Consider the following 115,343-nt stretch of genomic DNA (forward strand, 5'->3'; position numbering starts at 1 on the left):
GCTTTTAATCTACCGTTAAATCCTTCCTTTTCTAATTCCTACCCCCTTCTCCTTTCAACTTCTGTTGATATTCTGTGGGCGGTATTCCTATTACTTTCTTGAAGATAGTACTGAAAGAAGACAGACTGTTATACCCAACCATCATTGCAATCTCGTACATATTATATTTTCCTTCAAGCATCAATTCCAATGAACGGGTAATTCGTAACGCACGTAAAAAACGGACATAATTCATCCCTAGAATCTCTTTAAACTTTCTGGATAATGTTCTGGTACTCATTCCAAATTCTTTGGCTGTAGATTCAATGGTAAGATTCTTTTCAAGATTGGCGTGAATATATTTTGCTACCCTCAATAACATTTCATCTTTAGGAAAAGGATGCTGAACCGGGAATGCCAACTTCTTATCTCTTTTTTCCGGTAAAATTCCTTTTAATGCTTTGAGGAAATAATATTTTGCACCATCATTTTTTGTGATTTTCCCATCCCAGTCTTTTGTATATAAAATCATCTCCCGAAGTAAATGGCTGACAGAATAGATATTGATTTCATCAAAGAAGCCATTTTCTTCGCTATCTTTTTTAAAATAAAAATTGTATAAATCGACTTTTGGACTGGATGTAAAAATATAATGTGGAATTCCAGCAGGAATCCACATAAAGCATCGTGCCGGAAGATACCAATGTTTAAGTTCCGTAAAAATATGCACAATACCCCCTTCTGCATACACTAATTGTGCAGAACTGTGATTATGAATATCTGTTTTTATATTTCCAGTAAGAACGTGAAAAACATAAAATTCTGCATCCTCTTCTTCTACCGCTTTAAAATGACTATCATTCATAGGATAAAGGTAATGAGAATATTTTTATTTGGCGTAAATGAGCAAATCTTTTTCTGCTTTAACAAATAGTGTCCAGGCAGACAGCTCGTACCTTTGCAGTATCAAAATCAATTTAGCAAAAAACCTTTAATTAATTTATGAAAATGATATTTAGCACGCGCAGATATCACTGGATTGCGTTGTGCTTATTACTGATAAGCAGTTTCTTACACTCACAAGTGATCAATTACCAAAACCTCAGTCTTCAACAAGCTATAGAATTGGGCTTAAAGAATAATAAAAATATTCTGATCAGCCATCTTAAACAAACTATGTCTGAAACCAAAGAGAAAGATCTCAGAATGGAAAAACTCCCGGATATTGAGTTTCACACTAGTTACAATCAGGTATCCAACCTTTTTCAACATGAAAATGGTGTGTTTCGAAAAGCTACTAAATATGATGTCATCAATGGAATGTATGATTTCACCCTTTCAGCATCTATTCCCGTTTATATGGGTGGAAGAATTAAAAATACAGAGAAAAAAGCATCTATTGACACTGAAATTTCAACATTGAAAACCCAGCTCGATGAAAGAGAACTTAAAATGGAAATCATCACTGCCTTTTTGCAAATCCATCATTTAAAGGAACAACAGGATCTTATTAATGAAAAAATGAAGGAAGATTCTGTAAACATCAAACAGGTAAAAGCTTTAAAGGCTAACGGGGTTGTTACTTTTAATGAAGTATTGAGAACTTCTCTGCAACTTTCCAATCACAAAATGAGCTGGACAGAGCTTGATAATGATATCCAAATAGCCGAACATCAATTAAAAACAATTCTTTTTATTCCGGACAATCAGGAAATACATACCAATACTGATGATCTTGTTTCTGATCATGCGGAAATCCCTTATATCAACGAATTAACGGCAACAGCATTGGTTAAAAATGAAAACATAGAAATTACAAAGAAAAATCTTTCTTTAAAAGAACTGGATCAAAAAATCGTAAAGGCAAATTATCTACCAAAGATCACGGCAGGAGGAGAATATTTCATTAAATATCCCAATATGATGTTCTTTCCACCAGAGCCATATGCTTATCGTTTAGGCATGATTGGAGTCAATCTCATCTATCCTATTGAAAGCCTTTATAAGAACAAATACAAAATGCAGGAAGCAAAGGAAAACATAGATCTGGCGAAATTACAGATCGAAGAAAAGGAAGAGGGGTTGAAACATTCTGTTTATGAAGCTTATAAAAAATTCGAAGAGACCGATCAAAAAGTAAAAATAGCGGAAGAAGCTATTAATCAGGCTAAAGAAAACTATCGTATAGTCAAAACAAAATATGCCAACAAATTAAGCTTGATTACAGAACTTATTGATGCAGATAATACTTATCTGGAAACCCAATCTAATCTTATTTCTGTGAAGATCAACAGACAATTAAAATATTACCAACTTCAATATACCATCGGAAACTTATAAAAATTATGAATAAGAAGCAATTGACTAAAAAAGAAGAAAGGATCAACAAAACGATTACTTTATTAGCCTGGATTCTCATCATAAGCGGAATTACGGGAATGGTAAGTTTTTATCTTTTTTCAAGAAAAAATGTTACGACAAATGATGCGCAGATTGAACAATACATCACTCCTGTTTCAAGTAAGGTTTCGGGTTTTATTAAAACCGTACGATTCAATGAAAATCAGTTTGTACATAAAGGAGATACTTTAATCATAATTGATAATCGTGAATTCATCAACCAGGTAAAAATTGCTGAAGCCAATCTTCATGCTAATTCAGAAAATATTACAACCATCCAGAGTGGTGTAAATACTAAAGAAAGTGACACCAAGATTATTGATGCTAAAATAGCTTCCGCGAAAATTGATATCTGGAGAACTGAACAGGATTTTAAAAGATATAAAAATCTGGTAGCAGAAGACGCAGCAACTGAACAACAGTTTGAGAATATAAAAGCTTCTTATGATCAGGCAAAAGCTAATCTCATGGCATTAGAACAGCAAAAAAATGCCGTACGAGCCGGTGCAAATGAACAGGAAACAAAAGTTGCTCCAGCAAAAAGCCAGATTCAGCAAAGCTCAGCGAGTCTTAATAATGCTAAACTATTCCTATCGTACACCGTGGTAACAGCACCTTATGATGGATGGGTTGGCAAAAAAACAATCCAGGAAGGGCAATTAATTAAAGAAGGACAGGCTTTGGTTCAAATCGTAAGTAAGGAAAAATGGATCATTGCCAATTTTAAAGAAACTCAGTTAGGACTAATTGATCAAAAACAAGAAGTAGTCATTGAGGCAGATGCTTTTCCTGATATTAAATTTAAAGGAAGAATATCCTCCATATCTCCTGCATCAGGTTCTCAGTTTTCTTTGGTTAAGCCTGATAATGCTACCGGAAATTTTGTGAAAATAGAACAGAGATTTCCTGTGAAAATTATTCTTGATCATAACCATGACAATGAAAAACTACTTTCTGGAATGAATGTTTTGGTAAGTGCCAGAAAACTGTAAAACCGCGGATTTGAGAATAATTATTCATCTAGTTCCTGCTGCCAAACATCTAAACAACTATAAATATTTAACGGAAAGGTAAAACTGCGAAAGCGTGAATTTGCGAGTTTTTTCTTTAAGCATTTTTACCATTTTACCTTTTACTTTTACATTTCATGCTCTTTTGCCTTTCCGTTTTTATACTATAAAAAATGCAACATAATTCAGTTTATTATAAATGGGTACCACAATGGCTGAAATTGCCGCTTCTTATTCTGGCGCTTTTTCCCCACCTGATGTTATTATCTATTCTACATTCTAATAGTGCCTTCACATCCTCTTTTATGGATGTAGATCCGGATGACATCCAATACTTATTGATTTTGATGTACGGGACATTTGTGGTTACCCTTTTAGTTTTACAGCGATTCATGGCCTACTTTAGCGTTAAATATTATATTTTACTGATGTCTTCGATCTCTGTAATTATCCTTTATATTTTATCAATAACCAACGACTATCATGTAATTCTTGTTATCAGATTTCTGGAAGGAATTTTCGGACTTCTGGAAGGTGCTATATTTTTGCCCCTGATCATAGCAGAATTGAAAACCAAACATGCCAAAGTGATCGCTTATCTTTTCATGTATACCATCATGCTGACCGGTGGAACAGTGACCACCTCTTTATTAAAATCAAGTATCCAGGATTATGATTTCAAGCACATGATTTTAATGATTGTCTACTTTCACATTTTTGTTTTGATCATTGGTATCGCTTTGTTTAACAGAAACAGATTTTTCCCTAAAAAACCTTTATACCAGCTAGATATTACAAGTTGGTTTTTACTATGGACCTGTCTGCAATCTGGAGCTTATGCCATTATCTACGGAAAACGATTGATGTGGTTTGAATCTGAGACCATTATTTTATGTTTGTTCACTTTTTTAATATCCGGAGGACTATTTATCCTAAAACAGAGAAACTCTAAAAGGCCGATTTTCCATTTTGAAGTATTAAACTCTAAAAATGTAATTGCCGGGATGATCTTATTTTTTGTTTTTTACCTGATACGTTCCGGATTAAATAATGTCTACAGCATCATGGCTACTGTTTGGAAATGGCCCTGGGATTATATTGTTAATGTTCAATACTGGAATGTTGCAGGAACTCTTATAGGTGTATTTTTATCAGGAATCTGCCTGATGAAAGGCATTTCTTCAAGAATCGTATTTTTCACTGGATTTCTCTTGTTAGCGATTGATTGTGCTTGGTTTACCTACACTTTTTATTCTGACACTACGCTCTCCACTATTTGCCCACCTTTATTTTTACAGGGAATTGCGCAAGGTTTATTATTTACTCCGCTTGTCTTTTTTTTAATAGCCGGTCTTCCAGAAGATTTTGTTGCTAATGGCACTGCTATGGGGACTACTACCCGATTCTGGACAACAGCTATAGGATATGCTTTGATGCAAAATTTAATGCTGTTTTTAACTTTAAAACACTCTGACAGCTTAAGTTATAACCTAACTGATACAAATCCTGTTTTTTATTCCCAATGGAATCAGATCTTTGGAACTAACATCTCTAAATTACCAATCAATGAGTCATTATCTCTGACAGCAGGAGCATTTAAAGCTAAAATCACCTCTCAGGCTATTTTACTGTCTAATATGGAAATATTCACTGGATTATTCTGGCTGGCATTTATTACAGCCTTGCTCCTATTATTATATCACCCCGTTAAAATTGCTATCAGAAATATCATGTAATATTTTAGGCAATAAATTTGCATTGTTTCCTAAAATTTGAGGTATGAAAATTCAGGAAATAATAGCGGGTCAAAAAACATTTTTCAAAACACATAAAACTAAAAATATAAAATTTAGAAAAATGTATCTTGAAAAGTTAAAAGAACTTATTATTCAAAATGAAGAGCTTTTATATCGTGCAATTGAGAGCGATTTTGGAAAATCAAGATTTGACACTTTTACAACAGAAATTTCTTTTGTTTTAAAAGACATTGATTATTATTTAAAAAATCTGAAAACACTTTCAAAACCTAAAAAAGTCTCCACAAACCTCGCTAATCAGATAGGAAAAAGTAAAATTCATCAGGAACCCCTGGGATGTATTCTTGTAATCGGGGCATGGAACTATCCGTATCAATTATCACTTTCTCCTTTAGTTGCAGCTTTGGCAGCAGGAAACTGCTGTATTTTAAAACCCAGTGAAATCGCCGGAAATACAATGAATGTAATGTCTAAAATCATCAATGAAAACTTTCCTTCAGAATACATCTATGTTTATAAAGGCGGAATTGATGAAACAACAGACCTTTTACGTCTAAAATTCGATAAAATATTTTTTACAGGAAGTACCAAGGTTGGCAAAATTATCTATAAAGCGGCTGCGGAACATTTAACTCCAGTAACCTTAGAGTTGGGAGGAAAATCACCTGCTATAGTTACTAAAGATGCTAATCTGGAAGTTGCGGCCAAAAGGATTGTATGGGGAAAATTTCTAAATGCCGGGCAGACCTGTGTAGCACCCGACTATCTTTTGGTAGAGGAATCTGTTCAGGAACAGTTTCTGGAAATGCTGAGAAAATACATTAAAGAATTTAAGTATGAACCCAATTCCGATCAATACACAAGAATTATCAACCAGAAAAACTTCCAGCGTCTTATACAGCTTATCAATAAAGAAAAAATTTACTTTGGCGGCAATTACAATGAGGAAAATTTCTATATAGAACCTACTATTTTAACCGCTGTCAATTGGGAAGATAATGTTATGCAGGAAGAGATTTTTGGACCAATTTTACCTGTCATTTCTTTTACCAATTTTAATCAAATTCTGCTTAGTATTACCGATCTGGAGAAACCACTTGCCGCCTATTTATTTACTGACAATTTAGAAGAGAAAGAGGCTTTCACGCAAAAATTATCATTTGGTGGAGGTTGTATAAATGATGTAGTGATGCACTTAAGCAATGACAATTTACCTTTTGGTGGAGTTGGAAATTCAGGCATCGGGAATTACCACGGACGGTATGGTTTTGAAACCTTTTCACATCAAAAATCAATATTGGAAAAAGTAACCTGGGGTGAACCCAATATAAAATATCCACCCTATTCTGATAAAAAGCTAAGCTGGATTAAAAAGCTTTTGTAAAAATAAAAAACCGAGAAAATTCTCGGTTTTATTTTATGATTTTGGAGTCCACTGATTAAAGAACTCTTTCACTTTTTCTAAGCTATAGCCTTTATCCTGCTCCAGAACATCACTCTGTTGAACATGAATCATTTTACCATTTTTATCTAAAATAATAAACACCGGATAGCCAAACTTATCTCCAGGATTCCCATATTGAGCAAAAACTTTCTCATTTTTATTATCCGGAGAAAAATTAAGGTGATAGTATAAATAATTCTTATCTACTAATTGTTTCAACTCAGGAGTAGTTTGTACAAACTGATTAAAACGCAAACACCAGATACACCAGTTTCCACCCGCCTGGATCATAATATTTTTATTCTCCTTTTTTGCCTGTGCAACAAGTTTATCTATATCTTTTTGTGCATCAGCTTTTGGGTCATAAGGCTTAGGTAGCTTAGCTTTTTCCTCAGCTGCTTTTTTCTTAGCATCCAGTTCTGCGTGATCAGTCTTTACCAACAACGCCTTATCTCTTGAATTTTTGGCATCAGGAGTTATCTTTGTTTCCTGAGAAAAAACAAAAGTACTTACAATCAGGAAAGCTGTTATTGACAATTTTTTCATAACATAAAAGTAAAAAAATAATACTTATTACAAGCAAAAATAGAACCATATTTTTATTATTACTAAATTTGCATGTTTTATGAATTTCCTCATCAAGATATTATACCTGATCTCTAAGCTCCCGCTAAAAATATTATATATTTTTTCGGATATTATTTTCTTTTTGAACTATTATATCGTCGGATATAGAAAGAAGGTGATCACTCAAAACTTAACGAACTCATTCCCTAAGAAATCAAAAAAAGAGATCGCAGATATCAGAAAAAAGTTTTATCTCAATTTTTCTGATTACCTGGTAGAAACTGTAAAATCTTTTAGTATTTCGGAAACAGAATCTAGGGTAAGAATGCAGCATATCAATCAGGATGTATTTCATGAAATTAAGAATGAAGGAAAGAATATTATTTTATTAGCCGGGCATGTCTTTAACTGGGAGTGGATAAATGCATTAGCAAAAATTGTCCCCCAAGATCATTGCCATCCTGTATACCGGAAAGTAAACAGTGAATTTTGGGAAAAACAAATGAAAAAGGTTCGAAACAAATTTGGCAATGAAGCGTTGGAAGCCAATGAAGTTATTCTCAATATTTTCAGAAATAAAAATGATGGAAGCTCAATTTATATGTTTGTTGCTGATCAGACTCCACATGTTTCACATGTAAATTATGGGTTAGAATTTCTTGATCAGAAAACACCGGTTTTTGTTGGTTATGATAAACTAGCCACAAGAATGGATCTGGCCTTCATCTATTGTGAGGTGAAAAAAGTAAAACGTGGATTTTATCAGGTTAATTATCATAGAATTTACCCGGATGGAGAAAAATTCACTGAACATGAAGTAGTAAAAAAGTTCCATAAATTATTAGAAAACACCCTACATAAGCGTCCTGATAATTATCTTTGGTCACATAGAAAATGGAAGTATAAAGATTCTATTAAAAACTTTGATTCAGAAAAAATATAGGTTAGATGTCAAAAAAATTAGCAGTTGTTATATTAAACTGGAATGGTAAAAACTGGCTTGAAAAATTTCTACCAAGCGTTGTTCGTTTTTCTTCCAATGCAGACATCTATGTAATCGATAACCTTTCTACAGATGATTCAATAGCGTATTTGCAGAGTCGATTCCCAATAGTAAAAATCATTAAAAATGATAAAAACTATGGTTTTGCAGGTGGATACAATGTAGGTTTAAAGAATATTCAAGCTGAATATTACTGCCTACTCAATTCGGATGTTGAAGTAACGGAAAACTGGATAGATCCAGTCTTGAATATATTTGAAAAAGACTTAGAAATTTCGGCTATCCAACCTAAAGTTCTATCCTACACTAACAAAAAATATTTTGAATTCGCCGGTGCAGGAGGTGGGTTAATTGATAATCTTGGATATCCTTACTGCAGGGGAAGGATCTTTGATGATGTAGAGGAAGACAAAGGCCAGTACAACGATGAAACAGAAATTTTCTGGGCTTCTGGATGTTGCTTTTTTATCCGTTCAAAAGATTTCTGGGAACAAAAAGGTTTCGATGACAGGTTCTTTGCTCATCAGGAAGAGATCGATCTATGCTGGAGGTTAATTAATACCGGAAAGAAAATATATTATACAGGTCAATCTACAGTTTATCACGTAGGAGGAGGTACTCTGAATAAACAAAGCGCTCAGAAAACTTATTTAAATATAAGAAATAACCTTTCGATGATGCTCAAGAATCTACCTTTCCCTCAGCTTATCTGGCTTATCTTCTTTCGACTTTGTTTAGATGGTATTGCAGGTATTTATTTTGGTTTTAAAAATGGATTCCCTCATCTCTGGGCAGTTGTAAGAGCTCATTTTGGTTTCTATGCACAACTTCCACAAACATGGAAATTACGTCAAAACCGACAAATAAGCACATTTTATCAAAGTAAATGGCTTATTTTCAAACATTTTCTTTAATTAGGAATAATTCATATTAAATTTAAATTCATAACTTATAGCTCTTAACTCACAACTTATATTTCAAAATGGATTTTTGTGCAATTGATTTCGAAACTGCAACTAATGATAGAAGCTCGGCTTGTGAACTTGGAGTCTGTATCGTACAAAATTCTCAAATTGTGGAAACTAAAACCTGGCTCATAAAGCCACCTAGCTTTCCTTATTTTAGTAAATTTAATGTAGCAGTTCATGGTATCGTCCCTGAAGATGTAAAGGACTCACCCACTTTTGATGAGATCTGGTATGAGGTTGAAGAAATGATGTACGGCACATTGATGATTGCTCACAATGCAAGCTTTGATGCAGGAGTATTAAGAGGGTGTCTTAACCATTACGGAATGTTTACACCAAAGCTCAATTATTTATGCAGTATTCAACTGGCAAAAAAATCATGGAATTACCTTCCTAAATATGGATTAAAACACCTGTCTGAATACCATCAGATCAGTTTCAATCACCACAGAGCCGGAGACGATGCAGAAGCCTGTGCTAAAATCTCTTTACTGGCTTTTGAAAAGCTATTTCTTAGCAGCAATGAAGAAATTCATGATTACTTGAGAACTAAGATTAAACAGCTCTAATTACTCAAGACCTCTGACAATAGATTAAATTTTGGAATATCTATTTCAAAGCTTTCTTGGGTATCCATGTTTTTAACGAGGTATTTTCCGCTCATATTTCCGACTCCTGAACGTAACATCACATTAGAGAAATAACCGAAATTTTCACCTGTAGAGATCTCAGGAGTTAATCCTATGACCCCATCTCCTATAATTTCTGTATATCCAAAGCCTACGTCGAAGATCAACCACTTTCTTTTCAGAACTTTTATAGGAAAACCACCATCATTTTCTATTGTAATATTATACTTAAAAACATAACGGTTTTCAGAGGGGTAACTGTTTTTACTATCATATTCAGGAACAACTGAAACTTTGATATTGGAAGTTATTTTTGAGAACATCACTTTATATTTGATTAAATAAATACAAAAATCTCGCCTTTTTTAAGGCGAGATTGTAACTTATATTATAATTTTCTTAAAATTTATAATTCTAATGCTTTTCTTTCGTTACCACCCATTAATATTTCAACAGGATTATCGATACCTTCTTTTACTGCTACAAGGAATCCTACAGATTCTTTTCCATCAATAATTCTGTGGTCATAAGACATAGCAACATACATCATTGGACGGATTACTACTTGTCCATCTACAGCAACTGGTCTTTGGATGATGTTGTGCATTCCTAAGATCGCAGATTGAGGAGGGTTAATAATTGGTGTAGACATCATAGATCCGAAAGTACCACCATTTGTAATAGTAAATGTACCACCAGTCATTTCATCAACACTGATTTTACCATCTCTTACTTTAGTAGCCAGATCTTTGATATTAGCTTCAATACTTCTGAAAGTCATATCTTCAGCATTTCTCAATACAGGAACCATTAATCCTTTAGGACCAGATACTGCAATTGAAATATCACAGAAGTCATAGTTTATTTTGAAATCTCCATCGATAGATGCATTTACATCAGGATACATTTGCAATGCTCTTGTTACCGCTTTTGTAAAGAAAGACATAAAACCAAGTCCGATTCCATGTTTTTGAGCGAATTCATCTTTATATTGTTTTCTGATTCTGAAGATTTCAGACATGTCAACCTCATTAAAGGTAGTTAACATCGCTGTTTCATTCTTCACAGAAACTAATCTTGAAGCAATTTTTCTTCTTAAAACTGAAAGTTTAGTTGTCGTTGTAGATCTTGATCCATTTGTAGAAGATACACTTCCCATTGCAGGAACAGCAGCTAATTCAGCATCAGTTTTAGTCACTCTTCCGTCTCTTCCAGATCCCGAAACCTGACCTGCATCTATTCCTTTTTCATCAAGGATTTTCTTAGCAGCCGGAGATGGAGTTCCTGTCGCATACGTTTGAGCAGCAGCTACAGGTTGTGCAGCTGGTTTTGGAGCTTCTTGCTGAACTGGCGCAGCTTTAGGAGCTTCCTCTTTTTTCGGAGCTTCTGCAGCAGGAGCAGGAGCAGCTGTACCTTCCGGCTTAGCAGCATCTACATCAATTAAACAAACTACCTGACCTACTTGTACAACTTCACCTTCTTCTGCTTTTAAAGTAATAATACCACTTTGCTCAGCAGGAAGTTCTAGAGTTGCTTTATCTGAGTCTACCTCAGCGATTGGTTGATCTTTTTCTACATAATCACCATCTTTCACAAGCCAAGTCGCGATTTCAACTTCTGTTATTGATTCGCCCGGTGAAGGAACTTTCATTTCTAAAACTGACATATCGTATTTTTTATTTTTTAATTGATTATTATTTAATTAAGCTGTAACAGGTCTTTTTGTTGGTGCATCATTGGTATTAAAAACTCTGTTGATCACTGCATTTTGATTTTTCTCAAACATCTTGTGACTTCCTGGAGCCGGAGCACCACTTGGAACAGGAGCAATTACCTGAATTCCTGTATCTCTGAAGTTTCTTAAGATATAAGACCAAGCCCCCATATTTTCAGGTTCTTCCTGAGCCCAGACTAATTCTTTTCTATTTTCGTACTTACTGAAAATTTGTTCAATAGCATCAGTTTGTAATGGATATATTTGCTCAAATCTCACTAAAGCGATGTTTTCAGCATTAAGTTCTTCTTTCTTAGCTAGCAATTCGAAATAGAATTTACCAGAACAAAGAACTACTTTTTCTACTTTTTTAGGATCTGCAGTAGGATCATCCAAGATAGGTTGGAAAGCTCCGGTTGCAAAATCTTCTAGTGGAGAAACTACTTTAGGATGTCTCAATAATGACTTAGGACTCATTACAATTAATGGCTTTCTGTAAGTCCATTTTAATTGTCTTCTTAGTAAGTGGAAATAGTTAGCTGGCGAAGTGATATTAGCCACCACCATGTTTTCATTTGCACAAAGTGTTAAGAATCTCTCCAATCTTGCTGAAGAGTGTTCTGCACCCTGTCCTTCAGAACCGTGAGGCAATAACATTACCAAACCATTTTGAACTTTCCATTTCTCTTCTGCTGCTGCCAAATATTGGTCAACAATAATCTGAGCTCCGTTTACGAAATCTCCAAACTGTGCTTCCCAAACCGTTAGCGTATTTGGAGAAACCATTGCATATCCGTAGTCAAAACCTAAAACTCCGTATTCTGATAAGTGAGAGTTGTAAATATCAAATCTGTTTTCAGAAACCTGCTTTAATGGTACATATTCTTCTTCAGTGTCTTCAGTTTTTACTACTGCATGTCTATGAGAGAAAGTTCCTCTTTCTACATCTTCTCCTGAGATTCTGATATTATGACCTTCAGTAAGTAGTGTTGCATATGCTAACCACTCTCCTAAAGCCCAGTCTAAAGAGTTTCCTTCAATCGCTTTAACACGGTTTTCGAAAAGTCTTGTAATTTTACTTATAAATTTCTTATCAGCTGGAAGCGTAGACATTTTAATAGCCAATTCTTTCAGCTTCGCTAAATCATATTTTGTATCAACAGGAGACTGCATAGCTCCTCTTTTTGCAATTGGATAGTTCGTCCAGTCATCAGACATAAAGATATCCATTGCGTTTTTCTCGATCTCCTTAGAAGCATCAAAGTCCTTATCTAAAAGTTCTTTGAAATCAGTTTCCATTTTCTTAAGGATATCATTAGAAACGATACTGTCCTGGATTAATTTATCTTTATAGATTTCTCTTGGATTAGGGTGCTTAGAAATCAATTTATACAAATTAGGCTGCGTAAATCTTGGTTCATCTCCTTCGTTATGACCATATTTTCTGTACCCTAATAAATCGATATAAACGTCTTTTCCAAACTTTGCTCTGAAATCAGCAGCAAAATGAATAGCATGTACTACTGCTTCAGCATCGTCAGCATTCACGTGCATTACCGGAGATTCAGTAACTTTTGCAATATCTGTACAATAAGTAGATGATCTTGCATCAGCATAGTTTGTTGTAAATGAAACCTGGTTATTCACAACGATATGTACAGTACCACCTGTTTTATATCCTTCCAGAGTCATCATCTGTGCTACTTCATAGACAATTCCTTGTCCTGCAACAGCTCCATCTCCATGGATAACAATTGGTAAAATTTTAGAATAATCTCCCTCATATCTATCATCTACTTTAGCACGGCAGATCCCTTCTACTAAGGCGGCCACTGTTTCTAAGTGTGATGGATTAGGCGTTAAATTAATAGAAACCTCTTCTCCTGAAGCTGTTTTGATTTTTTTAGAAGATCCTAAGTGATATTTAACATCACCAGAGAATACATCTTCTTCAAATTCTTTTCCTTCGAATTCAGAGAAAATCTGTTTGTAAGATTTTCCAAAAATATTGGATAATACATTTAATCTTCCTCTGTGAGCCATTCCTAAAACAACCTCATCAACTCCTAACTGAGAAGATCTTGAGATCAATTGGTCCAAAGCCGGAATCAATGTTTCACCTCCTTCCAGAGAGAATCTCTTCTGACCAACAAATTTTGTATGAAGATAGTTTTCAAAAGCTACAGCCTGATTCAACTTCAATAAAATCTCAGTTTTTTCATTAGCTGAAAGACTTGGATGGTTTTCGTTTACCTGTAACCATTTTTTGATGAAATCTTTCTCTTCAACGTTGTTGATGTAAGTATATTCAACACCTATAGAATCACAATAAATTCTTTCCAGATGCTTGATAATATCCTGTAGTGTTGCAGGTTCTTTCATCCCTGTTTCAACAGCACAGTTAAATTTCGTATTTAAATCCTCCTTGCTCAGACCGAAATTTTCAATGTCTAAAGTAGGTGTGTAATGTCTTCTTTCTCTTACCGGGTTTGTTTTTGTAAACAAATGACCTCTTGTTCTGTAAGCTTCAATAAGGTTTACTACCTTAAATTCTTTCTTGATGTGCTCAGGAACTTCTCCGTTTGATACCGCCTGAGATATTTGCTGTGCTGCCGGGGCAGCATTCGCTGGAGCTTGAATATATTGGATGTTATCTTCATCACCGTAGTTCTCCAAGGCAAAATCGAAGCCTTGAAAGAAGGCTTTCCATGATGGCTCTAAAGAATCCGGAAATTTTAAGTACTGTTGGTATAAATCCTCAATTAACTGAGAATGAGCTGCGTTTAGGAATGAAAATCTGTCCATTATTACAGTTTATCTATTATTTAAATTTGTTTGTATAATTAATCCTCAAATTTAATAAAAAAAACCGACTTAGGACAGTCTCAGATTCTTAAAAAAACCATAAAAGACATAATTTTCAATAATTTACTTGTAGACGGATAGGGAAAGCTTCACGTTTACATCCTGATCCTCTATTGGGCGTTCGATAAAAACCTGACGAATATCACCAAAACGCATTTCATCTTTCTTTGCTTTTTGGATTAATTGCTGAATAGCTTTTACTCTTCCAGCATAAGATCCTTTGTAGTAAATGATATAATTTTGAGTAGGACTTACAGATCTGAAACTAAAGTTATTATCTGTAATTCCCATTTTTTTGGATAAAGGAATTCCCAGGAAATAAGAAACTTCCTTATCCTTGTAATTATCTGCATCGGTAAGTAAAATCGGAAATCCAAATTCATCTTCTTTTTTACCCAAATCCATACTTACATAATTATAAACTTTATTATAATTCATAACTATGTTTTTATACAATGCATCTTTTTTATTGGAAGTACTTACATTAATTCCCAGTAATAGTTTCTCTTCTTCATTTTCAACCATCAGACTGTCATATTTAATTGCAGCCATTTGATTATCTTTTTCAACTTTATTTCCTAAAACATTTTTCAGACTGGCCATACTTTTATCAATATTCTCAGCAAACCGATCTTCAGTCCAGAAGTTTTCAACTCTTCTTAAAACTGATAATTTAGGCGTATGAACGTACCAGGTAATTTTCGTTTTTTCAGCTGAAACAGGTTTGAATTTCACATCTACAAGAGTTGGATTTTCATTTTTATCTTCGAAAAGCTGATATCTTAAAGTTTGATTAGGATTTTCATATCTGATAAACATCTCCCCATCTCTATCATTTTTAGGATCGACATAGCTGATAGCACTTCCCATTCCTTCATATGGAGTATAATAATCAATGTCAATAGATTGAGAGTTTGTGAAAAAATTATTCCACCTGGTGAAATTCTGTAAATTATTAAATTGATGAAACACCTTATCCACGGGATAATCTATTTCCTTTTCTATCTTAAAGTTTTTACTGTCCTCCACAAAATAGTACATAGAAAGCGCATAAGCACCTGCCAGCAAAACAACAATTACACTAATTATTTTAAAAAAACGCATCGCACAAAAGTAAGACAAATAAAAAAAGTGACCAATATATTGATCACTCTAGTTGTATGTTTATAAAAATTATCCAATATGTGTCCCAGGAAGCAAAACAGCCCCCTTCTTCACTACTACAATTCCATCTTGTACGGAATGGGTTTCATAATCCCCATCGTGAAGATGTTTCCCACCTATTATCCTTACATTATCTCCGATATAGCAGTTTTTATCTAAAATTGCTTTCTCTATATAGCAGTATTTTCCAATTCCCATATTAGGACGGCCTTCCCGGTCATTGATTACAATTTCTGTGGTATTTTGATAGAAATCAGAACCCATTACATAAGAATTTACAATCGTGCTTCCTTTATCTATCCTTGTTCTGTTTCCAATTACTGAGTTTTCAATTTTATCAGCCATGATAATACATCCATCCCCGAAAACAGCCTTACTTACATAAGAACCATTAATTTTAGATGGTGGAAGCATTCTCGCCCTCGTGTAAATAGGTGATGAAGAAAATAAATTAAATTGTGGGAAATCCTGACATAGATCCAAGTTAGCTTCATAAAATGACTCAATTGTTCCTATATCTGTCCAATAGCCTTCATATTGATAGCTCAGAGTTGTATATTTTCCGATTGAATTTGGAATGATATCTTTTCCAAAATCATCTCCTGCTCCATCTTCAAACATCTTTTTAAGAATACTCTTTGTAAATATATAGATTCCCATTGATGCCAGATACTCCTTTCCTTCATGTTTATTCTTTTCTGAAACTTCAGATTTCCAATCCCCTAAAATATCAAATCCCGGTTTTTCAGTAAAAGAAGTAATATTCCCTTCTTCATCTGATTTTAAAATACCAAAACCTGTTGCATCTTTAGCATTTACTGGAATTGTAGCAATAGTAACATCACCTCCTTTTTCGATATGATAATCCAACATTTGCCTGAAATCCATCTGATAAAGCTGATCCCCTGAAAGAATTAAAATATAATCATAATCATATTTTTCAAGATGCTTCATAGACTGACGCACAGCATCTGCTGTTCCCTGATACCAACTTTCATTTTCAACATTCTGTTCTGCAGCCAGAATATCTACAAAGCCTTTGCTGAAGATATCAAAATGGAAAGAATTCTTAATATGAGAATTTAAAGAAGCGGAATTAAACTGTGTTAAAACCAAAATCTTATTCAATCCCGAATTCAAGCAATTGGAAATGGGAATATCCACTAATCTGTATTTTCCGGCAATTGGGACAGCTGGTTTTGACCTTGAATAGGTTAATGGAAAAAGTCTCGTCCCTCTACCTCCTCCCAAAACAATGGAAATAACATTGCGATTCATAAAATATCTTGCGTTTTAATTTATTAGGTTTACTGTTCTTTTCTTAATATCTACTTTCACTCTAAAACACGCTTTATTCTCATATTTTAGATTATTGTTAACAACAACAACTTCATACAAACCCTGATCATTCAATTCTTTTACCTCTTTATCTACATTATCAATTTCTATATTATAATCTCTAAGCTTACTTCTAAATAATTTATTGGTAATTAAGATACCCATCACATCTACTTTATTGATCATAAAATCCTCAACATTTTTATCATACCTTACCTTCCAGTCTTTACCATATCTATTTTCCAGTTCGGCAAATGTTTTTTTATTTTCAGTATTAACACTATCCATCAGCTTTTGGTCAACCTCACAACCTGCTACATCAACATATTTAATTTTCCATTTTTCAGCTATTCCATTTCTTCCTTCGATATTTAACATATTGGGAAGGCCATAGCCTAAAATAGTAAAATATTTATTATTTGTTTCTTCCTTTTTACAAGATAAAATCATACATAGTATTAAAAGAAAAAAGCTTGCTCTAAACATTTTATTTATTATATAATGCTACATATTTCTCCGCTGACTTCTCCCATGCAAAATCGAATTGCATATTCGCAGTAATAAGATTCTTCATGGCACCTTTCTGATTATATATATTTACTCCCCTGTTCATCGCATGGATTACATCATCCACTCCCGGATAAACAAAATTCAATCCGGCACCACCCGTAGAAATATCTTGTACTGTATCTTTTAGTCCTCCTGTATATCTTACAATCGGAACCGTTCCATATCTCATAGAATACATTTGATTCAACCCACAAGGTTCCACCCTTGATGGCATTAGTAAAAAGTCCGCCGAGGCATATATCTTATGAGAAAGGTATTCTTTATAACCAAGATCAAGAGCAAAATTACTGTACAAGTGCTCATATTCTTGCAGTTTTCCTTCGATATACTTATTACCAGAGCCTAGGATCATAATATTTAAAGCGCCATAGCTCTGTCTTATACTTCTCGAAACAACGTCTGGCAACAGATCAGCTCCCTTTTCAGTTGCAAACCTTCCTATAAAGGCAAACAACGGAAGCTCTGGTTTCAGTCCATATTCTTTACAAAGTTTTGCCTTACTTTTCTTTTTCTGCTCAACAGCATTTTTAACACTAAAATTATAATCCAACATGGGATCTGTTTCAGGATCCCAAACCTCTGTATCAATACCATTGATAATCCCATAAGCTTTTCGGAATTCTTCACGAACCAAACTTTCAAGTCCCCGGAAACTTATAAATAGCTCTTCCAGATAACCTTCTGAAACAGTGGTAAAAGCGCTTGAACATTTAATCATACTCGCAAGAGGATTAATCAGCCCGTTCCAGTCTAAAAGCCCCCATTTATAACTATCAAAAGATGGCATATAATGTGCCATACTCCAACTCATCATTCCCTGATATTCTCCATTATGAATCGTTCCAATGGTTTTCACTCCTTTTAAAAACTTAAATTCAGCACAGTATTCAATCATAAAAGGAACTAGTCCCGTATGATAATCATGACAATGTAAAACGTCAGGACGAATTTCCATTGCACTCAGCCAATGTAAAACACCATGTTGAAAAGCCAGAAACTGAAAACTCTCATCCTGATATCCATATGGATTATCACGATCTAAAAGTCCTGGAATTTTAACCATATAAAGTTCAAAACCTAAAACATCAGTTTTCTCCTTCATTACCTGAACCTGAAGCATATTCGGGCCTTGATGAATGAAACCATCAAAAACTATGTCAAACTCATGATCATACACAAAAGATTTGTTATACCAAGGCATGACAACTTTGGCATCAACCCCTTTTATTTTATTCTGATATTTTGGTAAAGCCCCGACAACATCTGCCAGACCTCCTACTTTTGCTATCGGATAACATTCCGTGCTAAGATGATAAACTATCATTTTACTTTTTATGTAATTTAATTCTATGTAATTTATACTTTTTATCTTTTCTCTGTTTTAAAATTAACCCTGCTAATGGGGGTAATTTTAAAGTTATTGATTTTGGCCTGCTCATCCATTCTTCATATTCTTCTTTCAGAACTTCAGGATTAATCCCTCCACCATGATACCTTGCATCATCAGAATTAAAAATAACTTCCCAGTGCGTTCCTTCATTTACTCCAATCTTATAATCTAAAATACGTGGCGTAAGATTGAGAACGACCATGAAAATATCATCTCTCCTTTTTCCTTTTCTTAAATATATATAGACAGAGTTATCCTGATCATTTGCTTCTACCCATTCAAACCCTTTAGAATTAAATTGATTTTCATAAAAGGCAGATTCATATCTGTAAACATGATTAAGATCCTTTATCAGGGTTTGCAATCCTTTGTGTACAGGGTATTGTAGTAAATGCCAATCCAAACTCTGTTTAAAATTCCATTCACTGGTTTGTCCAAATTCATCACCCATAAAAAGCAATTTTGCTCCCGGATGTGTATACATATACACAAACAATGTACGAAGATTAGCAAACTTCTGCCATTCATCACCCGGCATTTTATAAATAAGACTCGCCTTTCCGTGTACAACTTCATCGTGAGATAAAGGCATCATATAATTTTCATTATACATATACATAGAAGCAAAGGTCAGTTTATGATGATTGCTTTTTCTGTTTATAGGATCTAGTTTGAAATAATCCAATGTATCATGCATCCAGCCCATCATCCATTTCATTCCAAAACCAACTCCCCCATCATGTACAGGTTTTGTAAGTAAAGGAAAGTCTGAGCTTTCTTCAGCAATGGTTATAATAGTATCTCCGAATTCTTTATACACAGCAGTATTAAATTCCTGAAGAAATAATTTTGCTTCAAGATTTACATTTCCACCATATTTATTGGGTTCCCATTCCCCTTCATTTCGGGAATAATCCAAATGAAGCATCGAAGTCACTGCATCCACCCGCAATCCATCAGCATGATATCTTTCCAGCCAAAACATGGCATTTGAAATTAAAAATGACTTAACTTCATTCCTTCCATAATTAAAAATATAAGATTTCCAGTCAGGATGAAACCCTTTCCTTGGATCTTCATGTTCATATAAAAAAGAACCGTCAAAACGATGCAAACCGTTAGCATCTCCGGGAAAATGAGAGGGTACCCAGTCTAAAATAACACCTATCTCATTCTGATGAAGCTCATCAATCAGATACATTAAATCCTGAGGAGAGCCAAACCGGGATGTTGCCGCATAAAAACCCGTAATCTGATAACCCCAACTCGGATCGTAAGGAAATTCCATTATGGGCATAAATTCAACATGAGTAAAACCCATTTCTTTGAGATAAGGTACTAGCTTTTTAGCTATGTCCCGATAATTTAAAAACTTTTCCGGATTATCTTCTTCTCTTACCCAAGAACCTAGATGCATCTCATATACTGAGATTGGAGCGTCTAAACTGTTCACTTTCCACCGGCTGCTCATCCAATCCTTATCCTGCCATTCATACCATGTTGTAGATATTAATGATGCAGCCTGCAAATTTTGCTCCCAGCTTAATGCATAAGGATCACTTTTCTCCAGAATCTCCCCATAGGTTGTCTCTATAGCGTACTTATATAAAGTTCCCCAGGTGAGCCCTTCGATAAATCCTTCCCAAATGCCCGATCCATCCCAGCGAGGATATAAAATATGTTCCTTATGGTTCCACTTGTTAAAATTTCCAATCACAGAAACTTTTTTTGAATTCGGTGCCCAAACCGAAAAATAAACTCCCTGTACTCCGTCCTTTTCTACGGAATGCGCTCCAAATTTATCATAGAGCTTATAATGTTTACCTTCTTTAAAAAGATAAACATCATGATCCGTAAAAAGTGTATATGTTTTAACAGAGTTCATTAGTGTTTAATTTACATTCTTTGAAACTACGAAAAATACAGCTAGAAACAATTAACTATAATTCAAATAATTGTTATATAAGTTATTTCATCCGCGTGTCTATCAAATATATAAAATTTACTGATTTATATATTTGTTTTTATCTAAAATTTCAGACTAGATATATCTAAAGTTTTTTTATAAATTTAGCCGTATTATTTTTTAAAGACACATGATGAAGTTTAAACTTTACACTGATGAGAGTGATGAAAGAACTGTATATGTAACAGGGAATTTTAATAATTGGAATCCAAAAGACAGTCGATACAAACTTGAACTTACGGATCCCAACAACTATTTTATTGATATTGCTGATGAGATCCTGCCTTCTGATATAGAATATAAGTTTACAAAAGGAGGCTGGGAGAATGTGGAACTTGATAAATACGGAAATATTACTCCAAATCGTAAAGTCAAAAAAGCATCAGGTGAAGTTTCAGATACTGTAGAAAAGTGGAGACTCAACTGGGGTCCTTTTAAAGATGAGTTCTTCCCTATTGTAGAAATCATTTCGGAAGAATTTTATATCCCACAACTTGACAGACACCGTAAAGTGTGGGCACTACTACCTTACGATTATTATATTTCGAATAAAAGCTATCCCGTATTATATCTTCAGGATGCCCAAAATCTCTTCAATGAAGGAAGTGAGTATGGAAACTGGGAAATCGACAAAAAACTCTCTATTCTTGCTGAATATGGCCGTGGTGATGTGATAATCATCGCAATTGAACATGGAAGTGAAGAAAGAATAAAAGAATATATATTTGATAATGATCATGTTGCCCACGGGTCTGAGGGCAAAAAATACATCCGATTTATCACAGATACTTTAAAACCATTTGTTGATGAACAGTACCGGACTAAAAAAGACAGGGAAAATACAGGAATCGGTGGTAGTTCTTTAGGCGCCTTGATCAGTATCTACAGTGGATTTCTTTATCCAGAAGTATATTCTAAGCTCTTAATTTTCTCACCATCGCTTTGGGTAGAACCAAATAATAATTTCCCAATGATGAATTTCAGAGTGCCTTTTAAAACAAAAATTTATTTATATGGTGGTGGGCAGGAAGGAGCCAAAATGGTAAAACGAATCCATGTCTTTGAAGAATATTTAAGAAAATGGGAGAAAAAAAATTTCTTTGATTTTGAATTCAAAACCAATATCAACCCTGAAGGTACACATAGTGAATTCTATTGGTCTCAGGAATTTCCAAGGGCTATTGAATGGCTATTTTATGATAACATAGAAAACCCTGTAGAAGTAACCCCACAACAAAAAAGCATTAAACAGTAAAAATTATGAAATTAATCAACAAAAAAAATAAAAGCTACAGCCAGGTCTTTCAATTATTCACAGAGGAAGAATGGACAAAAACAAGCAAAAATTTCAATAAAAATATTTCCACTTTTTTCACTGGAAAGAAAAACGAAGTATTTGTTAATACCACTGAAGAAAGTATAATCTATTTTATCGGCTTAGGAAAAGAATCGATTCAGAATTTTGAAGTCCAGCAGGTTGCCGTAAAATTCTCCCAAACCCAGAAAAAAAGTTTAAAAGCTGTTTCCACGTTAGTGTTAGGAAATTTTGTTGATCAAAAACAGTTCGAAGAATTTATAAAGGGATTATTAATAGGAACATACAACTATCCTTTCGATAAAAATCATCCGTTCTGGAATCCGGCATTCGAGATTCATTTTGAAAATCTAAGTCAGAAAAAACTTGATGTAATTACCCAAAAAGCAATAGCATTAGCTAATGGCCAAACGGCCTGTCAGGAGTGGTTAAACAAACCTGCAAATCTTAAAAATCCAGATATTTTAAGTCTTTATCTTAAAAACTTAGCTAAAAAACATCAGCTAAAATATACTGTTTTCAACAGGAAAAAATGCGAAGAATTAGGTCTTGGAGCCTATCTTTCAGTAAATCAAGGAAGTGCTTATGATGCAGCCTTTACCATTTTAGAATACAAAACAACTGTAAAAAACGCTAAAACTATTGGCTTGGTGGGAAAATGTGTGGTCTTTGATACTGGAGGGATCTCTTTAAAGAATCATGAGAACATGCATTATATGAAATCTGATATGGGTGGAGCCACTGCTGTTTTAGGAGCTTTAATTTATGCTTCAGAAATGCAGCTTCCTATTAATCTTGTTGTTATTTTACCAATCACCGACAATTCAATTTCTGAAAAAGCCTTTCTTCCGAGTGACGTAATTACAGCTTACAATGGAAAAACAATTGAAGTATTAAATACAGATGCAGAGGGAAGAATGGTTCTTGCTGATTCGCTTTCTTATCTTTCAAAAAACTATAAAACAGACCTTCTTATTGATCTGGCAACATTAACAGGAAGTTCTGTAAGAATGTTTGGTGATACTTGTGGTGCTTTATTTTCAAATAATGAAGAATTAAAAAATACATTAATAAAAACCGGTGATAGAACGAACCAGAGGCTATGGAATCTCCCTTTATGGGATATTTGGAAAGATGATATCCAATCTGATGTAGCGGATTTAAAAAACATTTCCATGAAACCTATTGGTGATTGTATTGTTGCTGCAAAGTTCCTGGAACAATTTATTGAAGGTCATTCGAAATGGGCTCATTTAGATATTGCCGGAGTGGCTTTCGGAAGCGTTGGATATGCTAAAGAAAAAGCATCAACAGGCTTTGGAGTGCAATTGCTGGCCGATTTAATCGAAAATTATCATTAAAAATTAGTTTATTACAAAATTTCTCTGTATAATTGATTTAGGATTTTCAAAATCTCAGCAATGATCAACTATTGATATTAATTAATCAATAAAATTTTGCTTTTATTTTTGATAATTTATTAAAACTTCAAAAACACTGTATGGAGGAGAAAACTATAGTATGTATTTCGTGCTATTACAAGGGCTATGATTTCATGGACGAAATGAAGCGGCTCGGTAATAAAATAATCTTGATTACATCCGAAAACATTAAAGAAAAGAACTGGCCTTGGCACGCTATTGATGAGGTGTACTATATGCCTGAATTAAAACCATCTGTATGGAATCTGGAGCATTTGGTTCAGGGATTCTCACATCTTATGCAAACCAGGAAAATTGATGCGGTAGTAGCACTTGATGATTATGATGTAGAAAAAGCAGCATTGATCAGAGAAACTTTCCGCATTCCAGGGATGGGGCAAACCACACATCGTTATTTTAGAGATAAACTGGCCATGAGGCAGAAAGCAAAAGATTCAGACATTAATGTTCCTGAATTCACGCCAGTTTTTAATAATGATGAAATTAACACATTTATTGAAAAAGTACCTGCTCCGTGGGTTTTGAAACCACGTTCGGAGGCTTCAGCTTCAGGAATAAAAAAAATAACGACTAAAGATCAGCTTTGGGAGGCTTTAGATTCTCTAGGTGAAGAACGCCATCTCTTTTTATTGGAAAGCTTTAAACCTGGTGATGTTTATCATGTTGACAGTTTAACCTTTAATAAAGAAATAGTATTCACTTCTGCATCAAAATATCTGGCTCCGCCAATGCAGGTTTCTCATGAAGGTGGTGTTTTCAGGACTAAGACACTTGGAAAAGATTCCGATGAGTTCAAATCTCTTGAAGAAGTTAATGCCAAAGTACTTTTAAATTTTGGACTACTTAATGGCGCGACCCATACAGAGTTCATACGAAGTAAAGATGATGGGAAATGGTATTTTTTAGAAACTTCATCCAGAGTTGGGGGTGCCCATATTCCTGATCTTGTAGAAGCTTCCAGTAATATTAATATCTGGAGAGAATGGGCAAAAATTGAAGATGCTCTTCTAAGATCGAAGCGTTATGATATTACAAAACCTACAGAACATTATGCCGGGTTGATTATTGCTTTAATCAAAACCCAACAACCTGATTATAGTGATTTTGAATGTGAAGAAATTGTAAAATACCTTCCCATAGACTATCATGTCGGAATTGTTTATAAGTCAGATAATGCTGATATTGTACAGGAAAGATTAGACGCCGCTGCTGAGAAAATAAATACAGGTTTATTAAACATTTTACCTCCAAAAGGCAAGCCTACGAGCTAATTATACATCAATTTTAAATTAATTATTCTAAAATGCCACACATAGAACATACTGATTATTATTCAAATATATTGGGAATGAATATTAAAGTGGAGGTCACCGGACATTACGGACATCCTATTATTATGTTTCCCACTTCTCAGGGTTTATATACTCAGAATCACGATTTTCATCTTAATGGAAGTATCAATTGGTTTGTAGAACAAGGAAAAGTAAAGCTTTATAATGTTCAGACAATTGATAGCTGGAGTTTTTATGACGATTCCATATCTCCACAACAAAGAATAAAAAATTATGAAAGATATGTACAATTTCTAATTCAGGAGTTCGTTCCTTATATTCAGAAATTACATAAAACACATAGGGTTGCCATTGCGGGAGCAAGCTTTGGAGGTTATCATGCTGCAAACTTTGCCTTTAGATTCCCTGACGTTGTATCACACCTATTCTGTCTTTCAGGAGCATTCAGCATTCGAAATTTTATGGATGGATATTCTGATGATCTGGTATATTATAATTGTCCCAGAGAATTTATAAAAAACGATGAAGCCTGGAAATATAAACATATGCATATTGTATTGAGTACCTCTGATCAGGACATCTGTAAAGATAAAAATGTGGAGATGGCAGAAATCTTAAAATCAAAAGGAATTGATTACTGGTATGATGAAAGAAAATGGATCAATCATGACTGGCCTCTTTGGAGAATGGTCTTTCCAACATTTATCAGCGCATTTTTCTCTTAGAATAAATTTTAAATAATCCCTTATTAATAAAAACACTAAAAACAACAATTATGGCAAAAAAGGTGGGAATTCTATTCGGTATGGAAAACACATTTCCTTGGGCATTTATTGAAAAGGTCAATGAATTAGGAGGTGGAGAAATTATAGCAGAACCTGTACATATCGATAAGCTGGAACAGGGTGTTGATTATGGTTATGCTGTTATTATAGACAGAATTTCTCATGATGTCCCTTTCTACAGAGCTTATCTCAAAAATGCAGCATTGAATGGAACGTATGTTATCAATAATCCATTCTGGTGGAGTGCAGATGAAAAGTTTTTCAATAATGCTTTGATGTCAAAACTGGGAATTCCACTTCCTAAAACTGTTTTATTACCATCCCATGAAAGACCGGCTAATACTTCAGAAACGTCATTCAGAAATTTAAAATTCCCTCACGACTGGGAATACATCTTTGATTATGTAGGTTTTCCTGCCTATATGAAACCTCACGACGGCGGAGGCTGGAGAAACGTTTACAGAGTAGAAAATCCAGAAGATCTATGGAATAAACTAGGTGAAACAGAACAGCTTGTTATGATGGTTCAGGAAGAAATTATTTTCGATGATTATTACAGAGTTTATTGCTTAGGAAAGAAATATGTTCATATTATGCCTTATGAACCTAGAAATGAGCCTCATTTAAGATATGCTACCAGTCATCAGACGGATGGTGAAGAGTTGGAAAAACTATTAACAACCATTCATGATTATACGATTACAATGAACGAGGCATTAGGCTATGATTTTAATACGGTAGAATTCGCTGTAAAAGATGGTATTCCGTATGCCATCGACTTCTGTAATCCTGCACCAGATGCAGACAGAAACTCTGTTGGGGAAGAAAATTTCGCCTGGATTGTAGAGCATGCTGCAAAATTTGCCATTGAAAAGGCTAAAGAATATGTTCCTGGAAAACCCAACATTTCATGGGGAACTTTTGTAAAAGATTCAATAAAATAATTCAGTGGGAGAGAATATAAAAAACACAAGGAAATGCATCAGTTTACTATAGGAATCGAAGAAGAATATCAAATTATTGATGTTGACAGCAGAGATCTAATTTCTCATGTTTCTAAAATTATTGAAGGTGGAAAAGCTGTTTTAAGTGAGAATTTAAAGCACGAAATGCATGAATCCATGATTGAAATGGAAACAGGCATTTGTCAGAATATTCAGGAAGCAAGAACAGAACTTACTAACTTAAGAAGACACCTTATCAATATAGCCCATGAGCAGGGACTTCGTGTATCAGGAGGAGGAACACATCCTTTTTCTCACTGGTCGGACAATCCCATTACTCAGGGAGAACGTTACGTAAAGATTGTTGATGATATGGGTGATGTAGCACGTGAAAATCTTATTTTTGGGTTGCATGTTCATATTGGAATTCCCAATCGCGAAGAAGGGGTAAGAATTCAAAATGTAATGCGTTATTTTCTTCCTCATGTTTATGCATTGTCCACCAATTCACCTTTTTGGATAGGAAGAAATACAGGCTTTAAGTCCTACAGACAGGAGATTTTTGTAAAATTTCCAAGAACTGGAATTCCTAGCTACTTCAATTCATTGGCTGAATTTGACAGTTATGTAGATCTTTTAGTAAAAACAGGAACTATTGATAATGCAAAAAAGATCTGGTGGGACCTTCGTGTACATCCATTCTATCCTACTATTGAGTTTAGAATATGTGACATGCCATTAAGAATTGACGAGACCGTTTGCTTGGCAGCAATCATGCAAAGTTTAGTAGCAAAGATTTATAAACTTCATCAGCAAAACCTAAGCTTCAGAAGCTATAGAAGATTATTATTAAATGAAAATAAATGGCGGGCTTCCAAAAGTGGAATCGATGCTCATTTGATCGACTTTGGTAAAGAAGAATCTGTACCTTATCCCCATTTATTGAAAGAACTTCTTGAGTTCATTGATGATGTGGTAGATGATCTAGGTTGTCGCCAGGAAGTTGAATACGCCTGGAAAATTTTAGAAAACGGAACCGGAGCAGACCGACAACTTCAAATTTTTAAGGAAACAGGTGACCTTACCAAAGTAGTAGATTATATGATTTCTGAAACCGAATATGGTATTACCCACGGCGAAACCATTTCATGATATTTTTGGTAACTTTGCAAAAATATGATGTATGAAAGATATTAGAATCGCGTTGTTGGACATGAATAACAACCATGTAAATCAAGGGTTTAGAAATATTAAAGAAATCTCAGAAACCTTTAAAAAGAATTCTGAAGAAAATGTAAGCATTCAGGTGTTCAATGTAAGACACGAAGATGAAATTCCAAATATAGAAGATTTTGACATTTTTATTTCTTCAGGGGGGCCAGGAAACCCTCATAGAGAAGGGCTGGAATGGGAAACAAAATATGCGGATTTTTTAGATTCTGTATATGATCATAATAATCATAAGGAAGATAAAAAGTATGTGTTTTTAATCTGTCATTCATTTCAAATAGCAAGTATTCATTGGAATTTAGGAAACATCTGCCCTAGAAAATCCTATTCTTTTGGGGTAATGCCTATTCATAAAACAGAAGATGGTGAAAAGGAATTTTTATTCAAAAATCTTTTAAATCCTTTTTATGGTGTAGATTCAAGAGCTTACCAGTTTATTGAGCCTGATCACGAACGTTTTGAAGAATTAGGAATGAAAATAGTGGCTATTGAGAAATTCCGCCCTCATATTAATTTAGAGAGAGCCATTATGGCTATTCGTTTCTCAGAAGAGATCTTTGGAACACAGTTTCATCCAGAAGCAGATCCTGCAAGCATGATTGAAAATCTAAAAGATGAAAAAAACAAAGAAGCTATGATTGAAAACTTTGGAATGGAAAAGTACCTTGAGACCTTGGACAGGATTGATGATGAAGATAAAATAGTTTTGACAAGAGCACAAATTCTTCCTACATTTTTACAGTTTGCTAAAAAGAATATTTTGAAAGCAGCAGGAGCAGTGGCTTAAAAATAATAAACAATTACAACACTATAAATCGAGCAAAATTGCTCGATTTTTTAAAATCACAAAGAAAAAGAATATGATCCCAAAATACCGAAAACAATTCAATCAGGATTTTTCACTGGAAAAGTATGAACAGCTTAAAAATATCATAGCAGAAAAGAGTGGTGTTCTACCGGGATTTAGAATTTCGGAGAGTCCTTTTTTCCTTACGAAGGAATTTGAAAGTAAGCTTATTGGTGCCAGCGAAAGTATTATAGATCAGATAAAGGCTTTATCTCCTGAAATACTACAAAAGGCTGTTCCTGAAAACTGCAAAGTTCCAAACGATACGGATCATCCTCATTTTTTCACCATTGATTTTGGAGTTTGCAAAAATGAAAATGGCGAAATAGAGCCACAACTGATAGAACTGCAGGCATTTCCATCTCTTTATGCTTTTCAAAAAACTTTTGAAAATACATTTTGTGAAGTATATCCTTTTCTTTCTGAAATTAAAAACCCAATGTCTCCTGGTCAGTTCGCAGATTATTTAAGAGAATTAATTGTTGGTGATGAAAATCCTGAAAATGTAATTCTTCTTGAAATTTTTCCTGAGAAGCAAAAAACAGCGATTGATTTTGCTTTAACAGAGAAACTATTGGGAATAAAAACAGTTTGTCTTACCAAAATAAAAAAGGACGGTAAAAAGTTGTATTATGAAGATAATGAAAAGTTAGTTCAAATAAAAAGAATTTACAATCGTGTTATTTTCGATGAATTAGACCATATTCCTAACCTTAAAACCGAATTCGATTTCCGTGAAGAAGTAGATGTAAAATGGATCACCCATCCAAATTGGTTCTTTAAAATCTCCAAATATCTTTTACCTTTATTAAAACATCAATTCGTACCCAAAAGCTATTTCCTATATGAATTCCCTGAAAATGAAAATCTTGAAAATTATGTTTTAAAACCCCTATTTTCATTTGCAGGAAGTGGAGTGAATTTGAATCCTACAATAGAAATTATAAATGCTATTGAAGATAAGGAAAATTATATTTTACAAAGGAAAGTTCAGTACGAACCAATCTTTGAAGATATCAACGGAGAATTTTCGAAAGCTGAAATACGTTTATTGTATATTTGGCGGGAAAATGATGAACGCCCTATCCTCTTAGAAAATCTTGGAAGGATGACAAAAGCTGCTATGGTGAATGTTGACTTTAATAAAAAGGATGCCATATGGATTGGAAGTTCTAATGTTTTCTTTGGAGAAGAATAAAATTTATTAAAACTAATATATTATGGAGCAAGAATCAGCTTTTGAAGAGTTTGATGTAAACAGTAATTTCGTACGGAGAAGAGATCTGTTACCGGTCTGGATTAAGATTTTCATCTGGTTATTTTTAATTGGTGGATCAGTTGCTTCTTTAATATTAATTTCCGGTTTTTTTCTAACTAATGTTTCATTGTCTATTTATGGAATAGACTCCACCCATCCTTATACCATTGCAGGGTTTATTGTTTGTATTCTTTTAATTTTTAAAGGAATTGTGGCTTTTGGACTTTGGTTTGAGCTGGAATGGGCTCCAAAAGCTGCTGTCATTGATGCTATAACAGGTATTGCTGTTTGTATCATTATGATGGTTATTATCCCTTTTGTAAATCCAAACATAAGTTTTACACTTAGATTAGAATTAATTCCTTTATATTTTTATCTCATAAAAATGCAGAAAATTGGAAAGCCCTGGCTTAATGCATAAAAAAAACCTCCGAAATTTCGGAGGTTTTTTTATTATTAGATTAGATTAAATTTTATCATCTTCCAAAAATTCCTTGGCTTGATATTCCTGAACCAATTCTATGGCATTTGAAATTACATCGCTTAAAGCGGTAATAAACGTCCCTTCTTCAGCCATTCCCATAGCATGTTTTAATGCTTCAATTTCCTTGGGAATGATCTCATAGCTTACATCTCTGCCTGCTTCATGAATTCCATCTATAATTAATCCGTTAATTTCTTCTTCTTTCCTTCCGCGAAGATGTTTTTCATTTCTTATAATAATATAGTCAAACATCCTTCCGGCAATCTTTCCACATAGTTTGATATCTTCATCTCTCCTATCTCCAACTCCCGAAATAATTCCGATCTTCTTTGTAGATTCAACATTTTTAAGATAATCCTCTATTGCTTCATATCCATCAGGGTTATGTGCAAAGTCGATCAACACCTTAAAGTTTTTAAACTTAAAAATATTTAATCTTCCTGGTGTAAGCTGTGCACTCGGAATAAAAGTTCTTAGAGAATTTGAAATATCCTCTATTCCAAAACCATATAGATAACATGCTAAACTCGCTGCTAAAACATTAGCGATCATAAATTTAGCTTTCCCTTCCATAGTAATTGGAAAGTCTTTTGCTCTTCCAATTCTTATCTTCCAGTCACCCTTTTTTATAGTTACAAACCCTTCCTCATAGACACAGGTAATTTTGCCTTCTTTAGCGAATTTTTTAATGTATGGATTATTTTCATCCAGACTGAAAATTGCAATATTACTGTCTAAGTCATTAACGATTCGCATGGAATATTCATCATCAGCATTCATGACACTCCAACCATTTTTCTTTACGCTATCAAGAACTACTCTCTTTACTTTAGTAAGATCTTTTAAGTTATGAATGTCATTCATTCCCAGGTGATCTTCCTTAATATTTGTCAGTACTCCAATATCACATTGGGAAAATCCTAGGCCAGAACGCAGAATACCACCTCTGGCAGTTTCTAACACTGCAAACTCTACAGTTGGATCTTTTAAAACAAATTCAGCTGAAAGTGGACCTGTTGTATCTCCTTTCGTAAGCATTGTGTTCTGAATATAAATACCATCAGATGTAGTAAAGCCTACTCTATAACCATTATTCTTAACAATATGGGAGATCAATCTTGTTGTTGTTGTTTTACCATTGGTTCCAGTTACTGCAATAATAGGAATGGTAAATGGTTTCCCTTGAGGATAAAGCATATCTACAACCGGAGCTGCAACATTTCTTGGAAGACCCTCACTTGGTGCCAGGTGCATTCTGAATCCAGGAGCAGCATTGACCTCAATAATCGCTCCACCACTTTCTTTAAGAGGCTGCGTTAAATTTTCGGCCATTATATCAATACCACAAACATCTAAACCAATGATTTTAGAGATTCTTTCGGCCATTGTAATGTTTTCGGGATGTACCATATCCGTTACATCAATCGAAGTTCCCCCTGTTGAAAGGTTCGCTGTAGATTTTAGAAATACAATTTCTCCTTTTTGAGGAACAGTCTCCAATGTATAATGGAGTTTTTCCAAAAGCTCTAAAGTATCTTTATCAATTTGTATTTCCGTTAATACATTTTCATGTCCATATCCTCTTCTAGGATCTTTATTTTCTTTTTCAATAAGCTTTTCAATATTCAATTCTCCGTCACCAACAACATGGGCTGGAACCCTTCTTGCTGCAGCAACCATTTTATTATCTATAACAAGAACCCTGAAATCATATCCGGTGATATATTTTTCTACAATCGTCTTCTTAGAATATTTTTGAGCATGTTCTAAACCGACTTTGGCACTCTCCCAATCATTAACATTAATGGAAGATCCCTTTCCATGGTTTCCATCTAAAGGCTTAAGAACAACGGGATACCCTATCTTTTTAATGACCCTGTCTAAACCCTCTTCATCAATCACCAAATCTCCAATCGGAACCGGGATAGCTGCATCATGGAGCATTTTCTTTGTCAGTTCCTTATTACATGCAATATCTACCGCAATTGAGCTCGTCTTTCCAGTAATCGTTGCCTGAAATCTTTGCTGATTAACACCATATCCCAGTTGAACTAAAGAATTAGTTCCTAATCTAATCCAAGGGATCTTTCTTGAAACGGCTTCCTCTACAATACTTCCTGTAGATGGACCTAAACGAACACGTTCCCTGATTTCTTTTAGTGTATGAATACATTCGTTGATATCATATTCTTTGCCTTCAATTAAAGCTTCGGCAATTTTCACGGCTTCTTCGGCAGCATAAATCCCGGCATTCTCTTCAATATAATCAAAAACAACATTGTAAATTCCCGGAGATTTAGTTTCCCGGGTTCTTCCGAAACCTGTATCCATACCTGCTAAGGTTTGGATTTCCAGAGCAATATGCTCTATTACATGTCCCATCCAGGTTCCTGTTTCTACTCTATGAAAAAAACCACCATGTACTCCTTCCGAACATCGATGGGTAATTAAGGACGGCATCATTTTTTCTATCCGCTCCCTGAATCCATCTATTTTATTGGTAGGAAAATTCTCCATCTCTTCAAGATCCAACCTCATCTGTATCAGCTTCTTTCTTCTGATACTCCAAATATTTGGACCACGTAAGGCCTGTATCTTCTCAATTTTCATAGTCAATTTGCATTTTTCTTGATTAATAATAACATCTTCTAAAATCAAAGATAATGTAAAAGCATAAACAAAACCATAGGCCATTTAAAGATTTCTTAAAAAAAAATTAGTTATCATTAACAATCTTAAAAACCTAAAAATCAATTTATATGTATTTGATATTTCGTCAAATATTAATAATTTTTTAAATTTGCATACTATGATGAAACCCGTTGGAAAATTAATTGTTATCGGAGGCGCTGTAAATAAAGGAAGTTTTGCAGAAACCGATTATGATCAGAATATAGAAAAGAACCTTAATTTTTTTGAAAGAGGTATTTTAAGAAAGATCATTAATGAATCTAAGCTAAAAGAAAACTCTATTATAGAAGTAGTGACTACTGCTTCACAAATCCCACAAATTGTAGGAACCGAATATAAGAAGGCTTTTGAGTTTTTAGGTGCAAAAAATGTTAACATTCTTGATATCCACAACCGTGAAGAAGCCAATTCTGATGCTATGGTAGCGAGAGCTAATGCAGCTGATGTTGTTATGTTTACGGGTGGAGACCAGCTTAGGCTTACCTCTATTCTTGGTGGAACAAGATTCCACGATACTATTTTATTAAAATATCAGGAACAGGATTTCATTTATTCCGGAACTTCTGCGGGAGCTGCTGCAGCTTCTGAAAACATGATTTACCAAGGAAGTAGTTCTGAAGCTTTATTAAAAGGAGAAATAAAAACGACACAAGGTTTAGGACTTATTGATAATGTAATTATTGATACCCACTTTGTACAAAGAGGAAGAATCGGAAGACTTTTTCAGGCTGTTGTCAATAATCCAAGAACATTGGGAATTGGTTTGGGAGAAGATACAGGCCTTTTCATACATAATGATGTAATGACGGCGGTAGGTTCTGGGCTTGTTATTATCGTAGATGGTAGATTTATCAAAGACACCAACCTTACCAATATCAATTTGGGAGAACCGATCTCTATCGATAACTTAACAGTACATGTAATGTCGATGAATGATCATTATGATCTTACTACAAAGACCCTGACTATAGAGAATTCACAGTTTAATCCAATTCCACAAGACAAATAATTAGTAAAAAGTAGAAAACAGAGATTTTACAAGTTTAATTAAATTTGTAAGCATCATTGTTGTTGACTTAATCCAGTATAAATATTCCTTATCAACAAAATATATATGAAAATAATTATCCATGGTGGATTTTTCTCTGAAAGCGATCAAAGCCATGAAGTAAAAGTTGCCAAACAAAATTCATTAAAAAATATAGCCCAAAAGGCTTTTGAGTTTTTACAGACTCATTCTGCCTTTGATACTGTGGCTTATGCCGTTTCTCTTTTAGAAGACGATGAACTTTTTAATGCCGGAATAGGCTCTCAGATTCAAAGTGATGGGATAATCCGTATGAGCGCTGCTATCATGGATGGTGAAACTCAGAAATTAAGTGGTGTCATCAATATTCAGGATGTAAAGAATCCTATTTTTGTGGCTAAAGATTTAATGAAAGAAGATGATCGTGTATTAGGAGGAAGAGGTGCTAAAAAATATGCTTCAGAGCACGGTTTTGAAAATTTTTCAACAGAAATTCCCCAAAGGAGAAAAGAATACGAAGCTAAACTTAATAATGGAGGAAAAGGAACTGTTGGCTGTGTTGCGATCGATCAGAATGGTAAACTGGCTGTTGCCACCTCAACAGGAGGAAAGGGTTTTGAAATTCCAGGAAGAATTTCCGATTCAGCAACTGTTGCCGGCAATTATGCCAATTCAGTATGCGCTGTAAGTTGTACAGGTGTTGGAGAAGATATCGTAAGCAATGCTACGGCAACAAAAATTGTAACAAGGGTTACAGATGGAATGACTTTAGAAAATGCCTTTCAGAAAACTTTTGAAGAATTAAAAACGATTGACGGATTTGCAGGTGCGATTGCTATTGATAAAAATGGAAATATCTATCACCAAGATTCTTATCCTACCATGGTCTTCGCAAGTTATGATGGTCAAAATTTTGAAATCTTCAATTAATTTAACATTATTTTATCATTACTTTCAGTTTTTTGGCACGCAATTTACATGATACTAAGCAACAAATTTTAATATTAATTAAAAAAAATAGAAATCATGGGAAATAAGACAAACGGATTATTAGCTTTATTAGGTTTAGGTGCTTTAGCTTACTGGAAATATAAAAAATCAACTCCAGAAGAACAACAAGCTGTAAAAGATAAAATCAACACTGCTAAGGACAACCTTAACAAGTGGGGAAATGATATTAAAACTAAAGCAAGTGATGTAGCTTCTCAAGTTCAGAATAAAGTGGACGAAGCGAAAACAAAAGCTGAGGATTCTTTAAGTTAAGACAAGTTTTTTTAACATTCATATATAGAAAAGTCATCGTAGTAGTATATTACGATGACTTTTTTTGTGCCATTAAAGCAAATACGATTGGAATTTTATTTCCAAACTTTGATATCCGCCACTTTCCTTTTTCAAATTCTTCAACATGTTTAAAACACGGATAAGGTGACCAATCAAATTCTCTGAAATCGTTTATCTCCAATTTATTTTTAATTAAATTCTGCATAACTTCAGCCAATGAATGATTCCACATTACATACTCCTGAACGATAGATGCTGAAGGATCAGCATAAGTCCCTTCATAAGTTTCAATAATGGGTTTTTCATTAAAGTAATTATAGGTTACTTCTTTGAAATCATCATCAAACATCCAGACTACAGGATGAAATTCTACCATTACAAATTTCCCATTCGGCTTCAAAAAGTGACTGACTACGTGAGCCCACTTATCTAAATCTGGAAGCCACCCTATCGTTCCATAGCTGGTAAATACAATATCAAATTTTTCATCTAAAACATTAGGAAGATCATAAACATCTGAGCATATAAATTCGGTATCTGTTCCAGATTGCTTAGCCAGATCTTTGGCTGTATTAATAGCCTTATCAGATAGATCTATTCCAATAACCTTTGCGCCTAATCTGGAAAGAGATATGGAATCCTGGCCAAAATGACACTGCAGATGTAGAATACTTTTTCCTTTAACATCTCTTAAAAGATCTAATTCGATAGAATTAAGAGAACTTCTTCCTTTTAAAAATTCGTCAACAAAATAAAAATCTGATTTCAGATGAGGTTCTACTTTAGCATTCCATGAGTTTTTGTTTATTTCTAAGTAATTTTCCATGATTAATTAGTGAGTGGTATTAATTTTTGCTTAATACAATATTACTCATAATTCAGTAATTATTCATCCTGATACTCTTGGGAAGGAATAACAATTGAAGTATATAGGCTATATAGTTCCCAGCCTAAAGATTCGTACAAAGATTTACCTTCCACTGTTGCCACCAAAAAGTTATTATATGCTCCTTTTGATAGTGCAATTTTCTCTAATTCTTTCATTAAAAAAGAAGCAAGACCCTTTCTTCTATGGTTTTGATCAGTAATGATCTGATCATAAACAGCCAAATCATCAACAATAGCTACCCTGCCTATTGCTGCTTGTTCTCCCCCATCTTTAGTAATAATCTTAATCACGTAGGTGGAATTATACTGATCATATTCAAGTCGATAGTCTGCGGGAAGATCATAATGTAAAACAGTCATTGGATGAAAACATGACATCATATATTGATCGCCCTGCATTTGCCATTTGGAAGGTATTTTATCTTTAAATGTTTCGAAAGCTGAAGATACTTTCAGGAAAACCCAAGGCTCATCAACTAATTCTGCCAATTGGAGAAAGTCATCATTGGGCTCAGAAAATACATATCGCTTTTTCTGCATAGGAGTGTTAACATCTACTGTAAATCCAGATTTGTACTTGACAGGCTGAGGAAGTTGTCTGGATAATGACCACCCTTGCAGCCATTTTTCTATAATGTCAATAGAAGCATTGTTTTTCATAATAAGGTGAATAAAATTCTGATATAAATATTGTTTTGAGTGATCGTTTTTCTCAATAATTATGCTTTAAATACATTTCGAATATAAAAATAAATCACCATCTTTAACATAGTGTAATACTAAAAAAACAAGTTTTAAAATAAATAAAAATAATTTCATGAATAAGAAGCATATCGTAGTAATAGGTCTTGGTGGTGTAGGTGGTTATTTTGGTTTTAAGATCAGTCAAAACAATGAAACTTTTCATCAATATATCATATCATTTATTGCAAGAGGTGAAACCTACCAAAAAGTAAAAGAACAGGGATTAACACTTATTTCTGCTGAACATCGTAACGATAAAACACATCCTAATGCGGTTTATGAAAACATTAGTGATGTAGGTCAGCCTGATCTTGTTTTGATTTGTGTTAAAGAGTATGATCTAGAAAGGGTTTGCACCGAATTAAAAGAAGTCATCAATGAAGACACAATCCTGTTACCTATGATGAATGGTGCAGATATCTATGACAGAATAAGAAAAATCATTCCTGATCATGTTATTTTACCTTCATGTATTTATGTAGCTTCTCATATCAAAGAAAAAGGCGTTGTAGAACATAAAGGAAAAACAGGAAAAATGATCTTCGGCAAAGATCCAGAAAACCCTTCTAAAGATATTAATTGGGTGATCGATGTAATGAAAGAAAGTCGAATTGATTTTGATTTTAAAGACAATCCATTAGTCGATATCTGGACAAAATTTATTTTTATAGCAAGTTTTGGATTGGTGACGGCCAAGCACAATTCATCTATAGGCATGGTTTGCACAGATCCTGTACAAAAAAATGAAGCAACGGAAATAATGAAAGAAATAGAACTAATTGCTCATCAAAAGGGAATTTCTCTCGAAGAAAATATCATTGACAAGACTTTCGAAAAAGCCTCTACATTTCCCCCTGAAACTCCAACTTCTCTACAATTGGATATTAATTCCGGGAAAGAAAATAGTGAGCTGGAATTATTTGCCGGTGCTATTATCAGATATGGAAATGAGTTGGGAATAAAAGTTCCATTTACTCAGAAAATATATGATGAAATAAAAGTGAAAGGAAAATAAAAAAAGAGTCTTCTTATGCTATTAAGAAGACTCTTTTTTCTATGTAATTATCCTAAAAACTCCTCCAGAGAAACTGTTTTCTGTTCTCCAGCTTCAAGGTTTTTAAAGGTTACTGTTCTGTTTTTAATTTCTTCTTCACCTAAAAATATAAGGTTCTTAATGCCTTTCTTTTCTGCATAAGTGAACTGTTTATTTATTTTTGCACTTTCAGGATATAATTCTGCAGAAATACCTTTTTCTCTTAACTGTATAATCAGTTTTAAAGCTTCCAAGGTTTCTTCACCACCAAAATTGGCAAATAAATACTCTACTTTTGATGTAGCTTCTGCAGGGAAAAGACCTAATTCTTCCATGACCAGATAAATTCTATCTAATCCAAAGGAAATACCAATACCCGGAATATTTTTTACTCCAAAAACTGCGGTAAGATTATCATATCTTCCACCACCACCGATAGAACCCATCTGTGCTTCATCAGCCTTAACTTCAAAAATAGCACCTGTATAATAATCCAGTCCTCTTGCTAAGGTAATATCAAAAACAAGATTCTGAATATCTACTCCAAGGCTTATAGACTGCGTAAGAACAAACTCTAATTCTTCTACTCCTTTTAATCCTATTTCATTTCCAACGAATTTTTCTTTAAGCTGAAGCAGATTCTCCAAAGCATCGTCAGATTGAGAAAATAAGAAATCTAATTTATCAATAGAGTCCTGGGAAATTTCTCTTTCTAATAACTCTTTTACAACGCCTTCTTTTCCTATTTTATCTAATTTATCAAGAGCTACTGTAAAATCAATTAATTTATCCGTAATTCCTGCGTATTCAGCTAATCCAGAAAGGATTTTTCTATTGTTAACGTGAATGGTAACAGAAACTTTTAGGTCTGCAAATGATTTTAAGTATAACTGAATTAAATCTACTTCCTGTAAAAGGCTTTCACTTCCTACTACATCAGCATCACACTGATAAAATTCTCTGAATCTTCCTTTCTGCGGACGGTCTGCTCTCCAAACCGGTTGAATCTGATAACGTTTGTAAGGGAAAGTTAACTGTCCATGGTTCATTGCTACAAATCTTGCGAAAGGCACTGTAAGGTCATAACGAAGCGCTTTATCAGTAAGACTATCTGAACTGAATGGTTTATCTAATGCTCTTTGAAAATCATTGAGCATTTGGGCCTTCTTCTCCTCTTTAGCTTCATTGATGCTGGAATTTAAGATTTTAAAGATCAAACGGTCTCCTTCTTCTCCATATTTTCCCGTCAATGTCGAAAGATTTTCAAAACTTGGTGTTTCCAATGGTTGGAATCCAAATAATTCAAAATTATTCTGTAAAATATTGATAATATATTTTCTTCTTGAAACTTCCTGTGCGGTAAAATCTCTCGTTCCTTTTGCTAAGCTTGGCTTCATTTTATAATTGATAAATGATGTGTAATAATTGATAAGTCATGCAAAAATAAGAAAATGAAAAGACTTTTACTATAAGACAATACATCACAGAAGCTGAAGAAAATAATTTTCTCCAGCTTCTTCCACATTACTTCATCATTTGTGTTCAACAATCAATCGAAAAATCAAATACTTTCCAGGATTTCTAAAATTTCTTCACCATAGTTTTCTATCTTGTGTTTTCCAAAACCCTTAATATCCAATAGCTCAGCTTTTTTGGCAGGTTTATATTTAGCTACTGATACCAACTCCTTATTACTGGCTATAAAATAGATCGGGAGATTTTGTTCTCTGGCTTTCTCAGATCTCCACAGTTTTAATGCATCTAATATCTTTTCTTCATCTGGATTCAACACATCACTTTCGGCTGCATATTTTACAATTTTCGGTTCTTTAACAGCGGATAAAACAACTTTCGATTCTTCAAAATACAAAACAACCGACCAATAATTTTCATCATGTACAAAAGCTGTTTCCGACTTGATAACGTCATGATTTCCAAGAAAATCATCTAATACCTGTTGATCTTTGTACAGATATTCTTCAGGCAATCTTATTTTAAAAACTTTTACCTTCATCATTTGTGTTTTTATTATATTATTTATTACCTCCTCCTAACAAGAGAATTTCATCAATTCTGATCTCTGTAATGTAGCGTTTTACACCATCTTTATCATCATAGGATCTGTATGTCAGTTTTCCTTCGATTGCAATTTCCTTTCCCTTAGGAACATACTTCTGAAGGATTTCAGCCACTTTTCCAAAGGCAATTAAATTATGCCATTGGGTTTCTTCTACCTTCTCCCCTTTTGCATTGGTGTAATGATCAGTCGTTGCTAAAGACACACTTGCCTTTACATTTCCGCTATCGAAGTTTACCATTTCAACTTCTTTTCCTGTGTAACCAATTAATGTTACTTTGTTTCTTAGTGACATAACTATATATTTTAAAGATTAATAATTAGATCCGAGACGTTCACTGCTTTCTCAAATCTCTGTTGCAAAGATTGTCATCCCGAAACATTGCAGTCGGTTACAAACTATTTAAACTCGTTTGTAGTCGTTTACAAACGGATAATCCTTATCTTTGAATAAACATTCAGTCTATGAAAAGAGAGATCAATATTTTTGAGTTTCCATTCAATTTGGGTCTCACCAAAAAAGAACACGAGATAGAGCCAGGTGTTAGAAAACTTCCTGACTGGCTTCGAAAATTTGGCTTTCACGATAAACTTAGTCCCAGAAATACGTTCAGGTTAGAAGCTCCGGAATATACCATGTATTTTGATGAAGAAACACAGGTTAAAAATCCTGATCAGATCATTGAATATGCAAAAAGGCAATCCGAACTTATTCTCAATAATTTTAATAAAGATACATTCAATATCATGATTGGAGGTGACTGCAGTATTCTGATCGGAGCTGCCGTTGCACTAAAAAAGCTTGGAAATTTTGGATTGTTCTACCTCGATGGTCATACCGATTTTATTCCACCACAACTCTCTCCGAGCGGGGGTGTTGCAGGAATGGATCTGGCTATTGTTTCAGGAATGGGACATGAAAAATTAACGAATATTGAAGATCTAAAACCTTATTTTTTAGAAGAGAACATTTTCTGTGTCGGAAATGCAGAAATGGATGACGAAGAATATGTTGATCAGATTATCAATTCTGATGTACATTATTATGATCTTGAAAACTTAAGAAAAAACGGTTTCACAAAAACAACTGAAGATTTCTTAAAAATGATTCAGGAAAAGAATTTAGATGGCTTCTTTATCCATTTTGATGTGGATGTTTTAAAAGATGAAATTATGCCAGCTGTAGACAGTAGAATGGAAGATGGAATTGACTATGATAATGTCAAAGAAATTTTAATTCCATTGATGAAAAATAATAAGTGTTTTGGAATTGAAATCACTATATTAGACCCTGACTATGACAAAGAAGGCCTTTATACAAGGGCTTTTATTGAGAATTTAACGCAAATGATAAAAAATTAAAGCAGAAAATATGAAGCAGAAAATAAAAAGAACATTCAGGGTTTCAAAATACGTAATTTATAAAGAAACACTTGTTGATTACAAAGAGCATTTCTGGTCTTTTTTAGGTGCATTTTTCGGAATTGGGATTATTGCATTTATACAATCCCATTATCTTTTGGAACAGGAAAACATTTTTCTTATTGGTTCATTTGGAGCATCCAGTGTTTTGATCTATGGAGCCATTCAAAGTCCACTGGCACAGCCCAGAAATTTAATCGGCGGACATGTTCTTTCAGCATTGGTAGGTGTTACGATATATAAGATCGTTCCTGATATTGTTTGGCTTTCTGCACCTTTAGCTGTTGCATTTTCAATTGTTTTGATGCAATACACCAAGACATTACATCCTCCGGGTGGTGCTACAGCATTGATTGCCGTTACGTCCTCTGGTAAAATTCCTGAATTGGGATACTGGTATGCGCTATCTCCTGTTCTATCAGGATGTATCATCCTATTGCTTGTGGCTTTATTCTTTAACAATATTACTCCCAACAGAAGCTATCCTAATCATAACAGGTTAAAAAAGTTATTAAGAAAAAAACACGAACATAAAATGAAAAAATAAAAGTATGGATTGTCTTGAATGTGGCGAAAAAATACTTGGCAGGTCTGATAAAAAGTTCTGTAATGATGCCTGTCGAAATGCCTACAACAATAAACAGAACAAAGATTCTAATAATCTGATGCGGAATATCAATAATAAACTCCGTAAAAATTACCGCATTCTAACGGAAATCAATATTGATGGTAAAACTAAAATCGCCAGATCGAAACTGGATGGCTTAGGTTTTGATTTTGATTACTTCACCAACCTAAAGGTTTATAAAAATGGTTCTGAATATAAATTTATTTATGACTACGGTTACAAACTTTTAGAAGACGATTTTGTTTTGATCGTAAAAAATCAAGCATAAGTACACCAACCTAAATTAATACTATGAAAGAAGTTGTTTTAATTACCGGAGCTAATGGAATGGTCGCCCGTGAACTATCGAAAAATATTGATAAGGAATATACGGTTCGATTTTTAACGCGAAAAAAAGAAAAAAGCAACGAATACGAATGGAATATTAATAAAGGAACAATCGATGAATCTGCATTTGAAAATGTGAGTCATATTATTCATCTTGCAGGAGCTAATATTTCTGAAAAACAATGGACAGAAGAAAGGAAGAAAGAAATAATTTCCAGTCGTGTTGATTCTGCAAAGCTGATCCTGGAAACTTTAAAAAAGAAAAACATCAAACTAAAGTCTTTCATTTCGGCTTCTGCAATTGGAATTTACGGAGCCAAGACCTCACAAAAGATCTATTCCGAAGAAGATGAAAAAGCCAATAATTTTCTTGGAAAGGTGGTTATTCTGTGGGAGGAGGCAGCTGATGAATTCCTTAAAGAAAATGCTGCAGAAAGAGTCGTAAAAATAAGAACTTCTATTGTCCTTTCTGAAAAGGAAGGAGCTTTAAAAAAGATGGCTGTTCCTATTAAGTTCTGGATCGGTTCACCATTAGGAAGCGGTCAACAGTATATGCCATGGATTCATTTAAAAGACATGAGTGGGATTTATGAATTTGCATTAAAAAACCCACACATGAGGGGAGCATATAATTCAGCTTCTTCGCAACATACAACAAACGAAAATTTTACAAAAAAAATAGCGGAAGTCCTGCATAAGCCCTTGTTTATGCCCAATGTTCCTGCTTTTATATTAAAACTTATATTTGGAGAATTGTCTGTAGCGTTTTTAGAAGGCTCACGGGTTAATTCTCAAAAAATTCAGGACGCAGGATTTCAATTCCAGTTTCCAGATTTAAAAAAAGCACTGGAAGATTTACTGAAAAAGTAATATCCATTCTCAGAAAGATACCTCTTAAGAAAGTATCTGTTCAATATTGAAGTACTTGATTTCATCTGTAAATATTAAATTATGAAAGACATCATTGTAACCAAAGCACGACAGAATAATCTTAAAAACATTTCATTACAAATTCCAAAAAACAAAATCACCGTTTTTACGGGTGTTTCAGGATCTGGAAAGTCTTCTCTGGTTTTTGAAACTATTGGAGCTGAAGCCCAGCGGCAGATCAATGAAACACAAAATAGTTTTATCAGAAACCGCTTGCAACATTTTGGAGTTCCCAATGTTGATAAAATTGAAAACCTCAATGTTCCTTTTATCATCAATCAAAAGAGACTGGGTGGAAATGCCCGTTCAACGGTAGGAACAGCAACAGATATTTACGCCTCTCTCCGATTACTTTTCTCGAGAATAGGTCAACCTTTTGTAGGGTATTCTAATGTATTTTCCTTTAATAATCCTCAAGGGATGTGTCCGGAATGTGAAGGGTTGGGATATGTTCAGACTGTAAATACCGAAACGCTATTCGATAAAAATAAATCTTTGAACGAAGGTGCCATCCAATTCCCTACTTTTCAGTCTGGTGGATGGCGATTAACCCGTTATATTCATTCCGGTTATTTTGATAATGATAAAAAGCTAAAGGATTTTACAAAAGAAGAATGGGAACTATTGTTGCATGCAGAAGAACACACGCCTAAAAAGCCTTCCAAAGAATGGGGTAAAACAGTGAAATATAAAGGAGTCATTCCACGAATTGAAAATTCATTCTTAAAAAAAGACTCTCAAGAAAATGTTACCAGAAAAGAGACTTTAAAAAAAGTTATTATTACAAAGAATTGTCCGCTATGTAAAGGCCAAAGATTAAACGCTAAAATCTTGTCCTGTAAAATTGAAGGGCTCAACATTGCAGACTGCACAGCATTATCTGTTGATGATCTTCTCGCTTTTCTGCAAGACATCCCATCCAAAACTTATTCTTCGATTTTTCAGGAACTCGAAAAAAAACTGCAAAATCTAATTGACATCGGTTTACAGTATCTCACTTTGGACAGACAAACGGATACCCTTTCCGGAGGTGAATCTCAACGGATAAAGATGGTAAAGCAATTGGGAAACAGTTTGGTTGATTTATTATATATTTTTGATGAACCGAGTATAGGACTACATCCTAAAGATATCGACCATATTGTAGACATCATCAAAAAAATCAGAGATAAAGGAAATACAGTTTTAATCGTTGAACATGATCCCGATCTTATTAAAATAGCTGATCTCATTATTGATATGGGACCTGAATCAGGGAAAAATGGGGGTGAAATTATGTACCAGGGGACTTTTAAAAATTTAAAAAATGCTAAAGGTAAAACAGGAAGTTACTTTAGCAAAAAACGAAATTTTAATAAAAATCCACGTTCGGCAAAAGGATCTATTGAAATAAAAAATGGCAGCCTTTTTAATGTAAAAGATATCAGCATAAAGATTCCAACAGGAATTATGACCGTGGTAACGGGTGTTGCAGGTTCGGGGAAAAGTACCTTAATTAATAAAATTCTACCTCTCTTCTATCCTGAAGTAACCATCATAGATCAGTCCGTTTTTACAGCGAGCAGCCGTTCCAATTTATTGACCTATTTAAATTTATCAAATACGGTGAGGAAACTTTTTTCACAGGCCAATAAGGTATCTGATAAACTTTTTAGTCGTAATGGAGAAGGCGCCTGTCCAAACTGCAAAGGTTTAGGTGTTGAAAAAATAGATCTTGCCTTTATGGATGATATTGAACAGCCTTGCGAGGTATGTCAGGGTTCAGGCTATAAACCAGAAGTTTTACAATATCATTATCACAAAAAAAATATCGCTGAAATCATGGAAATGACCGTGTTGGATGCATTGCACTTTTTTCCAAAACCAGAATTCGAACATGAACTCAGCTTACTGATCAAACTGGGATTAGATTATTTAACTCTGGGACAACGGCTCGACAGCTTTTCCGGAGGTGAAAGGCAACGTTTAAAACTTACTAAAGAATTGAATCATACAGCGAAGGTTATCGTTCTCGATGAACCCAGCACCGGACTTCACCCCATTGATAATGAAAAGCTACTTTCATTCTTCGAGGAATTAATAAAAACCAGTAACACGCTGATTATTATTGAGCACAATCTGGATATTATTGCACAAGCCGACTGGATCATCGATATTGGTCCTGGAGCAGGAAAATTGGGCGGTAAAGTTGTATTTGAAGGAACCGTAGAAAATTTACTGAAAGATCATCATTCTGAAACTTCGAAATATTTGAAAAAACATTTGAACGGTAAATAAATCACTAATCATAACTGCTTTAAACCCTTGATGTTCTACAGATATCCCTTTAATTTCCCTGAATTCAAAGGAATAATGAAAGGTTCTTGAAAAAGAAACATTAATTTAGCGTTTGTATGTAAAGAAATAGTGACCATCGGGTACCCATGAATGACAGTTTAATTTTAAAGAATATAACCAAACACATTTCGCTTAATAATGAGGAAGTTACCTACTTCAACTCTTTATTGAAAGAAAGAACAGTTCAAAAAAAAGAGTTAGTTCTAAAGCAACAGCGACTCTGTAAAGAGATCTACTTTGTTCAATCAGGGCTTTTAAGAGCTTTTTACATGGATGTTTCAGGGAAAGAGTCTACTATTATGTTTGCTATGCCGGATTGGTGGATTACAGATATGTACTGCTTTATTAATCACCACCCTGCAATGCTGAATATTGAAGCATTAGAAGACAGTGTTGTTCTACAGTTAAAAAAAGATGATTTAGATAATCTGTACCTGAAAATTCCAAAGTTTGAAAGATTTTTCAGGATCATGATGCAAAATGCATACACAAGAGAGCAGCTTAGAATTATTGAAAATCTTTCACTGACAGCCGAAGAGCGGTATTATGCTTTTCTTCAAAAATATCCATTGGCAGCAGAAAGGATTACACAAAAGCAAATTGCATCCTATCTGGGGATCACACCCGAATTCTTAAGTACAATAAAAACAAATAAACACAAAAAATAACGACTCTTAAACTATCTTATTTTTTTTACATTTTAAGTTCTGTTATTTTGTTCAAAATAGAAAATATTATGCTCATACTTATTGCCGGACCCTATCGCAGTGGTACCAATGACGACCCTCAACTCATACAACAGAACTTAAATAACCTTGAATCAGCTGCATTACCTATTTTCAGAAAAGGTCATATTCCCATGATCGGAGAATGGGTGGCTCTGCCATTAATCCATCTCGCGGGTTCCAAACAGTTAGGTGATGAAGCATGGCAGGAGATACAATACCCTGTTGCCCATCGTATCCTGGAAAAATGTGATGCCATATTACGTTTGAAGGGTGCTTCAAAAGGTGCAGATGAAGATGTAAGAATTGCTAAAGAAAGAGGTTTGAAAGTTTACTATAATATTGAAGATATTCCACATGCAGAATAATAACGTAAAAATTACAAAGACAGAAATTTTATCCGATAATTGGTACACTTTAAATAAAGTTACTTATGAAAAATTAAAAAGTAACGGAACCATAGAAACTCAAAGCAGAGAAGCTTATGACAGAGGAAATGGTGCTACTATTTTACTTTACAATAAAAATTCAAAAACCGTTATTTTAACAAGGCAATTTCGATTGCCTACTTTTATTAATGGGAATACTACAGGTATGCTTATCGAAGCCTGTGCCGGATTATTGGATAATGACAATCCTGAAGACTGTATTAAAAGGGAGACGGAAGAAGAAACCGGATATCAGATCTCCAAAGTAGAAAAGATATTTGAATCTTATATGTCACCTGGCTCCGTCACTGAGATCCTTTATTTTTTTATTGCAGAATATTCTAAAGAAATGAAAACTTCAGCTGGTGGTGGGCTTGAGGAAGAGGGTGAAGATATTCAAGTTTTAGAACTTTCTTTTGATGAAACCTTAAAAATGATCGATACTGGTGAGATTAAAGATGCAAAAACAATCATGCTTCTTCAGCATTTACGCGTTAAAAATATTCTATAGCATCATATTTGCTGCTAAAAAAACTAAAATCCATAAAAACTAATTTTAAAATAAAAATATGTATTTTCATTTCCGTATTTTCATCTTAAGAATTTCTTAAAAAAGGAAGGGGAAATACATTTTAAAAATCAAAAAAATATGAGACGGCAATTTTCATTTATCCTCTTGTTATCATTATCAATAGCTACTTTTGGTCAGAAAAAAGAAACCTCAAGCAGCAAAGAAAAGGCTATTACTGAGCAATTCAAAAATGAATACAAGAAGAAAACCTATCCAAGATTTGAAGGAAAGATTGTTGTAAAGGACACTCAGGTTCAGTTTGATGACAAAACGATCCTATATGATAAATCTGATAAGGTAACCAGTTTAATATTACAACGGGGATTAATTTATCCACAACTTCTAACAGATTATCAAATGGAAAAATTCATAGAAGAAAGCACGGATAAAACCCAAAAAAGATTTCTACGTCTTCAAAAAAATCCACGTGCCGGTTTTGATGTCAACAATGTGAAATTAAGCAATACAACTGAACTCACTTTTCTAGGTTCAAATCCCAAAGCCAAGAGGTTTAGAATTACCTGTAAGGACAATAAACTGGGTAACTTAATTCAGTATCTGTTTGAGTTGACCAATAAAAATGCGGTTAAAGAAACCACGATGGAAGAATTTATTAAAAATTCTACTTTGACGTATTTGCAGCAGCAGAGGATGGATTAAATATTAAACATAAATTCCACTAATATATAGACTAATATTCACAAATAAATATTTGAAAATTCGTGATATTAGTGAAGCCATTTGTGTAATTAGTGTTAAAAAAAATAATTTCTTTCGAATCTACTTACCTATTATAAAATACAAATGTTTAAAAATATATCAAAGTCGCAAATAATCTTTTTCATTATTCTAATTACCTTTTTTTCTGTCTATAGCTTTATTTTAAAACCCATAATTAGAGAAAGATATTTATATGCTGACCTTAAAAATTTCGAAGATGGCTCTTGGAAATACACAATTATCACATTTTTCATTCTCCTGATCATTATACTTTTTGCTATAATTAAATCTAAAACAAAAGATCTTTCAAATCTACCTATTGTTATTCTCGTTTTAGGATTGTCTTGGTTTATGGGACTCCATCATCCTATCAATTATATTTTACTTTTTGTAAATATTCAAACAGGAAAAGAAAAGATTACAAGAAAATACGAAGTTGTTAACCATAAAGAACACCAAGTATTTTGGTTACATGCAGATAAAAATTCTATACACGACGATCAGGATTTTGATAAAGTGAATACATATAGAGTAAAGAAAAATTTAAAGTCAGTTTTTGAATTGAAAAATAATGATACCATTATAGTCAACTTTAAAAAAGGAATAATGGATGTTAATTACCTTTATTAAGATTTCAACCACAAATAGCACTAATATTCACAAATAAATATTTGAAAATTCGTGATATTAGTGAAGCCATTTGTGTCATTAGTGTTAAAATAAAATAAAACATGGAAATCAAAAACATCGATCACATCGTTTTAACCGTAGCCAATATCGATAAAACAATCGGGTTCTACACCCATATTCTCGGCTTCGAAGTCGTAACCTTCGGAGATAACAGAAAAGCGTTGACTTTCGGAAACCAAAAGATCAATCTTCACCAAAAAGGAAAAGAGTTTGAGCCCAAAGCAGAACATCCAACTCCCGGTTCTGCAGATCTATGTTTTATTGCTTCAACAGATATCCATGAGGTTTTAAAGGAATTACGACATAAAAACATTGAGATTATTGAAGGTATCGTTGAGAGAACAGGTGCGATGGGCAAAATAAGATCAATATATTTCAGAGATCCTGATATGAACCTTATTGAAGTAAGTAATTATATTTAAATCCCGTCATAAGTATGTCCCTGGATAAAAATGTTTTAGACGAAATACTAAATGGTTTTGATAAGGAGGAACTTGCTCCTAAAACTTTATTAACGGAAGAAGGTAAAATGGCCCGTAAATTCTACTATCTTGAAAAAGGAGTAGCCAGAGGCTGGCTTAATAATGATGGTAAGGAAATTACTTTCCAGTTTTTATTTGAAGGTAACCTTATCTCATCATGGGAAAGTTTATTTTACAATTCACCAAGTATTTATAATATCGAAATGATAGAGCCTTCTGTTGTTTACAGTACTTCTATTGAAGAGTTCAGGCAAAAGATGGAGCTTAATCCGCATATTAAGGAATTCTATTACAGTTATTTGCAAGAGCGTCTGCTTAAATATCAGAAACTTTTTATTTCGCGGATAAAGGACAGTGCCGAAGAAAGATATGCCGAATTGCTTAAACAATCACCGGAAATTTTCCGCCGCGTTCCGCAATATTATATTGCATCCTATCTGGGGATAACCTCTGTTTCGTTGAGTAGGATAAGAGCAAAAAAGTAATATTGAAGCTCTGATAGTTTATATTGTAACTCCATGATTGTTCTTCACCTCAGCCATCACAAAAGTACTGTGGGTACTTCCTATGGAATCTACAGATCCTAATTTGTTGAATACAAAATCCTGATAATGTTTCATATCCCGTACCTGAACTTTAAGTAAAAAATCAAAATCTCCTGAAATATTATAGCATTCAGCTACTTCTTCGATCTGTACAATTTCTTTCACAAATTTATTTCCTACAGACCGGTCGTGGATCTTTAATTTCACCTGACAGAAAACGGTAAAACCACGATTTAGTTTTTCAGCTTCCAAAACCGCAGCGTAATGTTTGATATAGCCTTCCTGCTCCAGTCTTTTTACCCGTTCAAAAACTGGTGATGGAGAAAGGTTTATTTCTTTGGCCAATTCTTTAACCGTCAGTTTAGCATTCTTTTGCAGGATTCTTAACAGTTGAAGATCCTTATCGTCGAGTCTTTCCACAGGATAATATTCTTTTTTCGATTGATTTTTTCAAATTTACAGAATAAATAACTTTAAAATTAAATTAAAACAAAATTTTATTCCTAATATTTAAAACAATACCAACAAAATAACTTTATTCAATACCTTTACACCCTATTTTGTTCTTTAACATACTTCATCAAACGGAAAAGGTTTTACTTAACGTAAATTAATAGGGAATCGTGTGAAAATCACGAACTGTCGCGCAACTGTAAGTAACACACCAAAGGTTTTTGTCCTTGCAGATCCACTGCCAGAAGCGGGAAGGATGACAAAACTGTTACAAGTCAGGAGACCTGCCTGTTCCGAATTGACAATGCTTTCGCGGTTTGAAGCTTTTGGTCATACAGATGATACTTTTTGAACGTATTGGGTTGTTTAGACTTGGAATGGATATGAGTTTAAACGCAAAGATTTATTATAAAGATTCCTTAGTTTTAAGGAGCAAAGAGATGCGACGCTGTCGCTGATGAAGCTTATGGATAAAACGCATGCTTCTTCAAAATCAATGAAATTGATTTCTCCTTTGCCTTCTTAAATAAGAAGAATTAGAAATAAACTTTGCGTTAAAAAAAATTATTTCAAAGTTACTCTCTAATCTCTTCCTTAAACAGGAAAATTACGTCCATATTGTATCTTCTCTATTGCTGAAAACTCTTTCCCGATCGTATTACGAAGCATTCTAAAAGAACTTTTAAAAACTAAAATTTAATTAAAAGTTTAAAAGAAAATGCAAACACACATCCTAGGTTACCCGCGAATTGGTAGCAACAGAGAACTCAAAAAAGCCTGCGAGCAATATTGGTCGGGCAAAACAACATTACAGGAACTTTTAGAGGTTGGAAAAACCATCAGAAAACAAAACTGGAAATTACAACAGGATGCCGGAATCGATCTTATTCCATCGAATGATTTTTCATTCTACGATCAGGTATTGGATATGACACTGTCAGTTGGTGCTATTCCTGCCCGTTATCAGGACATTACTTCAAATGAACTTGATCTGTATTTTGCTATGGCAAGAGGCCATCAGAAAGAAGGTTTAGATATTACGGCGATGGAAATGACAAAATGGTTTGACACCAATTACCATTATATCGTTCCTGAATTTCAGAAAGATCAACAATTCAGATTATTCTCCAATAAGATCGTCAATGAATTTATTGAAGCTAAAGAAGCAGGGATCAGTGTAAAACCTGTTATCATTGGATTGGTAACGTATTTACTATTAGGAAAGGAAAAAGAAGATGGCTTTGACAAACTAGATCTGGTTCAGAACTTGCTTCCTGTTTATACTGAAATTTTAAAAGAGTTAGAAAATAATGGTGCTGAATGGATCCAGTTTGATGAACCGTTTCTAGCTTTAGATCTTGATCAAAAAGCAAAAGAAGTTTACCAATCTGTTTATACTCAGATCACAGAACAATTCCCGAATCTTAAATTCATCGTTACCACCTATTTTGATGGATTAAAAGATAATCTTTCACTAGCGACTACTCTACCAATTGATGCTTTACATATTGATCTGGTACGCGCTCCGGAACAGTTGGATGAAGTTCTTACTGCCATTCCTGAAACGTTGATTCTGTCATTGGGAGTTGTTGACGGAAGAAATATCTGGAAAAATGATTTCAACCAGTCTCTGGCTTTTATCAAGAAAGCCATAACCGCATTAGGTTCTGAAAGAGTTTTTATTGCTCCTTCATGCTCACTACTTCACTCTCCTTTCGATCTTGATCTGGAGAAAAATGAAAAGATATTATCTCCTGAAATCAAGCAATGGATGGCTTTTGCCAAACAGAAGGTTTCTGAAATTGTTACTTTGAAAAAATTAGCCTCAGAAAATCCAGATTATAGCACACTGCAGGAGTTGGCTGAAAATAAACAAGCTATTGAAAACCGTAAAGTTTCAACCTTAATTCATAATCAGGATGTGAAAAATCGTGTTGCGGTAACGACAGAAAATGATGCGCAAAGAAACAGTCCGTTTAATGTAAGAAAAGAAGCACAGCAGAATGCACTAGAACTTCCGTTATTCCCAACCACTACGATTGGATCTTTCCCTCAAACTAAAGAAGTAAGAAGCTGGAGAGCCCAATTCAAAAAAGGAGATCTGACGGCTCAGAAGTACGATCAATTGCTTAAAGAAGAAACCCAAAGAACCATCAACTGGCAGGAAGAAATAGGAATTGATGTGTTGGTTCATGGAGAATTTGAACGAAATGATATGGTTGAATATTTTGGGGAGCAACTGGCTGGATTTGCATTTACTCAAAATGGGTGGGTTCAGAGTTATGGAAGCCGTTGTGTAAAACCACCCGTCATTTATGGAGATATTCACAGACCACAACCGATGACCGTTTATTGGTCACAATACGCTCAATCTTTAACGCAAAAATGGGTTAAAGGAATGTTGACAGGTCCTGTAACGATCCTTCAATGGTCTTTTGTACGCGATGATCAGCCTCGTTCTACAACCTGTAAGCAGATTGCTTTGGCAATCCGTGACGAAGTAAACGATCTTGAAAAAGCAGGAATCAGAATTATCCAGATCGATGAACCCGCCATCAGAGAAGGTCTTCCTTTACGAAAAGCCGAATGGCAGAATTACCTGCACTGGGCTGTAGAAGCTTTTAGAATTTCTGCAAGTGGTGTTGAAGATGCTACGCAAATCCATACGCATATGTGTTATTCTGAATTTAATGACATCATCCACAATATCGCTGATATGGATGCTGATGTAATCACAATAGAATGCTCAAGAAGCCAAATGGAATTACTGAATGCTTTTGCAGACTTTAAATACCCTAACGAGATCGGTCCGGGAGTTTATGACATTCACTCTCCAAGAGTTCCATCGAAAGAGGAGATGGTAGCATTACTAAAAAAAGCACAAGCCGTAATCCCAGCAGAACAACTTTGGGTAAATCCAGACTGTGGATTAAAGACCCGTCATTGGGATGAAACTGAAAAAGCATTGATCGCGATGGTAGCAGCTTCGAAAGAGGTCGCTGCAGCTTATGCGACTGAGAAAGTTTAATAGAGCTGATTATTATTTTTTTATTGAGGCAGGAGTGAAAGCTCCTGCTTTTTTATTAGCTCCATCTTTCGTATCTTAAGCTCCTTAATTAAAAAACACAAAAAAAATGGAAAACAAACAAAAAGCAATAGCACTTTTAAATGCTATTGAAACTCGGGTACATCTTGATCACATCAATGAAGCGAAGTATGTGCAACACAATCTGAATATTGCTGAAGGGCCCGCAGGCTTAGCCACCTTATTTTCTCAGCTTCCGATAGATACAACAAAGGTAAATATCATAAGAGCTTTTCAAGACGGTGATTATGCTTTCTGCCATGTAGATTACAACTTTTTTGGTCCAAAAACAGGCTTCGATATCTTCCGTTTCGAAGATGGAAAGGCTGTAGAACACTGGGATAATCTTCAGGAAACGTCTGGTCCAAACCCAAGTGGACACACTATGACAGATGGTGCAACGACAATTAAGGATTTAGACAAAACAGAAGCTAACAAAACATTAGCAAGAGGCTTTGTAGAAGATATTTTAGTACAGGGGAAAATGGAAAGATTAAACAGTTACATTGATGGTGAAAACTATACCCAGCACAACCCGCAAATAGGCGATGGCCTATCGGGATTGGGAAAGGCCATGGATCATATGGCTTCTCAAGGCATTACTATGCAATATGACACCATTCACTTAGTATTGGGTGAAGGTAATTTTGTGCTCACAACAAGCGAAGGTTATTTTGCAGGAAAACACACTTCTTTCTACGATTTATTCCGTATCGAAAACGGAAAAATTATCGAACATTGGGATACCATAGAAGAAATTCCATCAAAAGAAAATTGGAAAAATAACAATGGAAAGTTTTAAATGATTCCTTTTTTTGTAGTTCAAAGCCATTCTCAAGAGAATGGCTTTGGTATTAAAAAGTAATACACTTATTAATTACATTATTAATGTTATCGCTATAGAATGAAACTTCAAAGAAGTGACAGCAGCTTATGCTAAAGAAAGTTTAATAGAATTGATTATTATTTTTATATTGCAAGGCATGAGAAAACTCCTGCTTTTTAGTTAAAAAAAAGAAATCAATGACCCCAGAAGAGTTCGTAAAAATTTCTATATAGAAAAACAAAATATTCTTAATTCAAGTTTTGATACTCAATCTGAATTCAGAACTTATGTCTCAACCAAAATAGAAGAATTACATCTTAATGAAATTGAAACTGAAAAATTAAAGACAATAGTCTCTGCTCTTTTAACAGACACATTTTATACTATTTTACTTGGTTTGGACGGTTCTGCTAGTATTGGAAGTTCACAAGAGACTTTTAAAATCTATGATGAAGAAGAAAACTTGATTTCAGAATGCGGAGATTTAGAGGGCTATGCCTATGAGTATTTTCATGAAAATGGATTAGAAACTGAACATTCAAAATGCGATTTTATAGCTCAAATCCATTTTAAAAAAGAAAGAGACGGAGGAAGAAATCAGTATGTAAAGAGTGACTATAGATCACAATTAGTTTTTAATTTTGATGATTTTCAAACTTCTCATCGTCAAATTTATATTGGAACAAATTATGCTTTTCCTGGGGATTTGGTAAATGCAGAAATCGATATTTTATCCCAGGAATATTTTCACAGAAAATTAAAAGCAGGTATGGGGTTTAAGTTTTATGAGGGACCTCAGTTAATAGGCACAGGCAGGATTATTAAGATTATAAATTCCAAACTACAGAAATAACATGAAGTACTCATTTGTTTTAATTTTAATTTCGATATCATTATTTGGTCAGTCAAGAAATGAAATACAAAATCAAATAAAATTTAGAAACTATAGCCATTTAGATAGTATTGATGTTTATTCAAATGATTATCCAACCAAACTTATTGAAGGTTCTGGATTCATAAGAAATAAAAAGAATAAAAATATTGGTTCAATAGGTTACTCCATTCAAGTAACAAAAGATAAAAATAACAAGATCATTCGCGTTTTAAAATCTGAATCTGATTACTATGATAAATACCATAAAAATCCTCAAAAAAGTATAACCAGTGAAATCTGAGTTTATTTTGATGATTTTCAACAACCTGATTTAGCAAAATATACATCTGAAATTTTCATATCCGATTCATTAGTAAAAACCGAAACCAAACTCTTTGATTTAAAGGAAAACAATAATGATGCACCCGGATTTAAAACCATTAAAGACCTATTAGAAAAAATGAAAAATGAAAAATTCTTGGAATTATAAAAGAAAAGCATCCCATTGGAATGCTTTTTTGTAAATTTTATTTAAATAAATTTTTCTCTGAATTATTCACCCTTTAATTTCTTAACTTCTTCTCTCAACAAGCCAATATAATCCTGCAAATTTTTAATAATCTCTATACTTAACTCATTATTAAAAGTATGGATATTCGACCCTGAAGCCGGACTATCATTAAACGTAGCATTACTATTATTAATTATTACTGTAGCTTCATCTTCCTCATAGATCTCCTCAACCGGCACTTCAAGAAAATTAGCAATCTTATCCCATTCCTCATGTATTATTTTCACATCTCCGCCTTCCTTTCTACAGTAATTGGATACATCGGTAGCAATTACATCAGCAATTTGCTGTTGAGTATATCCTTTTTTCTTCCTTAGAACACGTAATTTTTCTTTTTGCATAATCTGCTTTTTTACAAATATAAAAAAAATAAGACTTTGTTTCCTTAAATGCCTCTAAGTCATATTTAAAAACAATTTATTCCCAATTGTATTTTATCATTTTATAGCACAAAAGGAGATCAAATAAATTAATATTGAACAAGTTATGCTTTTTAAATTTTAATTACCTAATTTTGCACCCCGAAATAAGGATTCATATGATGACCTCTTCACTAACAGTATTACATAAATAAATGCTGACGAAGATAGCGATTAGATAGAACCTTAAAAATCAGTAAATATTTAGTTATGAAAAGAGTTGGTGAACACAGAAAGCTTCTTGGGGTTGATAAAACAGTTACTTTAAAAGAGTTAAAGACGATTTATAGAAATACGATGAAAGATTCACATCCTGATAAATTCATCAATGACGAAGCCGGGAAACTGGAAGCAGAAGAAAAAAGCAAATCTGTGATCGAAGCTTACCATTTTTTGGTGAGTATCAACCCGGAAACACAGGAAAAATACAAAGAAGAATACACGGAAACGATTACAAAATCTATTATTCAGGATTTCTATTTTGAAAAGCAGATTTTAAAAGTTCAGCATTTGAATGGCAAAATGTATGAATATATTGGGGTTCCAAGAAATACCTATATTAAAATGGTTAATGCTGATTCACCAAGCCGCTTTGCAAGAAGACACATCTATGGAAGTTTTATTTATAGAAAGTCTGGTGAAGTAATGGCAGATTAATCTTTTCTGTAAAAGATAATGAAGGCTTTCAGTTTGTTCTGGAAGCCTTTTTTGTTATGGAAAAAATGAGATCTTTAAGTTTTGGCTAAATTGTTTATGCTTATTGATAAGCGGGTTAAAACCTGCTCCTATTGATTGACTTTTTCTTTAGCAGATTGAGCAGATGACGCAGATTTTCATCTAGATTTCGACCCACTTTGTCATTCCGTAGGAATCTAAACTTATACCTCAAGTCATAAAACTATTCAATAAAGAATCCAAACAAAAAACCGTATCAAAAATTGATACGGTTTCTAGGTTAATTAAGGTTGTTATATTAATCTAAATGTTTCGGAGTGTATCCGTCTTCACTTAGTTCTTTATGTACATAATCAGCTTTCATTTCAGCATCGTAGTCAGTTTTCTTATGTTGACCCATTCTACGAAGAATTGAATCAAATAAAGAGTATACTACCGGTACGATAATCAAGGTAAGGAATAGAGACGATGTCAAACCACCGATAACTACCCACGCCAGACCTTTATTAAATTCTGCTCCTGCTCCACTAGCCAATGCAATTGGCAACATCCCGAAGATCATCGCGATTGTTGTCATAAGGATCGGACGAAGACGGGCATGGTTAGCCTGAACCAATGCATCGTGTGTATTTGATCCTGCTGCTTTTCTGGCATTCGTAAAGTCGACAATCAAGATCGCATTCTTTGCTACCAGACCAATCAACATGATCATCCCTAGCATCGTAAAGATGTTCAGTGAATTCGCAGTTAAGGCAAGGATTACCATTACCCCGATCATCGCCAATGGAATTGAGAACAATACCACAAACGGATAAACGAAACTATCATACAATGAAACCATTACCAGGTAAACCAATACGATAGCCGCTAATAAAGCAATACCTAACGTACCGAAACCTTCCTGCTGGTTTTCCATATCACCACTCCAGATGTAATCTACCCCGATCGGTTTTTTATCGCTCTTCATGAATTGGTCTGCCCATTCATTGGCAACGTCACCCACTGGTCTACCTACTGCTTTTGCTCTTACTTTTACGGAAGGAGATTTATCTCTACGTTCAAGTAAGCTTGGTCCAGAACCCATTTTTACTTCTGCAAACTGGCTCAAACGAACCTGTTCTCCTTTAGGATTTGTAAACATCAGGTTTTTAACGTCATCGATAGACTGTCTGTTGGCATCTCCGAAACGGATATTAATATCATATTCGTATTCTCCGGCTCTGAATTTCCCATCTGTATTTCCGTTAAATGCAGTCTGCATTGTCTGTCCTACACTTTGAAGATTCAAGCCTAAAGAAGCCATTTTATCTCTGTCGATGTTCACCTGTACTTCAGGGTTACCGGTATCTGTTGATAATTCAGCATCCACCGCTCCAGGAACTTTTTTCAAGAGTTCTAGAATTCTTGTAGCCTCTTTTACTGCTGTAGCATTATCCGGAGCTGTTACTACCATTTCGATCGGTGCATTTTCAGCTCCCAGGATACCAATTGGCGCAGTTTTAAATTCAACTCCTGTAAATTTCTCTTCTAAAGCTCTTTTTACTTTAGCCGCTTTAATGTTGGTACTTTCAGCACGCTCAGATTTATCGGTAAGGTTTACCTGAACTTCAGATTGGTAGGTTGTAGCCTGAGCTCCACCAAAACCTGTTGACTGCTGACCTACTGTTGTAATCAAATCAACAACATCTTTATCGTTTCTTAAATATTTCTCAACATCTAATGTTAACTGGTTGGTCTTTTCAACCGTTGCATCTTTTGACAATTCCATTTGAACCAAGAACTGACCACGGTCAATTGGAGGGAAGAATTCACCACCGATAAAACCAAATGCTACCAACATGAATGAAGAGATCAGAATAATAAAAGTGATCACCACTGTTGATATTCTTCTTAATGTTGATTTCAGACACCATTCAAGAATTCCAGTGATCCAGTGTGTGAATTTATCAATCAACCCTTCAAACCAAAGGATGAATTTCTCGAACCAGTTTTTACCTGTTAAATGTTCCAGCTTACCAAATCTTGATGATAACCAAGGAATGATCGTAAATGAAGCCAACAATGATAATAAGGTGGCAATAACTACCGTGACGCAAAACTGCCCCAGGATATTTGCTACCAGACCTGAACTCATCGCAATCGGAAGGAATACCACCACAATTACCAATGTAATCGCCGCAACGGTAAATCCAATTTCCGAAGCTCCGTCATATGCAGCCCTGATCTTACTTTTACCCATCTCCATGTGACGGTAAATGTTTTCCAGTACCACGATCGCATCATCCACAAGGATACCTACCACAAGAGAAAGTCCAAGTAAACTCATCAAGTTCAAAGTATACCCCATCAGGTTCATTCCAATGAAAGCAGCAATTAATGAAGCCGGAATGGAAACCATTACAATGAAGGCATTTCTAATACTGTGAAGGAATAATAACATCACCACTGCCACAAGAATAATCGCTAAGAATAAGTCGAAAATTACGTGGTTGGCAGATTCAAGGGTAAAGTCTGTAGTATCATTTACTACTTTTACTTTTATTCCCTGAACTTTATAGGCTGCTTCTACTGTTGCAATCGTTTTCTGAACACTTTCAGATACGGCAACCGCATTGGCATCCGATTGTTTTTTAACCTGCATTAAGATCGTAGGAAACTGATTGAACCTTGCTACTTTTTCAACATCTTTCTGAGAGTCAAAAACCGTTGCAATATCAGATAAACGAACCTGAGCTCCATCTTTATTAGAAACCACAAGGTTGTTCATTTCCTGGGTTGACTTATATTTTCCTGATAATCTGATCGTAGATTTTGAAGTTCTCGTTTTCAAACTACCTGTAGGGAAATCTAAGTTTGATGAAAGAATAGCCTGTTGTACATCAGCAATGGAAAGTCCATACCCCTGTAACTTTTTCTCATCAAGGTTTACCTGAATTTCTCTTTCCTGTCCACCCACAAGATCAACTTGTGCCACACCATTTACACGAGAGAAAATAGGTTCTATTTTTTTATCTAAAAGGTCATAAAGCTCTTTATTGTTCAATTTATCAGATGAAATACTCATCGTGATAATTGGTAAATCATCCAAAGAGAATTTGTTCAGTGAAGGTGGATCTACATCATCCGGAAGATCTTTAAGAACTGCATTTACCTTACGCTGAGCATCATTCAAAGCATAATCTACATCCGCTCCATCGTTCAGCTGAACCATGATTACAGATAAACTTTCGTATGAAGAAGATTCTACTTTTTTTACGTTTTCCAAAGATCCAACGGCGTCCTCAATCTTCCGGGTAACGGAAGTTTCCACCTCTGCAGGAGAAGCTCCAGGATAGGTCGTAGAAATCGTTACCATATTGGTTTCGAACTTCGGAATCAATTCGTATCCCATGAGTGTATAACTCAGGATACCTCCCAATGTCAGAATTGTAAATAATACAATAACTAACGATGGTCTTTTAATCGATATTTCTGCTAACTTCATGGTCTACTACTTTACAATATTGATTTTTGACCCGTTATCCAAGTTGATCTGTCCACTGGTAATTACCTGTTGTCCATCAGTAAGACCAGATAATACCTGTACTTTATCTCCGTATACTTTTCCAATCGTTACTTTGATCAGTTTGGCAGTTCCGTTTTGAACAACAAATAACTGACCTGAACTTACTCCATTTACGAATGCTTCTGAAGGAACAGTTAACATATTTTGAGTTTCAGCTCCGTGATTGGTTTTAAATATGGCTGTAGCATACATACCTGCTTTCAGTTGTCCGTTATTTTGAATCTCAATTTCAACCGGGAAATTTAAAGAAGCATCACTCTTAGGAGCAATAAATGTAATTCTTCCACTGAAAGAACCTTCTGGTAAAACATTTACGTTAATTGGAACCTCCTGACCCAATTGAATTCTCCCAATCTGGCTTTCGTCCACTAATACAGAAAGTTTTAAGCTGTTGATATTAACAATTTCAAACATTGAATTTCCTATTGCAACAACACTTCCCGGTTCAACCATTTTTTTGTTAACGGTACCACTGATACCTGCACGGATGCTTGTATCATTTACTCTTACTCCCTGAGCTTTTACAGCAGCCTGCATATTTTTTAACTGTAATCTTGAGTTATCCAATTGTTGCTTGGTAACCCCACCAGTCTTGTATGCATTTTCATAACGTTGGTTATCTATAATGGCATTTTGTAAGTTGTTCTGAGCCTGTGTTACATCAACTTCGATAGCATCTCTTTTAATAGTTGCTAAAGTCTGACCAGCAGAAACTCTTGAACCTTCTTTTACCAAAACACTCACGATACGTCCGGCAATTTCAGAAGCCTGATTCATTTCCTGCTTTGGTAAAAAAGTACCGTTAGCAGAATAATCTGTATCTATATTTTCTCTTTTTACAGTAACAACATTCACATTGATCTTGTCAACCTGTTTTGCAACTTCTTTAACTTCCTGCGTCTGTTTTTCCTTGTTTCCTGCAATCTTATATGCCGCTAAACCTATAAGTACGGCTGCTACGATGATATATATTAAAGTTTTTTTCATTTTAGTTATGGGTTTTGTAGTGTGTTTAATTCTCCTTTAGCTTTAATTAATTTGATCTCAGCCTGCTTATAATCTAACAATGCATTTGAATAATTCTGTTTCGCTTCTGTTAAAGCATTTTCAGAATCCAAAACTTCTGTAAGCGTAGCCAAACCGTTCTGGTAATTGGATTGAGTATTTTTCTGTACTCTTTCTGCAAGGCCTACATTATCTTTCATGCTCTGGATATTAATGATTGAATTCTCCATATTGGAAATTGCATTTTTATAATCCAAACTTAAACTTAGCTGGGTATTCTGAATATCCTGATCTAAATCCTGAATATCAATTTCCGCCTGTTGGATCTTAGCTTTTGTAGCACCACCTGTGAAGATCGGAACATTTATATTCAATCCTATTGCAGAATAATCACTCCAAAGTACACCATTACTCAGACCATTGGTAAGAGGAAATTTCTTTCCTGTTGCAGCCCACGCATAGTTTGCCTGAAGACTTACAGTAGGATAAAGATAAGCTTCCGTCGCTTTCTTATTAAACACAAGAAGTTCTCTGTTTTTGTTCTTTACTTTCAGCTCTAAACGATCGTCCAGATTCACATTGCTCATAATAAGCTCAGGTCTTGGTTCAATCGTTTTTTCTTCAAGTTCGATTTTGGTATCAATAGGAACTCCCATATAAAACTTTAAAGCATTTTTTGAAAGTTCTACGGAATTGATCAGCTGCTGTCTGTTTGATCCAATATTAGTCAGCTGTACATTTGTACGGTCGAGATCAATAGATTTGGCCAATCCATTATCCAATAAGCTTTTGATCACATTTCTTACCCTTTCGGTGTTTGAATAACTTACTTCTACCGTTTTAAGGTTTTCTTCCTGTACAAAAACCTGATAATAAGCCGTCGCTACATTTTCAATGATCTGTTCATTGGTCAATTGAGCATTCAGGATGTAAAACTCTCTTGTTGATTTTGCAGCTTTAAGACCAGTAAAAACTCTTTGATCAAATAGGGCCTGCTGAACATTTATTCCTGCATTGGTGCTCCAAGGCTGTCCCAACTGAGCTGTTATCCTTTGTCCACCAAATTCCAGCAACGACTGCTGAATAATAGGATTATAGGTTAAGGCAGCAGTCCCAGTAACTTGAGGTAATGCCCCTGCTCTAGCTTCATCAATTTTGTATTCAGCTTTTTTGATCTGTAAAGCAGCTTTTTTGGCTTCTGCTTTATTTTGGAGCGCCTGCTTGATAGCTTCCTGTAGGGAAACCTGCTGTTGGGCAGACACTGATGAATAGCCGAAAATCATAAATGCTGCAGCTATCCCAATTTTTAGCTTGATTGCAGTTATACGTTTTCTTTTCATAATTTATTACTTCGTTTATTTTTTAATAGAATGTTGTTCTCAAAATACTTTATTCCTAAAGGACGTATCATATTTAAAAATACTTTAAGTTTTTAACTAATTTTTAAATAACATGTTAAGTATGATCTCTTTTCGCTCTGATATAATCTTATCAAATTCTTTATCACTTATCATTAGATTCTCCATTAAAAGAGGTCGTATGGCACTTGGAAAAACTAAGAGGGAAACCATATTTAATATAAACTGAATGGGTTTCATTCTTTCAATATTTCCCAATTCCATTTCCTTTTCAATATCTTCATACATCTTTTTCAAATCCTCCTCTTCAATATCTTTCTGGTGGCAGTTTCCTTTATTGATCTGTGAAACAATATATGTTTCCAGATAAGGATATTGTAAGCTTGTAGCCAAACTGCCTTCTATAAACTGGCTCATCTTTTCTTTAAATGGTAAAGAAGAGTTCTGAATAATCTTAGATTTCTCCTGTTCTACCTTCTGCGCTTCATTAAAAACGATCTGCATCAGATTATCTCTGGAACGGAAATAGTAATTAATAAGCGTTCTGTTTACCCCGGCTTCATCTGCAATCTCTTGCGTAGTAGCATCAAATTTCCCTTTCACAAAGAATAAATTCTTCGCGGTTTCTTTGATCAATTCTTGTGTTTGGTCTTTTTTTGCTTGGTTTGACATTTTTGTTAAACAAATTTGTGCAAATGTAAATCAAAATTTTTTTTTGACAAAATTGTTAAACAAAATAATTAAACAATTATTATGATTTACATCATGTTTTAAAACAAACAGTTAGAGATTAATGATTCTTAATCCCGATAAAGTGAGGTGTTTTTATATATTTGCCGAAAATTAATAATCGATGCGGAAAATTTTATTTCTTTTCTCTGTTTTATGTTGCACTTTTTTGTTTTCTCAAACTAAACCCACAAATGACACACCCTATTATTTTTACGAAAACAAAGGCCAGATCATTGATCAGAATGGAAAAGAAAATGCTGATGTAAAATATCTTTTTATATCAAATGGTCTCAATGTACAATTAAAGAAAAATGGATTTTCATATGATGTCTATCAGGTTGAAAAACTAAAAGAAGCCCCCTCCAAAGAAAAAAAACAAAATCTATCTGATGAAAAACTGGATAAATTAAAATATAAATACCACAGAATAGATATTGATTTAATTGGTTCCAATTCTAATGTTGAACTTATTTCTGATGAGCAATCTCCTGATTACGAAAATTTCTATAATATCCCCAACAGACCCAATGGAGTTCTGAAAGTTTATAGATTTAAAAAAATTACCTATAAAAATATATACAATAATATAGACCTGGTATTTTTTAAACCAAAAGATACTTTAAAACCAATAGAATATAATTTTATTGTAAGACCAGGTGGCAAAATATCTGATATTAAAATGAAGTTTAATGGTTGTAAAACTTCGTTGGACAATGGGAAAATAAATATGAAACTCCGCTTTGGTGATATGCAGGAGAATATTCCTCTTTCATGGTTGGTAGATGGTGATAAAAAACAAGATACTCATATAAAATTCATCCAAATCAAAAATAACACTTATGGATTTGAAGGAAAACAAGATCTATACAATAAAACATTAATAATTGATCCCGTTCCAACACCGCTATGGATTAAAAATTCACCAAATTGGGTTTGGCACGATAGTTCATACTGCCGCGTATTAGCAAACGCAAATCAAGAAGTTTATTCAAGTTTCACAACCATTGCAAGGTATAATGTTGCTACTAATACATATAATGTAATGGATTCTAATTCTCAAAACTATGGATATATTTCAAAATTTGATCCATTAGGAAATAAAATTTGGGGAGTATTTTTAGGAAATCATCATTTTGATTATAGTGGTGATGAAACAAATTTATTAAAAGATATCGCTATTAATAGCAATAATGAAATATATGCAGTTGGACATGCAAGAGACTCGACGAATGGTACAAATACTATAACGACACCAGGAGCTCATAAAGAACATTCATCATATGTAAATCCCATCTATTATGCTGAAAACGAGGATGCATTTATTATAAAATTCAATGATAGTGGGACTAAAATATGGGGCACTTATTTCGGAGGGGATAATGCAGATACTATAAATTCACTTGTGCTTGACTCTAGTGAGAATTTAATATTGGGAGGTTTTGCGGTAGGAAATAATGGAATCACAACCCCTAACGCTGCAGTTCCAACCAATTCTAATGTATATAATGGAATTTCATTTATTGCTAAATTTTCTCCTGCAGGCCAGCAAATTTATGGATCTTATTTTAATTTAAGAGATGGTATAAAAAAGATTGATCGTGATAATGCAAACAATATCTATTTAGCGGGAACTGTTTATAGAAATTATAATACGAGTGGACAGGCTACAGCTGGCACCCATCAACAAACTATAATTGGTGAAGCCAATACTTATCTGGCAAAGCTTGACAGCAATTTTCAATTTTTGTGGTCAACTTACTATGGTGGAAGAGATGGATATGGCATTCAAAGCAATTCAGATGAAGGAGTAACATCCGTAAGTGATTTAAAAATAGATAAGGACAATAATGTAATTCTGCTGGGTGAAACCACGGCACATGAAAAAATTTCAACTCCAGGAACCCACCAGACTCAATACAATGGATATGTTGGTAATGATATCTATTTGACAAAGTTCAATCCTACTGGAAATCAAATATGGGGAACTTATTTTGGTGCAACAACAGGTAACGCCGTAGATGATGATCAAGCATACGGCCTTTCTATAGATGACACCAATAATATATTATTTTGTGGCCGCACATTCAATAATATTCAAATAGCAACTCCAAATGGATTTTTGCCAACAAACAATGGGGGTTATAATGGGGGATTTTTCACCAAATTTAGTACAGTAGGTAATCAAATATGGGGATCTTATTTTTATGGTGAAATTAATTCTATTTATGCCAAAAGTAATAATATTTATACCCTTGGAGCTACTCAAACAAATAATAATTTTGCTAAATTTTATGATTGTAGTGTTGGAATTTCTGCTACATCAAACTCTCCGGTTTGTATCAATTCATCCATCCAATTAAATGCAACCGGCGGAACAACATTCAATTGGACAGGACCAAATGGATTTACTTCTAATCTGCAAAACCCAACAATTCCAAATGCTACAGTAGCCAATTCGGGAACGTACACCTGCCATATTTCTGGTTCACTAGGTTGCGATGGAACTTTTACTGCAAATGTAGTAGTTGGAGATAATATAGCACCAATTCCCAATATTGCAAACTTACCAGATATCACAGGAGATTGTCATACAACAATTTCTAATTTTCCTGCCGCAACAGATAATTGCGCTGGAGTTATCAATGCTACAACTACGGACCCACTTTCTTATTCGATTCCTGGAACATATGTCGTTCATTGGGCCTATAATGATGGTCATGGGAATACGGCAATACAAAATCAGAATGTAATTATCAGTTCCCCAGCTCTTCCTGTAACAACAAATCCAACACAAATATTTTGTGCAACAAATCAGCCCAAAGTTTCTGACCTCCAAATTACAGGTCAAAATATCAAATGGTATGATGTAACAGGAAACATTTTGCCTCCAACAACTCCACTTGTAACCGGGCAGACCTATTATGCATCACAAACCATTAATGGATGTGAAAGTAATAAAACAGCCATTCAGGTAACCGTAAATACGACTCCTAAACCAACAGCCAATACAGCTCAGGATTTTTGTGCCTCAATAAATCCAACCTTGACAAATCTAGTAGTTACAGGAACTTCCCTGGTATTTTATGATGGAGCAGGAAACATTCTACCACTTAGTACAACATTAATTCACGGACAAACTTATTTTGTAACACAAACTATAAATGGATGTGAATCTGAGAAACAAGCTATTGCAGTTACTTTATCGGTGAATAATGTTCCTGCTCAGGATCTCACAGCTGCGATATGCAATGACACAACAGGAGCTACAATGAGTATTAATCTTCATTCATATGAAGCCAATATCATTGCTAATCCAAACAATTATACTTTTGTTTATACGGACAGTACTGGAAATATTATTCCAAACCCATCCAGTTATATAATGAGCATCGGTTCCACCGTTATTCATGTAAAAGTATCTACCGCTGATGGATGTTTCACCGTGGTAAGATTGAGTTTAACATTAAATCCAAAACCGAAGATCAACTTTCCGGATCAGCTTGATTTTTGTCAGGGCAAGACTATAACTTTAGATGCAGGAGCCGGATTCACATCGTACCTTTGGAATACGGGAGCGACTACACAAACGATTGTGGTTTCAACTCCAGGAAATTATTCCGTGAAAGTGACTAATAGTTTCGGTTGTGAAAACATTGCCAGTACACAAGTCAGCTACTCTATTCTGGCAGAGATTGTTTCTGTAACCATTACCAATAATTCCGCAACAATACTTCTTTCAGCAACCGGAAACTATGAATATTCGTTAGATAATATCAACTGGCAGGATTCTAATGTATTTACCAATCTGAGTATGGGAGAATACATTGTTTATGTAAGAACGAAATCAGGATGTATCATTGGGCAAAAAAACTTTTCTATTTTTAATATTCCGAACATGATCACGCCTAATGGTGATGGCTTCAACGACAAATGGAGAATAAAAGGTCTGGAAAATTATACTGGAACTGAAATAGGAGTCTATGACAGAAAAGGCATCCCGGTATTTAAAGACATCATTAATAAAAAACCCTTTGAGTGGGATGGAAAATACAATTCAACTCCATTATCAACAGGAAATTATTGGTACCTAATAAAAGTATCAGACGGAAGGATATATAATGGATGGTTACTCATTAAAAACAGAGACTAAAATAAAAAACGAGCAGAAATTTCTGCTCGTTTTGTTTTTACAATAATCTAATTTTATCTTCTAAAATATCGATAATTTTATCTTTATAGAGTCCTCCAATCGCTTTCTTGAAGTTCTTTTTACTCATCTGGATCTCATCTTTGATCTCTTCAGGAGAGGACTTGTCTGATAAATGAAGAAGTCCATAATTTTCTTCAAGCTTGTTAAGTATCTTTTGTTTAAACTCATCAACGTTTTCAAATCCTTCAGGCTGTAAAGAAACATCTATCTTACCATCTTCACGGATTGTTTTGATATACCCTGTTTCTTCAGATAATGGATACAGTTTTTTGAAAACATCAGAAGCATAAATCAATCCGATATATTTTTTATTGATGATCACATTCCAGCCTATTTCGCTTTCATTCATCATGATCAAATCTACTTTATCGCCTTTTTGGAATGGCAGATTTTCATATTGAGGATTTCTTTTGAATTTTGTTGTCCCTGTAATCAGGTCCATATCTTCATCTACATAAAGATATACAAGATATCTCTTTGCTTCAATGATCTTGGATTTTTGCTGTTTGTAAGGAATAAATAAATCTTTAATAATTCCCCAATCCATAAAAGCTCCACTAGGAAGACTTTCTACACAGCTCATTACAGCAAACTCTCCCACTTCAGCCAATGGAATTTCGGTCGTTGCTTTTAATTTACCATCATCCTGATAAACAAAAACCTCAACCTCATCATCAATTTCTTTGTCTTCCTGAGTGAACACCTTAGGCAAAAAAGCTTTTTCACCAGATTCATCACTTAAGATCCATCCTGAATTATTTTTTTCTGAAATTTTTAAAGTCTGAGTTCTTCCGAGTTGCATTAATGATTGAATTAGTCTGCAAAGGTACGGAAATATAAAATTAATCATTAATAAATAATCATTGAAGATACATAAATCCATATTCTATAGAACCAAGAATAAGCCTATCACTCTTTAATTTCAAGCATCTCAATACAGGTTATGATTTAAAAATTGATAAAGAAAAAAAATTTTAAAAGAATTACTTTTGGAGTACAGTTTAATATGGCTCCTGTAAAATCATCTAAATTTTATGAGAAAATGAAAGTGATACAATAAAAAAAGAAGCACTAAGCTTCCCTTCCTTTTATCATGATTTTGTTATAAATTCCATCAATTCCCGTTTGCTGCTATCGAAATCAAAGGCATCATAAACCAAAAAATACTTGTTTTTATCTGCACAATTACGATACATAGATTTAGCCAGCGCCAATTTATTTTTGTCAAAACTTAAAGACTTTACCAGGTCTCTTATTTGCCGAGAAGAAAACATTGAATTACGCATTTGCTGATTGATCATACGAATTTTTCCATCATCAAATTTCTCATTGTCTTGCAACATTTCAAAAAACTGACTAAAAGTACGATCATCCATCGCATTTCCTGACTGATTCCAATTTCCTGATTGATTCCCATAAGGATCATTCCATACATCATTCCAATCATTAAAACCATAAGACTGGCTCTTGACAGGATATGAATCCAATAGATACAAGCCTTCATTCGTAAAAAAATCCAATACCAATCTGTTATTATTCCGAAGCATTAAAGTGGTTTTATAAATTAGAAAACCATTATCATAAATGGATATTGGCATTCTACCAGACTGCAAATCAAAAAAACGATATTTACCCGAACCATTAGAAATTGCCTGATCTCCTAATTCAACAGTAAAGTAACCCAATTCTGGAATTCTTAGAAAAACTTCGGCATAACCATAGTTTTGATTCCATTGATAATTTGGAGTCCTGAAACCATTATTTTGATTATTCTGATTCCTAAAACCTGAATTATTTTTGTTGCTGTTTTTATTATCGAAACCTTGTGTTCTTGCAGATTGCATTTCTGTCTTTGAAGCTTCATTTTTTAAGAGTTCACCTGCTTTTCCAGCTTCCTGAGCAAAAGAATAAATTCCGGCGAACAATACTAAATAAATATTTTTTTCATTTATTTTACTTTATAATGTGCATCTCTATTTCTATGCCAAAAAAAAGAGAAACCTAAAATAGGTTTCTCTTTTTTTATTTAAATCTTGAAATTTTTAATCTTTCAATAAAATATTAGATATGAATAGGTCTCTTACCTGTAGCATCCAATGCAGCTTCTTTGATCGCTTCTGCATATGTTGGGTGAGCGTGAGAACTTCTTGCAACATCTTCAGCACTTGCACGGAATTCCATTGCAATTACGCCTTCTGCAATTAAGTCAGCTGCTCTGGCTCCGATGATATGCATTCCTAAAATCTCGTCCGTTTTTTCATCAGCGATGATTTTAACCAATCCATCAACATCACCACTTGCACGGCTTCTTCCTAAAGCTCTCATTGGGAATGAACCAACTTTAATAGCAACACCTTCTTCTTTCAGTTGCTCTTCAGTTTTACCAACACCAGCAACTTCAGGCCATGTATAAACAACACCAGGAATTAAGTTATAGTTGATATGTGGCTTTTGACCTGCTAATATTTCAGCAACCAAAGTACCTTCCTCACTCGCTTTATGAGCAAGCATCGCTCCTTTGATCACATCTCCGATCGCGTAGATATTAGAAACATTAGTTTGTAAGTGATCGTTTGTTTTTACTCTTCCTCTTTCATCAAGCTCAACACCTGCTTTTTCAAGCCCAAGACCTTCTGTATAAGGCTTTCTTCCTACAGAAACTAAACAATAATCTCCTTCTACAACTACTTCTTCTCCTTTTTTATCTTTAGCGGTAACTTTTACAGTATCTCCATTTCTCTCCACTGCAGAAACAGCCGTAGAAAGCATAAACTTCATTCCTTGTTTCTTAAGAACTTTTGTCAATTCTTTACTTAATGCACCGTCCATTCCAGGAATGATCTTGTCCATAAACTCAACTACTGTTACCTGAGCTCCTAATCTTAAATATACGGAACCTAATTCAAGACCAATTACACCCCCTCCGATTACTACTAAATGCTTAGGGATTTCTTTAAGGGCCAACGCTTCTGTAGAAGTGATCACTCTTTCTTTATCAAGCGTAATGAAAGGAAGTGAAGACGGCTTAGAACCTGTTGCAATGATTGTATATTTTGATTCAATCGTTTCAGAAGAACCATCGTTTTTAGTTACTTTGATCTGAGTAGCAGATTCAAAACTTCCCAATCCTTCAAAAACAGTGATTTTATTTTTGTCCATCAAAAACTGGATTCCCTTAGTTGTCTGATCTACAACTTCGTTTTTACGCTCTATCATTCTTGCAATATCTGCCTGCGGCTCATTGATAATGATTCCGTGGCTCGCAAAATTATGTTTCGCATTTTCGAAATGTTCAGAACTATCTAAAAGTGCTTTTGAAGGAATACATCCAACGTTAAGACAAGTTCCGCCTAAAGTTGAATATTTTTCAATAATTGCTGTTTTGAAGCCTAATTGTGCAGCACGAATAGCAGCAACATAACCACCAGGACCAGAACCTATTACGGTAACATCGAATTGACTCATGTTATTTTATGAATTTGTTATTATTATCTATCTTAAGTCTCACAAATTTAATGATAAATTACCAAGCACCAAAGTGAGATTTATCAATTTTAAAATACCACCCGTTATCCATTTTCTGAAAGTTATAAATCAACATATACTTTCCCTTTTCCTATTGCTCCTGTATGCGAAAAATAAGACCCACCATAAAGATACCATTCCATGTTTTCAATATAATCTATGGCATTTTCAGGAGTAATTTTTTCAATATTTTTATCATTAATAATTCCTCGGTACCATCTTCCTGATCTGGAAAAAGATTCATATTCAACAAAATATTTAACCCATTTTCTTTTACATCTTCTGCATATTTCAATCGTTACTTCACCATATCTTCCATTGGTATGGTCCGTTCCCAATTCATAACTATCATAATCTTTATAGCTAATGGGTGGACTTTCGCATGTACAGTTGATTTTTGAGATCGGATTCATAGATTTAATCTTAGACTGGGAAGCAATATAGTAATTTATTTAAAATCGACAGGAGATTTTTACAAATGCTGTCTCTTATTTTTCCGGTAAATCTGTATGATAAAAAGTACCATCACAAAAGTCATCAATACGGAAGGGAGTATCTGACTATAAGGTTTGTAATCTGATAAAACTGTACCTATAAAAGCTGATAATAATCCACTTAATGCACTGATCATCTTACAGGAATGTTCATACATCCAAAGGTTACCATATTTGAATTTAGGAATCGAGTATCTTACTACATCATAGAAAATAACCAGAAATAAATATCCTACTGTTGAATAAATAACAACAGGACTCCAATAAAAACCAATAGATTTTAAATAATATAAAAAAAATAATGTGATGATCATTGCCAGTATCATTACTAACACATCCTGTAGGTATAAAGTATTGGTCTTTATTTTCACAATTCTTACTCCCGAATACGTATTGTAACCCGCCAAAACTGTGATCACGAGTAAAAATAAATTACGCTTGAAAACTACAACTCCTAAAATACCTGTAATAATGATCAAAACCATAAAGAATACAAACAAAACACCTGCTTTTTTATGAAATAGTGTTCCTTTCTTTTTAAGCAGAATAAGAAAACCGATAGAAAGCGCAATAGTCCCGCTTATAACATGAATGATAATATTGGTTAAATGAAAATTTGCGTCCATATATTTTTGAATGCAAAAATCATTAAAACACCTATCTTATTCGTCTTATTCTATAGATCAGGACCTAATTCGTTTGGGAAAATCTCTTATATTCAGAAGGTGTCATACCTGTTTCTTCTTTAAATATTTTATTGAAAGTTGATTTTGAATTAAAACCACATTCATAAGCAATACCCAGAATAGAATATCGGTTATATTCACGATTCTTCAGCCTACATTTTACTTCTTCTACCCGATACGCATTGACAAACTTATAAAAATTAGTATCCAATGTCTGATTGATGATTTGTGAAAGCTGATTTGTTGATAAACCCAATGAAGCGGATAAAACGGAAAGGCTGAGTTCTTCATTAAGATATGGTTTTTCATCAGCCATGTAGGCGAGTACATTTTGGGATAGTTCAACGAGTTTATCATCGGGCAAAGCAGTCTTTTCCTTATTCTCATTAGTGAAAGAAATATTCTGATTGATAACAATGCTTTGTCTTAAACTGAAAAACACAATATAGGATATATAGATTGCCTGTACTGCACCCACTATTTTAAAAATATGACTGATAGGAATTGCATTTAATTTTGTCCCAAATGATATAATCCCGATAACGATGAAAAAAAGAATAATAAGAGAAAGAATGATGTATTGCATCCAGTTTAAATTAATCTTCTCTAAAGTTGAATAATATTCAGGAAGGAGCTTTTGGTATTTTTTCAATGCTAAAAAACTGAAGATTATATATAGTATCGGAGCAACTGCCATCGGCAAAGTCAGTGCATTAATAAGCAGGTTGTTTCCCCGGGCACTAAAATAAGGGATGCCATCAATGAATACAATCTTTTCATAAAAGATGGAAACCATTATGAAAACAAAATTATAAACTATGAAAAACAGGGCATGTTTCAGAATGTATGTGAACCTAAATTGGATATTAAAAGTCATCGAAATCACATACAGATAGAGCATAGCTACACTGAGTACGGGCAGTGTAAACCCAAAACTCTGTAAACTTGCAGGAAGGAAATTGGAAAATGCATAATAACTCAGATTGGTTATGCAGACTAGTAACCATAAGATCAAATAATGATCATCATGCCTTTTCCGTTTTTTTGAAAGAAGAAGAAGTATACATAAAAGCGCTACTGCTATTCCTGAAAAAGAAACCCCTTCAATGATCATAACTATTAAATTACCTGTTCATAAGGTCTAACAGCACTTTCTCATATTTATCCAGGATAATATTCTTTGAAAATCTTGATTTAATAGAATTTTTAATAGCGTCTTTATCGTACGTTTTATGTAAAATACTCATGATCTTTTGAGAAAAATCTTCATGATTATCAATATCAGAAACTTCGCCATTAACCTGATGCTGGATGATCTCATTAATTCCTCCGGGACAATTATTAGCTAAAGCGTAAGTTCCACAAGCTCCGGCTTCCAACAGTACATTAGGAAAGCCTTCATATCTGGAAGAAAGTATAAAGAGATCTGCATATTTTAAATATTGATATGGATTTTCCTGCCTTCCATGAAAGAAAACATGTTTTAGTCCCAGAAAATCTTTCATCTGATGCAAGATCTCCCGATCTTTACCGTCACCTAAAATATGGAGTAAAATATTTTCGTTTTTTAATCTTGAAAAAACTTTCAACAGATTATCAAATCCTTTTCTGGAAGATAAATTTCCAATCGCTACAACATTCTTATAATTGTATTTGAAACATTCCGGTTTTTTAGAAATAGATAGCTTCTGATCAATAAAATCAAAATCTACAGGGTTATTTATTTTTACGATCTTATGAGTCTGTATATTGAAATTCTTCGTCAGATCCTTCATCATATCATCACTTTGTGCAATGATCTGCTGATAGTTATTATAAAATTTATAGAAAAACCTGATCTCTTTACGGGTAACATGCTCACTAACCACATTGGTTTCCCTGGCGATAAATTTAGTCCTTGGAAAAAGCTTTATAAATAAAGATAAATAGGCATTGACTTCTCCAAATCCAGAAAATACAATATCCGGTTTTCTTCGATAGATTTCCGAAAGAATAGGTTTTAATGAATGTCTGATTCTTTCCGTATTGATATCAATGATTTCAACATCTTTTTTGAGGAATTCAAGGTATCCACCCTGTTTACGCAAAAGCAAAATCTTAGGTTCAAAACGATCCCTTGAAAGATGATTTGCAATAGTGGTAATAATCCTTTCTGCGCCTCCGGTTTCTAAGTCCGGCAGAATAAATATAACAGAAATTTTTTTCATTATAATAAAAGAACCTTACCCATGATATCGGATAAGGTTCATATTTTTAAATTTAATTAGCGACGTCACTAATGAATTTTATCCTTAGCATTCTTACCTCTTCATCAGAAAGCTCATCTCCGAATTCATCCAAAAGTACTTTCATACTGTCACTCTCAGAGTCATTCATGAATTCCATGAAACCATCTACAATATCTTCATCAAAATTATCTTCAACATAATAATCGATATTCAGCTTTGTCCCTTGATAAACGATACTTTCCATTTCTTTTAACAATTCATTCATCGTTAAATTCTTGGCTCTTGCAATATCCTCAAGATCAATTTTTTTATCTGTACTCTGAATGATAAATACTTTATGGCTGGATTTATTGGCAACCTGCTTCAAAACCATATCCTGAGTACGCTCAATATTATTATCTTCGACGTAAGTTTTTATAAAATCTGCGAATTCCTTACCATATTTTTTTGCCTTTCCTTCACCTACTCCATAAATTTTAGCTATTTCTTCCAACGTGATCGGATATTGAATCGTCATGTCTTCCAAACTAGGATCCATGAATACCGTGTAAGGCGGAATTCCGTATTTTTTAGCTACCTTTTTTCTTAGTTCTTTTAGAAGTCCAAATAAATTCTTATCCATAGTACCTCCCGCTTCCATTTGAACCTGATCGCTCTCTGCTTTTGTTTGTGACAGATCAAATTCACGGTCTTCGGCGATTAAAAAGGCATGTTCTAATTTATTATCCAAAACCTGTAGCCCTTTTTCAGAAATCTTTAAAACACCATAAGTTTCAATATCCTTTTGTAAAAAGTTTTGAACAGTCGCCTGTCTTAGAATTGTTTTCCAGTAATTATCTTTTTCCTCCTTTCCGAAACCGAAATAAGAAGTTTGTTCTAATTTATAGGACTTTGTCACCGCATTTTCTTTTCCTACGATAACAGAGATCAGATCTTTAGATTTAAATTTTTCTCCGGTTTCTTTGATCAGCTCCAGAACCTTTTTCAAATCTTTCGTGGCATCTTTTAATTTTGGTGGATTCGATGCATTATCACACATTTTAGCTCCCTCACCGGTAACAGGATCGAAAATTTCCCCAAAATAATATAGAATATACTGTCTTCTGCTCATAGAAGTTTCAGCATAACCTACTACTTCATTTAAAAGCTGCAACCCGATCTCTCTTTCAGAAACAGGCTTCTGAGCCAGGAATTTCTCAAGCTTTTCAATGTCTTTAGGATCATAAAAAGCTAAACAATATCCTTCTCCACCATCTCTTCCCGCACGTCCTGTTTCCTGATAATAACTTTCCAAAGATTTTGGGAAATCATAGTGGATCACAAAACGGACATCCGGTTTATCAATACCCATTCCAAAAGCAATGGTAGCAACGATAACATCAGCATCTTCCATAAGGAACTTATCCTGATTAGCCACTCTTACCTTTTGATCCAAACCGGCATGATAAGGTAGTGCATTGATCCCATTCACCTGTAATAACTGGGCAAACTCTTCTACCTTTCTTCGGCTCAAACAGTATATAATCCCTGATTTACCTTTATGCTGATTAATAAATTTAACAATTTCCCGATCTACATTAACCTTCGGGCGAACCTCATAGAACAAATTGGCCCTGTTAAAACTTTCTTTAAATACCAATGCATTGATCATTCCCAAGGTTTTCTGGATGTCATCCTGAACTTTTGGGGTTGCCGTTGCGGTAAGTGCGATCACAGGAACATCTGCGATTTTATCAATAATTGTTTTTAAATTTCTGTATTCAGGCCTGAAATCATGCCCCCATTCTGAAATACAGTGTGCCTCATCAATAGCAAAGAAAGAAATTTTAACTTCCTTAAGGAAATCGAGATAATCTTCTTTAATTAATGATTCCGGAGCAACATAGAGTAATTTTGTTTTACCACTTTTAATATCATCAAAGACCTGTTTAGTCTGTGTTTTATTTAATGATGAATTTAAAACATGGGCTACTCCATCATCAGATGAAAGACCATTTACGGCATCTACCTGATTTTTCATTAAAGCTATTAAGGGAGAAACTACTATTGCCGTCCCTTCGGAAATAAGTGCCGGAAGTTGGTAACATAATGACTTACCTCCTCCTGTCGGCATTAAAACAAATATATCCTTCCCTTCTAACAGGTTTTCTATGATTTGTTCTTGTTGACCTTTAAAAGTAGAAAACCCGAAATACTTTTTCAATTCGCCTGATAAATTGGCTTTTTTTGCGCTCATCTAATTTTCTATTGCTAAATTTGCATCTAATCCAAAGTTATAAAATTTTTGCTTATAATAAAAGCGAACGAATTTATAAAAAATAAAATTTATATTAAATATTCTTTTTAAAGTATAAATTTATATCGGAAGAATTTTGTATACAAACTGTAAAGGTAAAAATGGAAAGAGATAATATCATTTCAATAGCAAAAAGTACATTAGAAATAGAAATTTCAGAACTTGAAAAATTAAAGAACAGAATAGATGATCAATTTGTAAAAGCAGTAGAGGTTATTCATTCTGCGAAAGGAAAATTAATCGTTGTAGGAATTGGAAAATCAGCTCACGTTGGAAATAAAATTGTGGCCACATTAAATTCTACAGGAACTCCTTCTCAGTTTTTACACGCCTCAGAAGCCATTCATGGAGACCTGGGAGTAATTCAAAAACAAGATGTTGTTTTATGTATCTCAAATTCTGGAAACTCTCCGGAAATTACCAATCTCGTTCCGTTTCTAAAAGATTATTCTTCTGCATTAATTGGAATGACTGGTAATAAAAAAAGTAAACTGGCAGAATTTTCTGATATTATTCTTGATACCCATGTTGATTTGGAAGCTTGTCCCAATAAACTCGCTCCCACAAGTTCCACTACCATTCAAATGGCTCTTGGAGATGCTTTGGCAATCTGCTTGATGGAACTTAATGATTTCAAAGAAAATGATTTTGCAAAATTCCATCCTGGTGGAAGCTTAGGGAAAAATTTAACCTCAAGAGTTGAACAGTTTCTTTCTTCACAAAAACCTCAGGTTACAGAAGATGCTCCTGTAAGAGATGTTATTATTTCAATCAGTGCATCAAGCCACGGAATCACTGTAGTTACCAACGACGAAGAAATTATCGGCGTGATCACAGATGGGGATTTAAGAAGAATGCTTCTGAAAGGTGAAGACGTTTCCAAGGTTTTGGCTAAAGATATCATGTCTGCTCATCCAAAAACAATCGAAAAAAATGTTTTAGCTAAAGAAGCTATGAAAGTTCTGAAAGAAAATAACATCGGACAACTTATCGTTACTGAGAATGGTAAGTATTTCGGAATTATAGATCTGCATAAACTGCTGGACGAAGGAATTAACTAAACTCAGATATTTGGAGTTTTATTTAAAGGCCAGACTTAAGCCCTTATAAATTAAAAACCAGATTCTATAAATATTTCATAAATTTGAAGCTTAAATACATATTCTGTGAGTGAAGGTAAAGAAATGTCCTTTCTGGGACATATTGGAGAATTAAGAGGTCATCTTGTCCGCTCAATTATTGCTATTATAATCGCCGCTTTTATTATTGGTTTTAATATCAATTGGATCATGGACCATATCTTTTTTGGACCTACAAGAAATGACTTCCCTACTTTTAGAATTGTCAATCATTTTTCAAGAATAATATTAGGAAGTGATAGTATTCATCTACCTAAAGAATTTCCTGTTCGTGTACAAAGACTTTACCAACAGTTCAATGTAATGATGGCTGTTTCTATTTTTGGCGGGATTGTTTTGGCATTTCCATATATTGTATGGGAATTATGGCGTTTTATAGGTCCTGCTTTACATCCTAATGAAAGGAAAAACTCAATTTTCATTATCAATGCAGTTTGGATTTTATTTATGTCAGGAGTTTTATCCGGATATTTTTTAATCCTTCCTTTTGCGGTTAACTTTGGGGTCATCTTTAAGATTTCAGATATCATTATCCCCCTTTACGATTTAAGTGATTATACCACTTTGTTTTTACAGGTAGTTCTGGGAATGGGTGTTGTTTTCCTTTTTCCAATTCTGATTTACTTCCTTACAAGCATAGGAATTTTAAATCCAAAATTCATGCGGACTTACCGCAGACATGCCATTGTTCTTATTATGGTAGTCGCTGCTATTATAACTCCTGCAGATGTTTTAAGCATGATCATGGCAGCATTACCGTTGCTTTTATTGTATGAATTCAGTATTGTAATGTGTTCTTACACCTACAAAAAAGTTCAGAAGCGTGACGGAAATCTTCCTGTCGTTCAGAAATAAATAATTAATTTATAATAAAAAGAGCCGGTTTTCATCATTGAGAATCGGCTCTTTTTCCTGTAAACATTAAATACTCAAATTATTTTTTTCTTTAAAACAACAGCATTAAAACAAATAATAAACAAATTATCATTATTATAAAAAAAACACTCATATAAACAAACAAAAATCATAAAATAAGCAGAAAAACAAATATTCTTATAATTAAATGTTTATTTTTGCAACAAAAACATAAATTAAATCAATTTAATTATAAACACGATGAACAAGAAATTTATTTTCGCATTTGCGTTAGCTACCAGCCTAACGAGTTTACATGCACAGCGTTGGGAGCCTATTTCCCAAAAGATCACTCCAATAAGGAAAGAAGTAAAGGTAATCTATTCTTATAAAGTTGATCTCAATTCCCTGAGAGAGCTTTTGAAAAATGCACCAGAAGCTGGAAAAGGAGCTACTCCTGTAGTTATTTCTTTACCTACAACAAACGGCAGGATTGAAAGATTCTCTGTTTACAGTTCCCCTTCAGTTGAAAAATCAATGGCTGACAGATATGAACTTGGAGCCTATTCAGGTGTTGGATTGGATAATCCCAGTAAGCAGATTAGATTCAGTACTGCTCCCAATGATTTCCAGTCGATGCTTTTTGATACCAAAACAGGGCAATATGAATTTATAGAACCCATCAATAAAGAAAAAGATGTATACGGAGTATTCTTTAAATCTAATAAAACATCGGACGGGAGTCCTTTTGAATGTAAAACATCCGAATCTGAGCAATCAAAAAAGCAGATGAAAAAGTTATTGCGATCAAAAAGAAATGGCAATAATATAGGAAATTTGGCTAAAAGTAATGACCAGAAATACAGAACGTACAGATTAGCGATCTCTGTAAATGGTGAATATACCCAACTCGCAGGAGGTGTTCCTGGTGCTGCAGCCCGCATCAATACAACCATGAACCGGGTAAATGGTGTTTTTGAAAAGGACTTTGGTGTCCATATGATTGTTCAGGATCTCCCACAGCTGATATTTACGGATCCTGCTACAGATCCTTATTCAGATGTTATATGGGATGTACAAAAGAGCAGGTGGAACTATCCTGAGGAATGGATTTTAGAGATCCAACAAACCCTTACCTCTACCATAGGTAACAACGCTTACGATATTGGACACTTCTTTGGACACAGAGGTGCCGGAGGACTTGCTGGTGATATCGGAAATGTATGTAGAAACCCTTTCAATAATGATGATAAAACTTCAAAAGGAGCAGGGATCACCTCACCTAGCACAGTTGATCAACCATACGGCGATACCTTTGATATAGACTTCGTTGCCCATGAATTAGGCCATCAGTTTGGTGCTGAACACACAATGTCTACTAAGCTACATGGCTCTCAAATGGAGCCCGGATCAGGGTCAACGATTATGGGATATGCAGGAATTACCACCGCTAATGTACAGATGAATTCAGATCCTTATTTTCACATCAGAAACATTGAACAGGTACAGGCATATACAAACTCTCAAAATTGCGGTATTGTAACCCCTACTACAAACACTCCACCGACAATACAAGCATTTACTAATAAAACAATTCCCAAAGGAACCGCCTTCGTATTGACAGCCTCTGCAATAGATACAGAAAATGACCCGATGACCTATACATGGGAGCAATATGATCTTGCATCAACTACGCTTGATCAGGTAAGTCCTACCCGAACTGATGGAGCCAATTTCAGATCATTACTTCCTACAGATTCCCCAACACGATATTTTCCAAAGTTTTCAAGTGTTCTTAATGGAACCCTTACCAACACTCAGGATTGGGAAACCGTATCCGATGTAACCAGAGAAATGAACTTTAAGGTAACTGTAAGAGACAATAATCCAGCTGTTACTCAACAGCAGACACAAAGTGCTCTAGCCAAAATAGTTGTTGGGAATGATGGGCCATTTAAAGTAACCTCATCTACAGTGTACAATGATATACCCGGAGCTATTACCTGGGATGTTGTAGATACTAATAATAGCATCTATAATGTATCAAACGTTAAAATAGACTATACTACAGATAATGGAAATACTTGGACAGTTATTACCCCATCGACCCCTAATGATGGAGCAGAGCCCTATTCATTCGCTTCGCTTGCCACAGGTTCAAGTTTAAAAATAAGGGTAAGTGCTGTCGATAATATATTTTATGCCATAGGCAATGCTACCGTATCAGCCTCAGAAGCCTGTTCTTCAATAGCTCCAACAGGAGTTTCTATTTCCGGGATTACAAAATCTTCTGCCAGCATAAACTGGCCTGCCCTGCAAGGAGCTACCTATTCACTAATGTATAGAAAAACAGGAACTGCCACATGGACAACAACTCCTGTAGCAACAAACTCTTATTATGCTTCCGGATTAGATGAAGATACCCAATATGAAGTTCAGATAGCCAATATATGTGGATCCACTATCGGGAACTATTCTACATCTATTAACTTCACAACTCTTACAATTTCTCCTTGTATAGTTTCTTCATTTCCTAGATTTGAATTCATATCCAATGTTACAGTAACCCCTAATGGAATGTCTGCTATTTCAAATGACAGTGGTCCATCACCTTATACAGACTATACTACAGATCCTACAAAACTAATTACCCTTACAAAAGGATCATCCGGTAATGCAATTAGCATAGCAAAGCAATGGCCGGAAGTTCAATTTAGCGATGGAGTAACCGCTTGGATAGATTTCAATAGAGATGGAATCTTTTCCGATTATGAAATAATTTTCACCAGTGCTCCTGATGAAACAACCCCTGTTTCCGGAACCTTCTCAGTACCTGCAAATGCCTATACAGGAAAAGATACTATAATGAGAGTGATGATGAGTGACGAGCAGCCACTAGATGCATGTATCAGTCCATCATACGGAGAGATTGAGGACTACCCAATCAGAATACAGGATAATACACTTAATACCAACAATATAACAAAGGACAATGATTCCATTCAGCTTTATCCTAATCCAACAAGCGACCTATTAAACGTAACTAAAGTTTCCGCAAAAGCCAAATATACCATCATTAATATGACTGGACAGATTGTAATGACTGGCCAGATCACAGATAATAAAATCTCGGTATCAAAACTGACTGCAGGAGCTTATGTCATTTCAATAGAAGACAAAAACACAACTTCCAATTTGAAATTTATTAAAAAGTAAAAAATAAAATTCTTTAGGTTAAGCCCGGCAATGCAGCCGGGCTTTTTTATGCTTTTAATACGGACAATTTCTTTCCATTATTTATATTTTTGCTTTTTCACAATTTTGCTGTTAATTTAATTTTCTATTTTTGAAAAGATTATTAATAAAGTTTAAAAATGAAAAAACTATCATATACACTTTTATTTGCATCAGGCCTGGCTTTTGGTCAGTTCTTCGAGAAACCTGAAACCTTTACAAAACAAGATACTTTAAAAGGGTCTAACACTAAGTTCAGAAACTTTTGGGATGTTAAGAAGTATGAGCTTTCGGTAGAACCCGATTTCGACCAGAAAAGCATCAAGGGAACAAATAAAATCAGTTTTGAGATCATCAAGGACGTAACTAACCCCATCTTTCAAATTGATCTCCAAAAACCTATGAAAGCTGATAAAATAGAAGGAAGTCTTCCTATTAGTGAATTCAAACAGGATGGTGATTTTATTTTTATTACGACCAATAAGAATTTTAAAAAAGGAGAAAAATATACCATCGATGTTACCTATTCCGGAAATCCTGTCATTGCTAAAAAGGCACCTTGGGATGGAGGCTGGGTTTTTACCAAAGATGAAAATGGAAATCCATGGATGAGTGTTGCTGATGAAGGAATCGGAGCTTCAATATGGCTTCCTACCAAAGATATCTGGAGTGATGAACCTGACAATGGAATGATCATGAAAATTATTACACCTAAAGATCTTGTAGGTGTGGGGAATGGAAAATTAATTGATAAAAAAACAGAAGGTGATAAAACCACATACACCTGGGAGGTTAAAAATCCTATTAATGCCTACTCTATCATTCCAAACATTGGAAAATATGTAAACTTTAAAGATACTTTTAATGGTGAAAAAGGAAAACTGGATCTGGATTATTGGGTATTGGATTACAATTTAGATAAAGCAAAAAAACAATTCCAACAGGTAAAGCCAATGCTTTCAGCCTTTGAGTATTGGTTTGGCCCATATCCTTTCTATGAAGATTCTTATAAACTGGTTGACTCCCCTTACCTGGGAATGGAACATCAAAGTAGTGTTGCTTACGGAAATAAATATATGAATGGGTATCTGGGAAAAGACTTATCCGGAACTGGGGTTGGACTGAAATGGGATTTTATTATTATTCATGAAAGCGGACATGAATGGTTTGCCAATAATATTACAGCAAAAGACCAGGCTGATATGTGGATCCATGAAAGTTTCACCAACTATTCTGAGGTTCTTTTCACCGAAAAATACCTGGATAAAAAATCTGCGGATATTTATGCAATCGGAATTCGAAATATTGTAAGTAACGATGTTCCGATTATTGGTAAATATGGAGTTCGCAATGAAGGCAGTGGAGATATGTATCCTAAAGGAGCGAATATGATCCACACCATCAGACAGATAATCAATAACGATGACAAATTCAGACAGATCTTAAGAGGTTTAAATAAAGAATTCTATCATCAGACTGTAACTACTCAACAAATTGAAAATTATATCAATTCTAAATCGGGTATTGATTTTTCAAGTATCTTTAATCAATACTTAAGAACAATTAAAATTCCTACACTTGAATATTCTCAGCAAGGAGAAACGTTAAAATTCAGATATACGAACGTCGTTAAGAATATTAAACTTCCTATCAGAATAGATGGAGATCAAACGATAACTCCAACCCAAGAATGGCAGACGGTAAAGTTGAAAAAAGGTACCCCAATAGAGTTTAATAAGAATTATTATATCAACTATAAGAAGGTGCAATAGAAGTAAAAATTCAAGATTATTAAATCATAAATTCAGTATTTTTATTTTTTAGTCACTTTATGTGAATAAAATTTAAGAAAAGTTTAATACGTTATTTGACTTCAATCTGTAACAAAATCATTTTTAGAGCAACTACTTAACTATAAATTCTAATCAATGAAAAAAATAGCACTTAGCTTAGGTATTCTAGCCGCAGTTCTGGCCAATGCCCAGTCTATTAAAACCAATATTGACTTAGTCAATGTGAAAGACGATAAAGTGGCCGTTACCATGGAGTTCCCTAAAATGAAATCCGGTAATGTAAAATTCCATTTTCCAAAAACAGTTCCCGGAACGTATTCTGTGGATGATTATGGCAGATTTATAGAAGGCATTAAATTCTTAGACAACAAAGGAAAAGAATTGGCTTTTACTAAAGTGGATGACAATTCGTATGCTCTTAAAAATGCACAGTTTTTAACGAAGATAACGTATCTGGTAAACGATAGTTTCGATGATGAAGGTAATACTGAAAAACATAAAGCAGTATTTTCGCCTTCAGGAACAGATATCGAGGAAGGAAAAATATACCTGATCAATACTCATGGATTCATTGGGTATATCGATGATATGCAGGATGTACCTTATCAGCTGGTGATTCAGAAACCAAATGATTTTTATGGAACCACAGCATTGGTAGATCAGGATAAATCAGAAGCTACAGATACTTTTACCCTGGCTAATTATGCTAAAGTAACAGATTCTCCATTAATGTATACAAAACCTGATTATATTACTTTCAATGCAGGAGGTATGGATTTGGTTTTAGGGGTATATTCACCAACAGGAAAATATAAAGCTGCAGATTTTAAAGAAAATCTTGAAAAGATGGTTGTTGCTCAGAAGAAGTTTTTGGGTGATATGAATACCAATAAAAAGTATGCAATTATGCTTTACCTTTCTGGTTCAGACGGACCACACATCAAAGGTTTCGGAGCACTGGAGCACCATGAGTCTACAAGTGTTGTATTACCTGAATTAATGCCGAAAGAAGCGATTGACCAAACGATTACAGATGTTGTTTCTCACGAGTTTTTTCACACAGTAAATCCACTGAAAACACATTCTGAAGAAATTCATTATTTTAATTATGCAGATCCTAAAATGTCTCAGCATCTTTGGATGTATGAAGGTGGAACAGAATATTTTGCTAATTTATTCCAGATTCAGGAAGGATTGATCAATAAAGATGAATTCCTGAAGAGAATGGGCGAGAAAATAAGCAATTCAAAAAGCTTCAATGATACGATGCCTTTTACAGTAATGAGTAAAAATGTACTTGTAGAACCATATAAAGATCAATACCGAAATGTGTATGAAAAAGGAGCATTGCTTGCAATGTGTATGGATATTGAATTGAGGAAGTTGTCGAATGGTGAAATGGGATATCGTGATATGATCAGAAAGCTATCTCAGAGATTTGGAGAAAACAAGCCATTTAAAGATGACAAACTGATCGATGAGTTAGTCACTGTTACCGGATATCCACAGATCAAAGATTTCTACAACAAATATATTGCCGGCAGCCAACCAACTCCTTATGCAGAATATTTAAGTCAGGTTGGTGTTGAAGTCACTAAACAGGAAACACCTCCTATTTTCTGGATGATCAAAGATCCAAATCAAACAGGATTTAATGAAAAAAATAATACTTTTATTTTTGATGAGAATTCTCCATTATCTCCTTTTGCAAAAAGTATAGGTTTTAAAATCACGGATGAAGTATTTGCAATAGACGGAAAAACGATTGATGTTAAAAACATACCTGCTTTCATCAGTTATACCAAAACAATTAAGGACGGACAAAATGTTACTGTAACTGTCTTAAGAAAAAATGGTGACAAGACTGATAAAATAGATCTTAAGGGAAAAGCAATTTTAGATAAACTGACAAAAGAATCACTTCAGTTTAAAGCTAGCCCAACACCAGCGGAACAAAAACTGCAGGATCAGTGGTTAACTGGTAAGAAATAACAAAATGACAATAACAAAAAAGCGGGGATTAATCCCCGCTTTTTTGTTTTATTCAAGTATAGTAAGACTAAATATAAATTAATTAAGCTTTCTTAATGGTTATCCTAAAAGTAGTTCCTTTTCCAACTTCTGTTTGTGAGATTTTGATATCTCCATTATGGTATTCCTGTACCACTCTTTTTGCCAGCGACAATCCCAATCCCCATCCCCGTTTCTTTGTAGAATAACCGGGTTTAAAAGCATTTCTCGCCTGATTTTTTGTCATTCCGCTTCCACTATCTTTTACTTCCACCAGAATATTTTTATTTCTTTCAAAAACAGACATCTGTAATGAACCTTCCCCTTTCATTGCATCTACCGCATTTTTAACTAAATTTTCAATCACCCAGCTCATCAGAATCTTATTGTGGGGAACCAAAATAACATATGTTGGCAACTGTAAGGTAAAACTGATCTTCTTAGAGATCCGTGATTTTAAATATTCATAATTTTCCTGAATCATCTGATTAAAATTCATATCATTCAGCTCCGGTACAGATCCAATTTTCGAAAATCTCTCGGAGATGGTTCTCAATCTTTCTATATCTTTTTCGATCTCATAAATCCCTTCAGATTCCGGACTTTCCAATTTCATGATTTCCATCCATCCAATCATGGATGAAAGAGGTGTTCCTATCTGGTGGGCTGTTTCCTTTGCTAATCCGGCCCAGACATATCCTTCGTCGGTCTTTTTAATCGTTCTTAGGAACCAGAATGAAAATAACAGATAAGAGAGTATGAATAAACCCAGAAAATAAGGATAGTACCTTAGGTTATTAAGCAGTGATGAGTTATCATAGAAAACAAACTGCTTATCACCATTGGCCACTTCAATTTCAAATGGTGCATAATTATTTTCCATTTTTGCGATCAGTTTTCTTAGTTCCTGTGGGTTTGCAAGAATTTCTTTCGCAATATTCCGTGAACTTCCTTCAAATATAAAAGGTTCTTTATTTTCATCCGTTAAAATCGATGGGATCTGATCATTCTCAGTTAAGATCGCAAATAATAGTTCTTGTGTTTCTGAGCTTTTCTGCTTGTTATCCTGTAAAATTTTTATGGCAGTAGCGAAAACTTTTATCCTTTCTGCCTCTTTCTCTCTTAAGTTTTTAATGAGAATATTCGAAGAGACGATCAAGGCAATAACGATTACCGTAAGTAATGTAAATACAAACCAGTTATTGATCCTCGATAAAAACGGACGATTTTTCATTACTCCTTTATTTTAGAATATTCAGAATTTTTTGCAATTCTGCATTTCCACTTCCCTGATAGTTATTAATAATTATAGAAAATACGTATTTTTTTCCATCTTTAGCTGTTTGATACCCTGCAAAAGATTTTGTATCCCTCATGGTACCACTTTTCATTTTCATCCCATTCTCCTGAGTAGGAAAACCATCATAATAAGATTCAAACCAAGATTGTTTTTTAGCATATAATAAAGCCTGTACCTCTGCTTTTGCTGAAACATAATTCTGTGGAGAAAGGCCACTTCCGTCTGCAAAATTGATCATATTCGGATTGATACCATTCGATTTCCAAAATTCTTTAAGGTAAGCTACTCCACTTTTAAAACTTGAATTTCCTTTTTTCTCTTTTCCTAAAGTTTTAATTAACGTTTCACCATAAAGGTTAATACTTTTTCTTAAAAACCAATAAATAATTTTATCCAATGTCGGTGATTGATATGTAAGGATTATATTTTTCTTTGGAGTTTCAAGAGGTTGTTTTCCTTCCATTTCAAGTTGCGAATTGGTAATTACTTTTCCCGAAAAATCAATTCCTGATTCTTTAAGCCACTGTTTCACCTCCACCCCTAACTGTAATGGTGGATTAGGAGTAGCTCCTGATACCGTTACTGTTTTACCGCTTGGTAAGGTTCCATTAATCAAAGCCACATTAGAGCGTGGTGCAGTAAAAATAAGACTCTGGTCGGAACTTCCACCAGCTTTCAGATCATTTAGCCATTGTACCCCTTCTAAAGGATAAGAAAAGCTTTTAAATTCAGTTCCGTTTATATTGATGTCAAATTGATTTTCTCGCCAATTCACTCCCCATACTCCAGCTCCATAATAGTTTCCAAGATCATCCCAGGGCCAGCCGCCGGGAATAGTCTGATGATCAAAATAAGAATCATCAATAATTAAATCTCCAGAAATCTTTGCTACCCCCAATGTTTTAATAGCTTCAATGAGTTTTTTCTTAAAACTTTCGGGCTTATAAGCTTCATACCTCCAGCTTCCCAAGGTCGGATCTCCATTGGAAGCAATAAAAAGATTTCCATTTAAGGTACTTCCTGAGATAGCACCTGAGTAGCTTGATGTCGTTTTGAAAGTATAATCTTTCCCTAACGTTTCCAATGCCGCTCCTGCTGTAAATATTTTCTGTGTAGATGCTGTAGAAAGTCCTTTATTACCTTGATATTCATAAATTAAATTTCCCTTTTCATCTGCTACATAAAAAGATAAACTGGATGCAATCCCTCCCGAAGAGTTCATCAAATCTTTCGTAGCATCATCTAATTTTTGAGTAATATCTTGAGCAAAAACTATTTGTGTAGAAAATATAAGAACAGCAAGTGTTTTTTTCATTGAATTTTAGTTTAATAAAATTGATCTATCCTTCATTTGCATAAATCTATTATACGATAAACAAATGTTAAGTATTCAATTCTTTATTCAAATATAAAAAAGATTGTTTGAATTAAATTAATGAACTTCCGGTCTCAATTTCATAAGGTTCTTTTCCTTTTTCGAAAATTCGGGTCAACTCACTTCCTTCAACAGTAATTTTCTCGCCTATTCTTCTGATCCAGTTTCCTTCACGAAGTCCAACTACTTTTAAGTCATTCTGGGTTAAAAATTCAAGAATTCTTGTTTCTCTTGTTTCTCCATTATGTTTTAATTCAGGGTTTGGATCTAAATAATGTGGATTTAAATTAAAAGGAACCAGTCCCATACAATCGAAACTTGGTGGATATACGATCGGCATATCATTCGTAGTTTTCATATTTTGTCCTCCTATGTTACTTCCGGCACTGCATCCTAAATAAGGTTTTCCACTTTCTACATTATTTTTTAAAACTTTCATCACATTTTCTTCATGTAAAGTTTTAACCAATAAAAATGTATTTCCGCCGCCTGTAAAATATCCTTTGGCGTTATTTAAAGCTTCAACTTTATCTTCAAATTCATGAAGACCCTTCACTTTTATATTGATTGTATCAAAGAAAGAACGGGCTTTTGCCGTATAATCGTTATGGGAAATCCCACCTGGTCTGGCAAAAGGAACAAAAATGATCTCGTCAATTCCTTTATATAACTGTATTAATTCTTCTCTTAAGTATTCTAAATATTCTCCGCCGAAAATTGTGGATGTTGAGGCTAATATGATATTCATAGAAGGAAATTATATGGTTTGTAAAAAAATAGTTGAACTACAAAGATAAACTCAAACATCAACGAATCAAAAATTAAGCTAAAAAAAAACACTTATCCGTTAATATTTTCTAAAAAAACTTAAAGCTTCTAAAATTTGAGCCTTTGTGGAATTATTATTGAACTTTAGACTATAGAATTTTAAAATATAAGATTATGAAAATGATTAAAATTAATATCAAAAATCTATTTTTAGGTTTATTATTTGTAGGAAGTGCCAGTTTTTTAAATGCACAAACTACTAAAACGGACAGTACAAATAATACAGCTGATACAGCAGCTACTGCTGCTGCAACTCAGTCAAGTCCGACTACTATAGATGCCCTTAAAAAACAAATCGAGGCCAATCCAAAGGATACAGAATCACTAGGAAAATTGGCTACAGCATATCAAGAAGCGTCAGACTGGACCAACGCAGTTGCTACCTGGAAAAAAATATCTGTATTATTACCAGACTGGGCTCCATCTTATTATAGTCAGGCTTATGCATATCAAGCGGCTAAAGATGATGCCAATGCAAAAATTGCTTATGAAAAGTATATCGCTACTGTAAAACCAGAGGAAGTGGAACAAAATAAGAAGAACTTAGCTTACGCCTATTTTTATCTGGCCTTTACAGAACAGAAAAGTGATCCTGCAAAAGCAAAAGAACATATCGCTAAATCGATACAGTATGATCCCAGCAATCAGGATGCTGTAAAACTTAGCAAAACTTTAAATTCATAGTTAAAAAAAATCCGGGAAAAATTTCCCGGATTTTTTTTAATCTTTACTGTAATGGTTTATTTCTAATTAATTGTCTTTCCGAAAAAATCAGTTTCCCCTTTTAAATGCCTGATGATTTTTTCAATATTACGCTGGATACTTTCTTCAGTTTTCAGATTGTTGATGTACTTGATCAATTCTAACCTTCTTGAAGGAATTAAATTTTCAAAGTTACGGAGCGTAACAGGATCTTCTTTAATTGCCTGATCCAGTTTCGGATGAATGCTTATACTTCTGTCTGAACTATCATATTCTATTGAAACTTCCAACATTTCTCCAATTCTCTTTGGTGAATTTTTCAGCATAATAAGATTAATGTACAACCTCCATTCCCCTAAATACTTCATCAAATTCTGTTTGTACTCTACACCATTCACAGTTCCTTTAACCGGTATTGGACTTTTATTTCTTCCCGAAGCTTCAAAGATTATTTTTAAAACCTCTTCTGGAACAAAAATAAAAGGATTGATCCCGATAATTTCAAGCTGGGCTGTAAACAGATTATTTTTCATGGATAACAAATTTAAAAAAATTGTTTCTTATTTATATTCTTTCACAAATGATAACTTTAATTTTCAACTTCTAACAAAACAGCAAGTATCTCCCCATTAATTTTCCACTCACAAAGTATTCATTATCTTTGCATAAATAAATCTATTTAACAAAATGAAATTTTTTATTGACACTGCTAATTTAGAGCAAATTAAAGAAGCAAAAGACCTTGGGATTTTAGATGGTGTAACCACAAATCCTTCGTTAATGGCAAAAGAAGGAATTCAGGGAGCTGAAGCTATCAGAAACCATTATAAAGCAATTTGCGAGATCGTAGATGGTGATATTTCTGCAGAAGTACTTTCTACTACTTATGAAGAAATGATAAAAGAAGGTGATGAATTGGCAGCAATCCACCCAAACATTGTGGTAAAAATCCCAATGATCAAAGATGGTATCAAGGCGTTAAAATATTTTTCAGATAAAGGAATCAGAACAAACTGTACTTTAATTTTCTCTGCAGGACAAGCTCTTTTGGCAGCGAAAGCAGGGGCTTCTTATGTTTCTCCTTTCTTAGGAAGATTAGATGATATTTCAACTGACGGATTAAATCTTATTCAGGAGATTCGTTTGATCTTTGATAACTATATGTATGAAACAGAAATTTTAGCAGCTTCTATCCGTCATTCAATGCACATCATCGACTGTGCTAAGATCGGTGCAGATGTTATTACTTCTCCACTGCCTCCAATCTTGAGCTTATTGAAACATCCTTTAACGGATAGCGGATTGGCTCAGTTCATCGCAGATTCTCAGAAATTAGCTTAATAGCTAACAACAATATGGTAAAAAAAATCCCGAAATTCAGTTTCGGGATTTTTTATTATTTGTATAAATCAGGTTCTATTCTGTTATTGTTTTTTTGCATATCTTCTTTTGCTTTCTTTTCAATGTTCTTGTACATCTCATTTGTGTCAATATCTTTCCCATCCTGATTTTTCATCCTTACTACAGCACCGGGAGGAAGCGTACTCATGGTTTGCTTCATGTCTTTTGTAGGATCCGTCTGGTAATCTTTCCAGGCTTTTTTAAATTGCTTTTTAGTTACCTCAATATCTTTACCACCTAAACCAATCATTGTAACGCCCGGCAATTGCACGTCTTCTTCTGAACTCATAGTTGTTTTTTTATTCGCAACTAAAGTCATTATATGCGACCCCGTTTTATCCTCCAATTTTACAATTAAACCTGGTAGTCCATAAAACTTATATGGTCCGTCCTGAAAAGGAATATCCGTACTAAACCATGCGATCCATTCCCTGCCACCATACGTTGCTGTTGCCTTCTGAGTATTATATTCCCCTATTTTTTGTTTTTCGGAAAGAATTTTCCATTCAGGTTTTTGATCTTCCGTTATTTTATAGGTTGTTGTTCCTATTCTTTCTGAAAGTGACACCTTATAGTCGGGATAGGTCTTTGTAACGCTTGTAAAGATCATTCCCGGCTTTATATTTTTCTTGATATTGATGCTTCCCCCAAATCCGCCTTTCATCTGTTTTGCAATATCAGCCTTTGCTGTAGAATCAGATACAAATTTTTCCCGACTGTAATATTTTGAGCCATTCTTATCAATATCCAAAAGCATTACATCACTTTTCACATCTGCTTTATTGGTGGAATCTGAAATATATTTGTAATCATAATAAAATCGATTTACCTGTCCATTAGCAAATAGGCTTAAAAGCAAAAAGAGTAGAATATTATTTTTCATAGTTTATTAATAAAAAAGGCTTTGTCAATATAAATTTCCTTAATATTAACAAAGCCAGTTGGAACTTTATTTTTTGGTTTCAATTCTTATTTCGCTGGAAGAATCTCCGTCCTTTGAACGTTTATTAATATTCATACTCTTTATGTTAGCTGGATTTAATGCCTCCATCTCTTTTTTAGTAACCTGCTTGCCATCTATAAAAATTTTGGCATCATCATTTCCATTAAATTTAAAATTCTTCACTCCATTCATCGTAATATTTCCATTTCCATCTTTTTTTACAAAGTCTGCATGCATCAACATAGCCGGCTCTTTTAAATCACTGAAACTGGTACTGGAATTAAATATATACGCTCTTCTGTTATTACCATCTAAAGCTCTTCTTTCCGCTTCAAGCTTAGCTCTTTCAACATCCAGTTTAGCCCTTTTTTCATTAAGTTTTGCTCTTTTCCTGTCTATTTTAGCTCTTTTTGCTGCGTACTCCATAGCCCCTTTTGCATTTTCAGAAGCTTTAGTAAGTTCTGCAGCATCCCATTTCATGTCTTTAATATCCTTGAATTTCATTACTTTCACTCGAGGAGCATTAGGAGGTGATGGGGGTGACGGAACCTCAGAGAAATCAAAGTTAATTTCTGGAATTTCTGGAATTTCGATATCCATATTATTCTTAAGATCTTTTACTTTATTTTTCCATTCATCAGATTTGAAAAAATCATTGATCTTTTTCACTTCACTTGCATTGATCATATAAGCCATTCTAAAATCATCAGAACTTGTAATTTTTCCCATTTCTGCAGAAAGTGTACTTAGTTCATCGACATTCTTTTGAAACTCCTTACTTTCAGGTTTAAGCTCTTTTAAGGCCAGGCTTTTTTCCTGAATTTTCTTTCCAAGGTCTTTTAGTTTCTCAGTTTCCCTTTTTCTTAATATTTTTTGCTGAGGCTCATCAATTTTGCTTAGTCTACCCGGTGTAATAGTGTCCTTTTTAATTTCGGTTACCTTTTTCACCTGAGGTTCTTCCTTAATTTGAGCTACAGCCTCATGAATAGCTATATTCGATTCTTTAATTTCCTTATTTTTAGCATTTACCATATAGGCAAAAGCAACAGTAAATAAAACCGGTAATGCAAAAATTCTTCGCGCATATCCGAATTTGGTTTTGGGTTTTTGTAACATTTTTAATCGTTTTTTTAGATTTGAACTTAAAAACGGACTGGTTGCAGGTAACTGTGTTCCGGAAAAGTGACTTGCTAAAAGCATCTGCGCAAATGCTTTTGTGTCCGATTGTTTGACGGCCTTTTTATCAGCCAGATATTCGTGGATTAATGTAAGTTCTTTCTTGATGAGATAAAAGAACGGATTGAACCAGAAAACGGAAGTAACCACTTCGATAAAAATTTTATCAAATGAATGTTTCTGCTCAATATGTACCATTTCATGCTTTAAGATCTGTTTACCTATATCAGAGTTCAATACAATTGAATTTTTCCAGAATAGGTTCTTAAAGTAAGAAAAAGGTGCTTCAGTGAGATTGGTATGGTAAAAATTGATCCCATCAAAACTCTCTTTATGAAATTGATTTTTAAGCTGCTGGATCTTGATGATCCCGTAGATGAATCTTCCTATAAAATAGAGAGAAACCAATCCCAAAGCTGAAAAAATAATTCTAAAATAAATGTGGTCATTGCTTATGTTTTTATCTGAATTAAAATTCTGTACTTTATTTATTAACAGGTACACCTCATTATTCACTTCTATTGTAAAGTCATCTACCTTTATAAGGGGTAATAATAATGACAGTAATATGGCCGATAACAAATAAAATCTGTTATAATGATGAAATGTCTTGTCCTTTAAAGACAACTGATAATACAAAAACGTTACACCTGAGCATAAAATAACTTTTCCAAAGTATAGAAATAATGTTTCCATCAGTTTTTCTTTTTGAGTTCGCTTAATAACATTTCAAGATCTTCAACAGTCATTTCGTTTTTTTCTACAAGAAAGGAAACTGCACTTTTGTACGAACCTTTAAAGTAGTTTTTCACAAGGCTTTTCATGGTTTTCCCAGAATATTGTTCTTTAGTGATCAACGGAAAATATTCGTGCTGCCTTCCGTATACATTATAATCCACAAACTCTTTATCCTTTAATACTTTTAAAATAGTAGAAACCGTATTGGTATGTGGCTTAGGTTCTGGAAATAAATCAAGAATATCTTTTAAAAATCCTTTTTCAATTTTCCAAAGGTATTGCATCACTTGTTCTTCTGCTTTTGTTAAAGTCTGAATTATCATATCCTGTTCATTTATTCATTAATGATATTGTATGAATTTCTATATCACTATGAAATTAGTTATACAAATGTAGAAATAAATATCAATCAAACAACTATTTTTCTAGTGATAAACCTTAATAAATCATAACCACCTGATAATCAATTAAATATTTTTAATTAAAATATGTTAAATTTTTAATGCGTATTCATTATCAGCTGAATTATCAATACTAAATCATTGAATTATAATCTAAATTCTTAAAACTTGTTAAATTTTATTAAATAAAATTAAAATGAATATGTTTAAACTGAGAAAATATATTTATTTTAGTGCTTTAAAAATTTCTCATGAAAAGATATAATTTACTGATTGTACTATTACTACTTATTTTTAACGTGACAACTGCTCAAAAGAAGGGTTCTCCTGCTGCAGATTTCAGCGCTTTAAAAGAAGCAAAAACTAAAATTGAAAAAACGGTTCCAGCTGTTATCGGACACCTACAGGCGATAGCAACCAAAGAAGGGGACAATAATATTCTTACCAACGGAAAGATCGCATTAGGAAAGGAATATGGTATTTTAGAATCTGAATGGCGTTTATACAGAGGAAATATGAACAATTGCATTCTGAACAATTCTTCTAAAAAAGCAAAAAAATGTATGGAGTATCATACTCAGTATTTGAGAAATACTTTAATCAATTACAAAAACTACATTACGTATCTAACGAAGAAGAATGGATATCTGGGTGTTGAAGGAGATACTAAGATCGATTTCAATCCAGGAGAAATTACAACTAAGCTAAATGAAGCGTACTTTAACGGAAATAATGCAGCCAATAGAATGAAAGGGGGTCAAAAGACCGAGTTTCTGGGGCAGAATATGGCTGAAGACATCAACTTAACATCTTATAATCAACTCGCTCAATAATATATAATCCCGCTTCTAAAGCGGGATTTTTTTTTCACCAAAAAGTAATACTATACCTGTTTCGACCTCACCCCAGATATTTATTTTTTATTTTTTTATTCTCACCAAACATTTTGTTATTATATAGTTCCCAAAGAGTATACAAATATTGAAATGAATATTCATGACTTGAGTAATAGAAATAGGTCATCTGGAAATTTAAAGTAAGTCATAGCCGATACCAATTTCTTTATGAATAAAATTAGCACTTTACTTTACTAGACCCAATCAGAAACTTTAACTTTTAGTAAGAATATGTATTCAATTTTCACATATTTATAGACAAACTGATCTTTTCACAGTTTCAAAGCTCTATTTTTCATCCAATAATCTGTATGTTATTAAATCTATTTGAGTTATTTAGAAAGTAAACAGAACGAAATACAGAAAATTATAATACAAAAAACATCTTTTATATTCTTTCATTATACATAATAATGTAGCCAACTGCACAGGCGCTGGAACTGGAATGGTATAAAATTTTGCTATATTTACTATATACACTTATATGAGATATTTTACAATAGTTGTTTTGATAATTTTTGCAAGTTGCCATAAAAAAATAAGCCAACCAATAGTTGACTACAGTACAAACTACAGTGACAATGAGCGTATGCTTTCACTATCAGCAGGACTAAAAAAACAAAAGCAACAAACAATTGTACTCATTGATCAAAAAGAATCTGATTATGATACTTTCAGGAATCTTATTGCATAAAATAAAATTAAAAATCTTAAAATAATAAAAGATAGCTCAGAAATAAAACTATTGAATTATCCTTATGATAGAATTAAGACCATAATTAGTGCCACAAAAAAAATAATAAAGAGGCTATTTTAAGCCTAAACTTGTTCTAAATCCTATTGAAAAAATTAAAGTAATCTCCTGCCGGTTCAGTGCAAATAATTTTCAAAACTGTATGTTTTTTTTATATAAAGATGAAAATAACTTCAAACAAAAAAGAGAACCACAATGTGATTCTCTTTTTGCTTTAGTAGCGGGAACCGGACTCGAACCGATGACCTTCGGGTTATGAGCCCGACGAGCTACCTACTGCTCCATCCCGCGGTGTATCTTTAGAGTGTTTACCGAAAACACTTTATTCTTAGTAGCGGGAACCGGACTCGAACCGATGACCTTCGGGTTATGAGCCCGACGAGCTACCTACTGCTCCATCCCGCGGTGTATCTTTAGAGTGCTTACCGAAAACACTTTATTCTTAGTAGCGGGAACCGGACTCGAACCGATGACCTTCGGGTTATGAGCCCGACGAGCTACCTACTGCTCCATCCCGCGGTGTATCTTTAGAGTGCTTACCGAAAGCACTTTATTCTTAGTAGCGGGAACCGGACTCGAACCGATGACCTTCGGGTTATGAGCCCGACGAGCTACCTACTGCTCCATCCCGCGATATTGGATTGCAAATGTACGACTATTTTTTTAAATTCCTAATTTTTCTTTTAAATAAAGGAGTTTTATGAAAACTATTCATTTATTTGTATCTTTGTTTTATGGCAAAAATATTAAAAATTTATCCTGATAATCCTCAGGAAAATCTTATTAATGAGGTCATTAAAACCTTAAATAACGGTGGATTAATTATTTATCCTTCAGATACTATTTATGCATTAGGCTGTAATATTTTTGATATCAAAGCCATGGAAAAACTGGCTCAATTAAAGAAAATGAAGCTTGATAAAGCACAATTTTCGATCATTTGTAATGATCTGAGTCATCTTTCTGATTTTACAAGACCTATTGACACTTCTGTTTTCAGATTTTTAAAAAGTCATCTCCCGGGACCTTTTACATTTATTTTAGATGCCAATAAAAGTGTACCTCTAGCCTATAAGGGACATAAAACCATCGGTATTCGTGTTCCTGACCATCCTATTCCACAACTTATTGTTGAAAAGTTAGGCCACCCAATAGCTTCCACCTCTATCAGAGATGAAGATGAAGTAATTGAATACTCTACAGATCCTGAATTAATTGCTGAAAAATACGACCATTTAGTAGACATTGTCATCGATTCCGGTTATGGTGATAATGTAGCATCTACGATCGTTGACCTTACTTCCGGAGAGCCTGAAGTGATAAGACAAGGAAAAGGAATGATCTAATTGGTGATATTGCTTACTAAAATGAGTCTTAATGGAAAATATTCTTTAGGAATAATCCTTGCTTTTACGCTTCTTGCATTGGCAATGCTTTATTTAATCCCTTTGATAAATGTGATCACAGATTCTAAAAGCATTAATACCCATGTTTTTTTCTACAGTAGGATTGTTCTTTGGATGATTATGTCATTAATTTTTTGTTATAATGCCGTAATAGAAAAAGAGCCCTTCTTTCTTTGGAGAGAGAAAAGATATTCTTTATTCTTTTATATTGGAGCAGTTGTCTGTCTTTATTTTATCTGTGCGGTCGGAGGAGCATTTATTAATGCTGTCATTATGACTTTACATCGGGAACAAATCAGTAATAAGCTTATTCAATTGCAATCTTTGTTTAAGGGTAATTATTTTCTCATCATTTCCATTTGCCTAACAGCAGGTGTTGTAGAAGAATTGCTAATGAGAGGCTACATTCAACCTAGAGTAGAGAAAATATACCATAGCCCGATTTTAGGAGTCTTGGCATCAGCTGTTTTATTTGGCATTCTCCATAGCACGTATGGAACGATAGGCCAAGTCGTAATTCCATTTTTTATTGGAGTAGTTTTTGCTATATTTTACAAATTATATTCGAATATTAAAATCCTTATTATCTGTCATTTTATGTATGATTTTATCTCTTTGATGATCATGAATTTTATTGATATTAAACACTTATCTTCTTTTTAACATTATGAAAATTATTACATCACCTGCCAAATTAATGAATGTAGAAAACTCAACTGATTTGCTGAGATCTACTACTCCCAAGTTCATTGAAGATGCAGAATTTATACAATCTTTTTTAAAGCATAAATCCCCCAAATACCTTTCCGAATTAATGGAGATCTCTCCTAAACTGGCGGATGAAAACTGGGAAAGAAATCAAAAATGGAAATCAAATCCAAAACCAAAAGAGTCTGCTCCTGCAATGTTTGCTTTTACAGGTGAGGTCTATAGAGGTCTTGATGCAAAAACTTTGGATAAAAAAGCTATAGATTATCTGCAAAAACACTACAGAATGCTTTCCGGATTATATGGTTTACTAAAACCTTCGGATAAAGTAATGCTGTACAGACTGGAAATGGGTCGTCATTTTGAATTTGATCACTATAAAAATCTCTATGAGTTTTGGCGTGAAAAAATTACTGAGCAATTAAATTCGGAGATGAAAAAGAATGAAATTTTACTTCACCTAGCCAGTAACGAATATGGAAAGGTAATTGACAGAAAGAAACTGAATCATAAGGTAATTGATTTCGATTTCTATGAGTTAAAAGAAGGAAAATTAAAAACCATTGTTGTCTATACTAAACATGCAAGAGGTCTGGTTGTGAGATTCTGTGCCGAAACTAATGCAAAAACACTTAATGATGTAAAAGCTTTCAATTATGACGGCTACAGAATAGATGAAGATAAGTCAACTGATACAAAATTGGTTTTTACAAGATAAATGACAATCTCAGAATTCAAGATATATTTTAAGACCGAACTTCAGGATCTGTATACAGAGTCGGAAAGCACATTTCTGTATTCTATTTTCGTTGAAAAAATTATAGGTTTTGACTCATTTCAGCAAAGAAGGTTTTCACATCAGGAGTTATTGGTTGATGATGAAAAAAGACTTCAGGGAATTATTTTAGAATTAAAAACCAATAAGCCCTATCAGCATATTTTAGGAGAAACTGAATTTTACGGAATGAGATTTTTTGTAGATGAAAATGTTTTAATACCACGTCCTGAAACTGAAGAATTACTGGAAATAGCTATTGATAAAATTCAACGTTTAATACATAATACTCAGGATTTAAAAATTCTCGATATTGGAACAGGAAGTGGAGTTATTCCTTTAGTTTTAAAGAAGTATTTTCCTGAAGCTAACGTTTCATCCATTGATTTTTCTGAAAAAGCTTTAGAAACAGCAAAAAAGAATTCTGCTTTTCATCAACTTGATATTAATTTTATCCACGTTGATTATCTGAATTTTGAACTTACTGAAAATTATGATATTATAATTTCAAATCCACCTTATATTGGAATGGAAGAGGAAATTGAAATTGTAGATTCTGTGAAAGAGTTTGAGCCTAAAATGGCGCTCTTCTCTCCTACTTCCGATGCTTTGATCTTCTATCGGAAGATCGCAGAAGACTCAAAAAAACACTTGAATGAAAATGGAATGTTATTTTTAGAAATCAATCAAAAGCTTGGTCCTGAGACATTGGAACTTTATTCTTTTTTTTCAGAAGCTCAACTGGTTAAGGATCTATCTGAGAATGACCGGTTTATTATTGGAAGAAAATAATACAATCAGAATTTTTTAGTTCCGTATCTTTAATTAAAATTCCGAACGTTATGCCACACTTTATTATAGATTGTTCAGAAGAGGTTTTAAATATAAAATCTCCCCATGAAATAATGGATGCCATATACGAAGTAGCCGAAGCGTCGGGGCTTTTTGCCAAAAATGATATTAAAGTTAGAATTACACCTTTCAAATATTATAAACTTGGTGATGAAAAGAATAATTTCATTCATATTTTCGGAAATATTATGGCGGGAAGAAGTATTGAGCAGAAAGCTAATCTATCAAAACAGATCATTAAACGATTTAATCAGATGTTTCCTGAAATTCCCATCTTATCAATGAATATCACAGAGTTTGAAGCAGCAACATACTGTAATAAATCACTGATTGATCCTGAAAATACTAATGGTGACAGACATTTCAATAATAAATAGTACATTTTCTGTTTCATATTTATCGTTTGAATTAATAGATCCATCAAATATTTCGTTAATTAATACTACAATTTATTAGTAACTTTCGTTCTTAATCATTGCCTTTAGCAACCAAGGAAATGCATTTCCTTTACAGCATTTTTAGATAATATGAAGTTATCGATATCAAACAATTAAGTCACTATGGAAATTAAAACTCATATCATTAATAACACAAAAATAGCAGAAATCGTTACTGATGAACTTATTATACAATCGGCTCAAGACAGTCTGGATCTCTTAGGAAATATTTACTATCAGGGGTTCGACAGATTAATCATTTATGAAAAAAATATGACACCGGATTTTTTTGATCTTAAAACAAAAATTGCAGGTGATATACTCCAAAAATTTTCTAATTACAGAATGCCGTTAGCCATTATTGGAGATTTTAAAAAATATGAAAGTAAAAGCATTAAAGATTTTATTTTTGAAAGTAACAAAACAAGACATATTAATTTTGTAGCTGTGCTTGAAGAAGCATTAGAAAATTTTTCAAAATAAATAATTTTTCTTTAGTTTAAAGGATCAATAAAGATTAATTTATTCAAATATTCCCATAAAATTATTTTATGGATTTTTTATTTTCATTTTTCACTAAATGAAAGTATTTCAGAACGTTACTACTCCATATATTAGAAATAATCTATTAAATAGATAATATAAATAATAATTTAAATCATAAAATTATTTTTAATTTAAAATTTAAGCCAAATAAAAATTCACATCTGAAAGACAGGGGATTAAAGTAATTTATTCCTATATTTGCAACAAACACAAGAAGTATGAATTTTAGTTATTTACCAGCCGGACAATATTGATATCATCATATTAAGGCTTTTAACTCACATTTTTTTCACTCTTTTTTAACGGAATTTTACAGAATCTCTTCTTAGAAGTTCTTATAATTCCTACAGCAACTTTTGTATGGCGTAGATTAAATCATATTATGCAGTAAAACTAACTGTTGTAGATTTTTTCTGCCATTCAAAGCTATTTTATTAAAAGAAACTGATATATAAAACACAAATTATTTCATAGATCACAAACCTTAACAAAAAATAAATTACACTATGATGAAAAATCATTTCTTATCCTTCGCTTTTTTATTTATTGCTTTATTTTGCCAAGCCCAGGTTGGGATTAACACACCTAATCCTGATAACAGTGCTGCTCTGGATATTTACAGTCAAAATCGAGGAGTGTTAATTCCCAGACTCACGACTGCTCAAAGAAATGCCATTGCAAGTCCGGCCAATTCACTGCTAATTTATGATACTGACAAAAAATGTTTAAGCCAGAATATCGGTACCCCTACAAGTCCAGATTGGTTATGTATCAGTGGTAATGCTGTTAAAATGTTTTACATGCCAAGTGTTTCCTTTGATACTTCCAAAAATGCCAATGCTCAAACAAAGGATTTATATACATTATACAAGAATCAATTTGGGTCTCCGAAAGCAAAAAGTACTAGTGCACCAGCATCTATTCCCTTTTTCCCGTCTAATAAAGACCTTTACTATTATGTAACTGATGCCGATTCCAATGTATTTAGTAACATCTCCATCGCGGACACAGGTGTCATGACGTATGATGTAAGAGCAGCAGCAACAGATTGCTCTTTTATTAATATTGTTTTTGTAGTAAAATAATTGAGTTATGATGAAAAATATCTCAATTTCAGTATACAATAAGCTTTTATTTATTTCTCTATTGTTCATTTTTTCTCAAAATATCAGAGCTCAAAACGAACAAGGAACAGGTTATCCGTATTTCGTGAGCTTTACCCAAGGATTACAACCTCAGGAAGCTTATAAAGTAACGACAAGTGGTGTTCAAAATGATGCAACTTTTACTACCGATGGCTTACGCCTGACCAGAAGCATGAATAATATCTCTGGTGGAGTTATATTGGCCGACAGAATATTTAAAAGTGATCAAGGAATAAAATTTGAATTTGAATATGTAATCTATGGTGGAGGCTCCAATGGAGGAGATGGTATCTCTATATTTTTAATCGATGGATCAATTCCTAAAGAACAGCTCAATATTGGGTCTTACGGAGGTGGATTAGGGTATACTCATGTTATGAGAACTTCGAGATGGGGAGGAAATTTAGAAGGGCTGAGAGGGGCTTATTTGGGAATTGGTCTGGATGAATTTGGAAATTTTAAAAGCAGATTTCTTCAGGGTGACAGAACAAGGAATGGGCTTACCGATGTATCAATAGCCGGATGGCGCAGTAATATAACTTTGAGAGGTAAACGTGGAAATCAATACCTTTCATCAGCTGAGCCCGCCGGATACAATGGGTATCCATTATTGTACAGCACAGCGACCAATGTGGCGTCTTCTAGTAATAACCGTTCAGTATACTTGGATGTTCAAACCGGCAAGCATGTAGGTATTAAAAATCCAAACTTTAGCCAGTTCAACATAGAAAGTGGTGGAAACTCAATTCCTCAAAGTGATACGGATGTAAGATTCCGTAAAGCATATGTAACGTTAGTCCCTAATCCTTCAGGTGGTTATAATATTACCTTAGAAATTCAACATGGTAATGTTAAAGAGAAAATCGTTGACAATTATTATTATCCAACGTCTTTAAAATATACGGAGAATGCCATGCAAAATAATCAGGTAAGAACATTGGATACTTCTCCTCCTGCTACTTTCAGAATTGGATTTGCAGCCTCAACAGGTGCTGCTAAAAATATACATTTATTAAAAAATTTGGGCGTAAGTAAACCTTATGCAGCTGAAGTAACAGATGATTTATTTGAAGGATGTCCTAAAATAAAATCGATATACTCGCCATTATTAAATGACGCCGCTTATTCTAAAAAAAATGGGCAAAACCCTCCTACGGCTTCTTATGATAATATTGATTTCAACTCGTTCCGGTTTTTGGACATTAATGGTAATGTCATTCCAAATATTGTGGGTGGAGTTTACACTAACAATGAAGGTACCTGGACCTATTATCCCTCTACGGGAAAACTTTCTTTCAAACCAGCTGACGGGTTTACCGGAGTTGCTCAGATAAGATATGATATTAAAGGTGGAGGCAGAGACGGAACTGAGATTCCTTATAATCAGGAAGACTACAGATCAATGCCTGGATTGATACAAGTCAACATCTCAAATTCTAACAACTGCAGTAAATCCTGCGTTATTTCGAATAAAAATGTAACTCAAAAAATAAAAACCGAGTAAGAATTAACAAGAAACACATCATCCTAAAGCCGATTCTTTAGGATGATTTTTATTAAAGAGCAATTGTATCAATTCAGATTGACTTTAGCTCAACCCTAAAAATCAATCTATTTTCATTAGCCTAAAATATTCGATAGCATCTTGTAGCGCTTTGCCTACAAGCTGATAATGAATCCTCAATTCTTCTATTGATTTCCGATTGGAATAGTAATTATGAACCTGCAGAGCTTTCATATTGGAAGTACAGAGGTTCGTTTTTATATTCATTTTTCTCAATCCATCTCCTATATAGCCTAGAATACTCAGAATTGTATCAGGAATTGGGATCATAACTGTTTTCTGATTGGTAATATGGTTTACTTTTTTAAAAAAATCTTTATATTTTAGGTTTTCATTGGCTAAAAGGTATTTTTCACCGCTTTTTCCTCGTTCCATAGCTTTTACAACTCCATAGGCTACATCTTTTGCATGAACAAAATTTTTTCCGCCTTTAGGGTAAAAAATTACTTTCTTCTTCCAGGCCCAAAAGATGATTTTTCCAGAACTGGGCTTATGATCATATGCCCCTATCATAAAAGTAGGATTAAGAATAATGACATTTGTACTTTCAGTATGTTGCAACAAATAATCCTCTGCCTCCAGCTTGCTTTGAGCATACATCGATTTTGTAAAAGGATAACGTTGAGGGTTCTTTTCATCTCCAGGGGTTTTCTCGCTTCCATACCCCAGAGTATTAGCTGAACTAATAAAGACAAATCTTTTTACACCACAAGCTTGTGCCTGTGTAAACAAATTTACTACTCCATCATAATTCACCCTCTTATAATCTTTGTAATGAATAAGATTCTGACGGGTTTCTGCGGCAATATGGATAAAGCTGTCTATTTCCGGAAGAAATGAAGAAATATCAGAAAATAAATCCCCTTCAACAAGCTTCAGGTTCTCGTTCTTTTCACCCAAATAGCTGCTTTTCTTGCGCACCAAAGCAATAACAAAATAACCATCTTTTAATAATTTTATAACAACATTAGTTCCTAGAAGTCCTGTAATTCCGGTCACAAAAACTTTTTTCATGCTTCTATTTCTTTTTTAATTGCATTTGTCATCAACGGTAATTTGATCCAGATAGGCAAAATTTTCATAACAAGCCAGCTTATTGGATTTACCATGATCACAGAATCCCTTTTGAATAATTGATTAACGCAACGTGCAGCTACTTTATTGGGATCTAATAAAGTTAATTTCCCTAAAAAACCCTGTTTTTCAATTCTCTTGCAAACATCTATATTTGTTTTCATCGCTCCCGGGTTTACAACACTTACAAAAACGTTGGTGTCTTTCAACTCCTCATGCAAACCTCTTGAAAATGAATGAATAAATGTTTTGGAAGCAGGATACACCGTTTTAAAACCAATAGGTGAGAATGCGGCCATACTGGAAACATTTAAAATATAAGCCTTAGGCTGTTTCAATAAATTAGGTAACAGTTGATGGGTCATCATCGATGTAGCCATAACATTAACCTGTAGAATGGTATTGATGTAATCGGGTGTAGCATCCACAAATTTTTGTGTTCCTCCTAATCCTGCATTATTGATCAGAATATGAATATTAAAAGATCTGTTTAGCTCTTCTGTAAGATTCAATACATTTTCATTCGAAGAAAGATCAATCTCATAGTAATGTGTTTTTACTTCATAGCTGTCAGCAATTCTTTCACTAAGCTCCTTTACGTTCTGATTGGGTAGGCTAATAAGAATGACATTAATCTTCTTCCTAGCAAGATGTTCGACGAAGGCTTTACCTAATCCCTGGCTTGCTCCTGTTACTACAGCAAATGATTCTTTGGTATCCATAACAAAAAATTATGGTACAAATGTATCTTCATCAAGCACTTTTTCTGTTCCAGATTATATGCATGAACACATTTTGAACAAATATATAAACAATTAAAAATCAACCAATTAAAAACAATGGAAGTTAAAATTTATAAACCTGAACTTATTTTTTGAACTCTGAAGGAGTCTTATCTGTGAATTTTTTGAAAGTAGTGTTAAAAGATGTCTTGGAATTGAATCCTGACTCGTACGCAATTCCCAAAATGGAAAGCTTGTTTGCGCTGTTATTTTTTAAAAGCTTTTTAGCGTGGTCAATTCTGTATTCATTGACAAACTGGAAAAAGTTCTTTTGAAATCCCGTATTGATCACATAAGATAAATGATGCGTAGAAACAGAAAGCTGCTCCGACAGTTTAATTAAATTAAGTTCACTATCGAGATAAAGCTTTTCTTTTTCCATTACCTTTTCAAGCTCTGTTTTGATTCTTAATAATTCATCATCAGAAATTAACTTCCGTTTTACCTCTTCGTTTTCATCTTCAGTATTAATTGATATCAGCTCTTCACGCTGTTTCTCTTCAACCGGATAAATTTCCTTTTGTTTTAAAGAATAAAAGGCTACAAAATAAACAACCAGTAAGAAAGCCATATTAATGAAAGCATTCAGCGATGTTGAATTGTAGGAAAGATTATAAATAACATATATAATATTGATGATAAAAATAATGAGAATGATATACTCCAGCCAATTGAGATTAATCCCTTCTGTATTTGAGGAAAACTGCTGAATCCGTTTTTGATGTTTTCTGATGGTAACATAGGAAAGACCTGTATAGAACAGTGCCTGAAATAAGATCAGCCCTATAAATACATATCCAAATAATCTTTGGTCCTCAAAATTTCCAAACCGCTGTAACAATAAATTAGCAAGGAAGATAATGGGGAGGATGGCATATTTTACATCCGAAATCTTAAATTTAAAGGAGGGATTAGAAAAAAATAAGACACTGAAATAAAACATAATGGGTGTCAGAAACTGGATAAACTGAACAATGAGAATTGAATGAAATTCTACCTCAGATCCTTTAACTAATGAACAAATTTCATCCAGCCAAAAAGTTGACCACAAAAAAAGAAATATCCCAAACCAACGGTTGGCTTTAGTGTTAACTTTAAGTGGATTGGTTAGTTTTAGTAGAGAAAGCAAAACCAATGAACCATATATAAGTATAACGATAAAACGATTTAACTCAATTGTGTTCATTGGTTTTGATATTTTATATAAAGATAACTTTTTTATCCTATTCTTTTCCTTATAAAAATTTCATAGCTTAAATAGGCCAATGGAAGCGACATTATTCCAAGATAAAGTATATTGCTCATTGCCAAGTCCGGATGTAGTAAAATAGCATATACTAAACCAAAAAATGCACCTCCCAGATGAGCTGAATGTCCTAAATTATCCCATTGCTTTGGATTTAACATCATATAAACAGAATAACCGAAATATAATGTTCCAAAAAGCCAACCTGGTAAAAAGTTCACACTAATTTCATTCGGAGCCATTGCAATAGCTGCAAAAATAATTCCTGAAACCGCACCCGAAGCTCCAATAGCAGAATACCAGGGTTGATTCTTATAAATTAAAAGACTAAATAAATTACCAAGAAGCATCGAGCCAAAATAAATGACTAAAAAGCCTATTTCCCCAAAGAAGCTAATTACTGCCCCCTGAAAAAAGTACAGAGATAACATATTGAAAAACAAGTGCATAAAATCTGCATGTAAAAAAGCAGAGCTTACTAATCTAATGTATTCCTTTCGGTTTGCGATTGCAGCAACATTAAATTTATATTTTTCAAATAAACTCACATTATTAAGTCCCATGTAGCTTATGATACATGTAACAGCTATAATGATTAAGACAACTATACTCATAATAATTTTTAATGTTTAATTTTCACTATCATCACTCTCAAACAGGTCTCCGATGATACCTCCATCTTCATCAATCCCTTCTGTAGGTTCCGGTTCTTCATATACTTCAGGCTCTTCCTCTTCGATTTCAGGTAAGACAACATTGATCGCTTTTACCTTAAACTTGGTGAATTGATTTCCTATCGCTTTTATACCCTTCACCATTATAAATTCGTCTATATTCACTGTTTCAGGATCACGTTCTTTTCCTTTTTCCTTAGCAAAAACAATTTCCGCCGTAGATCCATTTGCCACAATCACATTTTCAACAAATGACTTGCTATGTTCCGATGGCATGAAATTCTGTGGATTGGTATTATTTTCCAATAAAAATCTCTTAATGAAATACATATCCTTTTCACCATCGTAATAAATACAGGTTACAGGTTGTTGTGGTCGCCACTTCTCTAAAATCAGATACTCATCATCAAAGCGGTTTCCAAGGTCAAAACTTACTAATTTCGCTTCACCATTAGAATTGATCGTTAAGATTTTATCATCCCCTTTAAAGCTTCCTAATAAAGTTCCTCTTCCATCAGCATTTAATCTTCTTACCGTGTCATCAAACCAGATCCTTCTTGGAGCCAGCGTAGAAATACCCTCTTCCTTAAGATCTACCTTTTTAACTGAATATTTGGTTACCAGATTTCCTTTAGAATCACGTCCTTTAATCGCTAATTCAGAGAAATCGATATCCATTTTATTTTTTCTGATTCTTGGATTCGGTTTCAAAAGGACTGTAACTGTTTCTGCCTCTCCATTTGGATTTGCAGAAAAGTAAAGCATCTCCGAACCTTTTTTATCTGAAGCCAATGGATAATCGGTATTTCTCGTTACTCCTGTTACAGAGAAACGTTTCATATAATATGGTCCTTCTTTACCTTCACGATAGATCATATTATAAACCGTCCTTTTATCATTTTTCTTCCAGATCGCAACGTGTAAAAGGTCTTTCCCTATAAATGTTTTAGCCTCCACTTTAACGATCTTCATGCTTCCGTCTTTTCTGAAGGTAATGATATCATCAATATCCGAACAGTCGAACAAATATTCATCCTTTCTTAATGATGTTCCAATAAACCCTTCTTCACGGTTGACATAGAATTTTTCATTAGCCACAGCCACTTTAGTCGCATCAATAGTATCAAAAATCCTAAGTTCTGTTCTTCTCTGTCTGTCTTTACCGTATTTTTTCTGAATATTTAAATAATATTCAATTGCATAAGCAATAAGATTGGCTAAATTATGCTTTACCAACTCTATCTTACCCTCAAGAGCTGCAATGTTTTCTTTAAATTTATCTAAATCAAATCTTGAAATTCTCTTGATCCTGATCTCGGTTAATTTTAAAATATCTTCTTCAGTTACCACCCTTAAAAGATGTTTTGTATGAGGTTTTAAACCTATATCAATCGTTTTTATAACATCTTCCCAGGTTTCTACTTCTTCAATATCGTGATAGATCCTATTTTCAATAAAGATCCTTTCCAGTGAAGAAAAATGCCAGCTTTCCTGCAATTCATGAAGCTCGATCTCCAGTTCCTTTTTTAATAACGAAACCGTATGTTCCGTATTCATTCTTAAAATTTCGGAAACATTCAGGAACATTGGTTTATCTCCTACAATTACACATGCATTGGGAGAAATTGTAACCTGACAGTCTGTAAAAGCATATAAAGCATCAATTGTTTTATCTGGCGATACATCATTATGCAAATGGATCAGAATTTCTACTGTATCTGAAGTATTATCTTCAATTTTTTTGATCTTGATCTTTCCTTTTTCATTGGCTTTTAAGATAGAATCTATCAGGTCGCTTGTCGTTTTAGAAAAAGGAAGTTCAGAAATAACTAATGTATGTTTATCTGTCTGTATTATTCTGGCTCTTGTTCTTACTTTTCCACCTCTATGTCCATCATTATATTCCGAAACATCCAAGTATCCTGCTGTCAGGAAATCTGGAAACAACTCGAACTTTTTACCTTTAAGATGAGCAACAGAAGCATTGATCAGTTCATTAAAGTTATGTGGAAGTATTTTGGTCGACAGTCCTACCCCGATACCTTCTACCCCTTGTGTCAAAAGCAAAGGAAATTTTACCGGCAAATCAATGGGTTCATTATTTCTGCCGTCATATGATTTAGACCATTCTGTGGTTTTAGGATTGAAAACAACTTCAAGAGCAAAAGGGGTTAATCTTGCTTCAATATATCTGGCAGCAGCTGCAGAATCTCCAGTAAAAACGTTACCCCAGTTTCCCTGGGTATCTATCAGAAGTTCTTTCTGCCCGATCTGTACCATTGCATCTGTAATTGATGCATCACCATGTGGGTGATATTTCATGGTATTCCCTACAATATTAGCTACCTTATTATAACGTCCGTCTTCCAGCTCCCGCATGGAATGCATAATCCTTCTTTGAACCGGCTTTAATCCATCATAAACTGATGGAATTGCTCTATCTAAAATCACGTAAGAAGCATAGTCCAGAAACCAGTCTTTATAAAGTCCGGAAACTTTCTTTAAGCTCTCACCTTCATGCGAATTTTCTTCTGTCATTATTTGTTTTAACGTTTTTTCTCGTTATTAGCTTTTACTACTTTATTTAAAGAAAATTTTAAATCGTTTACTTCTTTTGTCGTTAAATAAGAAATTTCATACTTCAACATTGTTGAACCTGTATTCTTACTTGAAATGGTGACATATAGTCTTTTTATAAAAAGTAGATTTACTATTTCATATTTTATTAATTTATACTTTGGAAACTCATCACTCAACGGTTTACTCAAAAATGGAAGGATATTCCGGTTCTTGAAATTGAGAGCTTCTCCATCGCTATCGTATTCAAAGATCTGTCTTCCTGTAAGGTAGAAAGCACATAGCATCATCAATGGGATAATGATTAATAAATAGCTTTCTGACCCTAAAATTTCAAATCTATATTCTTCTAAAAAGAAGGCTACAATTCCGCCCATTAACATCATTATTAATAGCGTATTAATAAAGTTATAACCCGGCGCCTTATTGCGGTTACTTAATCTCATTAGTATTTGTGTTTTCGTTAAAGTCTGTTTCTTTTTAGGTTATCTTAATTTTGGTTAGAAAGTTTTTGGAGGGATCATTTTAACTTTCTACTTCGTTTATAATTTCTCTGCTATCAATATCGCCATCTTCTACCACTAGATTTTCAAGAATAAAAACCTGTCTGTCCGGTGTATTTTTACCCATATAAAATTCTAAAAGCTGTTCAATGGTCTGATCTTTTCCAACGACTACAGGTTCAAGACGAATATCTTTGCCTATAAAGTGTTTAAATTCATCAGGTGAAATCTCTCCCAATCCTTTAAATCGGGTAATTTCCGGGTTCTTTCCTAATTCATTTAAGGCTTTTACCCGCTCCATTTCACTGTAGCAATATCTTGTCTCTTTTTTATTTCTGACCCTGAATAATGGGGTTTGAAGAATATAAAGATGTCCATTCTTAATCAAGTCGGGGAAAAACTGTAAAAAGAATGTAATCATTAAAAGACGGATATGCATCCCATCAACATCGGCATCGGTTGCAATGATAACATGGTTATATCTTAAGTCTTCAAGACTCTCTTCAATATTTAAAGCAGCTTGTAATAAATTAAATTCTTCATTTTCATACACTACTTTTTTTGTTAAGCCATAACAGTTCAATGGTTTCCCTTTTAATGAAAAAACGGCTTGGGTTTCAACATCTCTTGATTTAGTAATTGATCCGGATGCTGAATCTCCCTCAGTAATGAAGATCTGTGTATCTCCTTTTCTTTCTGCTTTTTGATCATTATAGTGTTGTCTGCAATCACGAAGCTTTTTATTGTGAAGCGATACTTTTTTTGCTCTTTCTCTGGCCAGTTTCTGAATTCCTGAAAGTTCTTTTCTTTCTCTTTCTGAAATTAAAATTTTCCGTTGAATTGCCTCTGCAATCTCAGGGTTTCTATGCAGGAAGTTATCAAGTTTACTTTTTAAAAAATCAATAATAAACGTTCTTACTGTCGGACCATTCGGTCCCATATCATTGGAACCTAATTTAGTTTTTGTCTGAGATTCAAAAACAGGTTCTTCTACATTAATGGAAATTGCTGCAATAATAGACTTTCTAATATCTGATGCATCGAAATTTTTATTAAAAAACTCACGTATTGTTTTTACATATGCCTCACGGAAAGCATTAAGATGGGTACCACCCTGAGTCGTATTCTGACCGTTTACGAATGAAAAATAAGTTTCAGTCTGTGATCTGTCCGAATGGGTAATAGCAAGTTCAATATCCTCCTCCATTAAATGAACGATCGGATAAAGAATTTCGCCTTCCAATTCTTCTTCCAATAAATCTTTAAGACCATTTTCTGAATAATAGGTTTCCCCGTTAAAGATAATTTTAAGTCCCGGATTCAGATACGCATAGTTTCTGAGCATTCTTTCGATATACTCTTTTCTGTATTTGAAATGAAGAAATATCTCTCCATCTGGAACAAACGAAATTTCAGTACCATTTCGATCTGAAGTATCCTTTTCATCGTGATTTTCCGAAATAATTCCTCGCGAAAATTCTGCTATCTTCATCTTTCCTTCACGAAAAGACCTTACTTTAAAATATTCAGAAAGTGCATTTACTGCTTTGGTACCAACACCATTTAAACCAACAGATTTTTTGAAAGCTTTGCTATCGTATTTACCTCCGGTATTCATTTTGGACACTGCATCCACAACTTTTCCTAATGGAATCCCACGTCCAAAATCACGGACAGTTACCTTACCGTCATCTACTTTTATTTCAATTCTCTTACCTGATTTCATTCTGAACTCATCAATAGAGTTGTCGAGAATTTCTTTAAGCAAAATGTAAATACCATCATCAGCAGAAGAACCATCTCCGAGCTTTCCGATATACATACCGGGGCGCAAACGAATATGTTCCTGCCAATCGAGGGTTCTGATATTATCTTCAGAATAGATTGGATTTATTTCTTGTGACATAAGTTATTTCAGCAAACATACAAAAGTACGAAAATGATCAAAATTATCCGAATTTTTCTAATTCATTTTTTAATAATATTATCTAATATGTATTGCATTATTGTCAAGCAAATTTTATATTTACGCCATTATTCAATATTAAGTGAAAAACCTATGTGATTTCTCTATATTTTTATTAATACTATTCTTTCCTTTTATCTCTTTTAGCCAGATCCCGGGATTGGTAAATTATAGTGAAGAGGATGGACTGAATAGTTCCACTACCTATACGATCAATCAGGATAACAAGGGCTTTATCTGGATTGGTAGTGACAATGGACTGTTCAGATTTGACGGAAGGGAATTCAAGCAGTTCAGTAAAAAAAACGGACTTAAGAACATTGATGTTTTGGGGTGTAACCCTCTGTCTAACGGAGAAAATTTCATTATGCCTTATTTAACTGATTTCGCTTATCTAAAAGATGGAAAAGTTATCAACTCAGATTACAATAAAGAGCTTAAAAAGCTTACTCATATATCATCAAGTTATAGCAGTGGAGATTCACTTTTCACATACAATTATGACAATCCCAAAGAAATTTTTCTATACAGACATGGAAAGGTAAAAGCGATTCCACTATTTATAGATAAGGGTCTGCCATTAATGGACAAATATTTTGCATTCTCTTACGACACTGCCAATCACTTACTTTATGTAACTAACGATCGTGATAAGATAGTCGCTTATAACATTCTCACCAAAAAGAAAACACTTTGTAGTGTTTCAATGCCTAAAATGACTATCTATAGAAGGGGGGATTATTTTGTTGCAAACCTTAATAATAAGGTGGAAATTTATAAGAGAAGTAATAAATATTATTTAAAAAAAATTCAGTCTTTTTCTATTCGTGAAAAGATTCATCAACTTGTTATAGACAAGAATTACAGACTTTGGCTTTGTCTGGATAAAGGGGGTGTCATTTATTATAAACAGACGTTGCAGGAGGGGAATCTTTCCCATCCTTTAAAGCTTATGGATGACTTTGTCATGAATCATATTATGATAGACCGGGATAATAACGTTTGGTTTTCAACAAAAAATAACGGCATTTATTTTATTACAGAAAAGTTTTTCAATAATTACATTCATTTGCCTGTAAAAAATAACTCATCTTTCATAACGGCTATAGGAAAAAATGGCAAAAATATTGTTTTAGGATATAATGAAGCAAAAAGTGGTATTTTAAAATCCAATACTATAAAGGATCTTGTCCTTGAAAAAAACAGAAAAACAGAAACTAAAAGTATATTTTCAAAAGGAAATATGATTATTTTCGGATTTAATCTAAGTGTTATTCAATACAATACGCTTACCCACAAAATAAATCATCTGGGAGATTACAGTTTAAAGAGTATTTTGCCTTACACTGATGATTCTGTACTTATTTGTTCTTCTGAAAGCCTTACAGTTTATAATTTTACTACTCATCGTAAATTTAAGTTGCTTAATGAAAGGACTTACAACGCCTTATCCTACGACAAAGACAGTATTTTTGTAGGTGACTTTAAAGATTTATATAAGCTGAATGTTAAAACAAAAAAGAAGATCTTATTTCTGGAAGGGTATTATTTCACAGACATTAAAAAGCTCAAATCCAACATATATGTAGGATCTACCAACCTTAATGGCATTGTGTTTTTCAACAATAAAAAAATTATACGAAGAATAACTGAAAAAAACGGCTTATCTACTGATCAGATAAAAAAGATCGAAGTTGAAAACGAAAATATTTTCTGGGCCAGTACCAATTCAGGATTAAGCAGGGTTGAAATAAAAGGAGCCCATATTAAGATCAACAATTTCACCCAGACAGACGGACTCCCATCTAATGTAGTCGCTGGATGCGTAATAAGAGACGACACTATTTTTGCAGGAACATCAAAAGGTTTAGCCATTCTCCCTATTAACAACCTGCTGGCACAACCAAAATTTATCAATAAGAAAGTAATCGTTAATTCTGTTACGATTGGAGATCGGGAAATATTTAATCTCAATCGTAAAATTATAGGTCAGACCCCAGAAAATACGGTGACTTTTGACGTAAGTTTTCTCGATTATACTTCTCAGGGAAAGGTAAGCTACAAATATAAAGTTGAGGGTCTGAATGATGAGTGGCAAATCAGTAATTCATCTAAAATTACATTCAATGCCCTTCCACCGGGAAAATATACTTTTAAAGTTTTCGGACTGGGTTATAATGGAAAGCAGTCTTACTCTTCTACCGATCTTAGTTTTGAAATTAATCCCAAATTCTGGCAGACCTGGTGGTTTAAACTTTTAGTGATCATCATTATCGGTTCCTCAATTTTTTCATTAATCACATTATACTTTCAAAGGAAACGAAACAAAAAACTGGAAACACTGTATTATGAAAAGAAAATTGCCGAGCTTGAGCTACAGGCTATTAAGGCACAAATAAATCCCCATTTCATTTACAACTGCCTTAATTCCATTCAGTTTTTATTATATAAAAAAGATTATGTTGAGACAGAAAATTATTTAGACATTTTCTCTCAAATGATCAGAAAAACACTGCATTATTCAGAAAAAACTTTTATGCCGATTAAAGAAGAAACCGAGTATCTTTCACTTTATTTACATATGGAAAAACTCCGGCTAAAAGAGCAGTTTGATTATAAGATAATAGTTTC

99 protein-coding genes, 4 tRNA genes and 1 riboswitch (1 of these 104 cut by a window edge) are annotated in these 115,343 nt (G+C 33.9%); of the genes, 55 read left to right on the forward strand and 48 right to left on the reverse strand.

What is annotated here, in order from left to right; genetic code table 11:
- Positions 1 to 31: 31 nt before the first annotated feature.
- Positions 32 to 844, reverse strand: coding sequence for a helix-turn-helix domain-containing protein (locus NG806_RS06565; RefSeq protein WP_261512417.1), 813 nt, complete (start codon positions 842 to 844; stop codon positions 32 to 34).
- A 137-nt stretch (positions 845 to 981) separates the two neighbouring features.
- On the opposite strand from NG806_RS06565, the gene NG806_RS06570 reads away from it, so the two are divergent.
- From NG806_RS06570 to NG806_RS06585, 4 genes are all read left to right on the forward strand, one after another.
- On the forward strand, positions 982 to 2,319 hold the full coding sequence (locus NG806_RS06570) for a TolC family protein (protein WP_251040436.1): 1,338 nt from the start codon (positions 982 to 984) through the stop codon (positions 2,317 to 2,319).
- A 5-nt stretch (positions 2,320 to 2,324) separates the two neighbouring features.
- Positions 2,325 to 3,371, forward strand: coding sequence for an HlyD family secretion protein (locus NG806_RS06575; RefSeq protein WP_261512418.1), 1,047 nt, complete (start codon positions 2,325 to 2,327; stop codon positions 3,369 to 3,371).
- Positions 3,372 to 3,562: 191 nt separating this feature from the next.
- Entirely contained in the window at positions 3,563 to 5,125 is a 1,563-nt protein-coding gene (locus tag NG806_RS06580) for an MFS transporter (protein WP_261512420.1), read from the forward strand.
- Positions 5,126 to 5,168: 43 nt separating this feature from the next.
- Positions 5,169 to 6,530, forward strand: coding sequence for an aldehyde dehydrogenase (locus tag NG806_RS06585; RefSeq protein WP_261512421.1), 1,362 nt, complete (start codon positions 5,169 to 5,171; stop codon positions 6,528 to 6,530).
- 33 nt (positions 6,531 to 6,563) lie between these two features.
- Here NG806_RS06585 and NG806_RS06590 read toward each other — a convergent pair whose 3' ends face one another.
- On the reverse strand, positions 6,564 to 7,136 hold the full coding sequence (locus NG806_RS06590; RefSeq protein WP_261512423.1) for a thioredoxin family protein: 573 nt from the start codon (positions 7,134 to 7,136) through the stop codon (positions 6,564 to 6,566).
- 79 nt (positions 7,137 to 7,215) lie between these two features.
- Here NG806_RS06590 and NG806_RS06595 point away from each other — a divergent pair, with 79 nt between their 5' ends.
- The 3 genes from NG806_RS06595 to NG806_RS06605 all read left to right on the forward strand — a co-directional run bounded on the left by NG806_RS06595 (position 7,216) and on the right by NG806_RS06605 (position 9,697).
- On the forward strand, positions 7,216 to 8,100 hold the full coding sequence (locus NG806_RS06595; RefSeq protein ID WP_214824277.1) for a lysophospholipid acyltransferase family protein: 885 nt from the start codon (positions 7,216 to 7,218) through the stop codon (positions 8,098 to 8,100).
- 5 nt (positions 8,101 to 8,105) lie between these two features.
- Positions 8,106 to 9,074, forward strand: coding sequence for a glycosyltransferase family 2 protein (locus NG806_RS06600; protein ID WP_214824275.1), 969 nt, complete (start codon positions 8,106 to 8,108; stop codon positions 9,072 to 9,074).
- A 68-nt stretch (positions 9,075 to 9,142) separates the two neighbouring features.
- Entirely contained in the window at positions 9,143 to 9,697 is a 555-nt protein-coding gene (locus NG806_RS06605) for a 3'-5' exonuclease (protein ID WP_261512424.1), read from the forward strand.
- Here the strand turns inward: NG806_RS06605 and apaG are convergent.
- The 8 genes from apaG to glgB all read right to left on the reverse strand — a co-directional run bounded on the left by apaG (position 9,694) and on the right by glgB (position 20,683).
- The gene (gene apaG, locus NG806_RS06610) at positions 9,694 to 10,080 is read right to left on the reverse strand and encodes a Co2+/Mg2+ efflux protein ApaG (protein ID WP_251040435.1); all 387 of its coding nucleotides are present in this window, start codon (positions 10,078 to 10,080) and stop codon (positions 9,694 to 9,696) included. The two genes, NG806_RS06605 and apaG, sit on opposite strands and share 4 nt — an antisense overlap.
- An 83-nt stretch (positions 10,081 to 10,163) precedes the next feature.
- Positions 10,164 to 11,423, reverse strand: coding sequence for a 2-oxoglutarate dehydrogenase complex dihydrolipoyllysine-residue succinyltransferase (odhB, locus tag NG806_RS06615; protein WP_214824259.1), 1,260 nt, complete (start codon positions 11,421 to 11,423; stop codon positions 10,164 to 10,166).
- Between the two features lie 36 nt (positions 11,424 to 11,459).
- On the reverse strand, positions 11,460 to 14,276 hold the full coding sequence (locus NG806_RS06620; RefSeq protein WP_261512425.1) for a 2-oxoglutarate dehydrogenase E1 component: 2,817 nt from the start codon (positions 14,274 to 14,276) through the stop codon (positions 11,460 to 11,462).
- Positions 14,277 to 14,399: 123 nt separating this feature from the next.
- Positions 14,400 to 15,440 carry an SRPBCC domain-containing protein gene (locus NG806_RS06625; RefSeq protein ID WP_261512427.1) on the reverse strand — a complete coding sequence of 347 codons (1,041 nt, stop codon included), beginning with the start codon at positions 15,438 to 15,440 and terminating at the stop codon, positions 14,400 to 14,402.
- A 69-nt stretch (positions 15,441 to 15,509) separates the two neighbouring features.
- Positions 15,510 to 16,778, reverse strand: coding sequence for a glucose-1-phosphate adenylyltransferase (locus NG806_RS06630; protein ID WP_214824250.1), 1,269 nt, complete (start codon positions 16,776 to 16,778; stop codon positions 15,510 to 15,512).
- Between the two features lie 15 nt (positions 16,779 to 16,793).
- Entirely contained in the window at positions 16,794 to 17,288 is a 495-nt protein-coding gene (locus NG806_RS06635; RefSeq protein ID WP_261512429.1) for an FEKKY domain-containing protein, read from the reverse strand.
- Between the two features lie 37 nt (positions 17,289 to 17,325).
- The gene (locus NG806_RS06640) at positions 17,326 to 18,732 is read right to left on the reverse strand and encodes a glycogen synthase (RefSeq protein ID WP_261512430.1); all 1,407 of its coding nucleotides are present in this window, start codon (positions 18,730 to 18,732) and stop codon (positions 17,326 to 17,328) included.
- Position 18,733: 1 nt separating this feature from the next.
- Positions 18,734 to 20,683, reverse strand: coding sequence for a 1,4-alpha-glucan branching protein GlgB (gene glgB, locus NG806_RS06645; RefSeq protein ID WP_261512431.1), 1,950 nt, complete (start codon positions 20,681 to 20,683; stop codon positions 18,734 to 18,736).
- A 214-nt stretch (positions 20,684 to 20,897) separates the two neighbouring features.
- Between glgB and NG806_RS06650 the strand changes: the two genes are divergently transcribed.
- The 9 genes from NG806_RS06650 to NG806_RS06690 all read left to right on the forward strand — a co-directional run bounded on the left by NG806_RS06650 (position 20,898) and on the right by NG806_RS06690 (position 30,298).
- Positions 20,898 to 22,019, forward strand: coding sequence for an alpha/beta hydrolase-fold protein (locus NG806_RS06650; protein ID WP_261512432.1), 1,122 nt, complete (start codon positions 20,898 to 20,900; stop codon positions 22,017 to 22,019).
- Between the two features lie 5 nt (positions 22,020 to 22,024).
- The gene (locus NG806_RS06655) at positions 22,025 to 23,440 is read left to right on the forward strand and encodes a leucyl aminopeptidase family protein (RefSeq protein ID WP_261512433.1); all 1,416 of its coding nucleotides are present in this window, start codon (positions 22,025 to 22,027) and stop codon (positions 23,438 to 23,440) included.
- Between the two features lie 140 nt (positions 23,441 to 23,580).
- Positions 23,581 to 24,792: an ATP-grasp domain-containing protein gene (locus tag NG806_RS06660; RefSeq protein WP_261512434.1), complete on the forward strand. Its 1,212-nt coding sequence runs from the start codon at positions 23,581 to 23,583 to the stop codon at positions 24,790 to 24,792.
- 32 nt (positions 24,793 to 24,824) lie between these two features.
- A complete protein-coding gene (locus NG806_RS06665; protein ID WP_214824234.1) occupies positions 24,825 to 25,538 on the forward strand; it encodes an alpha/beta hydrolase-fold protein in 714 nt (237 codons plus the stop codon).
- A 50-nt stretch (positions 25,539 to 25,588) separates the two neighbouring features.
- Positions 25,589 to 26,542, forward strand: a complete 954-nt coding sequence (locus tag NG806_RS06670; protein ID WP_261512436.1) for an ATP-grasp domain-containing protein — start codon at positions 25,589 to 25,591, stop codon at positions 26,540 to 26,542.
- Positions 26,543 to 26,575: 33 nt separating this feature from the next.
- Positions 26,576 to 27,694 (forward strand): carboxylate-amine ligase, encoded by a 1,119-nt coding sequence (locus NG806_RS06675; protein WP_214824227.1) that lies wholly within the window; start codon positions 26,576 to 26,578, stop codon positions 27,692 to 27,694.
- Positions 27,695 to 27,725: 31 nt separating this feature from the next.
- On the forward strand, positions 27,726 to 28,559 hold the full coding sequence (locus NG806_RS06680; protein WP_261512437.1) for a type 1 glutamine amidotransferase: 834 nt from the start codon (positions 27,726 to 27,728) through the stop codon (positions 28,557 to 28,559).
- 73 nt (positions 28,560 to 28,632) lie between these two features.
- Positions 28,633 to 29,817, forward strand: a complete 1,185-nt coding sequence (locus NG806_RS06685; RefSeq protein ID WP_261512438.1) for a hypothetical protein — start codon at positions 28,633 to 28,635, stop codon at positions 29,815 to 29,817.
- A gap of 22 nt (positions 29,818 to 29,839) precedes the next feature.
- Positions 29,840 to 30,298, forward strand: a complete 459-nt coding sequence (locus NG806_RS06690) for a hypothetical protein (RefSeq protein ID WP_214824219.1) — start codon at positions 29,840 to 29,842, stop codon at positions 30,296 to 30,298.
- 45 nt (positions 30,299 to 30,343) lie between these two features.
- On the opposite strand, the gene cphA is transcribed toward NG806_RS06690, so the two are convergent.
- Positions 30,344 to 32,971 carry a cyanophycin synthetase gene (gene cphA, locus NG806_RS06695; RefSeq protein ID WP_214824215.1) on the reverse strand — a complete coding sequence of 876 codons (2,628 nt, stop codon included), beginning with the start codon at positions 32,969 to 32,971 and terminating at the stop codon, positions 30,344 to 30,346.
- Between the two features lie 202 nt (positions 32,972 to 33,173).
- On the opposite strand from cphA, the gene NG806_RS06700 reads away from it, so the two are divergent.
- The 3 genes from NG806_RS06700 to NG806_RS06710 all read left to right on the forward strand — a co-directional run bounded on the left by NG806_RS06700 (position 33,174) and on the right by NG806_RS06710 (position 35,342).
- Entirely contained in the window at positions 33,174 to 34,061 is an 888-nt protein-coding gene (locus NG806_RS06700) for a cyanophycinase (RefSeq protein WP_214826164.1), read from the forward strand.
- A 105-nt stretch (positions 34,062 to 34,166) separates the two neighbouring features.
- A complete protein-coding gene (locus tag NG806_RS06705; RefSeq protein ID WP_214824211.1) occupies positions 34,167 to 35,009 on the forward strand; it encodes an isoaspartyl peptidase/L-asparaginase in 843 nt (280 codons plus the stop codon).
- A 96-nt stretch (positions 35,010 to 35,105) separates the two neighbouring features.
- Positions 35,106 to 35,342: a YtxH domain-containing protein gene (locus NG806_RS06710; protein ID WP_214824208.1), complete on the forward strand. Its 237-nt coding sequence runs from the start codon at positions 35,106 to 35,108 to the stop codon at positions 35,340 to 35,342.
- A 49-nt stretch (positions 35,343 to 35,391) separates the two neighbouring features.
- On the opposite strand, the gene NG806_RS06715 is transcribed toward NG806_RS06710, so the two are convergent.
- Together NG806_RS06715 and NG806_RS06720 are read right to left on the reverse strand one after the other, a co-directional pair.
- The gene (locus tag NG806_RS06715; protein ID WP_261512439.1) at positions 35,392 to 36,189 is read right to left on the reverse strand and encodes a class I SAM-dependent methyltransferase; all 798 of its coding nucleotides are present in this window, start codon (positions 36,187 to 36,189) and stop codon (positions 35,392 to 35,394) included.
- A 59-nt stretch (positions 36,190 to 36,248) separates the two neighbouring features.
- Positions 36,249 to 36,911, reverse strand: coding sequence for a GNAT family N-acetyltransferase (locus NG806_RS06720; RefSeq protein ID WP_261512441.1), 663 nt, complete (start codon positions 36,909 to 36,911; stop codon positions 36,249 to 36,251).
- Between the two features lie 157 nt (positions 36,912 to 37,068).
- On the opposite strand from NG806_RS06720, the gene NG806_RS06725 reads away from it, so the two are divergent.
- Positions 37,069 to 38,010: a ketopantoate reductase family protein gene (locus NG806_RS06725; RefSeq protein WP_261512442.1), complete on the forward strand. Its 942-nt coding sequence runs from the start codon at positions 37,069 to 37,071 to the stop codon at positions 38,008 to 38,010.
- 47 nt (positions 38,011 to 38,057) lie between these two features.
- Here NG806_RS06725 and hisS read toward each other — a convergent pair whose 3' ends face one another.
- From hisS to NG806_RS06740, 3 genes are all read right to left on the reverse strand, one after another.
- Positions 38,058 to 39,425: a histidine--tRNA ligase gene (hisS, locus tag NG806_RS06730; protein ID WP_261512443.1), complete on the reverse strand. Its 1,368-nt coding sequence runs from the start codon at positions 39,423 to 39,425 to the stop codon at positions 38,058 to 38,060.
- Between the two features lie 164 nt (positions 39,426 to 39,589).
- Entirely contained in the window at positions 39,590 to 40,045 is a 456-nt protein-coding gene (locus tag NG806_RS06735) for an HRDC domain-containing protein (protein WP_261512444.1), read from the reverse strand.
- Positions 40,046 to 40,061: 16 nt separating this feature from the next.
- Positions 40,062 to 40,400 (reverse strand): single-stranded DNA-binding protein, encoded by a 339-nt coding sequence (locus tag NG806_RS06740; protein ID WP_214824194.1) that lies wholly within the window; start codon positions 40,398 to 40,400, stop codon positions 40,062 to 40,064.
- Between the two features lie 170 nt (positions 40,401 to 40,570).
- Here NG806_RS06740 and NG806_RS06745 point away from each other — a divergent pair, with 170 nt between their 5' ends.
- The 12 genes from NG806_RS06745 (at position 40,571) to NG806_RS06800 (ending at position 49,850) form a co-directional block, all read left to right on the forward strand.
- Positions 40,571 to 41,467 (forward strand): arginase family protein, encoded by an 897-nt coding sequence (locus tag NG806_RS06745; RefSeq protein WP_261512445.1) that lies wholly within the window; start codon positions 40,571 to 40,573, stop codon positions 41,465 to 41,467.
- A gap of 10 nt (positions 41,468 to 41,477) precedes the next feature.
- On the forward strand, positions 41,478 to 42,074 hold the full coding sequence (locus NG806_RS06750; protein ID WP_214824190.1) for an HPP family protein: 597 nt from the start codon (positions 41,478 to 41,480) through the stop codon (positions 42,072 to 42,074).
- A gap of 4 nt (positions 42,075 to 42,078) precedes the next feature.
- Entirely contained in the window at positions 42,079 to 42,423 is a 345-nt protein-coding gene (locus NG806_RS06755; protein WP_214824188.1) for a hypothetical protein, read from the forward strand.
- Between the two features lie 23 nt (positions 42,424 to 42,446).
- Positions 42,447 to 43,352 (forward strand): TIGR01777 family oxidoreductase, encoded by a 906-nt coding sequence (locus tag NG806_RS06760; protein WP_261512446.1) that lies wholly within the window; start codon positions 42,447 to 42,449, stop codon positions 43,350 to 43,352.
- 81 nt (positions 43,353 to 43,433) lie between these two features.
- Positions 43,434 to 45,689: an excinuclease ABC subunit UvrA gene (locus tag NG806_RS06765; RefSeq protein ID WP_261512447.1), complete on the forward strand. Its 2,256-nt coding sequence runs from the start codon at positions 43,434 to 43,436 to the stop codon at positions 45,687 to 45,689.
- 146 nt (positions 45,690 to 45,835) lie between these two features.
- Complete coding sequence (locus NG806_RS06770; protein WP_261512448.1) at positions 45,836 to 46,417, forward strand: Crp/Fnr family transcriptional regulator; 582 nt, start codon at positions 45,836 to 45,838, stop codon at positions 46,415 to 46,417.
- 68 nt (positions 46,418 to 46,485) lie between these two features.
- The gene (locus tag NG806_RS06775) at positions 46,486 to 46,842 is read left to right on the forward strand and encodes a DUF4406 domain-containing protein (protein WP_261512449.1); all 357 of its coding nucleotides are present in this window, start codon (positions 46,486 to 46,488) and stop codon (positions 46,840 to 46,842) included.
- Positions 46,832 to 47,413, forward strand: a complete 582-nt coding sequence (gene nudK / locus NG806_RS06780; RefSeq protein WP_261512450.1) for a GDP-mannose pyrophosphatase NudK — start codon at positions 46,832 to 46,834, stop codon at positions 47,411 to 47,413. The genes NG806_RS06775 and nudK overlap by 11 nt, the downstream gene beginning before the upstream one ends.
- Before the next feature lie 138 nt (positions 47,414 to 47,551).
- Positions 47,552 to 48,133: a hypothetical protein gene (locus NG806_RS06785; RefSeq protein ID WP_261512451.1), complete on the forward strand. Its 582-nt coding sequence runs from the start codon at positions 47,552 to 47,554 to the stop codon at positions 48,131 to 48,133.
- A 144-nt stretch (positions 48,134 to 48,277) separates the two neighbouring features.
- Complete coding sequence (locus NG806_RS06790; protein WP_261512452.1) at positions 48,278 to 48,823, forward strand: hypothetical protein; 546 nt, start codon at positions 48,278 to 48,280, stop codon at positions 48,821 to 48,823.
- A gap of 101 nt (positions 48,824 to 48,924) precedes the next feature.
- Positions 48,925 to 49,305 (forward strand): VOC family protein, encoded by a 381-nt coding sequence (locus tag NG806_RS06795; RefSeq protein ID WP_261512453.1) that lies wholly within the window; start codon positions 48,925 to 48,927, stop codon positions 49,303 to 49,305.
- A gap of 14 nt (positions 49,306 to 49,319) precedes the next feature.
- Positions 49,320 to 49,850, forward strand: coding sequence for a Crp/Fnr family transcriptional regulator (locus NG806_RS06800; protein WP_214824169.1), 531 nt, complete (start codon positions 49,320 to 49,322; stop codon positions 49,848 to 49,850).
- Between the two features lie 18 nt (positions 49,851 to 49,868).
- Here NG806_RS06800 and NG806_RS06805 read toward each other — a convergent pair whose 3' ends face one another.
- Positions 49,869 to 50,330 (reverse strand): Lrp/AsnC family transcriptional regulator, encoded by a 462-nt coding sequence (locus NG806_RS06805; RefSeq protein ID WP_261512454.1) that lies wholly within the window; start codon positions 50,328 to 50,330, stop codon positions 49,869 to 49,871.
- Between the two features lie 154 nt (positions 50,331 to 50,484).
- A riboswitch (cobalamin riboswitch) is annotated at positions 50,485 to 50,669 on the forward strand.
- A 412-nt stretch (positions 50,670 to 51,081) separates the two neighbouring features.
- On the opposite strand from NG806_RS06805, the gene metE reads away from it, so the two are divergent.
- The 4 genes from metE (at position 51,082) to NG806_RS06825 (ending at position 55,449) form a co-directional block, all read left to right on the forward strand.
- Positions 51,082 to 53,391: a 5-methyltetrahydropteroyltriglutamate--homocysteine S-methyltransferase gene (metE, locus tag NG806_RS06810; RefSeq protein WP_261512455.1), complete on the forward strand. Its 2,310-nt coding sequence runs from the start codon at positions 51,082 to 51,084 to the stop codon at positions 53,389 to 53,391.
- A 106-nt stretch (positions 53,392 to 53,497) separates the two neighbouring features.
- Positions 53,498 to 54,250, forward strand: coding sequence for a nuclear transport factor 2 family protein (locus NG806_RS06815; protein WP_261512456.1), 753 nt, complete (start codon positions 53,498 to 53,500; stop codon positions 54,248 to 54,250).
- A gap of 421 nt (positions 54,251 to 54,671) precedes the next feature.
- The gene (locus NG806_RS22980; RefSeq protein ID WP_315941760.1) at positions 54,672 to 55,127 is read left to right on the forward strand and encodes a hypothetical protein; all 456 of its coding nucleotides are present in this window, start codon (positions 54,672 to 54,674) and stop codon (positions 55,125 to 55,127) included.
- 1 nt (position 55,128) lies between these two features.
- Positions 55,129 to 55,449 carry a hypothetical protein gene (locus tag NG806_RS06825; RefSeq protein ID WP_261512457.1) on the forward strand — a complete coding sequence of 107 codons (321 nt, stop codon included), beginning with the start codon at positions 55,129 to 55,131 and terminating at the stop codon, positions 55,447 to 55,449.
- A 251-nt stretch (positions 55,450 to 55,700) separates the two neighbouring features.
- Here the strand turns inward: NG806_RS06825 and NG806_RS06830 are convergent, their stop codons facing one another.
- A complete protein-coding gene (locus NG806_RS06830) occupies positions 55,701 to 56,060 on the reverse strand; it encodes a helix-turn-helix transcriptional regulator (protein ID WP_261512458.1) in 360 nt (119 codons plus the stop codon).
- Positions 56,061 to 56,348: 288 nt separating this feature from the next.
- Here NG806_RS06830 and NG806_RS06835 point away from each other — a divergent pair, with 288 nt between their 5' ends.
- Complete coding sequence (locus tag NG806_RS06835) at positions 56,349 to 56,795, forward strand: KTSC domain-containing protein (RefSeq protein WP_214824148.1); 447 nt, start codon at positions 56,349 to 56,351, stop codon at positions 56,793 to 56,795.
- A 316-nt stretch (positions 56,796 to 57,111) separates the two neighbouring features.
- Here the strand turns inward: NG806_RS06835 and NG806_RS06840 are convergent, their stop codons facing one another.
- The 4 genes from NG806_RS06840 to NG806_RS06855 form a co-directional block, all read right to left on the reverse strand.
- Complete coding sequence (locus NG806_RS06840) at positions 57,112 to 60,297, reverse strand: efflux RND transporter permease subunit (RefSeq protein WP_214824146.1); 3,186 nt, start codon at positions 60,295 to 60,297, stop codon at positions 57,112 to 57,114.
- 6 nt (positions 60,298 to 60,303) lie between these two features.
- Positions 60,304 to 61,365, reverse strand: a complete 1,062-nt coding sequence (locus NG806_RS06845; protein ID WP_214824143.1) for an efflux RND transporter periplasmic adaptor subunit — start codon at positions 61,363 to 61,365, stop codon at positions 60,304 to 60,306.
- A gap of 5 nt (positions 61,366 to 61,370) precedes the next feature.
- Positions 61,371 to 62,723 carry a TolC family protein gene (locus tag NG806_RS06850; RefSeq protein ID WP_214824140.1) on the reverse strand — a complete coding sequence of 451 codons (1,353 nt, stop codon included), beginning with the start codon at positions 62,721 to 62,723 and terminating at the stop codon, positions 61,371 to 61,373.
- Positions 62,724 to 62,819: 96 nt separating this feature from the next.
- Positions 62,820 to 63,413: a TetR/AcrR family transcriptional regulator gene (locus NG806_RS06855; RefSeq protein WP_214824138.1), complete on the reverse strand. Its 594-nt coding sequence runs from the start codon at positions 63,411 to 63,413 to the stop codon at positions 62,820 to 62,822.
- Between the two features lie 181 nt (positions 63,414 to 63,594).
- Between NG806_RS06855 and NG806_RS06860 the strand changes: the two genes are divergently transcribed.
- Complete coding sequence (locus NG806_RS06860; RefSeq protein ID WP_261512461.1) at positions 63,595 to 67,623, forward strand: DUF7948 domain-containing protein; 4,029 nt, start codon at positions 63,595 to 63,597, stop codon at positions 67,621 to 67,623.
- A 37-nt stretch (positions 67,624 to 67,660) separates the two neighbouring features.
- On the opposite strand, the gene NG806_RS06865 is transcribed toward NG806_RS06860, so the two are convergent.
- The 8 genes from NG806_RS06865 to recQ all read right to left on the reverse strand — a co-directional run bounded on the left by NG806_RS06865 (position 67,661) and on the right by recQ (position 76,852).
- Positions 67,661 to 68,485: a CvfB family protein gene (locus NG806_RS06865; protein ID WP_214824132.1), complete on the reverse strand. Its 825-nt coding sequence runs from the start codon at positions 68,483 to 68,485 to the stop codon at positions 67,661 to 67,663.
- A gap of 289 nt (positions 68,486 to 68,774) precedes the next feature.
- A complete protein-coding gene (locus NG806_RS06870) occupies positions 68,775 to 69,608 on the reverse strand; it encodes a DUF4476 domain-containing protein (RefSeq protein ID WP_261512462.1) in 834 nt (277 codons plus the stop codon).
- A gap of 136 nt (positions 69,609 to 69,744) precedes the next feature.
- Positions 69,745 to 71,148, reverse strand: coding sequence for a dihydrolipoyl dehydrogenase (gene lpdA / locus NG806_RS06875; protein WP_214824126.1), 1,404 nt, complete (start codon positions 71,146 to 71,148; stop codon positions 69,745 to 69,747).
- 122 nt (positions 71,149 to 71,270) lie between these two features.
- On the reverse strand, positions 71,271 to 71,621 hold the full coding sequence (locus NG806_RS06880; protein WP_214824124.1) for a hypothetical protein: 351 nt from the start codon (positions 71,619 to 71,621) through the stop codon (positions 71,271 to 71,273).
- A 59-nt stretch (positions 71,622 to 71,680) separates the two neighbouring features.
- The gene (locus tag NG806_RS06885) at positions 71,681 to 72,328 is read right to left on the reverse strand and encodes a DUF2306 domain-containing protein (protein ID WP_214824121.1); all 648 of its coding nucleotides are present in this window, start codon (positions 72,326 to 72,328) and stop codon (positions 71,681 to 71,683) included.
- A gap of 64 nt (positions 72,329 to 72,392) precedes the next feature.
- Positions 72,393 to 73,502 carry a helix-turn-helix domain-containing protein gene (locus NG806_RS06890; protein WP_261512463.1) on the reverse strand — a complete coding sequence of 370 codons (1,110 nt, stop codon included), beginning with the start codon at positions 73,500 to 73,502 and terminating at the stop codon, positions 72,393 to 72,395.
- A gap of 10 nt (positions 73,503 to 73,512) precedes the next feature.
- A complete protein-coding gene (locus tag NG806_RS06895; protein WP_261512465.1) occupies positions 73,513 to 74,595 on the reverse strand; it encodes a glycosyltransferase in 1,083 nt (360 codons plus the stop codon).
- Positions 74,596 to 74,647: 52 nt separating this feature from the next.
- Positions 74,648 to 76,852 carry a DNA helicase RecQ gene (gene recQ, locus NG806_RS06900; RefSeq protein ID WP_214824116.1) on the reverse strand — a complete coding sequence of 735 codons (2,205 nt, stop codon included), beginning with the start codon at positions 76,850 to 76,852 and terminating at the stop codon, positions 74,648 to 74,650.
- 161 nt (positions 76,853 to 77,013) lie between these two features.
- On the opposite strand from recQ, the gene NG806_RS06905 reads away from it, so the two are divergent.
- The 5 genes from NG806_RS06905 (at position 77,014) to NG806_RS06925 (ending at position 85,925) form a co-directional block, all read left to right on the forward strand.
- Positions 77,014 to 77,973 carry a KpsF/GutQ family sugar-phosphate isomerase gene (locus NG806_RS06905; RefSeq protein ID WP_214824114.1) on the forward strand — a complete coding sequence of 320 codons (960 nt, stop codon included), beginning with the start codon at positions 77,014 to 77,016 and terminating at the stop codon, positions 77,971 to 77,973.
- A gap of 105 nt (positions 77,974 to 78,078) precedes the next feature.
- On the forward strand, positions 78,079 to 78,906 hold the full coding sequence (gene tatC, locus NG806_RS06910; protein ID WP_214824112.1) for a twin-arginine translocase subunit TatC: 828 nt from the start codon (positions 78,079 to 78,081) through the stop codon (positions 78,904 to 78,906).
- Between the two features lie 261 nt (positions 78,907 to 79,167).
- Positions 79,168 to 82,122 carry a reprolysin-like metallopeptidase gene (locus NG806_RS06915; protein WP_261512467.1) on the forward strand — a complete coding sequence of 985 codons (2,955 nt, stop codon included), beginning with the start codon at positions 79,168 to 79,170 and terminating at the stop codon, positions 82,120 to 82,122.
- A gap of 158 nt (positions 82,123 to 82,280) precedes the next feature.
- The gene (locus NG806_RS06920) at positions 82,281 to 83,912 is read left to right on the forward strand and encodes a M1 family metallopeptidase (protein ID WP_214824107.1); all 1,632 of its coding nucleotides are present in this window, start codon (positions 82,281 to 82,283) and stop codon (positions 83,910 to 83,912) included.
- Between the two features lie 156 nt (positions 83,913 to 84,068).
- Positions 84,069 to 85,925 carry a M61 family metallopeptidase gene (locus tag NG806_RS06925; protein WP_214824103.1) on the forward strand — a complete coding sequence of 619 codons (1,857 nt, stop codon included), beginning with the start codon at positions 84,069 to 84,071 and terminating at the stop codon, positions 85,923 to 85,925.
- An 82-nt stretch (positions 85,926 to 86,007) separates the two neighbouring features.
- On the opposite strand, the gene NG806_RS06930 is transcribed toward NG806_RS06925, so the two are convergent.
- The 3 genes from NG806_RS06930 to pepE form a co-directional block, all read right to left on the reverse strand.
- Positions 86,008 to 87,177 (reverse strand): sensor histidine kinase, encoded by a 1,170-nt coding sequence (locus NG806_RS06930; protein WP_214824100.1) that lies wholly within the window; start codon positions 87,175 to 87,177, stop codon positions 86,008 to 86,010.
- A gap of 7 nt (positions 87,178 to 87,184) precedes the next feature.
- Entirely contained in the window at positions 87,185 to 88,558 is a 1,374-nt protein-coding gene (dacB, locus tag NG806_RS06935; protein ID WP_261512469.1) for a D-alanyl-D-alanine carboxypeptidase/D-alanyl-D-alanine endopeptidase, read from the reverse strand.
- A 112-nt stretch (positions 88,559 to 88,670) separates the two neighbouring features.
- On the reverse strand, positions 88,671 to 89,366 hold the full coding sequence (pepE, locus tag NG806_RS06940; protein WP_261512470.1) for a dipeptidase PepE: 696 nt from the start codon (positions 89,364 to 89,366) through the stop codon (positions 88,671 to 88,673).
- Positions 89,367 to 89,560: 194 nt separating this feature from the next.
- Between pepE and NG806_RS06945 the strand changes: the two genes are divergently transcribed.
- Entirely contained in the window at positions 89,561 to 90,130 is a 570-nt protein-coding gene (locus NG806_RS06945; RefSeq protein ID WP_261512472.1) for a tetratricopeptide repeat protein, read from the forward strand.
- Positions 90,131 to 90,192: 62 nt separating this feature from the next.
- Here the strand turns inward: NG806_RS06945 and NG806_RS06950 are convergent, their stop codons facing one another.
- On the reverse strand, positions 90,193 to 90,681 hold the full coding sequence (locus NG806_RS06950; RefSeq protein WP_261512473.1) for a YdeI/OmpD-associated family protein: 489 nt from the start codon (positions 90,679 to 90,681) through the stop codon (positions 90,193 to 90,195).
- Positions 90,682 to 90,835: 154 nt separating this feature from the next.
- On the opposite strand from NG806_RS06950, the gene fsa reads away from it, so the two are divergent.
- Complete coding sequence (gene fsa, locus NG806_RS06955; RefSeq protein ID WP_214824074.1) at positions 90,836 to 91,489, forward strand: fructose-6-phosphate aldolase; 654 nt, start codon at positions 90,836 to 90,838, stop codon at positions 91,487 to 91,489.
- 55 nt (positions 91,490 to 91,544) lie between these two features.
- On the opposite strand, the gene NG806_RS06960 is transcribed toward fsa, so the two are convergent.
- The 3 genes from NG806_RS06960 to NG806_RS06970 form a co-directional block, all read right to left on the reverse strand.
- Positions 91,545 to 92,432 carry a GLPGLI family protein gene (locus NG806_RS06960; protein WP_261512475.1) on the reverse strand — a complete coding sequence of 296 codons (888 nt, stop codon included), beginning with the start codon at positions 92,430 to 92,432 and terminating at the stop codon, positions 91,545 to 91,547.
- A 66-nt stretch (positions 92,433 to 92,498) separates the two neighbouring features.
- Positions 92,499 to 94,364: a M56 family metallopeptidase gene (locus tag NG806_RS06965; protein ID WP_261512476.1), complete on the reverse strand. Its 1,866-nt coding sequence runs from the start codon at positions 94,362 to 94,364 to the stop codon at positions 92,499 to 92,501.
- A complete protein-coding gene (locus tag NG806_RS06970; protein ID WP_089029799.1) occupies positions 94,364 to 94,729 on the reverse strand; it encodes a BlaI/MecI/CopY family transcriptional regulator in 366 nt (121 codons plus the stop codon). Before NG806_RS06970 ends, NG806_RS06965 begins: the two co-directional genes overlap by 1 nt.
- A gap of 329 nt (positions 94,730 to 95,058) precedes the next feature.
- Between NG806_RS06970 and NG806_RS06975 the strand changes: the two genes are divergently transcribed.
- Positions 95,059 to 95,640 carry a hypothetical protein gene (locus NG806_RS06975; RefSeq protein WP_261512478.1) on the forward strand — a complete coding sequence of 194 codons (582 nt, stop codon included), beginning with the start codon at positions 95,059 to 95,061 and terminating at the stop codon, positions 95,638 to 95,640.
- 1,035 nt (positions 95,641 to 96,675) lie between these two features.
- Here the strand turns inward: NG806_RS06975 and NG806_RS06980 are convergent.
- From NG806_RS06980 to NG806_RS06995, 4 genes are all read right to left on the reverse strand, one after another.
- Positions 96,676 to 96,748 (reverse strand) — tRNA-Met (locus tag NG806_RS06980).
- Between the two features lie 41 nt (positions 96,749 to 96,789).
- Positions 96,790 to 96,862, reverse strand: a tRNA-Met gene (locus tag NG806_RS06985).
- Positions 96,863 to 96,903: 41 nt separating this feature from the next.
- Positions 96,904 to 96,976, reverse strand: a tRNA-Met gene (locus NG806_RS06990).
- 41 nt (positions 96,977 to 97,017) lie between these two features.
- A tRNA-Met gene (locus NG806_RS06995) sits at positions 97,018 to 97,090 on the reverse strand.
- Positions 97,091 to 97,191: 101 nt separating this feature from the next.
- Between NG806_RS06995 and NG806_RS07000 the strand changes: the two genes are divergently transcribed.
- From NG806_RS07000 to NG806_RS07035, 8 genes are all read left to right on the forward strand, one after another.
- On the forward strand, positions 97,192 to 97,803 hold the full coding sequence (locus tag NG806_RS07000) for an L-threonylcarbamoyladenylate synthase (protein WP_214831330.1): 612 nt from the start codon (positions 97,192 to 97,194) through the stop codon (positions 97,801 to 97,803).
- Positions 97,804 to 97,824: 21 nt separating this feature from the next.
- Positions 97,825 to 98,526 (forward strand): CPBP family intramembrane glutamic endopeptidase, encoded by a 702-nt coding sequence (locus NG806_RS07005; RefSeq protein WP_261512479.1) that lies wholly within the window; start codon positions 97,825 to 97,827, stop codon positions 98,524 to 98,526.
- Positions 98,527 to 98,530: 4 nt separating this feature from the next.
- Entirely contained in the window at positions 98,531 to 99,289 is a 759-nt protein-coding gene (gene yaaA / locus NG806_RS07010; protein WP_214831332.1) for a peroxide stress protein YaaA, read from the forward strand.
- Positions 99,290 to 100,138: a peptide chain release factor N(5)-glutamine methyltransferase gene (gene prmC / locus NG806_RS07015; RefSeq protein WP_261512480.1), complete on the forward strand. Its 849-nt coding sequence runs from the start codon at positions 99,290 to 99,292 to the stop codon at positions 100,136 to 100,138.
- Between the two features lie 50 nt (positions 100,139 to 100,188).
- Entirely contained in the window at positions 100,189 to 100,575 is a 387-nt protein-coding gene (locus tag NG806_RS07020; RefSeq protein ID WP_261512481.1) for a 5-carboxymethyl-2-hydroxymuconate Delta-isomerase, read from the forward strand.
- Positions 100,576 to 100,758: 183 nt separating this feature from the next.
- On the forward strand, positions 100,759 to 101,118 hold the full coding sequence (locus tag NG806_RS07025) for a DUF4180 domain-containing protein (RefSeq protein WP_261512483.1): 360 nt from the start codon (positions 100,759 to 100,761) through the stop codon (positions 101,116 to 101,118).
- Positions 101,119 to 101,687: 569 nt separating this feature from the next.
- Complete coding sequence (locus NG806_RS07030; RefSeq protein WP_261512485.1) at positions 101,688 to 102,266, forward strand: hypothetical protein; 579 nt, start codon at positions 101,688 to 101,690, stop codon at positions 102,264 to 102,266.
- Between the two features lie 7 nt (positions 102,267 to 102,273).
- A complete protein-coding gene (locus tag NG806_RS07035) occupies positions 102,274 to 103,830 on the forward strand; it encodes a lectin-like domain-containing protein (RefSeq protein WP_261512486.1) in 1,557 nt (518 codons plus the stop codon).
- A gap of 102 nt (positions 103,831 to 103,932) precedes the next feature.
- On the opposite strand, the gene NG806_RS07040 is transcribed toward NG806_RS07035, so the two are convergent.
- The 7 genes from NG806_RS07040 to NG806_RS07070 form a co-directional block, all read right to left on the reverse strand.
- Positions 103,933 to 104,904, reverse strand: coding sequence for an NAD-dependent epimerase/dehydratase family protein (locus tag NG806_RS07040; protein ID WP_261512487.1), 972 nt, complete (start codon positions 104,902 to 104,904; stop codon positions 103,933 to 103,935).
- Complete coding sequence (locus NG806_RS07045; protein ID WP_214831340.1) at positions 104,901 to 105,686, reverse strand: SDR family NAD(P)-dependent oxidoreductase; 786 nt, start codon at positions 105,684 to 105,686, stop codon at positions 104,901 to 104,903. Before NG806_RS07045 ends, NG806_RS07040 begins: the two co-directional genes overlap by 4 nt.
- A gap of 145 nt (positions 105,687 to 105,831) precedes the next feature.
- On the reverse strand, positions 105,832 to 106,932 hold the full coding sequence (locus tag NG806_RS07050) for a helix-turn-helix domain-containing protein (RefSeq protein ID WP_261512488.1): 1,101 nt from the start codon (positions 106,930 to 106,932) through the stop codon (positions 105,832 to 105,834).
- A 32-nt stretch (positions 106,933 to 106,964) separates the two neighbouring features.
- On the reverse strand, positions 106,965 to 107,606 hold the full coding sequence (locus NG806_RS07055; RefSeq protein WP_214831343.1) for a rhomboid family intramembrane serine protease: 642 nt from the start codon (positions 107,604 to 107,606) through the stop codon (positions 106,965 to 106,967).
- Positions 107,607 to 107,621: 15 nt separating this feature from the next.
- Positions 107,622 to 110,204, reverse strand: a complete 2,583-nt coding sequence (locus tag NG806_RS07060; RefSeq protein WP_261512489.1) for a DNA gyrase/topoisomerase IV subunit A — start codon at positions 110,202 to 110,204, stop codon at positions 107,622 to 107,624.
- An 8-nt stretch (positions 110,205 to 110,212) separates the two neighbouring features.
- Complete coding sequence (locus NG806_RS07065) at positions 110,213 to 110,689, reverse strand: hypothetical protein (RefSeq protein WP_214831346.1); 477 nt, start codon at positions 110,687 to 110,689, stop codon at positions 110,213 to 110,215.
- Between the two features lie 79 nt (positions 110,690 to 110,768).
- Entirely contained in the window at positions 110,769 to 112,652 is a 1,884-nt protein-coding gene (locus tag NG806_RS07070) for a DNA topoisomerase IV subunit B (protein WP_214831348.1), read from the reverse strand.
- A 142-nt stretch (positions 112,653 to 112,794) separates the two neighbouring features.
- Here NG806_RS07070 and NG806_RS07075 point away from each other — a divergent pair, with 142 nt between their 5' ends.
- Positions 112,795 to 115,343, forward strand: partial view of a sensor histidine kinase gene (locus NG806_RS07075; protein WP_214831349.1) — the 5' portion only. 379 nt of this gene lie beyond the right edge of the window; only the first 2,549 of its 2,928 coding nucleotides appear in the window; it begins with the start codon at positions 112,795 to 112,797; the stop codon falls past the right edge of the window.

The sequence above is a fragment of the Chryseobacterium paludis genome (assembly GCF_025403485.1).
Classification (GTDB): Bacteria; Bacteroidota; Bacteroidia; order Flavobacteriales; family Weeksellaceae; genus Chryseobacterium; species Chryseobacterium paludis.

Excerpts from the sequence above, each read along its gene's own strand:
- NG806_RS06565 (WP_261512417.1), bottom strand. The coding sequence starts at position 844 with ATGAATGATAGTCATTTTAAAGCGGTAGAAGAAGAGGATGCAGAATTT.
- NG806_RS06570 (WP_251040436.1), top strand. The coding sequence starts at position 982 with ATGAAAATGATATTTAGCACGCGCAGATATCACTGGATTGCGTTGTGC.
- NG806_RS06575 (WP_261512418.1), top strand. The coding sequence starts at position 2,325 with ATGAATAAGAAGCAATTGACTAAAAAAGAAGAAAGGATCAACAAAACG.
- NG806_RS06580 (WP_261512420.1), top strand. The coding sequence starts at position 3,563 with ATGCAACATAATTCAGTTTATTATAAATGGGTACCACAATGGCTGAAA.
- NG806_RS06585 (WP_261512421.1), top strand. The coding sequence starts at position 5,169 with ATGAAAATTCAGGAAATAATAGCGGGTCAAAAAACATTTTTCAAAACA.
- NG806_RS06590 (WP_261512423.1), bottom strand. The coding sequence starts at position 7,136 with ATGAAAAAATTGTCAATAACAGCTTTCCTGATTGTAAGTACTTTTGTT.
- NG806_RS06595 (WP_214824277.1), top strand. The coding sequence starts at position 7,216 with ATGAATTTCCTCATCAAGATATTATACCTGATCTCTAAGCTCCCGCTA.
- NG806_RS06600 (WP_214824275.1), top strand. The coding sequence starts at position 8,106 with ATGTCAAAAAAATTAGCAGTTGTTATATTAAACTGGAATGGTAAAAAC.
- NG806_RS06605 (WP_261512424.1), top strand. The coding sequence starts at position 9,143 with ATGGATTTTTGTGCAATTGATTTCGAAACTGCAACTAATGATAGAAGC.
- apaG (WP_251040435.1), bottom strand. The coding sequence starts at position 10,080 with ATGTTCTCAAAAATAACTTCCAATATCAAAGTTTCAGTTGTTCCTGAA.
- odhB (WP_214824259.1), bottom strand. The coding sequence starts at position 11,423 with ATGTCAGTTTTAGAAATGAAAGTTCCTTCACCGGGCGAATCAATAACA.
- NG806_RS06620 (WP_261512425.1), bottom strand. The coding sequence starts at position 14,276 with ATGGACAGATTTTCATTCCTAAACGCAGCTCATTCTCAGTTAATTGAG.
- NG806_RS06625 (WP_261512427.1), bottom strand. The coding sequence starts at position 15,440 with ATGCGTTTTTTTAAAATAATTAGTGTAATTGTTGTTTTGCTGGCAGGT.
- NG806_RS06630 (WP_214824250.1), bottom strand. The coding sequence starts at position 16,778 with ATGAATCGCAATGTTATTTCCATTGTTTTGGGAGGAGGTAGAGGGACG.
- NG806_RS06635 (WP_261512429.1), bottom strand. The coding sequence starts at position 17,288 with ATGATTTTATCTTGTAAAAAGGAAGAAACAAATAATAAATATTTTACT.
- NG806_RS06640 (WP_261512430.1), bottom strand. The coding sequence starts at position 18,732 with ATGATAGTTTATCATCTTAGCACGGAATGTTATCCGATAGCAAAAGTA.
- glgB (WP_261512431.1), bottom strand. The coding sequence starts at position 20,683 with ATGAACTCTGTTAAAACATATACACTTTTTACGGATCATGATGTTTAT.
- NG806_RS06650 (WP_261512432.1), top strand. The coding sequence starts at position 20,898 with ATGAAGTTTAAACTTTACACTGATGAGAGTGATGAAAGAACTGTATAT.
- NG806_RS06655 (WP_261512433.1), top strand. The coding sequence starts at position 22,025 with ATGAAATTAATCAACAAAAAAAATAAAAGCTACAGCCAGGTCTTTCAA.
- NG806_RS06660 (WP_261512434.1), top strand. The coding sequence starts at position 23,581 with ATGGAGGAGAAAACTATAGTATGTATTTCGTGCTATTACAAGGGCTAT.
- NG806_RS06665 (WP_214824234.1), top strand. The coding sequence starts at position 24,825 with ATGCCACACATAGAACATACTGATTATTATTCAAATATATTGGGAATG.
- NG806_RS06670 (WP_261512436.1), top strand. The coding sequence starts at position 25,589 with ATGGCAAAAAAGGTGGGAATTCTATTCGGTATGGAAAACACATTTCCT.
- NG806_RS06675 (WP_214824227.1), top strand. The coding sequence starts at position 26,576 with ATGCATCAGTTTACTATAGGAATCGAAGAAGAATATCAAATTATTGAT.
- NG806_RS06680 (WP_261512437.1), top strand. The coding sequence starts at position 27,726 with ATGAAAGATATTAGAATCGCGTTGTTGGACATGAATAACAACCATGTA.
- NG806_RS06685 (WP_261512438.1), top strand. The coding sequence starts at position 28,633 with ATGATCCCAAAATACCGAAAACAATTCAATCAGGATTTTTCACTGGAA.
- NG806_RS06690 (WP_214824219.1), top strand. The coding sequence starts at position 29,840 with ATGGAGCAAGAATCAGCTTTTGAAGAGTTTGATGTAAACAGTAATTTC.
- cphA (WP_214824215.1), bottom strand. The coding sequence starts at position 32,971 with ATGAAAATTGAGAAGATACAGGCCTTACGTGGTCCAAATATTTGGAGT.
- NG806_RS06700 (WP_214826164.1), top strand. The coding sequence starts at position 33,174 with ATGAAACCCGTTGGAAAATTAATTGTTATCGGAGGCGCTGTAAATAAA.
- NG806_RS06705 (WP_214824211.1), top strand. The coding sequence starts at position 34,167 with ATGAAAATAATTATCCATGGTGGATTTTTCTCTGAAAGCGATCAAAGC.
- NG806_RS06710 (WP_214824208.1), top strand. The coding sequence starts at position 35,106 with ATGGGAAATAAGACAAACGGATTATTAGCTTTATTAGGTTTAGGTGCT.
- NG806_RS06715 (WP_261512439.1), bottom strand. The coding sequence starts at position 36,189 with ATGGAAAATTACTTAGAAATAAACAAAAACTCATGGAATGCTAAAGTA.
- NG806_RS06720 (WP_261512441.1), bottom strand. The coding sequence starts at position 36,911 with ATGAAAAACAATGCTTCTATTGACATTATAGAAAAATGGCTGCAAGGG.
- NG806_RS06725 (WP_261512442.1), top strand. The coding sequence starts at position 37,069 with ATGAATAAGAAGCATATCGTAGTAATAGGTCTTGGTGGTGTAGGTGGT.
- hisS (WP_261512443.1), bottom strand. The coding sequence starts at position 39,425 with ATGAAGCCAAGCTTAGCAAAAGGAACGAGAGATTTTACCGCACAGGAA.
- NG806_RS06735 (WP_261512444.1), bottom strand. The coding sequence starts at position 40,045 with ATGATGAAGGTAAAAGTTTTTAAAATAAGATTGCCTGAAGAATATCTG.
- NG806_RS06740 (WP_214824194.1), bottom strand. The coding sequence starts at position 40,400 with ATGTCACTAAGAAACAAAGTAACATTAATTGGTTACACAGGAAAAGAA.
- NG806_RS06745 (WP_261512445.1), top strand. The coding sequence starts at position 40,571 with ATGAAAAGAGAGATCAATATTTTTGAGTTTCCATTCAATTTGGGTCTC.
- NG806_RS06750 (WP_214824190.1), top strand. The coding sequence starts at position 41,478 with ATGAAGCAGAAAATAAAAAGAACATTCAGGGTTTCAAAATACGTAATT.
- NG806_RS06755 (WP_214824188.1), top strand. The coding sequence starts at position 42,079 with ATGGATTGTCTTGAATGTGGCGAAAAAATACTTGGCAGGTCTGATAAA.
- NG806_RS06760 (WP_261512446.1), top strand. The coding sequence starts at position 42,447 with ATGAAAGAAGTTGTTTTAATTACCGGAGCTAATGGAATGGTCGCCCGT.
- NG806_RS06765 (WP_261512447.1), top strand. The coding sequence starts at position 43,434 with ATGAAAGACATCATTGTAACCAAAGCACGACAGAATAATCTTAAAAAC.
- NG806_RS06770 (WP_261512448.1), top strand. The coding sequence starts at position 45,836 with ATGAATGACAGTTTAATTTTAAAGAATATAACCAAACACATTTCGCTT.
- NG806_RS06775 (WP_261512449.1), top strand. The coding sequence starts at position 46,486 with ATGCTCATACTTATTGCCGGACCCTATCGCAGTGGTACCAATGACGAC.
- nudK (WP_261512450.1), top strand. The coding sequence starts at position 46,832 with ATGCAGAATAATAACGTAAAAATTACAAAGACAGAAATTTTATCCGAT.
- NG806_RS06785 (WP_261512451.1), top strand. The coding sequence starts at position 47,552 with ATGAGACGGCAATTTTCATTTATCCTCTTGTTATCATTATCAATAGCT.
- NG806_RS06790 (WP_261512452.1), top strand. The coding sequence starts at position 48,278 with ATGTTTAAAAATATATCAAAGTCGCAAATAATCTTTTTCATTATTCTA.
- NG806_RS06795 (WP_261512453.1), top strand. The coding sequence starts at position 48,925 with ATGGAAATCAAAAACATCGATCACATCGTTTTAACCGTAGCCAATATC.
- NG806_RS06800 (WP_214824169.1), top strand. The coding sequence starts at position 49,320 with ATGTCCCTGGATAAAAATGTTTTAGACGAAATACTAAATGGTTTTGAT.
- metE (WP_261512455.1), top strand. The coding sequence starts at position 51,082 with ATGCAAACACACATCCTAGGTTACCCGCGAATTGGTAGCAACAGAGAA.
- NG806_RS06815 (WP_261512456.1), top strand. The coding sequence starts at position 53,498 with ATGGAAAACAAACAAAAAGCAATAGCACTTTTAAATGCTATTGAAACT.
- NG806_RS06825 (WP_261512457.1), top strand. The coding sequence starts at position 55,129 with ATGAAGTACTCATTTGTTTTAATTTTAATTTCGATATCATTATTTGGT.
- NG806_RS06830 (WP_261512458.1), bottom strand. The coding sequence starts at position 56,060 with ATGCAAAAAGAAAAATTACGTGTTCTAAGGAAGAAAAAAGGATATACT.
- NG806_RS06835 (WP_214824148.1), top strand. The coding sequence starts at position 56,349 with ATGAAAAGAGTTGGTGAACACAGAAAGCTTCTTGGGGTTGATAAAACA.
- NG806_RS06840 (WP_214824146.1), bottom strand. The coding sequence starts at position 60,297 with ATGAAGTTAGCAGAAATATCGATTAAAAGACCATCGTTAGTTATTGTA.
- NG806_RS06845 (WP_214824143.1), bottom strand. The coding sequence starts at position 61,365 with ATGAAAAAAACTTTAATATATATCATCGTAGCAGCCGTACTTATAGGT.
- NG806_RS06850 (WP_214824140.1), bottom strand. The coding sequence starts at position 62,723 with ATGAAAAGAAAACGTATAACTGCAATCAAGCTAAAAATTGGGATAGCT.
- NG806_RS06855 (WP_214824138.1), bottom strand. The coding sequence starts at position 63,413 with ATGTCAAACCAAGCAAAAAAAGACCAAACACAAGAATTGATCAAAGAA.
- NG806_RS06860 (WP_261512461.1), top strand. The coding sequence starts at position 63,595 with ATGCGGAAAATTTTATTTCTTTTCTCTGTTTTATGTTGCACTTTTTTG.
- NG806_RS06865 (WP_214824132.1), bottom strand. The coding sequence starts at position 68,485 with ATGCAACTCGGAAGAACTCAGACTTTAAAAATTTCAGAAAAAAATAAT.
- lpdA (WP_214824126.1), bottom strand. The coding sequence starts at position 71,148 with ATGAGTCAATTCGATGTTACCGTAATAGGTTCTGGTCCTGGTGGTTAT.
- NG806_RS06880 (WP_214824124.1), bottom strand. The coding sequence starts at position 71,621 with ATGAATCCGATCTCAAAAATCAACTGTACATGCGAAAGTCCACCCATT.
- NG806_RS06885 (WP_214824121.1), bottom strand. The coding sequence starts at position 72,328 with ATGGACGCAAATTTTCATTTAACCAATATTATCATTCATGTTATAAGC.
- NG806_RS06890 (WP_261512463.1), bottom strand. The coding sequence starts at position 73,502 with ATGATCATTGAAGGGGTTTCTTTTTCAGGAATAGCAGTAGCGCTTTTA.
- NG806_RS06895 (WP_261512465.1), bottom strand. The coding sequence starts at position 74,595 with ATGAAAAAAATTTCTGTTATATTTATTCTGCCGGACTTAGAAACCGGA.
- recQ (WP_214824116.1), bottom strand. The coding sequence starts at position 76,852 with ATGAGCGCAAAAAAAGCCAATTTATCAGGCGAATTGAAAAAGTATTTC.
- NG806_RS06905 (WP_214824114.1), top strand. The coding sequence starts at position 77,014 with ATGGAAAGAGATAATATCATTTCAATAGCAAAAAGTACATTAGAAATA.
- NG806_RS06915 (WP_261512467.1), top strand. The coding sequence starts at position 79,168 with ATGAACAAGAAATTTATTTTCGCATTTGCGTTAGCTACCAGCCTAACG.
- NG806_RS06920 (WP_214824107.1), top strand. The coding sequence starts at position 82,281 with ATGAAAAAACTATCATATACACTTTTATTTGCATCAGGCCTGGCTTTT.
- NG806_RS06925 (WP_214824103.1), top strand. The coding sequence starts at position 84,069 with ATGAAAAAAATAGCACTTAGCTTAGGTATTCTAGCCGCAGTTCTGGCC.
- NG806_RS06930 (WP_214824100.1), bottom strand. The coding sequence starts at position 87,177 with ATGAAAAATCGTCCGTTTTTATCGAGGATCAATAACTGGTTTGTATTT.
- dacB (WP_261512469.1), bottom strand. The coding sequence starts at position 88,558 with ATGAAAAAAACACTTGCTGTTCTTATATTTTCTACACAAATAGTTTTT.
- pepE (WP_261512470.1), bottom strand. The coding sequence starts at position 89,366 with ATGAATATCATATTAGCCTCAACATCCACAATTTTCGGCGGAGAATAT.
- NG806_RS06945 (WP_261512472.1), top strand. The coding sequence starts at position 89,561 with ATGAAAATGATTAAAATTAATATCAAAAATCTATTTTTAGGTTTATTA.
- NG806_RS06950 (WP_261512473.1), bottom strand. The coding sequence starts at position 90,681 with ATGAAAAATAATCTGTTTACAGCCCAGCTTGAAATTATCGGGATCAAT.
- fsa (WP_214824074.1), top strand. The coding sequence starts at position 90,836 with ATGAAATTTTTTATTGACACTGCTAATTTAGAGCAAATTAAAGAAGCA.
- NG806_RS06960 (WP_261512475.1), bottom strand. The coding sequence starts at position 92,432 with ATGAAAAATAATATTCTACTCTTTTTGCTTTTAAGCCTATTTGCTAAT.
- NG806_RS06965 (WP_261512476.1), bottom strand. The coding sequence starts at position 94,364 with ATGGAAACATTATTTCTATACTTTGGAAAAGTTATTTTATGCTCAGGT.
- NG806_RS06970 (WP_089029799.1), bottom strand. The coding sequence starts at position 94,729 with ATGATAATTCAGACTTTAACAAAAGCAGAAGAACAAGTGATGCAATAC.
- NG806_RS06975 (WP_261512478.1), top strand. The coding sequence starts at position 95,059 with ATGAAAAGATATAATTTACTGATTGTACTATTACTACTTATTTTTAAC.
- NG806_RS07000 (WP_214831330.1), top strand. The coding sequence starts at position 97,192 with ATGGCAAAAATATTAAAAATTTATCCTGATAATCCTCAGGAAAATCTT.
- NG806_RS07005 (WP_261512479.1), top strand. The coding sequence starts at position 97,825 with ATGAGTCTTAATGGAAAATATTCTTTAGGAATAATCCTTGCTTTTACG.
- yaaA (WP_214831332.1), top strand. The coding sequence starts at position 98,531 with ATGAAAATTATTACATCACCTGCCAAATTAATGAATGTAGAAAACTCA.
- prmC (WP_261512480.1), top strand. The coding sequence starts at position 99,290 with ATGACAATCTCAGAATTCAAGATATATTTTAAGACCGAACTTCAGGAT.
- NG806_RS07020 (WP_261512481.1), top strand. The coding sequence starts at position 100,189 with ATGCCACACTTTATTATAGATTGTTCAGAAGAGGTTTTAAATATAAAA.
- NG806_RS07025 (WP_261512483.1), top strand. The coding sequence starts at position 100,759 with ATGGAAATTAAAACTCATATCATTAATAACACAAAAATAGCAGAAATC.
- NG806_RS07030 (WP_261512485.1), top strand. The coding sequence starts at position 101,688 with ATGATGAAAAATCATTTCTTATCCTTCGCTTTTTTATTTATTGCTTTA.
- NG806_RS07035 (WP_261512486.1), top strand. The coding sequence starts at position 102,274 with ATGATGAAAAATATCTCAATTTCAGTATACAATAAGCTTTTATTTATT.
- NG806_RS07040 (WP_261512487.1), bottom strand. The coding sequence starts at position 104,904 with ATGAAAAAAGTTTTTGTGACCGGAATTACAGGACTTCTAGGAACTAAT.
- NG806_RS07045 (WP_214831340.1), bottom strand. The coding sequence starts at position 105,686 with ATGGATACCAAAGAATCATTTGCTGTAGTAACAGGAGCAAGCCAGGGA.
- NG806_RS07050 (WP_261512488.1), bottom strand. The coding sequence starts at position 106,932 with ATGAACACAATTGAGTTAAATCGTTTTATCGTTATACTTATATATGGT.
- NG806_RS07055 (WP_214831343.1), bottom strand. The coding sequence starts at position 107,606 with ATGAGTATAGTTGTCTTAATCATTATAGCTGTTACATGTATCATAAGC.
- NG806_RS07060 (WP_261512489.1), bottom strand. The coding sequence starts at position 110,204 with ATGACAGAAGAAAATTCGCATGAAGGTGAGAGCTTAAAGAAAGTTTCC.
- NG806_RS07065 (WP_214831346.1), bottom strand. The coding sequence starts at position 110,689 with ATGAGATTAAGTAACCGCAATAAGGCGCCGGGTTATAACTTTATTAAT.
- NG806_RS07070 (WP_214831348.1), bottom strand. The coding sequence starts at position 112,652 with ATGTCACAAGAAATAAATCCAATCTATTCTGAAGATAATATCAGAACC.